The 113,482-nt window shown below is 63.4% G+C and carries 106 protein-coding genes, 1 tRNA gene, 1 other RNA gene and 5 pseudogenes (2 of these 113 only partly in view); 63 read left to right on the top strand and 50 right to left on the bottom strand.

What is annotated here, in order from left to right; genetic code table 11:
- Positions 1-130, top strand: partial view of a DUF983 domain-containing protein gene (locus ABIA45_RS17870; protein ID WP_404543100.1) — the end only. It extends 311 nt beyond the left edge of the window; only the last 130 of its 441 coding nucleotides appear in the window; its start codon lies beyond the left edge, outside the window; its stop codon occupies positions 128-130.
- Between the two features lie 56 nt (positions 131-186).
- Positions 187-909: pseudogene (locus ABIA45_RS17865) on the top strand (alpha/beta fold hydrolase).
- A gap of 177 nt (positions 910-1,086) precedes the next feature.
- Here ABIA45_RS17865 and rnpB read toward each other — a convergent pair.
- Positions 1,087-1,517: RNase P RNA component class A (rnpB, locus tag ABIA45_RS17860), an RNA gene on the bottom strand.
- A gap of 149 nt (positions 1,518-1,666) precedes the next feature.
- Between rnpB and ABIA45_RS17855 the strand changes: the two genes are divergently transcribed.
- Both ABIA45_RS17855 and ABIA45_RS17850 read left to right on the top strand, forming a co-directional pair.
- A complete protein-coding gene (locus ABIA45_RS17855; protein ID WP_157286942.1) occupies positions 1,667-2,020 on the top strand; it encodes a YciI family protein in 354 nt (117 codons plus the stop codon).
- Positions 2,021-2,148: 128 nt separating this feature from the next.
- A complete protein-coding gene (locus tag ABIA45_RS17850) occupies positions 2,149-3,378 on the top strand; it encodes an RNA polymerase sigma factor (protein ID WP_404653011.1) in 1,230 nt (409 codons plus the stop codon).
- A 122-nt stretch (positions 3,379-3,500) separates the two neighbouring features.
- On the opposite strand, the gene ABIA45_RS17845 is transcribed toward ABIA45_RS17850, so the two are convergent.
- The gene (locus ABIA45_RS17845; RefSeq protein WP_225136852.1) at positions 3,501-4,361 is read right to left on the bottom strand and encodes an N-acetylmuramoyl-L-alanine amidase; all 861 of its coding nucleotides are present in this window, start codon (positions 4,359-4,361) and stop codon (positions 3,501-3,503) included.
- 441 nt (positions 4,362-4,802) lie between these two features.
- Here ABIA45_RS17845 and rsmH point away from each other — a divergent pair, with 441 nt between their 5' ends.
- The 20 genes and pseudogenes from rsmH to ABIA45_RS17745 all read left to right on the top strand — a co-directional run bounded on the left by rsmH (position 4,803) and on the right by ABIA45_RS17745 (position 32,611).
- Positions 4,803-5,792, top strand: a complete 990-nt coding sequence (gene rsmH / locus ABIA45_RS17840) for a 16S rRNA (cytosine(1402)-N(4))-methyltransferase RsmH (RefSeq protein WP_404653009.1) — start codon at positions 4,803-4,805, stop codon at positions 5,790-5,792.
- A gap of 3 nt (positions 5,793-5,795) precedes the next feature.
- Positions 5,796-6,188, top strand: coding sequence for a hypothetical protein (locus ABIA45_RS17835; RefSeq protein ID WP_128263717.1), 393 nt, complete (start codon positions 5,796-5,798; stop codon positions 6,186-6,188).
- Positions 6,185-7,951, top strand: coding sequence for a penicillin-binding protein 2 (locus ABIA45_RS17830; protein WP_271542685.1), 1,767 nt, complete (start codon positions 6,185-6,187; stop codon positions 7,949-7,951). The genes ABIA45_RS17835 and ABIA45_RS17830 overlap by 4 nt, the downstream gene beginning before the upstream one ends.
- Before the next feature lie 86 nt (positions 7,952-8,037).
- Positions 8,038-9,511, top strand: a pseudogene (locus ABIA45_RS17825) (UDP-N-acetylmuramoyl-L-alanyl-D-glutamate--2,6-diaminopimelate ligase).
- Complete coding sequence (murF, locus tag ABIA45_RS17820; RefSeq protein WP_271542681.1) at positions 9,508-10,890, top strand: UDP-N-acetylmuramoyl-tripeptide--D-alanyl-D-alanine ligase; 1,383 nt, start codon at positions 9,508-9,510, stop codon at positions 10,888-10,890. Before ABIA45_RS17825 ends, murF begins: the two are co-directional and overlap by 4 nt.
- Before the next feature lie 138 nt (positions 10,891-11,028).
- Complete coding sequence (gene mraY / locus ABIA45_RS17815) at positions 11,029-12,132, top strand: phospho-N-acetylmuramoyl-pentapeptide-transferase (RefSeq protein ID WP_157286936.1); 1,104 nt, start codon at positions 11,029-11,031, stop codon at positions 12,130-12,132.
- 7 nt (positions 12,133-12,139) lie between these two features.
- Positions 12,140-13,538: pseudogene (gene murD, locus ABIA45_RS17810) on the top strand (UDP-N-acetylmuramoyl-L-alanine--D-glutamate ligase).
- A 217-nt stretch (positions 13,539-13,755) separates the two neighbouring features.
- Positions 13,756-14,907: a putative lipid II flippase FtsW gene (ftsW, locus tag ABIA45_RS17805; RefSeq protein ID WP_271542677.1), complete on the top strand. Its 1,152-nt coding sequence runs from the start codon at positions 13,756-13,758 to the stop codon at positions 14,905-14,907.
- A gap of 231 nt (positions 14,908-15,138) precedes the next feature.
- Positions 15,139-16,239, top strand: coding sequence for an undecaprenyldiphospho-muramoylpentapeptide beta-N-acetylglucosaminyltransferase (gene murG, locus ABIA45_RS17800; RefSeq protein ID WP_404543088.1), 1,101 nt, complete (start codon positions 15,139-15,141; stop codon positions 16,237-16,239).
- Between the two features lie 149 nt (positions 16,240-16,388).
- Positions 16,389-17,792, top strand: coding sequence for a UDP-N-acetylmuramate--L-alanine ligase (gene murC, locus ABIA45_RS17795; protein WP_271542675.1), 1,404 nt, complete (start codon positions 16,389-16,391; stop codon positions 17,790-17,792).
- A 5-nt stretch (positions 17,793-17,797) separates the two neighbouring features.
- Positions 17,798-18,715, top strand: a complete 918-nt coding sequence (murB, locus tag ABIA45_RS17790) for a UDP-N-acetylmuramate dehydrogenase (protein ID WP_404543086.1) — start codon at positions 17,798-17,800, stop codon at positions 18,713-18,715.
- Between the two features lie 133 nt (positions 18,716-18,848).
- The gene (locus ABIA45_RS17785; RefSeq protein ID WP_271542672.1) at positions 18,849-19,835 is read left to right on the top strand and encodes a D-alanine--D-alanine ligase; all 987 of its coding nucleotides are present in this window, start codon (positions 18,849-18,851) and stop codon (positions 19,833-19,835) included.
- Between the two features lie 350 nt (positions 19,836-20,185).
- A complete protein-coding gene (locus ABIA45_RS17780; protein WP_404653007.1) occupies positions 20,186-21,202 on the top strand; it encodes a cell division protein FtsQ/DivIB in 1,017 nt (338 codons plus the stop codon).
- Positions 21,199-22,521 carry a cell division protein FtsA gene (gene ftsA, locus ABIA45_RS17775; protein ID WP_036003557.1) on the top strand — a complete coding sequence of 441 codons (1,323 nt, stop codon included), beginning with the start codon at positions 21,199-21,201 and terminating at the stop codon, positions 22,519-22,521. Before ABIA45_RS17780 ends, ftsA begins: the two co-directional genes overlap by 4 nt.
- 87 nt (positions 22,522-22,608) lie before the next feature.
- Positions 22,609-24,393: a cell division protein FtsZ gene (gene ftsZ, locus ABIA45_RS17770; RefSeq protein ID WP_271542667.1), complete on the top strand. Its 1,785-nt coding sequence runs from the start codon at positions 22,609-22,611 to the stop codon at positions 24,391-24,393.
- A 364-nt stretch (positions 24,394-24,757) separates the two neighbouring features.
- On the top strand, positions 24,758-25,720 hold the full coding sequence (lpxC, locus tag ABIA45_RS17765) for a UDP-3-O-acyl-N-acetylglucosamine deacetylase (protein WP_271542665.1): 963 nt from the start codon (positions 24,758-24,760) through the stop codon (positions 25,718-25,720).
- A gap of 242 nt (positions 25,721-25,962) precedes the next feature.
- On the top strand, positions 25,963-26,853 hold the full coding sequence (locus ABIA45_RS17760; protein ID WP_157286926.1) for an outer membrane protein assembly factor BamD: 891 nt from the start codon (positions 25,963-25,965) through the stop codon (positions 26,851-26,853).
- 13 nt (positions 26,854-26,866) lie between these two features.
- A complete protein-coding gene (recN, locus tag ABIA45_RS17755; protein ID WP_271542663.1) occupies positions 26,867-28,540 on the top strand; it encodes a DNA repair protein RecN in 1,674 nt (557 codons plus the stop codon).
- Between the two features lie 160 nt (positions 28,541-28,700).
- Positions 28,701-30,854 carry an NAD-dependent DNA ligase LigA gene (ligA, locus tag ABIA45_RS17750; RefSeq protein ID WP_271542661.1) on the top strand — a complete coding sequence of 718 codons (2,154 nt, stop codon included), beginning with the start codon at positions 28,701-28,703 and terminating at the stop codon, positions 30,852-30,854.
- 308 nt (positions 30,855-31,162) lie between these two features.
- The gene (locus tag ABIA45_RS17745) at positions 31,163-32,611 is read left to right on the top strand and encodes a cell wall hydrolase (RefSeq protein ID WP_404653005.1); all 1,449 of its coding nucleotides are present in this window, start codon (positions 31,163-31,165) and stop codon (positions 32,609-32,611) included.
- A 158-nt stretch (positions 32,612-32,769) separates the two neighbouring features.
- On the opposite strand, the gene nadC is transcribed toward ABIA45_RS17745, so the two are convergent.
- From nadC to nadA, 3 genes and pseudogenes are all read right to left on the bottom strand, one after another.
- A complete protein-coding gene (gene nadC, locus ABIA45_RS17740; RefSeq protein WP_271542657.1) occupies positions 32,770-33,648 on the bottom strand; it encodes a carboxylating nicotinate-nucleotide diphosphorylase in 879 nt (292 codons plus the stop codon).
- 10 nt (positions 33,649-33,658) lie between these two features.
- Positions 33,659-35,263, bottom strand: coding sequence for an L-aspartate oxidase (locus ABIA45_RS17735; RefSeq protein ID WP_404653003.1), 1,605 nt, complete (start codon positions 35,261-35,263; stop codon positions 33,659-33,661).
- An 11-nt stretch (positions 35,264-35,274) separates the two neighbouring features.
- A pseudogene (nadA, locus tag ABIA45_RS17730) lies at positions 35,275-36,377 on the bottom strand (quinolinate synthase NadA).
- Between the two features lie 339 nt (positions 36,378-36,716).
- On the opposite strand from nadA, the gene ABIA45_RS17725 reads away from it, so the two are divergent.
- The 6 genes from ABIA45_RS17725 to ABIA45_RS17700 all read left to right on the top strand — a co-directional run bounded on the left by ABIA45_RS17725 (position 36,717) and on the right by ABIA45_RS17700 (position 43,999).
- On the top strand, positions 36,717-37,970 hold the full coding sequence (locus tag ABIA45_RS17725; RefSeq protein ID WP_404653001.1) for an MFS transporter: 1,254 nt from the start codon (positions 36,717-36,719) through the stop codon (positions 37,968-37,970).
- A 42-nt stretch (positions 37,971-38,012) separates the two neighbouring features.
- On the top strand, positions 38,013-38,999 hold the full coding sequence (locus ABIA45_RS17720; protein WP_404653000.1) for an MDR family oxidoreductase: 987 nt from the start codon (positions 38,013-38,015) through the stop codon (positions 38,997-38,999).
- A 114-nt stretch (positions 39,000-39,113) separates the two neighbouring features.
- Positions 39,114-39,701: a hypothetical protein gene (locus ABIA45_RS17715; protein ID WP_036003601.1), complete on the top strand. Its 588-nt coding sequence runs from the start codon at positions 39,114-39,116 to the stop codon at positions 39,699-39,701.
- Positions 39,702-39,864: 163 nt separating this feature from the next.
- Positions 39,865-40,110 (top strand): DUF6894 family protein, encoded by a 246-nt coding sequence (locus ABIA45_RS17710; RefSeq protein WP_157286918.1) that lies wholly within the window; start codon positions 39,865-39,867, stop codon positions 40,108-40,110.
- A 200-nt stretch (positions 40,111-40,310) separates the two neighbouring features.
- Positions 40,311-42,047 (top strand): methyl-accepting chemotaxis protein, encoded by a 1,737-nt coding sequence (locus tag ABIA45_RS17705; RefSeq protein ID WP_404652998.1) that lies wholly within the window; start codon positions 40,311-40,313, stop codon positions 42,045-42,047.
- A gap of 263 nt (positions 42,048-42,310) precedes the next feature.
- The gene (locus ABIA45_RS17700) at positions 42,311-43,999 is read left to right on the top strand and encodes a methyl-accepting chemotaxis protein (protein WP_275508704.1); all 1,689 of its coding nucleotides are present in this window, start codon (positions 42,311-42,313) and stop codon (positions 43,997-43,999) included.
- Between the two features lie 70 nt (positions 44,000-44,069).
- On the opposite strand, the gene ABIA45_RS17695 is transcribed toward ABIA45_RS17700, so the two are convergent.
- From ABIA45_RS17695 to ABIA45_RS17670, 6 genes are all read right to left on the bottom strand, one after another.
- The gene (locus ABIA45_RS17695) at positions 44,070-46,775 is read right to left on the bottom strand and encodes a DUF2339 domain-containing protein (protein ID WP_404652997.1); all 2,706 of its coding nucleotides are present in this window, start codon (positions 46,773-46,775) and stop codon (positions 44,070-44,072) included.
- A 131-nt stretch (positions 46,776-46,906) separates the two neighbouring features.
- Positions 46,907-47,875: an NrtR DNA-binding winged helix domain-containing protein gene (locus tag ABIA45_RS17690; RefSeq protein WP_404652996.1), complete on the bottom strand. Its 969-nt coding sequence runs from the start codon at positions 47,873-47,875 to the stop codon at positions 46,907-46,909.
- A gap of 208 nt (positions 47,876-48,083) precedes the next feature.
- Positions 48,084-48,590: a tyrosine phosphatase family protein gene (locus tag ABIA45_RS17685; protein ID WP_036038271.1), complete on the bottom strand. Its 507-nt coding sequence runs from the start codon at positions 48,588-48,590 to the stop codon at positions 48,084-48,086.
- A gap of 129 nt (positions 48,591-48,719) precedes the next feature.
- Positions 48,720-49,334, bottom strand: coding sequence for an HD family hydrolase (locus ABIA45_RS17680; protein WP_271542640.1), 615 nt, complete (start codon positions 49,332-49,334; stop codon positions 48,720-48,722).
- Positions 49,331-49,957, bottom strand: a complete 627-nt coding sequence (locus ABIA45_RS17675; RefSeq protein ID WP_036003631.1) for a DNA-3-methyladenine glycosylase I — start codon at positions 49,955-49,957, stop codon at positions 49,331-49,333. The genes ABIA45_RS17680 and ABIA45_RS17675 overlap by 4 nt, the downstream gene beginning before the upstream one ends.
- Entirely contained in the window at positions 49,954-50,829 is an 876-nt protein-coding gene (locus ABIA45_RS17670; protein WP_271542637.1) for a folate-binding protein YgfZ, read from the bottom strand. The genes ABIA45_RS17675 and ABIA45_RS17670 overlap by 4 nt, the downstream gene beginning before the upstream one ends.
- A 96-nt stretch (positions 50,830-50,925) precedes the next feature.
- Here ABIA45_RS17670 and ABIA45_RS17665 point away from each other — a divergent pair, with 96 nt between their 5' ends.
- The 5 genes from ABIA45_RS17665 to ABIA45_RS17645 all read left to right on the top strand — a co-directional run bounded on the left by ABIA45_RS17665 (position 50,926) and on the right by ABIA45_RS17645 (position 55,194).
- Positions 50,926-52,260, top strand: a complete 1,335-nt coding sequence (locus ABIA45_RS17665) for a dihydroorotase (protein WP_271542635.1) — start codon at positions 50,926-50,928, stop codon at positions 52,258-52,260.
- A gap of 141 nt (positions 52,261-52,401) precedes the next feature.
- A complete protein-coding gene (locus tag ABIA45_RS17660) occupies positions 52,402-53,271 on the top strand; it encodes a sulfurtransferase (RefSeq protein WP_404652993.1) in 870 nt (289 codons plus the stop codon).
- A gap of 279 nt (positions 53,272-53,550) precedes the next feature.
- Positions 53,551-54,243, top strand: coding sequence for an RNA polymerase sigma factor (locus ABIA45_RS17655; RefSeq protein ID WP_198399970.1), 693 nt, complete (start codon positions 53,551-53,553; stop codon positions 54,241-54,243).
- 87 nt (positions 54,244-54,330) lie between these two features.
- On the top strand, positions 54,331-54,864 hold the full coding sequence (locus ABIA45_RS17650) for a DUF4142 domain-containing protein (protein WP_404652991.1): 534 nt from the start codon (positions 54,331-54,333) through the stop codon (positions 54,862-54,864).
- Positions 54,865-54,873: 9 nt separating this feature from the next.
- Positions 54,874-55,194 (top strand): cupredoxin family copper-binding protein, encoded by a 321-nt coding sequence (locus tag ABIA45_RS17645; RefSeq protein ID WP_157286906.1) that lies wholly within the window; start codon positions 54,874-54,876, stop codon positions 55,192-55,194.
- 198 nt (positions 55,195-55,392) lie between these two features.
- Here ABIA45_RS17645 and ABIA45_RS17640 read toward each other — a convergent pair whose 3' ends face one another.
- The 4 genes from ABIA45_RS17640 to ABIA45_RS17625 all read right to left on the bottom strand — a co-directional run bounded on the left by ABIA45_RS17640 (position 55,393) and on the right by ABIA45_RS17625 (position 57,302).
- The gene (locus ABIA45_RS17640; protein ID WP_036003643.1) at positions 55,393-55,659 is read right to left on the bottom strand and encodes a hypothetical protein; all 267 of its coding nucleotides are present in this window, start codon (positions 55,657-55,659) and stop codon (positions 55,393-55,395) included.
- A 266-nt stretch (positions 55,660-55,925) separates the two neighbouring features.
- Positions 55,926-56,303: a TIGR02301 family protein gene (locus ABIA45_RS17635; protein ID WP_036003646.1), complete on the bottom strand. Its 378-nt coding sequence runs from the start codon at positions 56,301-56,303 to the stop codon at positions 55,926-55,928.
- 45 nt (positions 56,304-56,348) lie between these two features.
- Entirely contained in the window at positions 56,349-56,783 is a 435-nt protein-coding gene (locus ABIA45_RS17630) for an NUDIX hydrolase (RefSeq protein WP_271542626.1), read from the bottom strand.
- A 9-nt stretch (positions 56,784-56,792) separates the two neighbouring features.
- On the bottom strand, positions 56,793-57,302 hold the full coding sequence (locus ABIA45_RS17625) for a hypothetical protein (protein WP_036003651.1): 510 nt from the start codon (positions 57,300-57,302) through the stop codon (positions 56,793-56,795).
- A 63-nt stretch (positions 57,303-57,365) separates the two neighbouring features.
- Here ABIA45_RS17625 and ABIA45_RS17620 point away from each other — a divergent pair, with 63 nt between their 5' ends.
- Positions 57,366-58,130, top strand: a complete 765-nt coding sequence (locus tag ABIA45_RS17620) for an SOS response-associated peptidase (protein ID WP_404652989.1) — start codon at positions 57,366-57,368, stop codon at positions 58,128-58,130.
- A gap of 114 nt (positions 58,131-58,244) precedes the next feature.
- Here ABIA45_RS17620 and ABIA45_RS17615 read toward each other — a convergent pair whose 3' ends face one another.
- From ABIA45_RS17615 to ABIA45_RS17590, 6 genes are all read right to left on the bottom strand, one after another.
- Entirely contained in the window at positions 58,245-59,438 is a 1,194-nt protein-coding gene (locus tag ABIA45_RS17615) for a CaiB/BaiF CoA transferase family protein (RefSeq protein WP_404652988.1), read from the bottom strand.
- 135 nt (positions 59,439-59,573) lie between these two features.
- The gene (locus ABIA45_RS17610; RefSeq protein ID WP_404652986.1) at positions 59,574-60,503 is read right to left on the bottom strand and encodes a glycine reductase; all 930 of its coding nucleotides are present in this window, start codon (positions 60,501-60,503) and stop codon (positions 59,574-59,576) included.
- Positions 60,504-60,791: 288 nt separating this feature from the next.
- The gene (locus ABIA45_RS17605) at positions 60,792-61,373 is read right to left on the bottom strand and encodes an NUDIX domain-containing protein (protein WP_225188385.1); all 582 of its coding nucleotides are present in this window, start codon (positions 61,371-61,373) and stop codon (positions 60,792-60,794) included.
- 183 nt (positions 61,374-61,556) lie between these two features.
- Positions 61,557-62,003, bottom strand: a complete 447-nt coding sequence (locus ABIA45_RS17600) for a GNAT family acetyltransferase (RefSeq protein ID WP_404652985.1) — start codon at positions 62,001-62,003, stop codon at positions 61,557-61,559.
- A complete protein-coding gene (locus ABIA45_RS17595) occupies positions 62,000-63,427 on the bottom strand; it encodes an FAD-binding oxidoreductase (protein WP_404652983.1) in 1,428 nt (475 codons plus the stop codon). Before ABIA45_RS17595 ends, ABIA45_RS17600 begins: the two co-directional genes overlap by 4 nt.
- A gap of 16 nt (positions 63,428-63,443) precedes the next feature.
- Entirely contained in the window at positions 63,444-64,433 is a 990-nt protein-coding gene (locus ABIA45_RS17590; protein ID WP_404543069.1) for an L-threonylcarbamoyladenylate synthase, read from the bottom strand.
- A gap of 68 nt (positions 64,434-64,501) precedes the next feature.
- Between ABIA45_RS17590 and ABIA45_RS17585 the strand changes: the two genes are divergently transcribed.
- Positions 64,502-64,578 (top strand) — tRNA-Pro (locus ABIA45_RS17585).
- Positions 64,579-64,749: 171 nt separating this feature from the next.
- Here ABIA45_RS17585 and ABIA45_RS17580 read toward each other — a convergent pair.
- Positions 64,750-65,070 (bottom strand): annotated as a pseudogene (locus ABIA45_RS17580) (tyrosine-type recombinase/integrase); the annotation flags it as partial.
- Positions 65,071-65,199: 129 nt separating this feature from the next.
- Between ABIA45_RS17580 and ABIA45_RS17575 the strand changes: the two are divergent.
- Positions 65,200-65,541, top strand: coding sequence for a hypothetical protein (locus ABIA45_RS17575; protein ID WP_404652981.1), 342 nt, complete (start codon positions 65,200-65,202; stop codon positions 65,539-65,541).
- A 511-nt stretch (positions 65,542-66,052) separates the two neighbouring features.
- Here ABIA45_RS17575 and ABIA45_RS17570 read toward each other — a convergent pair.
- Positions 66,053-66,433 carry a hypothetical protein gene (locus tag ABIA45_RS17570; protein ID WP_404652979.1) on the bottom strand — a complete coding sequence of 127 codons (381 nt, stop codon included), beginning with the start codon at positions 66,431-66,433 and terminating at the stop codon, positions 66,053-66,055.
- Between the two features lie 144 nt (positions 66,434-66,577).
- On the opposite strand from ABIA45_RS17570, the gene ABIA45_RS17565 reads away from it, so the two are divergent.
- A complete protein-coding gene (locus tag ABIA45_RS17565; protein WP_404652978.1) occupies positions 66,578-66,976 on the top strand; it encodes a hypothetical protein in 399 nt (132 codons plus the stop codon).
- A 51-nt stretch (positions 66,977-67,027) separates the two neighbouring features.
- Here the strand turns inward: ABIA45_RS17565 and tnpC are convergent, their stop codons facing one another.
- The 3 genes from tnpC to tnpA are packed head-to-tail and all read right to left on the bottom strand — an operon-like array spanning position 67,028 to position 69,470.
- Positions 67,028-68,680 carry an IS66 family transposase gene (gene tnpC, locus ABIA45_RS17560; RefSeq protein WP_036046900.1) on the bottom strand — a complete coding sequence of 551 codons (1,653 nt, stop codon included), beginning with the start codon at positions 68,678-68,680 and terminating at the stop codon, positions 67,028-67,030.
- A 44-nt stretch (positions 68,681-68,724) separates the two neighbouring features.
- Entirely contained in the window at positions 68,725-69,072 is a 348-nt protein-coding gene (gene tnpB, locus ABIA45_RS17555; RefSeq protein ID WP_370058181.1) for an IS66 family insertion sequence element accessory protein TnpB, read from the bottom strand.
- Positions 69,069-69,470 carry an IS66-like element accessory protein TnpA gene (gene tnpA / locus ABIA45_RS17550; protein ID WP_036046964.1) on the bottom strand — a complete coding sequence of 134 codons (402 nt, stop codon included), beginning with the start codon at positions 69,468-69,470 and terminating at the stop codon, positions 69,069-69,071. Before tnpA ends, tnpB begins: the two co-directional genes overlap by 4 nt.
- A 473-nt stretch (positions 69,471-69,943) precedes the next feature.
- Between tnpA and ABIA45_RS17545 the strand changes: the two genes are divergently transcribed.
- Together ABIA45_RS17545 and ABIA45_RS17540 are read left to right on the top strand one after the other, a co-directional pair.
- Entirely contained in the window at positions 69,944-70,855 is a 912-nt protein-coding gene (locus ABIA45_RS17545; protein ID WP_404652976.1) for a hypothetical protein, read from the top strand.
- 108 nt (positions 70,856-70,963) lie between these two features.
- Positions 70,964-72,937 (top strand): ATP-dependent helicase, encoded by a 1,974-nt coding sequence (locus tag ABIA45_RS17540; protein ID WP_404652975.1) that lies wholly within the window; start codon positions 70,964-70,966, stop codon positions 72,935-72,937.
- Positions 72,938-72,977: 40 nt separating this feature from the next.
- Here ABIA45_RS17540 and ABIA45_RS17535 read toward each other — a convergent pair whose 3' ends face one another.
- A complete protein-coding gene (locus ABIA45_RS17535; RefSeq protein ID WP_404652974.1) occupies positions 72,978-73,469 on the bottom strand; it encodes a hypothetical protein in 492 nt (163 codons plus the stop codon).
- A 1,326-nt stretch (positions 73,470-74,795) separates the two neighbouring features.
- A complete protein-coding gene (locus tag ABIA45_RS17530) occupies positions 74,796-75,800 on the bottom strand; it encodes a dienelactone hydrolase family protein (RefSeq protein ID WP_404652973.1) in 1,005 nt (334 codons plus the stop codon).
- Between the two features lie 149 nt (positions 75,801-75,949).
- On the opposite strand from ABIA45_RS17530, the gene ABIA45_RS17525 reads away from it, so the two are divergent.
- Complete coding sequence (locus ABIA45_RS17525; protein ID WP_404652971.1) at positions 75,950-76,153, top strand: helix-turn-helix domain-containing protein; 204 nt, start codon at positions 75,950-75,952, stop codon at positions 76,151-76,153.
- Between the two features lie 8 nt (positions 76,154-76,161).
- Here the strand turns inward: ABIA45_RS17525 and ABIA45_RS17520 are convergent, their stop codons facing one another.
- The 4 genes from ABIA45_RS17520 to ABIA45_RS17505 all read right to left on the bottom strand — a co-directional run bounded on the left by ABIA45_RS17520 (position 76,162) and on the right by ABIA45_RS17505 (position 78,924).
- Positions 76,162-76,491 (bottom strand): DUF3768 domain-containing protein, encoded by a 330-nt coding sequence (locus ABIA45_RS17520; RefSeq protein ID WP_370129631.1) that lies wholly within the window; start codon positions 76,489-76,491, stop codon positions 76,162-76,164.
- Positions 76,492-76,565: 74 nt separating this feature from the next.
- Positions 76,566-77,108, bottom strand: coding sequence for a hypothetical protein (locus tag ABIA45_RS17515; RefSeq protein WP_404652969.1), 543 nt, complete (start codon positions 77,106-77,108; stop codon positions 76,566-76,568).
- A 167-nt stretch (positions 77,109-77,275) separates the two neighbouring features.
- Positions 77,276-78,334, bottom strand: coding sequence for a hypothetical protein (locus ABIA45_RS17510; RefSeq protein ID WP_404652968.1), 1,059 nt, complete (start codon positions 78,332-78,334; stop codon positions 77,276-77,278).
- A 14-nt stretch (positions 78,335-78,348) separates the two neighbouring features.
- The gene (locus ABIA45_RS17505) at positions 78,349-78,924 is read right to left on the bottom strand and encodes a tyrosine-type recombinase/integrase (RefSeq protein WP_370130649.1); all 576 of its coding nucleotides are present in this window, start codon (positions 78,922-78,924) and stop codon (positions 78,349-78,351) included.
- Positions 78,925-79,180: 256 nt separating this feature from the next.
- On the opposite strand from ABIA45_RS17505, the gene ABIA45_RS17500 reads away from it, so the two are divergent.
- The 5 genes from ABIA45_RS17500 (at position 79,181) to ABIA45_RS17480 (ending at position 83,519) form a co-directional block, all read left to right on the top strand.
- Entirely contained in the window at positions 79,181-79,771 is a 591-nt protein-coding gene (locus ABIA45_RS17500) for a hypothetical protein (RefSeq protein ID WP_404652966.1), read from the top strand.
- Between the two features lie 871 nt (positions 79,772-80,642).
- The gene (locus ABIA45_RS17495; RefSeq protein WP_404652964.1) at positions 80,643-80,879 is read left to right on the top strand and encodes a DUF6894 family protein; all 237 of its coding nucleotides are present in this window, start codon (positions 80,643-80,645) and stop codon (positions 80,877-80,879) included.
- Positions 80,880-81,225: 346 nt separating this feature from the next.
- A complete protein-coding gene (locus tag ABIA45_RS17490) occupies positions 81,226-82,386 on the top strand; it encodes a sensor histidine kinase (protein ID WP_271581680.1) in 1,161 nt (386 codons plus the stop codon).
- A 318-nt stretch (positions 82,387-82,704) separates the two neighbouring features.
- Positions 82,705-83,043 carry a response regulator gene (locus ABIA45_RS17485; protein WP_404652962.1) on the top strand — a complete coding sequence of 113 codons (339 nt, stop codon included), beginning with the start codon at positions 82,705-82,707 and terminating at the stop codon, positions 83,041-83,043.
- 278 nt (positions 83,044-83,321) lie between these two features.
- Entirely contained in the window at positions 83,322-83,519 is a 198-nt protein-coding gene (locus tag ABIA45_RS17480) for a hypothetical protein (RefSeq protein WP_074448679.1), read from the top strand.
- A gap of 102 nt (positions 83,520-83,621) precedes the next feature.
- Here ABIA45_RS17480 and ABIA45_RS17475 read toward each other — a convergent pair whose 3' ends face one another.
- The 3 genes from ABIA45_RS17475 to ABIA45_RS17465 form a co-directional block, all read right to left on the bottom strand.
- Positions 83,622-83,765, bottom strand: a complete 144-nt coding sequence (locus tag ABIA45_RS17475) for a hypothetical protein (RefSeq protein WP_157785226.1) — start codon at positions 83,763-83,765, stop codon at positions 83,622-83,624.
- A gap of 76 nt (positions 83,766-83,841) precedes the next feature.
- Positions 83,842-84,180 (bottom strand): hypothetical protein, encoded by a 339-nt coding sequence (locus ABIA45_RS17470; protein WP_211434233.1) that lies wholly within the window; start codon positions 84,178-84,180, stop codon positions 83,842-83,844.
- Positions 84,181-84,627: 447 nt separating this feature from the next.
- Positions 84,628-85,368: a Crp/Fnr family transcriptional regulator gene (locus ABIA45_RS17465; RefSeq protein WP_018642496.1), complete on the bottom strand. Its 741-nt coding sequence runs from the start codon at positions 85,366-85,368 to the stop codon at positions 84,628-84,630.
- Positions 85,369-85,580: 212 nt separating this feature from the next.
- Between ABIA45_RS17465 and ABIA45_RS17460 the strand changes: the two genes are divergently transcribed.
- A complete protein-coding gene (locus ABIA45_RS17460) occupies positions 85,581-85,832 on the top strand; it encodes a DUF6894 family protein (protein WP_036003776.1) in 252 nt (83 codons plus the stop codon).
- A 33-nt stretch (positions 85,833-85,865) separates the two neighbouring features.
- Positions 85,866-87,071 carry an acyl-CoA desaturase gene (locus ABIA45_RS17455; RefSeq protein ID WP_404652960.1) on the top strand — a complete coding sequence of 402 codons (1,206 nt, stop codon included), beginning with the start codon at positions 85,866-85,868 and terminating at the stop codon, positions 87,069-87,071.
- An 81-nt stretch (positions 87,072-87,152) separates the two neighbouring features.
- Here the strand turns inward: ABIA45_RS17455 and ABIA45_RS17450 are convergent, their stop codons facing one another.
- Both ABIA45_RS17450 and ABIA45_RS17445 read right to left on the bottom strand, forming a co-directional pair.
- Positions 87,153-87,377 (bottom strand): hypothetical protein, encoded by a 225-nt coding sequence (locus ABIA45_RS17450; protein ID WP_018642499.1) that lies wholly within the window; start codon positions 87,375-87,377, stop codon positions 87,153-87,155.
- A 363-nt stretch (positions 87,378-87,740) separates the two neighbouring features.
- A complete protein-coding gene (locus ABIA45_RS17445) occupies positions 87,741-87,908 on the bottom strand; it encodes a hypothetical protein (protein ID WP_167520780.1) in 168 nt (55 codons plus the stop codon).
- Between the two features lie 247 nt (positions 87,909-88,155).
- Between ABIA45_RS17445 and ABIA45_RS17440 the strand changes: the two genes are divergently transcribed.
- Both ABIA45_RS17440 and ABIA45_RS17435 read left to right on the top strand, forming a co-directional pair.
- Entirely contained in the window at positions 88,156-89,193 is a 1,038-nt protein-coding gene (locus tag ABIA45_RS17440) for an alpha/beta fold hydrolase (protein WP_145642264.1), read from the top strand.
- 178 nt (positions 89,194-89,371) lie between these two features.
- Complete coding sequence (locus ABIA45_RS17435; protein WP_145642261.1) at positions 89,372-90,544, top strand: AI-2E family transporter; 1,173 nt, start codon at positions 89,372-89,374, stop codon at positions 90,542-90,544.
- Between the two features lie 163 nt (positions 90,545-90,707).
- Here the strand turns inward: ABIA45_RS17435 and ABIA45_RS17430 are convergent, their stop codons facing one another.
- The 4 genes from ABIA45_RS17430 to ABIA45_RS17415 all read right to left on the bottom strand — a co-directional run bounded on the left by ABIA45_RS17430 (position 90,708) and on the right by ABIA45_RS17415 (position 94,387).
- Complete coding sequence (locus ABIA45_RS17430) at positions 90,708-91,829, bottom strand: ATP-binding protein (RefSeq protein ID WP_404652958.1); 1,122 nt, start codon at positions 91,827-91,829, stop codon at positions 90,708-90,710.
- Positions 91,826-92,620 carry an alpha/beta fold hydrolase gene (locus ABIA45_RS17425; RefSeq protein ID WP_404652957.1) on the bottom strand — a complete coding sequence of 265 codons (795 nt, stop codon included), beginning with the start codon at positions 92,618-92,620 and terminating at the stop codon, positions 91,826-91,828. Before ABIA45_RS17425 ends, ABIA45_RS17430 begins: the two co-directional genes overlap by 4 nt.
- Before the next feature lie 473 nt (positions 92,621-93,093).
- The gene (locus ABIA45_RS17420) at positions 93,094-93,447 is read right to left on the bottom strand and encodes a hypothetical protein (protein ID WP_404652956.1); all 354 of its coding nucleotides are present in this window, start codon (positions 93,445-93,447) and stop codon (positions 93,094-93,096) included.
- A 568-nt stretch (positions 93,448-94,015) separates the two neighbouring features.
- Positions 94,016-94,387 carry a hypothetical protein gene (locus tag ABIA45_RS17415; RefSeq protein WP_014493191.1) on the bottom strand — a complete coding sequence of 124 codons (372 nt, stop codon included), beginning with the start codon at positions 94,385-94,387 and terminating at the stop codon, positions 94,016-94,018.
- 485 nt (positions 94,388-94,872) lie between these two features.
- Here ABIA45_RS17415 and ABIA45_RS17410 point away from each other — a divergent pair, with 485 nt between their 5' ends.
- Positions 94,873-95,550 carry a Crp/Fnr family transcriptional regulator gene (locus tag ABIA45_RS17410; protein ID WP_018642507.1) on the top strand — a complete coding sequence of 226 codons (678 nt, stop codon included), beginning with the start codon at positions 94,873-94,875 and terminating at the stop codon, positions 95,548-95,550.
- A 221-nt stretch (positions 95,551-95,771) separates the two neighbouring features.
- Here the strand turns inward: ABIA45_RS17410 and ABIA45_RS17405 are convergent, their stop codons facing one another.
- From ABIA45_RS17405 to ABIA45_RS17395, 3 genes are all read right to left on the bottom strand, one after another.
- The gene (locus ABIA45_RS17405) at positions 95,772-96,581 is read right to left on the bottom strand and encodes a transglutaminase family protein (protein WP_404652954.1); all 810 of its coding nucleotides are present in this window, start codon (positions 96,579-96,581) and stop codon (positions 95,772-95,774) included.
- Positions 96,582-96,707: 126 nt separating this feature from the next.
- Entirely contained in the window at positions 96,708-97,592 is an 885-nt protein-coding gene (locus ABIA45_RS17400; RefSeq protein WP_028170266.1) for a transglutaminase family protein, read from the bottom strand.
- A gap of 75 nt (positions 97,593-97,667) precedes the next feature.
- Complete coding sequence (locus tag ABIA45_RS17395) at positions 97,668-98,063, bottom strand: response regulator (protein ID WP_404652953.1); 396 nt, start codon at positions 98,061-98,063, stop codon at positions 97,668-97,670.
- A 579-nt stretch (positions 98,064-98,642) separates the two neighbouring features.
- Between ABIA45_RS17395 and ABIA45_RS17390 the strand changes: the two genes are divergently transcribed.
- Entirely contained in the window at positions 98,643-98,903 is a 261-nt protein-coding gene (locus ABIA45_RS17390) for a DUF1488 domain-containing protein (protein ID WP_018642512.1), read from the top strand.
- A 1,002-nt stretch (positions 98,904-99,905) separates the two neighbouring features.
- On the opposite strand, the gene ABIA45_RS17385 is transcribed toward ABIA45_RS17390, so the two are convergent.
- Genes ABIA45_RS17385 through ABIA45_RS17375 form a run of 3 tightly spaced genes read right to left on the bottom strand, consistent with a single transcriptional unit; the run spans position 99,906 to position 102,639 of the window.
- Positions 99,906-101,036, bottom strand: coding sequence for a DSD1 family PLP-dependent enzyme (locus tag ABIA45_RS17385; protein ID WP_275508714.1), 1,131 nt, complete (start codon positions 101,034-101,036; stop codon positions 99,906-99,908).
- Between the two features lie 2 nt (positions 101,037-101,038).
- Positions 101,039-101,998, bottom strand: coding sequence for a tripartite tricarboxylate transporter substrate-binding protein (locus tag ABIA45_RS17380; RefSeq protein ID WP_271542607.1), 960 nt, complete (start codon positions 101,996-101,998; stop codon positions 101,039-101,041).
- 11 nt (positions 101,999-102,009) lie between these two features.
- Positions 102,010-102,639, bottom strand: coding sequence for an HAD-IA family hydrolase (locus ABIA45_RS17375; RefSeq protein WP_271542605.1), 630 nt, complete (start codon positions 102,637-102,639; stop codon positions 102,010-102,012).
- A 71-nt stretch (positions 102,640-102,710) separates the two neighbouring features.
- Between ABIA45_RS17375 and ABIA45_RS17370 the strand changes: the two genes are divergently transcribed.
- Entirely contained in the window at positions 102,711-103,622 is a 912-nt protein-coding gene (locus ABIA45_RS17370) for a LysR family transcriptional regulator (protein ID WP_404652950.1), read from the top strand.
- 141 nt (positions 103,623-103,763) lie between these two features.
- Here ABIA45_RS17370 and ABIA45_RS17365 read toward each other — a convergent pair whose 3' ends face one another.
- Together ABIA45_RS17365 and ABIA45_RS17360 are read right to left on the bottom strand one after the other, a co-directional pair.
- On the bottom strand, positions 103,764-104,063 hold the full coding sequence (locus tag ABIA45_RS17365; RefSeq protein WP_271542602.1) for a hypothetical protein: 300 nt from the start codon (positions 104,061-104,063) through the stop codon (positions 103,764-103,766).
- 157 nt (positions 104,064-104,220) lie between these two features.
- Entirely contained in the window at positions 104,221-104,547 is a 327-nt protein-coding gene (locus ABIA45_RS17360; RefSeq protein WP_157286989.1) for a hypothetical protein, read from the bottom strand.
- 47 nt (positions 104,548-104,594) lie between these two features.
- On the opposite strand from ABIA45_RS17360, the gene ABIA45_RS17355 reads away from it, so the two are divergent.
- The 6 genes from ABIA45_RS17355 (at position 104,595) to ABIA45_RS17330 (ending at position 108,934) form a co-directional block, all read left to right on the top strand.
- Positions 104,595-104,786 (top strand): hypothetical protein, encoded by a 192-nt coding sequence (locus tag ABIA45_RS17355; RefSeq protein ID WP_404652948.1) that lies wholly within the window; start codon positions 104,595-104,597, stop codon positions 104,784-104,786.
- Positions 104,787-105,132: 346 nt separating this feature from the next.
- Entirely contained in the window at positions 105,133-106,092 is a 960-nt protein-coding gene (locus ABIA45_RS17350; RefSeq protein ID WP_404652947.1) for an N-carbamoyl-D-amino-acid hydrolase, read from the top strand.
- Between the two features lie 77 nt (positions 106,093-106,169).
- A complete protein-coding gene (locus tag ABIA45_RS17345; protein ID WP_404655693.1) occupies positions 106,170-106,790 on the top strand; it encodes a TetR/AcrR family transcriptional regulator in 621 nt (206 codons plus the stop codon).
- Between the two features lie 81 nt (positions 106,791-106,871).
- Positions 106,872-108,065: an MFS transporter gene (locus tag ABIA45_RS17340; protein WP_404652946.1), complete on the top strand. Its 1,194-nt coding sequence runs from the start codon at positions 106,872-106,874 to the stop codon at positions 108,063-108,065.
- Positions 108,066-108,187: 122 nt separating this feature from the next.
- Positions 108,188-108,607, top strand: coding sequence for a DUF4118 domain-containing protein (locus tag ABIA45_RS17335; RefSeq protein WP_157286987.1), 420 nt, complete (start codon positions 108,188-108,190; stop codon positions 108,605-108,607).
- 129 nt (positions 108,608-108,736) lie between these two features.
- Positions 108,737-108,934 (top strand): hypothetical protein, encoded by a 198-nt coding sequence (locus ABIA45_RS17330; RefSeq protein WP_157286986.1) that lies wholly within the window; start codon positions 108,737-108,739, stop codon positions 108,932-108,934.
- Between the two features lie 235 nt (positions 108,935-109,169).
- On the opposite strand, the gene ABIA45_RS17325 is transcribed toward ABIA45_RS17330, so the two are convergent.
- Positions 109,170-110,147 (bottom strand): LysR family transcriptional regulator, encoded by a 978-nt coding sequence (locus ABIA45_RS17325; RefSeq protein ID WP_404652944.1) that lies wholly within the window; start codon positions 110,145-110,147, stop codon positions 109,170-109,172.
- Between the two features lie 118 nt (positions 110,148-110,265).
- On the opposite strand from ABIA45_RS17325, the gene ABIA45_RS17320 reads away from it, so the two are divergent.
- The 3 genes in view from ABIA45_RS17320 to tkt are tightly spaced (at most 16 nt apart) and all read left to right on the top strand, a layout consistent with a single transcriptional unit that may run on beyond the window.
- Positions 110,266-111,303: a class 1 fructose-bisphosphatase gene (locus ABIA45_RS17320; RefSeq protein ID WP_271542590.1), complete on the top strand. Its 1,038-nt coding sequence runs from the start codon at positions 110,266-110,268 to the stop codon at positions 111,301-111,303.
- 11 nt (positions 111,304-111,314) lie between these two features.
- The gene (locus ABIA45_RS17315; RefSeq protein ID WP_036003856.1) at positions 111,315-112,190 is read left to right on the top strand and encodes a phosphoribulokinase; all 876 of its coding nucleotides are present in this window, start codon (positions 111,315-111,317) and stop codon (positions 112,188-112,190) included.
- Between the two features lie 16 nt (positions 112,191-112,206).
- Positions 112,207-113,482 carry the 5' portion of a transketolase gene (gene tkt, locus ABIA45_RS17310; protein ID WP_404652941.1) on the top strand. Its footprint extends 743 nt past the window's final position, so only the first 1,276 of its 2,019 coding nucleotides appear in the window; it begins with the start codon at positions 112,207-112,209; its stop codon lies off the right edge, out of view.

Raw genomic sequence — 113,482 nt, 5'->3', positions numbered from 1 at the left:
ACCGACCAAGGGCGCCATCGTCGGCCTGCAATGGCAGCTCGGCATGCATGGGTTCGAGGCGGGCAAGTTGCGGCGTAACGCCGGCGAGCTTGCGCCGGTGCTGGTGAAGGCAGACACGCGCGCCGCCTGAGGCGGCGTTTACATCGCGCGGCATGCCGCTACACTCCATCATATCAAGCAAGAATGATGGAAACCCCGATGGCCCCGCGCGAAGACCTTCCTGCTCTGTCACGGCGCGTGGTCCGGCGGATGGGCGTGGAAGAAGATGCACCCGCTGATGGCGCAGGCCGGCCACCGCCTGGTGGCGCCGACCTACACCGGGCTCGGCGAGCGCGCGCATCTGGCCAATCCGTCGGTCGATCTCGACACGCACATCCAGGACATCCTCAACGTCATCGCCTTCGAGGACCTCAGCGACATCGTGCTGCTCGGGCACAGCTATGGCGGCATGGTTGCGACCGGCGTCGCCGACCGCGCGCGCGAGCGCGTAACGCAGCTGATCTATCTCGACGCCTTCGTGCCGCGTGACGGCCAGTCGCTGTTCGACCTCAACGAGGGCGGGCGCGAGCCGATGCGCAAGGCAGTCAGCTCGGGCGACGGCTATCGCATCCCGCCGAACCCGCCGCCGCCGGACACCTCGCCGGCCGATCTCGACTGGCTCAACGCGCGCCGCGTCCCGATGCCGATCCAGTGCTTCGAGACGCGCCTGAGGCTCGAACATGGCGAGCCGGAGATGCCGCGCAGCTACATCTACTGCACACGCCTTCCGCCCGGCGATGTGTTCGGGCAGTTTGCCCAGCGCACGAAGACGAGGAGGGCTGGCGCTATGTCGAGCTCGACGCCAGCCACGCGCCGAATGTGACGGCGCCGGAGGCGTTGATGAAAGCGTTGAGCGAGATCGTGGCGTAGTTCGTCATTCCGGGGCTCGCGAAGCGCGAACCCGGAATCCATTCATCCACCGACACTGCCGCGCGATGGATTCCGGGTTCGTGCTGCGCACGCCCCGGAATGACACTGGTTGAATGTTTGCGCGCTCGTACAATTGGTGAGGGGTCCGATGCGTTAGCATCGAACCCCTCGTTGCAAGATATCAGCCGGCCTGTAAGCCGGGTTCTGTAGGGCACCGTCCGCTTGCGCGAACGATACGTGACGGCCATTCCTCTGGGACCATGTTTGCACACGGCCTCGAGCAACCTACCCGGACGGCGGGCCTGACATCGCCCCGCGGCGTTATCGCTTTCGCGAACAGCCCGCTTAAGCCGTCCCTATTCGGTTTTGCTCCCGGTGGGGTTTGCCATGCCGGCTCCGTTGCCGGACCCGCGGTGCGCTCTTACCGCACCTTTTCACCCTTGCCGCGCCGAAGCCCCGGAGGGCGAAGGCGGGCGGTTCGTTCTCTGTGGCACTTTCCCTGGGGTCACCCCCGCCGGACGTTATCCGGCACCGCATGTCAAGGGAGCCCGGACTTTCCTCCCCGGCGGCCTTTCGGCACCTGCCGGAGCGGCCGTCCGGCCGACTGACGGCTTTAGGCATGGGCATTTGTGACGGTTTCGTCAAGCCGATATCGCGAGGCACGCTCGCCCAGAAATAATTTATCCTGAAGATGTCGTTTGGCGCGTGCCCCGTTCGACTGGATGTCGCCGATGGAGCCGAACACAGGAGTGAAGCAATGCAATATCTGCTGATGATCTACCAGAACGAGGTCGAGTACGCGAAGATCGACGCGGCGACCAGCCAGAAGATCCTGGCCGAGTATCAATCCTTCACGCAAGACATCATCCAGAACGGCAATTTCAAGGCCGGTGACCGCTTGCAGCCGACCACGACCGCGACAACGGTGCGCGTGCGCGACGGAAAGACGCTGACGACCGATGGTCCGTTCGCGGAAACGCGCGAGCAGCTCGGCGGCTATTACCTGATCGAAGCCAAGGATCTCAACGCCGCCATCGAGATCGCGGCGCGGATTCCGAGCGCACGCATCGGCTCGATCGAGGTGCGGCCGATCTGGGTCTACGACAAGTGACGGCTCTCACCTTCGTCATTTCCGGGATGCGCCGCAAGGCGCAGGCCCGGAATCCATATCCCCGAATCGTGGTTATGGATTCCGGGCTGCCGCGCCCGGGAATGACGAGAGGGGAGTGATAGCGTGACATGACCCCGAGCGAGATCGGAAAAATCTTCCGCGACGAGGCGGGGCGGGCGCTGGCCACGCTGATCCGTCTCGTCGGCGATTTCGATCTCGCCGAGGACGCGCTTCAGGATGCTTTTGCGGTCGCGCTGGAACGCTGGGCGTGTGAGGTCCCCGACAATCCGCGCGCCTGGCTCGTCAACGTCGCCAAGCATAAGACGATCGATCGCATCCGCCGTCAGGCTGTGTTCCGCGGCAAGCAGCAGGCGCTGGTGCACGAGCTCGAGCTTAACGCGCTGGGCCCGGACGAGCCGACCGCAACGCTTGACGACGACATGCTGCGGCTGATCTTCACCTGCTGCCATCCCGCGTTCGCGCCCGAGGTGCAGGTCGCGCTGACGCTGCGCACCGTGTGCGGACTGTCGACGGCGCAGGTGGCACGCGCCTTCCTCGTCGGCGAGGAAGCGATGGCGCAGCGGCTCGTCCGTGCCAAGCAGAAGATCAGGCTTGCCGGCATCCCCTATGAGGTGCCGGAGCGCGAGATGCTGGCGCCGCGGCTCGATGGCGTGCTCGCCGTGATCTATCTCGTCTTCACCGAAGGCTATGTCGCGACCGAGGGCGCGGACCTGATGCGGCCCGATCTGGCGAGCGAGGCGATCCGGCTTGGCCGCCTGCTGAACCGGTTGATGCCCGACCGCGCCGGCATCAAGGGCCTGCTGGCCCTGATGCTGCTGCACGACGCGCGCCGCGCCGGGCGACAGACGCCGGCCGGCGACATCGTCCTGCTCGAAGAGCAGGACCGCTCGTTGTGGGATCGCGCGCAGATCGACGAGGGGCTACGGCTGGTGGAGCACGCGCTGCGCGTGCCGGGCCGGCCACAACCCTATGCGGTGCAGGCCGCGATCGCAGCGCTGCATGCGCGTGCGCCGAGCTTCGAGGAGACCGATTGGCCGCAGATTGCGGGGCTGTACGAGGTGCTGCTGCGCATCAATCCGTCGCCGGTGATCGAGCTCAATCACGCCGCGGCGCTGTCGATGGTCGATGGGCCGGCACGAGCGCTCGATCTCGTCGATGCGATCGCCGCGCGCGGCGGGCTTCGCGGCTATGAGCTGTTGCCCGCCGTGCGCGCGGATCTGTTGCGGCGGCTCGGCAGGACGGAGGAGGCGCGCGAGGCCTATCGTGCAGCGACGGCGGCGACACAGCTCGCGCCGTTGCGAAGGCTCTATGCGCGAAGAATGAGGGAGATGGATTGAGTTTCCGTCATGGCCGGGCTTGTCCCGGCCATCCACGTTCGCATGCGCGGAGGCAAGACGTGGATGCCCGGGACAAGCCCGGGCATGACGGAGCAAGAGGTCACATTCTCGGAAGACCTTTGCTATGTCGACGCCACCGGCGTTCCTTCCGCCGGCAGGCTCGCCAGCAGCGCTTGCAAGGTCGACAGCGTCGAATGATCGGCGACGCCGTCCAGCCGCGCCGGGCGGAAATGGCGCTGGAAGGCGGTGACGACTTCCATCGTCGCAGCGTCGTACTTGCCGTTCAGGGGCACGCCATAGCCGTACCTTGCCAGCGCCTGCTGCATGCTCAGCACCGCGTCACTGATGGTGCCGAGCATGAGAGTCTCGCCGCGGACGATCGGCGCAGGCGTCACCCAGTGGCCGACGCCGGAATTGGCCAGCGAATGCCACGGAAATTTCTCGCCGGGATCCTTCTTGCGGGCGGGCGCGACGTCGGAATGGCCGAGCACCCGGTGCGCCGGCACCTTGCGGCGGAGCATGATGCCGCGACACAGCGCGATCACGGCAGCGATCTGGCGCAGCGGATACTCCGGATAGCCCCAATCATGGCCGCGATTGATGATCTCGATGCCGATCGAGCAGGAGTTGATGTCGTCCTCGCCGGCCCAGGAGGAGACGCCGGCGTGCCAGGCACGCTTGGCCTCAGGCACGCATTGCACGATGCGGCCGTCCTCCAGCACGACATAATGCGCCGACACTTCGGTGCCGGCGGTGCAGAGGCGCGCCAGCGCGCCTTCGACATCGGGCATGCCGGTGTAGTGCAGCACGATCATGTCCGGCTGCCGTCCCTTGTTGCGCTCGCCATGGTTCGGGGAGGGGATGATGTCCGAGACGATCGAGGAATCGGGCTCGAAGGTCCGCAGGCCCGCCACGGTCTTGGGAACCGGGAGAACGCGGTGACGCTTCGAATCAGATCCAGGCGTGGACGAACCCGAGGGCATGAGCAGCTCAAATCGACGGAGAGTGGGGCAAGCCCTTCTCTTTACTATTCCTTTACCCTCCATCGCGCGCAATCGCGCGGCGCGGTTAACGGATTCATTTTGGCGATGTGTGTGGATGACGCATCACTCCCCTCGTCACCTTTTCCACTTGTCACGAACCGAGCAACGCTTTCTTAACGCTAAGGGCCGTTACTGAGGGATGAAGAGCCGACCCGCGTCCGGAGGCGGCCAAAGCGTATTTTGGCTCGAAATCCCATGGCTGCCCGACAAATTCCGCTGGGAACACTGGGTTTGTGGCCCGGGACGATCGGGCTCGGTAACCATGCTGGACAGGGGCTTTGTCGTGGAACCGCCGCGACGCGCAATGATTCGAGGCGTTATGGGCTTGTTCGGCCCCGATCCCGCTTGGGTATCTCGCCCGGCCGTCGGCAGGCGTCGCGCATGAGCTCGGCCCCGCACATCCCCGTTCTTGGCCGTGAGGCCATCGCGCATCTCGCCCCGTGCGAGGGCGGCGTCTACGTCGACGCCACCTTTGGCGCCGGCGGTTATAGCCGCGCGATCCTGGACGTGCCGGGAACCCGACTGATTGCCATCGATCGCGACCGCACCGCGATTGCCGGCGGTGCCGAGCTGGTCCAACGCGCCGCGGGCCGGCTGACGCTGGTCGAGGACCGCTTCTCCAATCTCGCCGAAGTCTGCGCGGCGCAAGGCGTCGATGGCGTCGAGGGCGTCGTGATGGATGTCGGCGTGTCCTCGATGCAGCTCGACCAGGCCGGCCGCGGCTTCTCCTTCCGCCTCGACGGTCCGCTCGACATGCGGATGGGGCAGACAGGTCCGACCGCGGCCGACATCGTCGCGCGCGCCTCGGAAGGCGATCTCGCCGACATCATCTATCTCTTCGGCGAGGAGCGGCATTCGCGCCGCATCGCCCGCGCCATCGTGGCGGATCGGCAGGAAACTCCGTTCACGACCACGCGCGCGCTCGCCGATCTCGTCGGCAGGGTGGTGCGATCGAAGCCCGGCGACATTCATCCGGCGACACGGACGTTCCAGGCGCTGCGCATCTTCGTCAACGAAGAGCTCGAGGAGCTCCAGACGGCGCTCGCTGCGGCCGAGCGCATGCTCAAGCCCGGCGGCCGCCTCGTCGTGGTCTCGTTCCATTCGCTGGAAGACCGCATCGTCAAGAATTTCCTCTCCGAGCGTTCCAAGACCGGCGGCGGCTCGCGGCATCTGCCGGAAGTCGCGCAAGTCCCGCCGAGCTTCCAGCTGCTGACGCGGCGACCGGTCGTCGCCGGCGAGGACGAAGTTGCGCACAATCCGCGCGCGCGCTCGGCAAAGCTGCGCGCGGCCGAGCGCAGCTCGGCGCCGGCGCATGAGACTGATGAGGCATCGTCTTGGCCGAAGCTCGCCGACGTGATGAGGGGCGGCTAGCGCATGCGCATCATCCACCTCCTCGTCATCGGTGCGCTGATCTTCGCAGCCGCCCACGTCTACCGGATCAAGATGGACTCCACGGCGCGCACCGAGAAGGTGCTGCGGCTACGTGCGGAGATCCGCGAGCAGCGCGATGCGATCGCGGCGCTCCGGGCCGAATGGGCTAAGCTCGATGCGCCCCACCGCCTGCAAGGCCTGTCCGACCGGCATCTGCACCTCAAGCCCGTCAATGGCACGCAATATGATTTGCTGAAGAACCTGCCGGAGCGTCCGCCCCGGATGTTCAGGCCGGGCGAGCCCGATCCGATCGGGGCCATGCTCAAGACCATTGAAGCTGCGAGCGATCCCGACACGGTGACGGGCTCCGTGCCTCAGCCCGAGGACAAGCAATGAGCCCGGCAACGCCTGCAAAACCCATCGAAAAGCTGGCCGAAAAGTCGACTGAGCCTTGGCGGCGGCGGCTGATCCGAAGCCTGCTCTACGGGCGCAACGTCGATCGCGCCGCGAAGGCGCGCGCGCGTGTCGGCCTCGCCATGCTCGCCTTCGCTTCGGTCTATGCCCTGATCGGCGGGCGGCTCGTGATGTTCGCCATCGGCGCCGACGCCCACAGCGCGCGCCGCGCCGCAGCACAAGAGGTGGTTGCGACCGCGCGGCCCGACATCGTCGATCGCAACGGCGCCATCCTTGCGACCGACGTCAAGGCGGCGAGCCTGTTCGGCGAGCCGCGCCGCATCATCGACAAGGACGAGGCGATCGAGCTCCTCACCGCGACCATTCCCGACCTCGACGAGGCCGAGGTGCGCGAGCGCCTGAGGACACGCAAGGGCTTCGTCTGGCTCAAGCGCGAGGTCACGCCGGCGCAGCAGCAGGCCGTCCACAAGCTCGGCATTCCCGGCATCGGCTTCCTGCGCGAGAACAAGCGCGTCTATCCGACCGGCAACGAGGTCGCTCACCTCATCGGTCTCGTCAATATCGACAACCAGGGCATCGCCGGCCTCGAGAAGTGGCTCGACAATCAAGGGCTCGCCGACCTCCACCGCGCCGGCTTTGCCACCGACCGGTTGCAGAAGCCGATCGAGCTCGCGGTCGATCTGCGCGTCGAGCACGCGCTGCGCGACGAGCTGTTGAAGGCCAAGGACAAGTTCCGCGCCAAGGCCGCCTCCGGCATCGTCTCAAACGTCAAGACCGGCGAGATCGTGGCGATGGTCTCGCTGCCGGACTTCGATCCCAACAATCCGAAGGAAGCGCACGACCCCGACCGCATCAACCGCCTCACCACCGGCGTCTATGAGATGGGCTCGACCTTCAAGGCGTTCACGCTGGCGATGGGGCTCGATTCCGGCAAGATCAGTCTGAACTCGATGTGGGACGCGCGCGGAAACCTGCATTACGGCAAGTTCACGATCCACGACAGCCATCCGGTCGGGCGCTTCATCAACACCAAGGAAGTGTTCACCTATTCCTCCAACATCGGCGCGGCGCGGATTGCGCTCAACCAGGGGGTCGAGGCGCACAAGGCATTCCTCGCCAAGCTAGGCCAGACGACGCGGCTGCGCACCGAATTGCCGGAGAGCGCGGCGCCGCTGCTGCCGCGGCGCTGGAGCGAACTGAACACGGTCACCGCCGCGTTCGGCCAGGGCCTGTCGGTGGCGCCGCTGCAGGCGGTGATGGGCATCAACGCGCTGGTGAACGGCGGCTATCTGATTCCGCCGACATTCCTGAAGCGCAGCGAATCCGAAGCCCAGGCGATGGCCAAGCGCGTCATCAAGCCGGAGACCAGCGACAAGATGCGGTTCCTGATGCGGCTCAATGCCGAAGTCGGCTCGGCGAGAAAGGCGGACGTCAAGGGCTATTACGTCGGCGGCAAGACCGGCACGTCCGAGAAGGTCGTCAACGGCCGCTACGCCAAGAAGCGCGTGCTCAACTCCTTCACCGCCATCCTGCCCTGCGATGATCCCAAATATCACGTCCTGATCATGCTGGACGAGCCGCAGGCATTGCCCGAAACGCATGGTTTCATCACCTCGGGCTGGAACGCGGTGCCGACCGGCGGCAAGGTGATCGAGCGGATCGCGCCGCTTCTGGGAGTCGAGCCGCGGTTCGAGCTGCCGCCTGCAGAGCGCCTTATTCTTGCAGCATCCAGGACAACCCAGTAATCAACCGGGTGGGCCATCGCCGCTGCTGAGTCGGGATTTTCCCCGGAGGATTTGGCTTTCCGGCAGGGCATGTCGACTGGAACACCATGAAGCTGCGCGACCTCTTGGGTCAGGATGTCAAGGGCAATGACGCCGCAATCGAGCCCGCTGTTGCGGCGCTCGAGGTGAGCGGCGTTGCGCTCGACAGCCGCCTGGTCAAGCCGGGCGATCTCTTCTTCGCGCTGGCAGGTAGCAAGACCGACGGCGCCCGCTTCGTCGATGCGGCGATTGCCGCTGGCGCTGTTGCCGTTGTCGGTGACCATGCACCGGCCGCGTGCAAGGTGCCGTTCATCACGAGCGCCAATCCGCGCCGCGCGTTGGCGTTGGCCGCTGCGAGGTTTTTCCCGGCACAGCCTGCGACGATCGCCGCGGTGACCGGAACCAGCGGCAAAACCTCGGTCGCCGCGTTCACGCGCCAGATCTGGGAGCGGCTCGGGCATGCCTCCGCCAGCATCGGCACCATCGGTCTGGTGTCGCAGAAGCGCACCGTCTACGGCTCGCTGACCACGCCGGATCCGATCGCGCTGCACCGGCAGTTGGACGAGATCGCGCGCGAGGGCGTCACGCATCTCGCCTTCGAGGCATCTTCGCACGGGCTCGACCAATTTCGCCTCGACGGCGTGCGCATCTCGGCCGGCGGCTTCACGAATCTCTCCCGCGACCACATGGATTACCATCCGACCGTCGCGCATTATCTCGCGGCTAAGCTCCGCCTGTTCCGCGAGCTGGTGCCGCCTGATGGCGCCGCGGTGATCTCGGCCGATCATGATTGCTCGGCGGAAGCGATTGATGCGGCGAAATCGCGTGGCCTGCGCGTCATGGCGGTCGGCCGCAACGGCGATGGGGCGGGCGAGGGCATCCGCCTCACCGAGGCCGTGGTCGAAGGTTTCTCGCAAAAGCTCACCGTCGAACATCGCGGCAGGGCCTACGCGATCCGGCTGCCGCTGGTCGGCGAATTCCAGATCGAGAATGCGCTGGTGTCGGCCGGCCTTGCCATCGGCACGGGCAGCGATGCTGAAAACGTGTTTGCGAGCCTCGAACATCTCGAAGGCGCCAAGGGCCGGCTCGAGCGCGTCGGCGAGCGCAACGGCGCGCCGATCTTCGTCGACTATGCGCACAAGCCCGATGCGCTCGCGAAGGCACTGCAGGCGCTGCGGCCTTATGCGAAGCGCAGGCTGGTCGTCGTGTTCGGCGCCGGCGGCGACCGCGATGCCGGCAAGCGCCCGATCATGGGCGAGATCGCGGCGGAGAACGCCGACGCCCGTCATCGTCACCGACGACAATCCGCGCAGCGAGAAGCCGGAAGCGATCCGCGCCGCGATCCTCGCCGCCGCCAAGGGCGCCCGCGAGATCGGCGACCGCGCCGAGGCGATCCGCGCCGCGATCGAGGACTTGCAGGACGGCGATGCGCTGCTCATCGCCGGCAAAGGCCACGAGACCGGGCAGATCGTCGGCGGCGAGGTGCTGCCTTTCAGTGATCACGAGGCGGTCGCTGCCGCACTAGCATCGAGGGTCGCATGAGCGGGCCAATATGGACGGTTGCCGAGGTCGCGCGCGCGCTGGGCGTCGCCGGATCGTTCCCGGAGACGCCGATCGATTTCGTCACCCAGGACAGCCGGCTGGTGAAGCCGGGCAGCCTGTTCGTTGCGCTGAGCGGCACGCCGAGCGGCGGCTTCGTCTCGGCTTTCGCCAGTGCGCGCGACGGCTGGGAGTTCGCCGACAAGGCGGAAGCCGCAGGCGCAGTGGCGATGATCGTGCCGCACGAGATCGCGGGCATCCGCATCCCCCAGATCGTCGTCAAGGACACGCTGATCGACGGCCTCTGGGGCCTCGCGCGCGCCGCACGCGCACGCTTCAATGGCCCGGTGATCGGGCTCACCGGCAGCGCCGGCAAGACCAGCACCAAGGAATTTCTCGCCGCCTATCCGAACGCCTATGCCAGCCCCTCGAGCTTCAACAATTTCTGGGGCGTGCCGCTGACGCTGTGCAATGCCAGACGGGACGCCAGCCTCTGGGTCGTCGAGATGGGCATGAACCAGAAGGGCGAGATCGCGCGATTGAGCGAGCTCACGCAGCCGACCGTCGCGCTCGTCGTCAACGTCCAGCCGGTGCATTTGGAAAAGCTCGGCTCGCTCGAAGCCATCCGGCGCGAGAAGGTATCGATCGCGCTCGGACTGCCCGAGAACGGCGTGCTGGTGCTGCCCGCCGGAATCAAGGCTTCCGAGTGGAAGGGCAAGGTCGTGCGCTTCGGCGGCGAGCATGCCGAGGTGCACGAGGTCGCGCACGCGCCGCACGGCGAGAGCTGGCAGGTCGTGGCCGCGATCGGCAGGAAGGAGATCGCCTTCAGCCTCACCCCTGGCGCGCCGCACCGGGTGCACAATGCGCTGGCCGCGCTCGCCTCGGTTCATGCCGCGCATCTCGACGTCGCGACCCTCGCGGTCAAGCTCGACCGCGTCGGCATCATGACCGGCCGCGGCGTCGAGCAGGCGGTCGGCGACGTCACCGTGATCGACGACAGCTTCAATGGCAATCCGGCCAGCGTGGCCGCGGCGCTGCAAAGCCTGCAGGCGCGCAACATGAGCGGCGGCCGCCGCATCGCGATTCTCGGCGACATGCTCGAGCTCGGCGCGGACGCAACGAGCTATCACACCGGCCTTGCCAGCCACCTCGACGGCATCGACGGCGTCTATTGCGTCGGGCCGCTGATGCGCCACCTGTTCGACGCATTGCCCTCGGGCAAGGGTCTTGGCTGGCACGACGATCCCGCCACGCTGAAACCGGCGGAGGTCGCAAACCTGCTGAAGGCAGGCGACGTCGTGGTTGTCAAGGGCAGCAAGAAGATGTTCTGGGTCAACAAGTTTGTGCCGGGGCTGGTGGCCGCCTTGCAGGCAAAGGCGTAAACTGCTTGGAAGGCGCCGTTCCCGAATCCCACCCCTTGCGGCGAAAGCCGTCCGTTTCCCGAACGCGCGGCCCATGACGAAGACCAGCGAATGCGCGTGAAGCACCTGGACGTGCAAAGGCGCCATAGGACCGTCTGAATGTTTTACTGGCTGATCGAGCTTTCCAACACATTTCCGGGCTTCGGTGCCTTTCGCACCTTCCTGAACGTCTTCCGCTACATCACCTTCCGCACCGGTGGCGCCATCGTGACCGGCGCGCTGTTCGTGTTCCTGTTCGGCCCCTGGATCATCGATCACTTGCGCATCCGTCAGGGCAAGGGCCAGCCGATCCGCACCGACGGTCCGCAATCGCATCTTTCCAAGAAGGGCACGCCCACCATGGGCGGGCTGATGATCCTGTCCGGGCTCACGGTCGGCACCGTGCTGTGGGCGAATCCGCTCAACCCCTATGTCTGGATCGTGCTCGCGGTGACGCTCGGCTTCGGCTTCGTCGGCTTCTATGACGATTACCTCAAGGTGACCAAGCAAACCACGACCGGGTTCGGCGGCAAGCTGCGCCTCTTGATCGAAGCCGTGATCGCGCTGGTCGCCTGCTATGCGCTGGTGCGGCTCAACCGCGATCCCGCCTCGACCGCGCTGACGATTCCCTTCTTGAAGGATACCGTGCTGCATTTCGGCTGGTTCTTCGTCGTCTTCGGCGCGTTCGTGATCGTCGGTGCCGGCAATGCGGTGAACCTCACCGACGGGCTCGACGGCCTCGCCATCGTGCCGGTGATGATCGCCACCGCGAGCTTCGCGATGATCGCCTATCTCACCGGCAACTTGGTGTTCGCCGACTACCTCCAGATCAAATATGTCGCAGGCACCGGCGAGCTCGCGGTGCTCTGCGGTGCGCTGCTCGGCGCCGGTCTCGGCTTCCTCTGGTTCAACGCGCCGCCGGCCTCGATCTTCATGGGCGACACCGGCTCGCTCGCGCTCGGCGGCATGCTCGGCGCGATCGCCGTCGCGGTGAAGCACGAGATCGTGCTCGCCGTGATCGGCGGATTGTTCGTGCTCGAGGCGGTTTCGGTCATCGTTCAGGTCGTGTCCTTTAAGCTCACCGGCAAGCGCGTGTTCCGGATGGCGCCGATCCACCATCACTTCGAGCAGAAGGGCTGGACCGAGCCGCAGATCGTGATCCGATTCTGGATCATCTCGGTGATGCTGGCGCTCGCCGGCCTCTCGACGCTGAAGCTGCGGTGACCGATCGATGATTCCCGTCACGTCCTTCGCCGGCAAGACCGTCGCGGTGTTCGGCCTCGGCGGTTCGGGGCTCGCCTCCTGCCATGCGTTGAAGGCCGGCGGCGCCGACGTGATCGCCGCCCGACGACAATGCCGAGAACGTCGCCAAGGCCGCGCAGGCGGGCTTCATCACCGCGGACTTGCGCAACGTCTCCTGGGCGAAGTTCGCCGCGTTGGTGCTCGCGCCCGGCGTGCCGCTGACGCATCCGGTGCCGCACTGGAGCGTGTTGAAGGCGCGCGAAGCTGGCGTCGAGGCAATCGGCGACATCGAGCTGTTCTGTCGGGAGCGGCGCCGCCACGCGCCGGACGCCCCGTTCGTCGCCATCACCGGCACCAACGGCAAGTCGACCACGACGGCGCTGATCGCGCATCTCACGAAAGTCGCCGGCTACGACACCCAGATGGGCGGCAACATCGGCACCGCGATCCTGTCGCTGGAGCCGCCGCGCACGGGCCGCGTCCACGTCATCGAGATGTCGTCCTACCAGATCGACCTGACGCCCTCGCTCGATCCCTCCGTCGGCATCCTGCTCAATGTCAGCGAGGACCACATCGACCGCCACGGTACGATCGAGCACTACGCCGCGGTGAAGGAGCGCCTCGTTGCCGGCGTGCAGGTCGGCGGCACCTCGATTGTCGGTGTCGATGACGGCTTTTGCCGCGACATCGCCGACCGGCTCGACCGCGCCGGCAAGAACGTGGTGCGCATCTCGGTCAAGAACCCGCTCGCGTCGGGCATTTACGTCGAGCACGGCACCATCGTGCGCGCCGCGGGCGGCGCCCGCAGCGAGGTCGCCGCGCTCGGTGGCATCGGCTCGCTGCGCGGCCAGCACAACGCGCAAAACGCGGCCTGCGCGGCTGCTGCCGCGCTCGCGATGGGCATCAGCCAGGACGTGCTGCAGAACGGCCTGCGCAGCTTTCCGGGCCTGGCGCATCGCATGGAGCAGGTCGGGCGCCGCGGCAACGTGTTGTTCGTCAACGATTCCAAGGGCACCAACGCCGACGCCACGGCGCATGCGCTGTCGTCGTTTTCGGAGATCTTCTGGATCGCCGGCGGCAAGCCGAAGGCCGGCGGCATCACTGGCCTCACCGGTTTCTTCCCGCGCATCCGCAAAGCGTATCTGATCGGCGAAGCCGCGCAGGAGTTTTCGGGCACGCTCGGAACGGTCCCGCACGAGATCAGCCAGACCCTCGACGTCGCCGTCGAGCACGCCTCGCGCGATGCGGAAGCCTCTAGCCTCACAGACGCCGTCGTCCTCCTGTCCCCGGCCTGCGCATCGTTCGACCAGTACCGCAATTTCGAGATCCGCGGCGCCAAGTTCCGCGAACTGGTGCAAGCCCTGCCGGGCGTGAAGCCGGTGGTGTGAGGGCGCTCTCGTGTCCCGGACGCGCGGAGCGCGAGCCGGGACCCAGAAGGCGACACGGTATACTGTTGAGAGTTGGGCCCCGGCTCTGCAGCGCACCGCAAGAGCGCTGCGCTGCGTCCGGGGCACGAGAGTCTCCAAAACTTGAACGTTTTCCTTAACCCCCCGGTAACCAACCTCGGCGACCAATGGACGGACCTCTGTCCGAAAGCGGCCGCCCATGCTCTCCCGTGAAGAACGCACCCCCTTTTCCGAGTGGTGGTGGACCGTCGACAAGCCGCTGATGGGCGCCATCCTGGGGCTGATGCTGACCGGGGTGATCCTGTCGCTGGCGGCGAGCCCGCCGGTTGCAACCCGCATCGGGCTCGATGCCTTCCATTTCTTCAGCCGCCACGTGCTGTTCCTGGTGCCCTCCTGCATCGTGCTGCTCGGGGTGTCCTTCCTGTCACCGCGCGCGATCCGCCGCTCGGCGCTGATCATCTTCGCGGCGAGCATCGTCCTGATCGTGCTCACGCTCGCCTTCGGCCCGGAGGTGAAGGGCTCGCGCCGCTGGATCACGCTGCTGGGCGTCAACATCCAGGCCTCCGAGATCGCAAAGCCGTCCTTTGTCGTGATCGCTGCCTGGCTGTTCGCGGAATCGACCAGGCGCCCGGAGATGCCGGCGACCTCGATGGCAGTGGTGCTGCTCCTGATGCTGGTCGCGCTATTGGTGATGGAGCCGGATTTCGGCCAGACCATGCTGGTGCTGATGGTGTGGGGCTCGCTGTTCTTCATCGCGGGCATGCGGATGATCTGGGTGTTCGGCCTCGCAGGGCTCGGCGCGGCCGGCCTGTTCAGCGCCTATCTGTTCGTCCCGCACGTCGCAGGACGTATCAGGCGCTTCATGAACCCGGCCTCCGGCGACACCTTTCAGGTCGATACCGCCATGGAGGCGTTCTACAACGGCGGCTGGTTCGGGCTCGGACCGGGCGAGGGCATCGCCAAGCGCAGCCTGCCGGACAGCCACACCGACTTCGTGTTTGCGGTCGCTGGCGAAGAGTTCGGCATCATCCTGTGCCTTGCGATGCTTGCGCTGTTCGCCTTCGTCGTGATCCGCACGCTGTCGCGCGCCTATGCCAACGAGGACATGTTCGCGCGCTTTGCGGCCTCCGGGCTCGCGATCCTGTTCGGCGTGCAGGCGGCGATCAACATGTCGGTGAACCTGCAGCTCATCCCCGCCAAGGGCATGACGCTGCCCTTCATCTCCTATGGCGGCTCCTCGATGGTCTCGCTCGCCTATGGCGTCGGCATGATGCTGGCGCTGACGCGGCTGCGCCCGCGCACCGAGGTCGAGGCGAGCGGCCACGCCGAGGCGATGCGCAGTTACGCGTGAAGCTCTCGTGTCCCGGACAAGCCAACGGGTCCGCGCGTAGCGCGGCCCGATGACAGGCTCCGCGCAGAGCCGGGACCCAGGATGCCGCAGCCATATCGCAGAAGGAATGGGCCCCGGTTCAGCAGCGCACCACGCTGCGAAGGGCAGCGCGCTGCGCTGCGCCCGGGGCACGAACACTCATTGTTGCCTTCGCTCGCAATGACGAGAAAGACCCTGTAAAACTCTCTCATTATGGACACGTCCCCCCTGATTCTTCTCGCCGCGGGCGGCACCGGCGGCCATCTGTTTCCGGCCGAGGCGCTCGGCGTCGAATTGATCCGGCGCGGCTATCGCGTCCGCCTCGTCACCGACGAGCGCGCGCTGCGCTATAGCGGGCTGTTCAGCAAGGACATGATCGACGTCGTCAGAAGCGAGACCGCGCGCGGCCGCAATCCGTTCCAGCTCGCCTATGCCGGCCTCACGCTTGCCGCCGGAACGCTGTCGGCCTATGCGCTGATCAAGCGATTGAAGCCCGTCGCTGTCGTCGGCTTCGGCGGCTATCCGACGCTGCCGCCGCTGGTCGCGGCGAAATTCGCCGGCGTGCCCGGCATCATCCACGACGCCAACGCCGTGCTCGGCCGCGCCAACCGGTTCCTGTCGCGCCACGTGCGCGCCATCGCGACGTCCTTGCCCGGTGTGCTCGATCGCGACCCGGCGCTGGCAGGCAAGACCACGACCGTCGGCACGCCGATGCGTCCGGCGATCCTCGCGGCCGCTGCGGTGAAATATGCAGCGCCCGAGCCAAACGGTCCGCTGCGTCTGCTCGTCGTCGGCGGCAGCCAGGGCGCGCGCATCATGGCCGACATCGTGCCGGGCGCGATCGAAAGGCTCGAGCCTGCGCTGTGGAGCCGTCTCGTCCTCACCCAGCAGGTGCGCGAAGAGGACATGAGCCGCGTGCGCGCCGTCTACGACAAGCTCAAGATCAAGGCCGAGCTCGCGCCGTTCTTCACGGATCTGCCGGCGCGGCTCGCCTCCAATCATCTCGTGGTATCGCGCTCCGGCGCGGGTACCGTGGCCGAGCTCGCCGCGATCGGCCGCCCCTCCATCCTGGTGCCGCTGCCCGGCTCGATCGACCAGGACCAGTTCGCCAATGCCGGCGTGCTGGTCAAGGTCGACGGCGCAATCCGCATCCCGCAGACCGAGTTCACCTCCGACCGGCTGGCGTCGGAAATTTCTGGCTTCGCCGCCGAGCCGGCGCGGCTTGCCGCGATGGCTGAAGCCGCCCGCGGCGCTGGCCGGCTCGATGCGGCCGAGCGGCTGGCGGATCTCGTGGTCAAGGTCGCGGGAATCTGACGCCTGTTCCGGCCCGAATGGCCAAAAAAGTCACTTGTCATGCCCCGCGAAAGCGGGGCATCCAGTATCCGACGCAGTTGATTTGAATCTCAGGCGTCGCGGAGTACTGGATCGTCCGCCTTCGCGGACGATGACCCCAAGGAAACCACATGAGACTGCCGCGCGAGATCGGACCCATCCACTTCGTCGGGATCGGCGGGATCGGCATGAGCGGCATCGCCGAGGTGCTGGTCAATCTCGGCTATGCCGTGCAGGGCTCGGATGCCTCCGACAATTACAATCTCGACCGTCTGCGCAAGAAGGGCGCGAAAGTCTCGGTCGGCCACAAGGCCGAGAACATCGACGGCGCCGAGGTCGTGGTCGTGTCCTCCGCGATCAAGCGCGACAACCCGGAACTGATGGCCGCGCGCGAGAAACGCATTCCCGTGGTGCGCCGCGCCGAGATGCTGGCCGAGTTGATGCGGCTGAAGAGCTGCGTCGCCATCGCCGGCACGCACGGCAAGACCACCACGACGACGATGGTCGCAACGCTGCTCGACGCCGGCGGCCTCGATCCGACCGTCATCAATGGCGGCATCATTAACGCCTATGGTTCGAACGCACGTCTCGGCGCGGGGGACTGGATGGTGGTGGAAGCCGACGAGAGCGACGGCACCTTCCTGAAGCTGCCGACCGATGTCGCGATCGTCACCAATGTCGACCCCGAGCATCTCGATCACTTCAAGACCTTCGAGGCCGTGCAGGACGCGTTTCGTCACTTCGTCGAGAACCTGCCGTTCTACGGCTTTGCCGTGATGTGCATCGATCATCCCGTGGTGCAGAGCCTCGTCGGCAAGATCGAGGACCGCCGCATCATCACCTATGGCGAGAATCCGCAGGCCGATGCGCGGCTGGTCGATCTCACCGCGGGCGGCGGCGGCTCGAAGTTCAAGGTCGTGATCCGCGACCGCAAGAACGGCACCACGCACGAGATCGCCGATCTCGCGCTGCCGATGCCGGGCCGGCACAATGCCTCGAACGCGACGGCAGCGATCGCGGTCGCGCACGAGCTCGGCGTGTCGGACGAGGTGATCCGCAAGGCGCTGGCCGGCTTCGGCGGCGTCAAGCGCCGCTTCACCAAGACCGGCGAGTGGAACGGCGTCACCGTGATCGATGATTACGGCCATCACCCCGTGGAGATCGCAGCCGTGCTGAAGGCCGCGCGCGATTCCTACACCGGCAAGGTGATCGCGGTGGTGCAGCCGCATCGCTATACCCGCCTGCAATCCCTGTTCGAGGAGTTCTGCACCTGCTTCAACGATGCCGACGCGGTCGTCGTCGCCGATGTCTATGCCGCCGGCGAAGCGCCGATCGAAGGCATCGACCGCGATCATTTCGTCGCCGGCCTGCGCGCCCACGGCCATCGCGAGGTGATCCCGCTGCCCAATGCCGGCGAACTAGCCAAAATCGTCCATGGCATCGCCAAGAGCGGCGATCTCGTTGTGTGTCTCGGCGCCGGCAACATCACGCAATGGGCGTATGCGCTGCCGGACCAGTTGAAGGCGTTGGGGTAAGGACGGTGGGTTTCCCCGACATCACGCCCGCTCTCAAAGCCGCGATGCCGGATCTGCGCGGCCGGCTGCTCGCCAACCAGTCGCTCGCCGAACTCACCTGGTTTCGCGTCGGCGGTCCAGCGCAGGTGCTGTTCACGCCAGCGGACGAGGCCGATCTCGCTTACTTCCTGGCGCATCTCGCCTCCGACATTCCCGTCTACGTCATCGGGGTCGGCTCCAACCTGATCGTGCGCGACGGCGGCATTGCCGGCGTCGTGATCCGCCTTGCGCCGCGCGCTTTCGGCGAGGCGAGCGCGAGCGGCGACATCGTCACAGCGGGCGCCGCCGCGCTGGACAAGCGGGTGGCCGAAGTCGCCGCCGCCGCCAATATCGGCGGGCTCGAATTCTACTTCGGCATTCCCGGCACGATCGGCGGCGCGCTGCGCATGAATGCCGGCGCCAATGGCGGCGAGACCAAGGACGTGCTGATCGAGGCGAGGGGTGTCGGGCGCGACGGCACCAAGCACGTCTTCTCCAAGGCCGAGATGAAGTTCGTCTACCGCAGCAGCGGCGTCGATCCCTCCATCATCTTCACCTCCGCGCGCTTTCGCGGCGAGATCAGGGACGCGGAGGCGATCCGCGCGCGCATGGCGGAGGTGCAGAGCCATCGCGAGACCGCGCAGCCGATCCGCGAGAAAACCGGCGGCTCGACCTTCAAGAATCCGCCCGGCCATTCCGCCTGGAAGCTGATTGACGCCGCCGGCTGCCGCGGCCTGCGCGTCGGCGGCGCACAGGTTTCGGAGATGCACTGCAACTTCCTGATCAACACGGGCGATGCCACCGCGCACGACATCGAGACGCTCGGCGAGACCGTGCGCGAACGGGTGAAGGCGAATTCCGGAATTGAGCTACACTGGGAAATCAAGCGGATCGGGGTTTCATGATCACCGTCATTCCGGGATGCGCCGCAGGCGCAGGCCCGGAAATCCATAACCCCGACTGGTGGTTATGGATTCCGGGCTCGCGCTTTCAGCGCGCCCCGGAATGACGATGCAGATAGGTAACGGACCAAAAAACATGCGCATCACCATCCTCTTCGGCGGCTCCAACCGCGAGCGTCTCGTCTCGGTTGCCACAGCCCAGGCGCTGCATCAGGCGCTGCCCGAGGCTGACCTCTGGTGGTGGGACGTCGAGGACAAGGTGCACGTCGTGCAGTCGAAGCAGCTGCTCGAGCATGCCCGCCCGTTCGAGGACGAATTCAAGCCGGGCACGCGCGGCGTCCCGCTCGCGCAGGCGCTCGACCGGGCCAAGGCTGAGGATCGCGTGCTGGTGCTCGGCCTGCACGGCGGGCGTGCCGAGAACGGCGAATTGCAGGTGATGTGCGAGGCGCGCGGCGTGCCCTTCACCGGCTCGGGCTCGGCGTCGTCGCATCTGGCCTTCGACAAGATCGCAGCCAAGCACTTCGCCGCGCTCGGCGGCGTGACGCCGCCGGAAAATCTTGCGCTCGATGATATCGACGAGGCTTTCGCCGAGTATGGAAGGCTGATCGCAAAGCCCGCGCGCGACGGATCGAGCTACGGCCTGATCTTCGTCAACGCCAAGCAGGATCTCGTCGCTGTCCGCAACGCAGCGAAGCATGAAGAGTACGTCATCGAGCCCTACATCGCCGGCGTGGAGGCGACCTGCGGCGTGCTGGAGCGCACCGACGGCTCGATCATCTCGCTGCCGCCGATCGAGATCATTCCGGGCGAGGGCAATTTCGACTACGCGGCGAAGTATCTTTTGAAGTCGACCCAGGAGATCTGCCCCGGCCGCTTCGCACCCGAGATCACCGCCGCGCTTAAGGAGCAGGCGATGCTGGCCCACCGCGCAATGTCCTGCACCGGCTATTCCCGCTCTGACTTCATCGTTTCGGACAAGGGCCTCGTCTATCTCGAAACCAACACGCTGCCCGGGCTGACCAAGTCCTCGCTCTACCCCAAGGCGCTGAAAGCCGAAGGCATCGAGTTCGTCGACTTCCTGCGCGGCCTGGTCGAGCTCGCCTGCCAGCGCGTGCGGAAATAGTCAGGACTGGTTAACGGCCAGACCGGCGAAACGGGGCGGTTTGGTGGCCAAAACCGGTAAAATGCCGGACATCGCGGCGCAAATGCCAGACATCGCGAGGCAAAATGCGCGAGTCGTTAACGAACTTTACCTTTTGTTTACCAGGACGTCCGAAGGTTAACGCTGGCGGCGCATATGGCGCTTTGGCTGCCGGCGCGTGAGCTGTCGCGGGTGATGTCACCCCCAGCGAACGCTTTGAAGGGGAGAGGTTTTCTTCTGCTGAAGACCAGCACCCGGCCCGGCAGGTCCGAGACGTCATGTTCGCCAGGATCCGCGCGATGTCGCGGGCAAACTGTTGACGAGCTCGTGCAATGGATGGTGCAGGACGCCTCACCCGATCGCTTTCAAGATCGCTGAGGCCCCAAGCTGACCTGAAGGCGGCCGCTATCGGAGCGGTCGTGCTTCTGCGCGAGTGGATGCAGGACAAGCACGAAGCGGCGCGCGCTGCCGCCAGGGACAAAGCCAAGGCCAAGGCCGTCATCGAGCGCGAGCCACCGCCGCGCCTGGTCGCGCTGGTCGAGCGCTATCTGCCGCGCCGGGTCGGCCTGACCATGACCGTGCTGCTGTTGATCGGCAGCTGCGGCTTCGGCATCGTCAAGGGCGGCCACCTCCAGGATTTCGTCACCGCGGTCAGCGATGCCCGCAATGCGCTGGCCAATTCCGCCGGCTTCCGGATCACCTCCGTCGTCATCAACGGCCGCAAGCAGCTGACCCAGGACGAGATCCTCGCGATCGGCGGCGTCAGCGGCCGCTCCTCGCTGCTGTTCCTCGATGCCGAGGCGGTGCGCGACAAGCTCAAGGCCAATCCCTGGATCGCTGATGCGACCGTGCTGAAGCTTTATCCGGGCCAGCTCATGATCGAGCTCACCGAGCGCAAGGCGTTCGCGCTGTGGCAGGAGGCCGGCCGGCTCTCCGTCATCGCCGACGACGGCGCCGTGCTCGAGCCCTATGTCTCGCGCCGCTTCCTGTCGCTGCCGCTCGTAGTCGGCAAGGGCGCCGAAACCCAGGCGCGCGATTTCCTGGCGCTGCTGGCGCGCTATCCGCAGGTCCATTCGGTCACCAAGGCCGCGATCTACGTCGGCGAGCGGCGCTGGAACCTGCGGCTCAAGGACGGTCTCGACATCCGCCTGCCCGAGCAGGACGTCGGCAACGCGCTTGCGATGCTGTCGAAGCTCGACAAGGAGGACAGGCTCTTTTCGCGCGACATCGTCGCCGTCGACATGCGCCTGCCGGACCGGCTGGTGGTGCAGCTCTCCGAGGACGCCGCCAAGGCGCGCGAGGAGCTGTTCAAGGACAAGAAGAAAAAGAAGGCCGGGGATTCCGCATGACCGGTCTCGATCGCACCCAGACGCCGAAGACGCGCCCGATGCCGCACAAGCGCGGCGGCATCGTCGCCTGCCTCGACATCGGCACCAGCAAGATCGCCTGCATGATCGCGCGGCTGAAGCCGTCGCCGCCGAGCGATGCGCTGCGCGGCCGCACCCATGCGGTGGAATTGATCGGCTACAGCCAGATCCAGGCGCGCGGCATGAAGGCCGGCGCGGTGATCGATCTCGGCGAATGCGAGCAGGCGGTGCGCCAGGCCGTCGGGCTTGCGGAGAAGATGGCCAAGGTGCGGGTCGAGTCCGTGCTGTTGTCGGTCTCCGGCGGCCGGCTCGCCGGCCAGCTGGTCGAGGCTGCCGCCGACATTCGTGGCGGCGCCGTGACGCCGGCCGATGTCAGCCGCGTCACCTCCACCGGCATGCGCCACGCCACCGGCGAAGGCCGCACCGTGCTGCACGCCCTGCCGGTCGGCTACACGCTCGACGGTGTCAAAGGCATCCGCGATCCCCGCGGCATGGTCGCGCACCAGTTCGGCGTCGACATGAACGTCGTCACCTGCGACGCCACCGTGGCGCGGAACCTGATGCTGGCGGTGGAGCGCTGCCACATCAATGTCGAAGCCATGGCAGCCAGCCCCTATGTGGCCGGATTGTCGGTGCTGACCGACGACGAGGCCGATCTCGGCGCCGCTGTCGTCGAGATGGGCGCCGGCACCACCACGATTGCCGTTTATTCGGGCGGCCGCTTCGTGCACGCGGCGGGTTTTGCGGTCGGCGGGCAACACATCACGATGGATCTTGCGCGCGGACTCTCGGCGACCATTGCCGATGCCGAGCGAATCAAGACCTTATACGGCACCGTCATCACCGGCGGATCGGACTCGCGTGAGCTGATGTCTGTGCCGACAGCCGGTGACGAGCAGGATCTGCCGCAGATCGTCTCCCGCGCCACCATCGCGAACATCGTCAAGCACCGTGCCGAGGAAGTCTTCGAAATGGTTCGGGACAAGCTGAAGGATTCGCCCTTCGCCGCAGAGCCGAACGGCCGTGTCGTGCTCTCGGGCGGGGCCTCGCAGCTGACCGGCCTCGTCGATCTCGGCACCCGGATTCTCGGCCGGCCCGTGCGGGTCGGTCGTCCGCTCGGTTTCGGCCGGCTGCCCAACGAGGCGAAGAACGCCGCGTTCGCGGTGCCGGCCGGACTTCTGGTCTACCCGCAATATGTTCACCTCGAACATGTCGAACCGCGGCATACGCGGCAGCAGATCAAGACAGGGACCGGCGGATATTTCGGAAAGGTCGGACGATGGCTACGCGAGGGCTTCTGATGACCGCTTTCCGCAATCTTCGATTTTCACCAACTCCCGCGGCCACCGGCCGGGGCGAACCCACGCGCGCGTGATCGAGAGGCAACCATGACCATCAGCATCAATGTTCCTGATATTCACGAACTGAAGCCCCGGATCACCGTGTTCGGCGTCGGCGGCGCCGGCGGCAACGCCGTCAACAACATGATCACGGCGGGCCTGCAGGGCGTCGACTTCGTGGTCGCCAACACCGACGCGCAGGCGCTGACGATGTCGAAGGCGCAGCGCATCGTGCAGATGGGCACGGCCGTCACGCAAGGCCTCGGCGCCGGCTCGCAGCCGAACGTCGGCGCCGCGGCCGCGGAAGAGGTGATCGACGAGCTGCGCGACCATCTCTCGGGCGCCAACATGGTGTTCGTCACCGCCGGCATGGGCGGCGGCACCGGCACGGGTGCAGCTCCCGTCATCGCCAAGACCGCGCGCGACATGGGCATCCTCACCGTCGGTGTGGTGACCAAGCCGTTCCACTTCGAGGGCCAGCGCCGCATGCGCACGGCCGAAGCCGGCATCTCCGAGCTGCACAAGGTCGTGGATACGCTCCTGATCATCCCGAACCAGAACCTGTTCCGGGTCGCCAACGAGAAGACCACCTTCGCCGACGCCTTCGCGATGGCCGACCAGGTGCTCTATTCGGGCGTTGCCTGCATCACCGACCTGATGGTCAAGGAAGGCCTGATCAACCTCGACTTCGCCGACGTCCGCGCCGTCATGCGCGAGATGGGCAAGGCGATGATGGGCACCGGCGAAGCCTCCGGCGACAAGCGCGCGCTGACCGCCGCGGAAGCCGCGATCGCCAACCCGCTGATCGACGACTCGTCGATGAAGGGCGCCAAGGGCCTCCTCATCTCCATCACCGGCGGCAAGGACCTCACTTTGTTCGAGGTCGACGAGGCCGCGACCCGCATCCGCGAGGAAGTCGACCAGGACGCCAATATCATCGTCGGCGCCACTTTCGACGAAGCGCTCGACGGTCTGATCCGCGTCTCGGTGGTCGCCACCGGCATCGAGCAGGCCGCGATCGCCCGCAACAGCCAGGCCACCTCTGCGCCCGTCGCCAACCCGGCACCACAGATGCAGCAGGCTGCCGCCCCGGCCGCCGCCGAGAGCCGTCTGGCCGACCTGACCGCCCGGCTGCGTGCCGACAACCAGCGCCTGGCCGAGCGCGCCCAGAAACTGGAAGCCCAGACCCCGGCCGCCGCGCCGGCTCCGATTGCCGCCGCGCCCCGTCCGAACGTCGAGCGTGCTGCGCTCGCCGCGATCGCCGCTGCCGTTTCCGAGGTGCCGCAGCCGCAGGCGCCGCAGACCTATGGCGACGTCACCGTGCGCCCGATCGCGCAGAAGCCGACCCTATTCCCGGAGGCCGACATGGCCCCGGTCGCGGTGCAGGAGCCGATGACGCCGGATACCTTCATCCCGCCGCAGGCCGAGCGTCCGGCCCGCGCGCCGCGCATGCCGCGAATCGAGGAGCTGCCGATGCCGGCGCAGGCCGAGATTCGGCAGGCCCGCGGCGAGGCGGAGGAGGAGACCCCGCAGAAGACCCGCCTGTCGCTGCTGCAGCGCCTCGCCAATGTCGGCCTCGGCCGTCGCGACGAGGAAAGCGAGCCGCCGGTCGCGGCCCGCACTGCCGGTCCCGCCATGCCGCCGCTGCCCGAGCGGCGGCCGCAGAAGACCGTGGCACAGCAGATCGCGTCCAACGAGCCGGTATCGGAGTATGCCCGCCGTCCCGCGCCGCAGGGTCTGGACGTCCATGGCCGCCCCGCGCCTGTTGCGCCGGCGCCACAGGGCGACGACCATCTTGATATCCCGGCCTTCCTGCGGCGGCAGGCGACCTGAGGATTGTTACAATAAGGCAGACGAAAAAAGGTCCTGGCGAGGAGCTCGCCGGGACCTTTCCTTTTGTCCCGGGCATGTCCGGATTGCGCGGCCAAACAACTGATTTTAAATCATTAATTACGGCGTCGGTGGTTCAGTAAAACTGCCGATAGCGGTCCCGAAACCCGGCGCAATTTGGTTAAGCCTTGGCGCGAATACGGCAGGTTTGGGGTAACAATCGGTAAAAAAGCGTGAGTTGGCGCTGTTTGAGGCTGCAACTATGGTTTGCCGTGACTTGGGGATACGGAGATTCGGTAGCGTCGGCTCTGGCCGGCCAAGCGGGTCTCGTATAAGTCGCAGTGGGTCTTAGTGGGGCGGGTTCCTGATGAAATTTAGCCGGCAAACAACGCTTCGTGCGCAAGCCTCTGTGGCAGGCGTGGGCGTTCATTCCGGTCTTCCCGTCACTCTCACGCTTGGGCCTGCGCCTGTCGACGCGGGTTTTATTTTTGTCCGGACCGGACTCGAGGGAAGTGACCGCGAAGTTCAGGCCACCGCCGAGCAGGTGATTGCGACTGACTTTGCCACCGTCCTCGGCGACCGCAACGGTCCGCTGGTGTCCACTGCCGAGCATGTGCTTGCTGCACTGCGGGGAATGGGTGTCGACAACGCCACCATCGAGATCGACGGTCCCGAAGTCCCGATCATGGACGGCAGTGCCGCCGCCTTCATCGCGGCAATCGACCAGGCCGGCATCGTCACCCAGCCGGCGCCGCGCCGTTTCATCCAGGTTCTGAAGCCGATCTCGGTCAAGATCGGCGACTCCTTCGGCGAGATCAGGCCCCACACCAACGGGTTCCGCGTCGAGGTCGAGATCGATTTCACCAATCCCGTCATCGGCCAGCAGGCTTACGCCTTCGACCTCAATCCTGAAGGTTTCCGCCGTGAAGTCGGCCGGGCCCGGACCTTCGGCCTGATGTGCGATGTCGCGCGGCTCTGGAGCGCCGGCTATGCCCTCGGCGCCTCCTTCGACAACACCGTCGTGTTCGACGACGAGCGGCTGCTGAACACCGAGGGCTTGCGCTACGCCGATGAATGCGCCCGTCACAAGGTGCTGGACGTGATCGGCGACCTCTCGCTGGCCGGCCTGCCGCTGCTTGGCGCCTACCGCTCGGTGCGTGGCGGCCACAAGCTCAACCACGCCGTTCTGACGGCGCTGCTCGCCGACCGGACCGCCTGGCGGGTGGTCGAGGGCGAGGCTGCCCGCCGCACCACGCGTGCCGTGGGCGAGGTCGGCCGTGGCATCGTCGGCGGCCGGGTCGCTGCGGCCTTCGGACCGGATGTGTCCTGACGCGGCCTGCCGCCTTCGGAACGTGGTTGGCGGCCCCCGGGAAACTCCTGGTAACCATGATCGGCTAGCATTGCGGCAGGTTCGCCTTAATCCGGGCGAAATGCCTCCCTATCCGGTTCGTTAACAATCGTTTTCGGATACATCGGCGTGGTCGCGTGGCAGGCACCACGGTTACATTTCGCGCCCATGAGGGGTTCGTGGGCTGGCGGACACCGCATCACAGGGCGTCAGGGCTTAAACTCATGTCGGCACAGCGTATGACGCGCGGATATTTCTCGGTCTCGTCGCGAGCCCGCGGGCTGATTCAGGCCGTCACCTTCATCGTTCTTGCGTTGCCGCTCGCCGGATGCGGCACGGGCGCACTCTGGGACAAGTTCACCGCCAAGGACGACACCTTCGTCGAGGAGCCCGCCGACAAGATCTACAATGAGGGCCTGTACCTCATGAACGAGAAGAAGGACATGAAGGCGGCGAACAAGAAGTTCGAAGAGGTCGACCGCCAGCATCCTTATTCCGACTGGGCCCGCAAATCGCTGCTGATGTCGGCCTATGCGTCCTATCAGGGCGGCGATTATGACGGCTGCATCGGTGCTGCCACCCGCTACGTCACGCTTCATCCCGGCAGCCCGGATGCGGCCTATGCGCAATATCTGATCGCCGCCTCCCATTACGACCAGATCCCGGACATCAGCCGCGACCAGACCCGCACCGAAAAGGCGATCGCCGCGCTGGAAGAGGTGGTGCGCAAATATCCGAACTCGGAATATGCGACCTCGGCCAAGGCCAAGATCGAGGGCGCGCGCGACCAGCTCGCCGGCAAGGAAATGAGTGTCGGCCGCTACTACGCCCAGAAGCGCGACTACACGGCTGCGATCAATCGGTACAAGACCGTCGTCACGCAGTACCAGACCACCCGCCATGTCGAGGAGGCGCTGTTCCGGCTGACCGAGGCCTACATGACGATCGGCATCGTCGGCGAAGCGCAGACCGCGGCGGCCGTGCTTGGGCACAATTTTCCTGACAGCCGCTGGTACAAGGACGCCTATAATCTTGTAAAATCCGGCGGTCTCGAGCCGAGCGAGAATCAGGGGTCCTGGATCAGCCGGACCTTCAAGAAGATGGGTCTCGGCTAGGAAATTTGGTTCCATGCTGGCGCGTCTGTCGATCCGTGACATCGTCCTGATCGAACGGCTCGATATCGAATTCGCCTCCGGCCTCGCGGTTTTGACCGGCGAGACCGGTGCGGGCAAATCCATCCTGCTCGATGCCTTTGCGCTGGCGCTCGGCGGCCGCGGCGACGCCGGCCTCGTGCGTCACGGCGCGGAGCAGGGGCAGGTCACGGCCGTGTTCGATGTCCCGAAGAATCACCCTGCCGCGAAGATCCTGGCCGAGAACGGTCTGGACGATACCGGTGAGATGATTCTCCGGCGCGTGCAGCTCGCCGACGGCCGCACCCGAGCCTTCATCAACGACCAATCGATCAGCGTGCAGACGCTGAAGGCGGTCGGCACCGCCCTGGTCGAGATCCACGGCCAGCACGACGAGCGCGCGCTGGTCGATGCCGCAACCCACCGCCGCCTGCTCGACGCTTTTGCCGGCCTCGAGAAGGACGTCGCGGCCGTCGAAGCGCTCTGGGACGCGCGCCGCACCGCCAACACCGCGCTGGAGGAGCATCGCGCCGCCATGGAGCGCGCTGCGCGCGAGGCCGATTATCTGCGCCACGCCTCGGACGAGCTGAAGCAGCTCGCGCCCAAGGACGGCGAGGAAACCGCGCTGGCCTCCCGCCGCACCACCATGATGCAAGGCGAGAAGATCGCCTCCGACCTGCGCGAGGCGCAGGAAGCGGTCGGCGGCAATCATTCGCCGGTTGCCGCGCTCTCGGCGGCGGTGCGCCGGCTGGAGCGGCGCGGCGTCAACTCGCCGGCGCTGGTCGAGCCGGCGGTGAAGGCGATCGACGCCGCGATCAACGCGCTGGAGGAGGCCGATCAGCACCTCCAGGCGGCGCTGGCCGCAACCGATTTCGATCCGGCCGAGCTCGAACGCATCGAGGAACGGCTTTTTGCTTTGCGTGCGGCGTCTCGCAAATATTCGACCCCGGTTGACGGCCTCGCCGCGTTGGCCGCCAAATATGCCGCTGACGTCGTGCTGATCGATGCCGGCGCCTCGCGCCTGAAGAAGCTGGAGCAGGCCGCGATCGAGGCGGACAGCCGCTATGCGGCGGCCGCCAAGAAGCTGTCGCTGGCGCGGCAGAAATCGGCCGAGAAGCTCAACAAGGCGGTCAATGCCGAACTCGCCCCTCTCAAGCTCGAGCGCGCCAGGTTCATGACCCAGGTCGAGACCGACGAGGCCGCGCCCGGGCCGCAAGGTTTCGATCGCGTCGAGTTCTGGGTGCAGACCAATCCGGGCACCAGACCGGGGCCGTTGATGAAGGTCGCCTCCGGCGGCGAGCTGTCGCGCTTCCTGCTCGCGCTCAAGGTCGTGCTGTCCGACCGCGGCTCGGCGCCGACGCTCGTCTTCGACGAGATCGACACCGGCGTCGGCGGTGCGGTTGCGGACGCCATCGGCGGGCGCCTGGCGCGGCTTGCCGGCAAGGTCCAGGTCATGGCCGTGACCCACGCCCCGCAGGTCGCCGCCCGTGCCGACCAGCACCTGCTGATCTCCAAGGACGCCCTCGACAAGGGCAAGCGCGTCGCCACCCGCGTCAATGCGCTCGCCGCCGACCACCGCCGTGAGGAAATCGCCCGCATGCTCGCCGGTGCCGAGATCACGGCCGAGGCGAGGGCGGCGGCGGAGAGGCTGCTGAAGGCAGCGACGGCTTGAGGTTCGTGTCCCGGACGCGCGGAGCGCGAGCCGGGACCCAGAATGCCGGCCGCGACATGGGCCCCGGCTCTGCAGCGCACCGCTGAAGGAGCGCTGCGTCCGGGGCACGAGATTTCCACAAGCCTTTACCCTCCCGCCCGCTCCGTCGTATCCAAGCGCCATGGCCAGAGCAGCAAAATCCAAAGCAACACCGCTACGCGACGTCGCCGAGCTCACCAAGGCGCAGGCCAAGGTCGAGCATAAGCGGCTCGCGCTCGATATCGAGGGGCACAACGAGCGCTACTATCAGGAGGACGCGCCCACCGTCTCCGACGCCGAATACGACGCGCTGCGCCAGCGCCTCAACGCGATCGAGGCGCGTTTTCCCGAGTTCGTCACCGCGGACTCGCCCTCGCAGAAGGTCGGCGCCGCGCCGTCAGGGCGCTTCAGGAAAGTCCCGCATGCCGTGCCCATGCTGTCGCTCGACAACGCCTTTGCGGAGGAGGACGTGCGCGACTTCGTCGGCCGCATCGTGCGTTTCCTGAAGCTCGACGACGACAAGATCGACTTCTCCGCCGAGCCGAAGATCGACGGTCTCTCGATGTCGCTGCGCTATGAGGGCGGCGAGCTCGTCACCGCCGCGACGCGCGGCGACGGCGCTGTCGGCGAGGACGTCACCGCCAACATCCGCACGCTCGAAGACGTGCCGCAGAAGCTGAAGGGCCGCAACATCCCCGACATCTGCGAGGTGCGCGGCGAAGTCTACATGACCAAGAAGGCGTTCCTGGCGCTCAACGAACGGCAGAAGGCGGCAGGCGATACCATCTTCGCCAATCCGCGCAATTCGGCCGCCGGCTCGCTCCGCCAGAAGGACCCGACCATCACCGCCTCCCGTCCCCTCGGCTTCTTCGCCTATGCCTGGGGGCAGATGAGCGCGATGCCGGAAGACACGCAGAGCGGCATGATCGGCTGGTTCGAGCGCTGCGGCTTCAAGACCAATCCGCTCACCAAGCTCTGTCACTCGGTCGAGGAACTGCTCGCCTTTCATCATGCGATCGAGGAGCAGCGCGCGCGGCTCGACTACGACATCGACGGCGTCGTCTACAAGATCGACCGCATCGACTGGCAGGAGCGGCTCGGCTTCGTCTCGCGCACGCCGCGCTGGGGTATCGCGCACAAATTCCCGGCCGAGCGCGCCATGACGGTGCTGCGCGACATCGAGATCCAGGTCGGCCGCACCGGCTCGTTCACGCCGGTCGGCAAGCTCGAGCCGGTCGGCGTCGGCGGCGTGATCGTGCAGAACGTCACGCTGCACAATGAGGACTACATCAGGGGCATCGGCAACAAGGGCGAGGTGCTTCGCGAGGGGCGCGACATCAGGATCGGCGACACAGTGGTGATCCAGCGTGCCGGCGACGTCATCCCCCAGGTGGTCGACGTCGTCCTCGACAAGCGGCCGAAGACCGCCAGGGAATTCCACTTCCCGAAGAAGTGTCCGTGTCCGCTGCACACCGACGTCGTGCGCGAGGAGACGGCGACGGGCGAGGAGGGCTCGCGTGCCCGCTGCACCGGCGAGTTCGCCTGTCCCTATCAGAAGATCGAGCATCTGAAGCTGTTCGTGTCGCGGCGGGCCTTCGACATCGACGGTCTCGGCGAAAAGCAGCTCCAGTATTTCTTCGACGAGGGCTGGGTGAAGGAGCCCGCCGACATCTTCACGCTGGAGAAGCGCAACGCGAAACTCAAGCTCGAGGAGATCGAAGGCTACGGCGCGACCTCGGTGCGCAACCTGTTCGGCGCCATCGAGAGCCGCCGCAAGATCGCGCTGGAGCGCTTCATCTTCGCGCTCGGCATGCGCCATGTCGGTGAGACCACGGCGCTGGCGCTGGCGCGCGGCTACGGCTCGTGGGACGCCTTCCATGATGCCTGCCTCAAGGTTGCCAAGGGCGACGAGGAGGCGATCGCGGACATGGACGCGCTCGACCAGATCGGCGACACCGTGATCAAGAGCATCGCCGATTATTTCGGCGAGAGCCACAACCGCGGCATCGTCGAACGCCTGACCAGGGAAGTCGAGATCGTCGACGCCGAGAAGCCGAAGAGCAATTCGGCCGTCGCCGGCAAGACCGTGGTGTTCACGGGCTCGCTGGAGAAGATGACACGGGATGAAGCCAAGGCGACGGCCGAGCGGCTCGGGGCCAAGGTGTCGGGCTCGGTTTCGAAAAAGACCGATCTCGTCGTCGCGGGCCCCGGCGCCGGCTCGAAGCTCGCGGACGCCAACAAGCACGGCGTCAAGGTGCTGACTGAAGACGAGTGGTTGAAGCTGATCGCCGAGTGAGGGGCGCGTTGGCCCCTCGCAACCCTCGTCATCGCACAGGCGCTCCCCCAACAGCTTCCCGTGATCGTACGCGGACGCAAGAGTTCCTTCACCATTCGCGTTGACCCGATGTTTACCGCTTCACGTGAGGCCGCATTTACCAATGCGCGACGTCGCCCCGTGAAAACACCTGCATTCGCTTGAGTGTGCCGCCTGCGCAACGCCGATTAACGCCCCGGCAACCTAAATTGGATACTCACAATAAAGGTCGAATTGCACGGATGTACTGAGTTCGATCAAACGAGCGTAAGCGTAGCGTGAGCGTATCGATGTCTGTGTTGCGTAACCATCCGAAGGGCGCGCGGTTCGCGTCCTTCGGCATCGGTCTCTGCATCTTCGCATTGATGCCGAGAGAGACCGGCTATCAGGACATTGCCTCGCTGCTGGCGCGCCAACCCGGCGTCGCCGAGCGGTGGCAGAAGCAGGTGTTCTCCGCTGCGTCCTCGATCCAGCTCGCCACCTACAGTTTTTCCCGGCCCATCGGCACCTCGGTTCCGCAGAGCGCGATGGTTCGGCTCGCGAGCCTCGACGGCGGCGACGTCACCGGCGCAATCCGCCGCAATCCGGCGCTTCAGGCACCGCCGCGCTACCACGCATCCGACTTTCCCAAGGTCGATCGCGCCCTGAAGGGCGATCGCCTCGCAATCGTCGCGCCGACGCAGTCGCCTGAGACGGCCGCGCCGGCTGCAGCACCGGCCAAGGAAGATCCCGCGACCTCGAACAGCTCGGTGTTCGGCGCCAAGACCGCCGCATTGCCGCCGGCGATGTCGCCGGAATCCGCGGCCCCGCTCGATCCCGAGCTGCAGGAGGCGATGCGCGCGCCGCCGCTGCCGCAATATTCCAATCCGCCGCAGGCGAGCGAGGCTGCGCGCGCGTTCGCGGTGCAGCCGCTGGAAGCGCTGAAGCGCGCCACGGCGCCGGCTGCTCCCGCGCGCGATCCTTTCAGCGTCAAGACATCGAGCCTGTTCTTCGGCAGCTCCTCGCTGGGCGGCAATCTCGAGACCATCGAGAGCTGGCAGCCCGGCGCCGAGCCGCTGATCGTGATGCCCGACCCCGACATGAAGGTGACGGCCTCGCTGACCCCGCCGACGGCGGAGATCGCCAAGGACATCGAGAGCGGCGAGAGCGTCGCGCCGAAGGGCGAGGTCAACGCCGACAACCAGCGCGGCAAGTCGCCGGCGGAGCGGCTCGCGCTCGACGACAAGTCGCGCGCCAAGTCCGAGAAGTGTCTTGCCGAAGCCGTCTATTTCGAAGCACGCGGCGAAGCCGTGCGCGGCCAGATTGCGGTGGCGCAAGTTGTGATGAACCGCGTCTTCTCCGGCAAATATCCCGACACCGTGTGCGGCGCGGTCTACCAGAACAAGCACCGGCATCTGGCCTGCCAGTTCACCTTCGCCTGCGACAACAATCCGGACGTGATCCGCGAGCCCGAAATGTGGGAGCGCGCCAAGAAGATCTCCAAGGCGATGCTCGACGGCCAGATCTGGCTGCCCGAGGTCGGCAAGTCCACGCACTACCATGCCTACTGGGTCCGCCCGTCCTGGGTCGCCGAGATGAAGAAGCTGTACAAGACCGGCGTGCACACCTTCTATCGGCCGCGCAACTGGGGCGACGGCAGCGAGCTGCCGAGCTGGGGCACGCCGGCGCAGACCGCTGCGCTGTCGGCCGAGCTCGCGCAGGAAGCCAAGAGCTCCGCGGAGTTGGGCGAGCGGCGGTAGCTTTCTCAACCTCGCCCCGCTTGCGGGGAGAGGTCGAATTCGAGCGAAGCTCGAATTCGGGTGAGGGGGTACAGGACTCTCGACTGGTCGCATGTGCGGAGAGAGGCCCCTCACCCCAACCCTCTCCCCGTAAGAACGGGGAGAGGGAGAAGAGCTCCCTACGCCTCGATATCCAGTGCACAGTCGAAATTCGGCGCAGAATGCGTCAGGGCGCCGGCCGACGCATAGTCGACGCCGGTGGCCGCAATGGCGGCGATCGAGTCCAGTGTGACGCCGCCGGACGCCTCCAGCGCGAGGCGGCCCGCGTTGAGCCTCACCGCCTCGCGCAGCGTCGCAAGATCCATATTATCGAGCAGCACCGCATCGGCCATTCCGCTCTCGAGCACCTCGCGTAGCTGCGCCAGCGTGTCGACCTCGATCTCGATCTTGACGAGATGGCCGGCATGGGCGCGGGCGCGCTCCAGCACCGGGCGGATGCCGCCGGCGACCGCGATGTGGTTGTCCTTGATCAGGATCGCATCGTCGAGCCCGAAGCGATGGTTGAAGCCGCCGCCGCAGCGCACGGCGTATTTCTCCAGCGCGCGCAGTCCCGGCGTGGTTTTTCGCGTGCAGCAGATGCGCATCCTGGTGCCTTCGGCGCGGGCGACATAGTCCGCCGTGAGCGTGGCGATGCCCGACAGCCGGCCGACGAAGTTCAGCGCGGTGCGCTCCGCCGTGAGGATGGCGCGCCCAGGACCCGAGATCGTGAGCACGTGCTGGCCTCGCGCAACCCGCGCGGCATCGCGAACATGTGCGCGCACCTCGATCTCGGGCGACAGCTTCTGCAAGGTCGCGAGCGCCAGCGGCAATCCGGCGATCACCCCGGACTGGCGCGCGACAAGGATGGCTTGCGCGCGCGTCGCCTCCGGGATCGTCGCCAGCGAGGTGACGTCGCCGGCGCGCCCCAGGTCCTCGTCGAGCGCGCGACTGGCGGCCGCCTCGATCGCGAGCGGCGAGAGGAAGGCATCGGGATAGAGCAGTGAGGTCGGGGTGATCATGGGGCCTCCTTCAGGCGATCATGGATTGCGCAAGGCGTGGCCGCGGGTGCTCGTCGAGGCTCTCCGCGACCTCGCGCGCCGCGGCGAGCGTGGTCATCGTTCTCTGCGCCAGCGCTGGGTTTTCGGCCGGGTGATCGGAACGGTAATGCGCACCGCGGCTCTCGCGCCGGGTCCAGGCCGCAGCGGCGACGAGCAGGGCCGAAATCGCCATGTTGCCGAGGACGCCGCGTCCGGCCTCGCGCTCGAGCCTTGCGAAATGGCGCACGGCTTGTGCAAGCCCGCCATCGTCGCGGATCACGCCGACATGTGCGCTCATCGTCGCGCGCAGCCGCTTCACTTCTGCGGCGTCCGGCGTGCCGGCGCGCGACCTCACCAAAGAGTCGGGAAGGCGTGCCGGCGGGGGCACGGTGCGGCCGGCGATGTCGTCGGCAATGCGGGCGGCATAGACGACGGCTTCGAGCAGGGAATTCGAGGCAAGCCGGTTGGCGCCGTGCGCGCCCGTGGAGGAGACTTCTCCGGCGGCCCAGAGACCGTCGATCGAGCTGCGACCGCGCGCGTCCACCGCGATGCCGCCCATGTGGTAATGCGCGGCCGGCGCGATCGGAATCGGCTGCGCCGCGGGATCGATGCCGGCGGCGATGCAGCTCGCATGCACGGTCGGAAACCTCGTCGCAAAGCGCGCGCCCAGCGCCTGGCGCGCATCGAGGAAGGCGCCGCGCCCGGCCGCGATCTCGGCGAACACGCCGCGGGCCACGATGTCGCGGGGCGCGAGCTCGGCGAGCGGGTGGCGGGCGCTCATGAAGCGCTCGCCGTTGCCATTGATCAGCGTTGCCCCTTCGCCGCGCAGCGCTTCGGTGGCGAGCGGCGCCGGGTCGCGGCCGACCATGATGGCGGTCGGGTGGAACTGCACGAATTCAGGATCGGCAATCACGGCACCGGCGCGGGCGGCGATCGCAAGGCCCGAGCCGCTCGCTTCCGACGGATTGGTGGTGACGGCGTAGAGATGGCCGAGCCCACCGGTCGCAAGCACGACCGCACGCGAGGCGAGCACGAGCGGCCGTGCCGCGGGATTGCCGGCCTCGCGCAATTGAAGCCCGGTGACTGCGCCGTCCTCGGTCAGCAGTGCTTCGGCGACGAAGCCTTCCATCAGCCGGATCGAGGGCGTGCGGCGCACGGCCTCGCTCAAGGCCGCGATGATCGCGGCACCGGCGCCGTCGCCGCGCACATGCACGATGCGTCGCGCCGAATGCGCAGCTTCGCGTCCGACGGCAAGCCTGCCGTCGAGATCGCGGTCGAACGGAACGCCAAGGGCGAGAAGATCGTGAATGCGCGGCGCCGCTTCGCGCGCGATCCCGAGCGCGACGGCTGCATCGACGAGGCCGCCGCCGACCGCGACGGTATCGGCAGCGTGTGTCTCCGGCGTATCGCCTTCGGCAACTGCCGCGGCGATGCCGCCTTGCGCCCACGCGGAGGATGCGCCGTGCCCAAGCGGTGCCGCCGAGATCAAGGTCACCGGCCGCGGTGCAAGCTTCAGCGCGCAGAACAGTCCGGCAAGACCGCCGCCAACGATGACGACGTCGTCGGTGCTGGCGGGGTCGTGGATATCGTATTGCATGTTGTTCGCCCTCAATTGCTCAGATTGATCATGCGTTGGACCGAGCGCCGCGCGCGTTCCGCGAGCGCGGGGTCGATCGTCACCTCCTCGCGAAGCGTCAGCAGGCTTTCCAGGATGTTGGCGAGCGTGATGCGCTTCATGTGCGGGCAGAGATTGCAGGGGCGAAGCATCTCCACGTCGGGCAGCTCGGCCCGGACATTGTCGGCCATCGAGCATTCCGTGATCATGACGAGCCGCCGCGGCCGCTTCGCGCGTACCCAGTTGATCATGTGCGCGGTCGAACCGGTGAAGTCGGCTTCCGCCAGCACGTCCGGCGGGCATTCCGGATGCGCGATGATCTGCACGGACGGATCGGCCTCGCGAATGCTCCGCAGCTCTTCGCCCGTGAAGCGCTCATGCACCTCGCAGGCGCCTTTCCAGGCGATGATCTTCACGTCGGTCTTCGTCGCCACGTAAGTGGCGAGATATCGGTCGGGCAGGAAGATCACGGTTCGGGGCGTTCAGGCTCTCGACCACCTGCACCGCGTTCGAGGACGTGCAGCAGATGTCGACCTCGGCCTTCACCTCCGCCGAGGTGTTGACGTAGGCGACGACAGGCACGCCGGGGAATCTCTCCCGCAGCAGCCGCACGTCCGCACCGGTGATGCTGGCGGCGAGCGAGCAGCCCGCACGCGAATCGGGAATCAAGACGGTCTTGTCCGGATTGAGCAGCTTCGAAGTTTCCGCCATGAAGTGCACGCCGCATTGGACGATGATGCCGGACTTCACCTTGGTGGCTTCGACCGCGAGCTGGAGCGAGTCGCCGCCGATATCGGCGACGCAGTGGAAGATCTCCGGGGTCTGGTAGTTGTGGGCGAGGATGACCGCGCCCCGCGCGCGCTTGAGCTCGTTGATCGCATGAATCGTCGGCGCCATCAGCGGCCATTCGATCGACGGGATCACGTGCTTGACGCGGTCATAGAGCGGCGCAGTGGCGCGTTCGACCGCCGGCGGTCCATTCCAGGGAGGGCATCGGCCATGTCGGTCCCGGAGGCGCGGCGCGGGGGAAGGTGATCGGCTGGCCTTGCGGCCGATTGGCAAAGTCGTCGGGACCGTACATTCCAGTGATCGGCATTGAAGCCTCCCAAGTGTGGCCATTAGGTGTGCCATTATGCTCAGTTTGAGAATATATAGGGCCCGAGAAAGCCGGCCGAGCAGGCCGGGCAGAAAGCCATATATGCTCAATATGAGTAGATCAAACGTAGCACGCACGGGCGAGTATCGCTAGGGCCTGCCGTACACATTCCCGTCACCGCGCACCTGTCAGGCGAGGTCGGATTGAAACGCAATGCTCCCGCTTCAGCTCTTCGTGGAATGCAATCGTTTTTGCCTTGGGATTTTCATGCATATGCATTAAATGGGCTGTCCCGCGGCTGCTGATTTGCGGCTCCGCCAAGGACAGACGAGGACACCCATGTCGACACAGATCGGCGAGCTCGCACCGGCCTCGCGTTCCTCCAACTGGCGTACCCCGGCCGTCATCATCCTCTGCGGTTGTGCCATCGGCATGCTCGGCTTCGGTCCGCGCTCGGCGCTCGGCTTCTTCGTGCAGCCGATGAGTCACGAATTCAGCTGGGGCCGTGACGTGTTCGGCCTCGCCATCGCCGTGCAGAATCTGTTGTGGGGACTGGGCCAGCCGTTCGCCGGTGCGGTCGCGGATCGCTTCGGCCTGTTCCGGGTGATGTGCGTCGGCGCGCTGCTCTATGCCGGCGGGCTGCTGTTGATGCGCTATTCCTCGACGCCGCTGTCGCTCAACATCGGCGCCGGGGTGATGATCGGCTTTGGCCTCGCCGGCTGTTCGTTCAATCTGGTTCTGTCGGCCTTCACCAAGCTCTTGCCCGCGGAGAAGCGCGGCATCGCGCTCGGCGCCGGCACGGCGGCGGGTTCGTTCGGACAGTTCCTGTTCGCACCGATCGGTGTCGCCTTGATCGACAATTTCGGCTGGCAGCAGGCGCTCTCCGTATTCGGCTTCCTGATGCTGCTGATCATCCCGCTGTCGCTGGCGCTCTCGACGCCGCCGGTGACAAGCGTGAACAGCGCAACGCCCGCGGATGACCAGACCATCACCACGGCGCTTGCCGAAGCCTTCGGTCATCGCTCCTACGTGCTCCTGGTGCTCGGCTTCTTCACCTGTGGCTTTCAGCTCGCCTTCATCACCGTGCATCTGCCGGCGTTCCTGGTCGATCGCGGTATCACCGCACAAACCGGCGGCTGGGTGATCGCGGCGATCGGCCTGTTCAACATCATCGGATCGCTGAGCGTGGGGTATCTCCAGAACTATCTTCCCAAACGCTACATCCTCTCGGCCATCTACTTCACGCGCGCGCTGGCAATCCTCGCCTTCATCTCGTTCCCGATCACGCCGTTCTCGGCGATCGCGTTCGGCGCGATCTCCGGCTTGACCTGGCTGTCGACGGTGCCGCCGACCTCGGCGCTGGTGGCGCTGATGTTCGGAACGCGCTGGCTCGCGACGCTCTACGGCTTTGCCTTCGTCAGCCATCAGGTCGGCGGCTTCCTCGGCGTCTGGCTCGGGGGCATCGTGTTCGAAAAGTTCGGGTCCTACACGCCGATCTGGTGGCTCTCGATCCTGTTCGGCGTGCTCTCGGCGCTGATCAATCTTCCGATCGTGGAGAAACCCGTTCAGCGGGCGGTTGCGCAGCCTGCCTGATCGGCTAAACATCCCCGACAAACAAAGTCAGGGAGTTCAGTCGTGGCCACATTCAAGGCGATCGGGATCGACAAGGCGGACAAGGGCACCACCGCGCAGCTCGCGCAGTTCGACGAAGCCGAGCTGATGGAGGGCGATGTCACCGTCCGCGTCGAATGGTCGACGCTGAACTACAAGGACGGCCTTGCGCTCACCGGCAAGGCGCCGGTGGTGCGTCGCTTCCCGATGATCGCCGGCATCGATTTTGCCGGCACGGTCGAAGCCTCCTCGCATCCGCAGTGGAAGGCGGGCGACAAGGTCGTTTGCACCGGCTGGGGCATGGGCGAGACCCATCTCGGCGCCTATGCCGAGAAGGCGCGGGTGAAGGGCGACTGGCTGGTCGCTCTTCCGCAAGGGCTATCGGCGCGCGACGCCATGGCGATCGGCACCGCCGGCTTCACCGCGATGCTCTCGGTGCTGGCGCTGGAGAAGCATGGCATCTCGCCGAAGAGCGGCCCGGTCGTGGTGACGGGCGCTGCCGGCGGCGTCGGCTCGGTCGCGATCGCCGTGCTCTCGAAGCTCGGCTACCACGTCATCGCTTCGACCGGGCGGGCCTCCGAGGCCGACTACCTGAAGCAACTGGGGGCTGCCGAGATCATCGACCGCAACGAATTGTCGGCGCCGGCAAAACCCCTCGCCAAGGAGCGCTGGGCCGGCGGTGTCGACAGCGTCGGCTCGACCACCCTCGCGAACCTGCTCTCGATGACGAAATATGGCGGCGCGATCGCGGCCTGCGGCCTCGCCGCAGGCATGGACCTGCCGTCCTCGGTGGCGCCGTTTATTTTGCGCGGAGTGTGCCTTCTCGGCATCGATTCCGTGATGTGCCCGATTGAGCCCAGGAAAGCGGCCTGGCAGCGTTTGGCCTCCGACCTGGACCGGACAAAACTGGCTGAAATCACTGAGGAAATTTCGCTCGACGAGGTTCAGGGCTGGGGCGCGAAGATCCTCGCCGGCCAGGTTCGCGGCCGCGTCGTGGTAAAAATTGTCTGACGGCGTTCAGACTTTACCAACCAAGCTGCTTCAATCTCGCCATGGTTCGTATGGTAAGCAGCGGGTAAAGAGATAAAGGCATCGCCCGCTGCGGGGGTTGGTTCGGAGTTGAGCATGCTTGCGCGTATTGTGTTGGGGGCTGTCACGGCGGCAGCGACGTTTGCGCCGGCCATCGCTGGAAGCATGAACGCCGACGAGGCGCGCCGCTTCGTGGCCGGCAAGGTGTTCGCCTTCACCTGTTTCGACGGCACCCGCGGTGCAGGCCGCATCCTCGACGATCTCGGCGCCGCCGGTGCGGTGCAATTCTCGGGCTCGGGCCCGGTCAAGCACCTCCGACTTCCCGGCAATACGCTCCAGATTCGCGGCCAGAACGTTTGCGCCTCGATCAAGGGCATTCCGTTCGAGCCCTGTTTCAACCTCGAAAAGACCGACGATCGCAGCTTCCGCGGTTCGGTGTCGGGCATGGGCTTCGCCTATTGCGACTTCCGTCACCAGGGCGGCAACCAAATGCTGATGGCGCGCGCTGCGGCGCGGCCGCGCTCGCTGCACAAGCCGGAGCACACCGGCACGGTTGCCGCATCGAACACCGAGGTAGCCGCGCGCGTCGAGACGCCGCGTGTCGAGGGCAGCCGGCTCGAGCCGGTGAAGTCCGAGCCGGCGAAGAACGAGGGACCGCTGGAGCTGCGCCGCTCCACGCAGTGAGCTCGCCTGCACGGGACAACCCGCGCCATTGATCGTCGAAGGCATCATCGAACACCAAGCCGCCCGCGCCGTAGTCATACGGACGGCGGCTTTCATGCCTTGGTAGCTGTTCGGGCCGCAGTTTGCGCGCGGCCGGGGGGCGGTCCCACGCAAAGGTTCAACGATGTCGCTCTATTTCTTCCGCATCAGCACCGGCCGTTATTCCGGCGCCGCCGACCTGCCGTACGAGTTCGAGGATCGCGCAGCCGCCTGGACCGAGATGACCGAGGTGTGCGCCAATCTGCTCAGCGGTATCGCGCGCAGCCTGAAGCCGAACGCCGAATGGTGCATGGAGCTGCTCGACGAGGACAAGCAGCCGGTCTTTCGAATCAGCCTCGTCGGCGAGGCCATCGGATGTAAAGCGTCCTAGCTCCGACTTGAAGCTGCAATTTACAACTATGACGGGATCATTTCCTTTCGCGCTCAATCATTTAGCGTGCAAAGTCAGTATTTCTGCGAGGGATTTCGTTAACCAAATCGGAATGTGAGAAGCTCACTTTTTGGGCAATGGCGCAGTCAGGGAAGCCGACAATGACTCGGCTGCGCGTTCCTTCGGGGGGAAGCATGCCCATGTTGAGCCTAGTTCAGAATCTGAGGATCGGGACCAAGCTGGCGATTGCGTCGGCACTCGGTGTGCTCCTGGTTGGGGCCATGATTGCAAGCCAGATGCTCGGCAATGCGGGCATTCGCGAGAGCAGCCAGAGCGCGCTTGCGCAGCAGCAGATCGCGCGCGACGCAGTCAAGGCCGAGGCTGCGGTTCGCGGCATGCAGCTCGCGGTACGAGACCTTCGCCTTGCCAATAGCCAGGCTGACATTCAGAAGGCCGTCCAGAACCTGGGCGACCAGCAAAAATCGACGAATGCGCTGGTCGATGGAATGCTGAAGCTTTCTCACGAGGTGGAGAACCGCGCTCGGATGGAGAAACTGAGATCGCTAGCTGCGAATTACGAAAAGGCCGCGCAGCAGATCGCCGGCGTGCGCGGCGAAGCCCTGGCCGCCAGCGGTGCAGACGGAGCGGCCCGCGCTGCGAAGCTCAATGAAGACGTCGTTCGCATCGCGCGCGAGGTGACCCTGCCGATTGCCGGCGAGCTCGACGTGCTGATCGGCCAGATCGCCGACTACGCAAGGCACAAATCCGAGGAAAAGAATGCCGCGGCCGCGGCACAAATGAGATCGAGCGAGCAGCTTGCGATCCTGGTCGGCGCACTCGCCATGCTCGTCCTCGTCGGCTCCTGGCTGATGTCGTTCCTGACCATCGGGCGGCCGATCCGTGCACTCACGGTCGCTATGGACAAGCTCGCCGGCGGCGATTTCTCCGTGGTTCTGCCCGGTCTCGGCCGCAAGGACGAGGTCGGCGGCGTCGCGGCGGCCGTTGAAAAGTTCAAGGTCGTGTCGGAGCAGAAGGCGCGCGAGGACGCCGAAGCCAAGATCAGGCAGGACCAGATTGCGGCCGCGCAGCGCAAGGCCGAGATGCACAAGCTGGCTGACAGCTTCGAAGCCGCGATCGGTGAGATCGTCGATACCGTGTCCTCGGCCGCGACCGAGCTGGAAGCTTCCGCCTCGACGCTGACCGCGACCGCGGCGCGCGGCCAGGAGCTCACGACCATGGTTGCTGCCGCTTCCGAGGAAGCGTCCACCAACGTGCAGTCGGTCGCGTCGGCGACCGAAGAGCTGTCGTCGTCGATCACCGAGATCAGCCGGCAGGTGCAGGAATCCGCCCGCGTCGCCGGCGATGCGGTGAACCAGGCTCGCACCACGACCGATCGCGTCGGGGAGCTCTCCGCTGCTGCGGCGCGGATCGGCGACGTGGTCGAGCTGATCAACACCATCGCCGGCCAGACCAACCTCCTGGCGCTCAATGCAACCATCGAGGCCGCGCGCGCCGGCGAGGCAGGCCGCGGCTTTGCCGTCGTCGCTTCGGAGGTCAAGGCGCTTGCCGAGCAGACGGCGAAGGCGACCGGCGAGATCGGCCAGCAGATCGCCAGCATCCAGACCGCCACCGAGCATTCGGTCGGCGCGATCAAGGACATCAGCCACACCATCGAGAAGCTGTCGGAGATCTCCTCGACCATCGCAGCCGCGGTGGAAGAGCAGGGCGCCGCAACGCAGGAGATCTCCCGCAACGTGCAGCAGGCGGCGACGGGCACCCATCAGGTATCGTCCAACATCACCGACGTGCAGCGCGGCGCGAGCGAGACCGGTTCGGCATCCTCGCAGGTGTTGGGGGCCGCGCAATCGCTGTCCGGCGACAGCAACCGGCTGAAGCTCGAAGTCGGAAAGTTCCTCGATACCGTGCGCGCGGCCTGACACGTGCCTTTTCGCGAGCGTCCGCATCGTAACGGGAGATGCCGGTGCGGCTGCAACAAAGAGTTGCAGCGAAACCACGATCGCTGCGCACGAGCCGTATTTTTACGTAGCCTCCTGTTAACGCCTGTTTGCGATTATGCGCGCAATCCTTCGGGAAAAGAACCAGCCAGCATTGTTGAACTGACCTTCGCCCGGGTCGTCCGTTGTGACGTCTGCGGCGCAGGTGATGTGCGCGTTGCCGGGTAATCATCGGGATTGTCGTGATGTCGAAGTTGTCGATCGTCTTCAAGCTGCTGACTGTGCTGTCGGTTCTCGTGCTCTCGCTCGCCGGTGTCGGCGTGATGGCGATCGGCACGATGCAGAACATCAACGCCCACACCGTCGAGATCGCGGAGAGCTGGTTGCCGAGCGTGCGAGCCCTCGGCTCGATGCGCGCCGACATCAACGAGCTCCGCGTCGCGCTGCGCCTGCACCTGATGCAGGACACCGCCGAAGGCAAGGAGGCCGCGGAGAAGCGGCTCGCAGGCTTGCGTGAGCGCATCGAGAAGACGCGCAAGGTTTACGAGCCGCTGATCACGATCGCCGAGGAGCGCTCGCTCTACGAGCAATGGAGCAAGGCCTGGGCTGAATATCTGAACGGCGTGCAGGAGACGATGGCACTGTCGCGCAAGAGCATCGGCCGGTTCCCGACGGATGCCAACGAGCTGCTGCAGACCAAGGTCGCGAAGATGGCTCAGGCCGCCGATCCCTTGCTGCTGAAGGGCATCGAGCTCAACAACCGAGGCGCCGAGCTGGAGACCAAGCAGGCGGCCGACAGCTACGCCACCGTGTTCCGCGTGCTGGTCGGCATCATCGTCGCCGCCGTCGTGATCGCGATCGGCGCGGCTTACTATCTCGTGCGCGACGTCTCGCGCGGCATCGCCTCGATCATTCGCCCGATGCAGTCGCTAGGCCAGGGTGACCTTTCAGCCGAGGTGCCCCATCGCGGCGAGAAGACCGAGATCGGCTCGATGGCGGATGCACTCCAGATTTTCAAGGAGGCGCTGATCGCCAAGAAGGCCGCCGACGAAGCGGCGGCGCGCGAAGCCGAGGCCAAGATCGAACGCGGCCGCCGCGTCGATGCCATCACCCGCAATTTCGAGGTCATGATCGGCGAGGTCGTCGAGACCGTATCGTCGGCTTCGACCGAGCTCGAGGCGTCTGCGGCAACGCTGAGCGGCACAGCGCAGCGCGGCCAGGAGCTCGCAACCGTCGTTGCGGCTGCATCGGAGGAAGCTTCCACCAACGTCCAGGCGGTGGCCTCTGCTTCCGAGGAGCTGTCGTCCTCCATCACCGAAATCAGCCGCCGCGTGCAGGATTCGGCGCGGATGGCGGCGGAAGCGGTCGAGCAGGCGGCGCGGACCAACGAGCGCGTCAACGCGCTGTCTCAGGCGGCCGCCCGCATCGGCGACGTCGTCGAGCTCATCAACACCATCGCGGGCCAAACCAACCTGCTCGCGCTGAACGCGACCATCGAGGCGGCGCGCGCAGGCGAAGCCGGCCGCGGCTTTGCCGTCGTCGCCTCCGAAGTCAAGGCACTGGCCGAGCAGACCGCGAAAGCGACCGGCGAAATCGGGGCGCAGGTCTCGGGCATCCAGGCGGCGACGCAAGAATCCGTCAACGCCATCCAGGAGATCGGCGGCACCATCGAGCGGCTGTCGGAGGTGTCCGCGGCGATCGCCGCCGCCGTCGAGGAGCAGGGCGCGGCCACGCAGGAGATCTCGCGCAACGTTCAGCAGGCCTCGCTCGGCACGCAGGAAGTGTCGTCCAACATCACCAACGTGCAGCGCGGTGCGATCGAGACCGGCTCGGCCTCGAGTGAAGTGCTGTCGGCGGCGAAGTCGCTGGCGACCGACAGCACCCGCCTGAAGGTCGAGGTCGCGCAGTTCCTGGAATCGGTCCGCGCGGCTTAGAGGCACCCGCTCGATCGTTGTTGACCTCTCCCCGCTGGGGAGAGGTGGAGTGCCCGCCCGACGATCCAGTCTAGCTGCCCGTCTGCGGCGCGGCCGGCGGCGGTGCGATCTGCCGCCGGAACAGGATACGCTGGTAGAGCCAGCCGATCGCGACCAGCACGACGCCGAGGCACATGAACGAGAGCGCCCGATAGACGCCCGTCAGCGTCCACACGTCGACGGCGAACGCCTTGAAGATCGTCAGCGCGATGACGGCGGCAGAAGCCAGCCGCGCACGCTCCGAATTGACCAGGATACCGACGCCGAGCAGCGCCACGCCGAAGGCGAGCCAGCCGATCGAATAGGTGTATTGCTCGGCACTCGTGGTGCCGCCGTAGAGCAGGACCGGGCCGTGATAGAAACGGCGGATCTCCAGCGTCACATAGGTGAGCGCGAACACCAGGGCACCACCCGCAATCGTGTTTGCATATGCGACACTGCGGTGTCCTGCGACCGCGTAGGAGAGCAGCAGCATCAGCACGGCCGGCAACGCATAGCCAAGCAGCAGCAGATTGAACACGAGGCCGCCGACATTGACGCTGGAGAGCAGCAGCGGGTTCTCCAGGATCAGGAGACCGATCACGCTGATGAGGCCGGCGATCGCCGTCAGCACGACCGCGCCGACATTGTGCACGATGCTGTGGGTGCGCAGCCGAAGGCGCTCCAGGCCGATTGCCATGGCGAGCGTGACACAGACTTGCAGCGCGAACTCGAGCAGTGAGGGGGCCGCGGTCATGCGACCGCCAGTCGCGAAGTGCCGGATCTCCATGAAAGCGAGCAGGGCCGTGAACAGGATGGCGGCGGTCTCGACCACGCGCAGCGGCGCATCGTCGGCGCGGCGGCGCAGGAAGATGCTCGCGCCCCAGAACGAGGCGGCCGGCAGGCCATAGCCCCACAACAGCCAGTTGAAGATCGGCGTGGTGCCGACGGCATCGCCGACGATGCGCGGATCATAGACGATGCGCGCGGTGACGATCGCAGCGAAGATGGCAGCCAACCGCCGCAGCACCGGAATCGGCCGCTGCAACGAGATCCAGGCGGTGCCGAGCGACATCAGCGCGAGCGCGATGGTGAGCCAGCCCTTCTCCAGGGCGAAGGTCAGCGCCAGCGCCAGCGCGCCGAGTGTACCGGTCGCGAACAGCGCGACCGAGGTTGCAACGCCGGGCCGCTCTTCGCGGCGCATCAGCGCTTCGGTCGCAGCGCCAAAGGCCGCAGCGAGCAGCACGGCAAGGATCGCAAACGGGATCGAGCGGTCGAGATGGGCAATGCGCGCATAGAGCGCAACCAGGATGGCGATGGGCGTTGCGACGCCCGCCGCAGACCACACCACGGGAATGATCGCCGAGTTCGAGCGGCCTTGCGCGAAAAAGCCCGTGACGCCGAAGCCGGCGGCGAAGATCGCGGCCGTCACCAGATGCAGCGTCACCGCGCTGTCGGTCGCGACCGGGCCGACGCCCGGCATCGGGCCGCCCGGCAGCACCAGCATATCAGGATTGGCGCGCACCGCCCATTCGGCGAACACGATGAACACGGTTGCCGCGGCCGCGCCCAGCGCGCCGGTCGCCGCCGGTGCACGCCAGGCGACGAACAGCGTGCCGCCGACGAGGAGCGTGAAGGCGATCAGCGCGAGATCCGCATGCGCGCTCGACAGCACGACCAGCATCGCGCCAAACAAATAGGCGCCGAGCGCGCCCGATGAGACCGGCTCGATCTCGCCGTCCTCCATGCTGGGTCCGAACATGAAACCGCAGACGACGAGCAGTGCGGCGAGCACGAAGCCGGCGATGGCATGGAAGGCGTGCGGCGCGACCTGCACCTGTTCGGTATCGAGACCCGGGAATATCCAGAGCACCGCGAAGGCAATGGTCGTGACCGCAAGCCAGCGCCATAGCCTGATGCGGGCGAGCCCGAAACTCGCGGCCGTCACGACCGCAAGATAGATGTAGAGCGCCCAATAATCCGGCTTGCCCGAGGAGACGAGGATCGGCGTCACGAAGGCGCCGACGACGCCGAGCCCGGCGAGCGCGGGGCCGTGCAGGAGCGCTGCGGCCAGCGTGCCCATCGCAACGATGCCGAGCAGCACGAAGGCTGTCGCAGGCACGAGGAAGTCGTAGAGTGCGTACGCCGCGTAGATGGTGGCGAACGCCACCGCCGTGCCGGCCGCGGTGAGGATCGCGGGAATGTTGGCGATCGGCAGCGCGGCGATGCTCGAAATGCTCTCTTTGCGCCGCGTCCATTCGCCGGCGCCCAGCAGCGCAGCGGCGAACAGGCCGCCGAGGAACACGCGCACGCCGGGGCCGAGCAGACCGGCCTCGATCGAATAGCGCACCATGAAGAAGCCGCCGAGCGCGAGCGCAAGCCCGCCGATCCACACCACCCAGCGGGTGCCGAGCCGCTCCTCGAATCCAGGTGCGGCCTCCGGCACCGGAGGGGGCGCAGCGGCGCCCGTGCTCGGCTCGAGCGGGGGCGGCGAAATCTCTTCCGTGACGAGCGGAGGCGGCGTCGTTTCGGTTTCCGGCGCCAGCGGCGTCGGCTCGGCGGCTGCAGTCGTCGCGGGGGCTTCGGCCTGCGCCGGCGCCAGCGGCGGCGGCTGCACCGGCCGCTGCGCGTAAAGCATCTCTTCGAGCGAACTGATCCGGCGGCGCAACTCGGTCGCCTGGCTGGACGCCTTGATCGCGATCAGGAAGGCGATGATCGCAATGATCAGCGCAAAGACGTCAAACGGGCCGTCGAACATGAAGCCTCCAGGCAATCGGCGGGCAGGGGCCGATACCACTGATATCAGGAACTTAATTTCTTGAGCATGATCTTACCGGAAAACCGCAACGCACTTTGCGCTAACGCGGCCCTTCGGGTCCGGATCATGCTCTAGCGCCGGGAGCGTACGCGCAAGCCCGGCGCGGGCCGCTCCTGGAGCACCTCGCGGCGGAAGCGGTAGAGCGCTGCCGGCCGTCCGCCCGTCTGTGTCGACATCACCCCGGTCGGTTCGACCAGGGCCTCCATCTCGACCAGGCGGCGGAAATTCTGCTTGTGCAGGTGCCGGCCGGAGATCGCCTCGACCGTGTGCTGCAGTTCTGTGAGTGTGAACTCAGCCGGCAAAAGTTCAAAGACCACAGGACGATACTTCAGCTTTGCGCGCAGCCGCGCGATTGCCGTGGCGAGAATCCGGCGGTGGTCGAACCGCATCGAGGTCCCGAGCGGGGGAGGCGTCTTGCGCGCCAATGCCGCAGGACGCCCATCGCGGCGGGCCTCCTCGATCAGCCCGGCCTCGTAGAGCAACTCGTAGCGGTCGAGCACGCGCTCCTCGTCCCAGGGCGCTCCGTCGAGACCGAAATAGAACCGCACGCGATCCTTCCGCGGCAGCGCGCGAATCGTCTCTGGCGTCTCCTCCTCGGCCCATTCGGTCAGCGCAGGGATGATGTCGCGGGCGATGATCGCGGGCGGCTGGTCGCGCCAGTCTTCCCAGGGGAAGAAGCGATACCAGGGCGCGAAGCTCGCCGCGTTTGTCGCGAGCTCGCCGCCCGCCGGGCGCGTCAGCGCGAGATAGCCGATCGAAACGATATGGGCGCCGGTGTCGCCGGCCTCGGCATGACGGCCGCGGTCGCCGAACGTGTAGAGCTGCTCGACATAGCCGAGCCGCAGCCCCGCCTGTTGCTCGACCCAGGCGCGCAGGCCGATCTCGAACGTGCGATGGCTCACCGCGTCGAACGGACCGAACGGCAGGCCGGCAAGCCCGTCGGCACCGTGTGCGGTCAGGATCAGCGGCTCGTGGTTCTCGATCGCGACGATAGCGGCGGTGAGGCCGATTTCGATTGGCGTCAGCAGCGTGTCGCTCATGCGGTGACGATCGCAGGTGTTGCGGAACAGATCTCGCCGCGGGCTCGCTGTAACCTCTCCCGCTTGCGGGAGAGGTCGGCGCGTAGCGCCGGCTGAGGGCTTTCTCCTCTAGGGGGTTGTCCCAATGCGGAGACACCCTCTCCCCAACCCTCTCCCGCAGGCGGGAGAGGGAGCGCAGTCCCGTCGCGGCTGCTATTCGACTCGCGCCTCATTCGAGCTCGATCGCGAAGGGGCGGCCTTCCACCATCATCGCGCCGGGGCCCATCTCGTCGAGCGCGCGCAGCATGCGGCCGTTACGTCCGAGCGCATGATCGGCGAGGCTGACGATGCGCCGGTTCGGCGAGGCGATCGGCGAGGCCGCGCGAATCTTCCTGGCGATCTCGATCTCGTCGCGATTCGGATTAAGCGCGCAAACGGCCGCGAACGCACTGGCAGTGGAGCGGCTGATCCCGGCATAGCAATGCACCACCAGCGGGGCGCTGCGGTCCCAGCCGCGCACGAAGTTGAGCACCTGCTCGATATGCGTCTCCGACGGCGCGACGAAGCCGTCCATCTCCTCGGTGATGTCGTCCATCGACACCTTGAGATGGTTGGCCGGGAGCACCGACACGGGACGCGCCACCTGCTCGACATTGGCCATCACGGTCAGCACGTGGCTGGCCTTGGTGAGGCGGACGGTTTCGGGAAGCGCGGCGAGGGAACAGACGTGGATCATGGCGAACCTTTTTCTTGATTATAGCCGCGGCCGTTGGGTGGGCAAAGCGAGGCGTGCCCACCACTTTTGTCGCAAACGCGAAGTGATGGTGGGCACGGCGCAAGAGCGCCTTTGCCCACCTTACAAGACTCACGCAAACACGGCGCCAAACCGCTCCAGAAACTGCTTCTCGGCCCGCGCCGCGGTCCAGGGCGTCAGATAGTCGCGTCGGACGCTGTCGGAGAGACCCGGATCCTTGCCGAACAGGCGCCGCGCTTCGCTCGCGCTGAAGCCGGCGAGCTCGGTTGCCTCGAGATAGGCCGCGCCGCGATCGGCGGCCTTGATGGCCTGCGTGATGTCATCAGGCAAGACCGGCGGCAAACCGAAGCGGATATGGATGGCGCCGAGCAGCCGCTTCTCGACGACCTTGTAATGACCGTCGAGCACGGCCTTGAACGGCGAGATCATGTCGCCGATCACATATTCCGGCGCATCATGCAGCAGGGCCGCGAGCCGGACGCGCTGGTCGACGCGGGGTATCTCATGGCGCAGCACGGTCTCTACCAGCAGCGTATGCTGTGCGACCGAAAAAATGTGCGCTCCGAGGGTCTGTCCGTTCCAGCGCGCCACCCGCGCCAGGCCGTGCGCGATGTCGCCGATCTCGATGTCGAGCGGGGAAGGATCGAGCAGATCGAGCCGCCGGCCCGACAGCATGCGCTGCCAGGCGCGGACCTCTTCGTTGCGCGCTGCCTTCTTCGCCGTCATTTGGCCTTGAGGCGCAGCTTGCGCTGGGTCTTGCTGCAGGTCGCATGACAGTGGCAGTCGACCAGGTGGTCGTTGACCATGCCGGTCGCCTGCATGAAGGCGTAGACGATGGTCGGGCCGACGAATTTGAAGCCGCGCGAGGACAGCTCCTTGGAGATCTGCACCGACAGCGGCGTCGAGGCCGGCACGCTTGCCGTGGTCTTGAACTGGTTGACCTTCGGCCGTCCGTCCATGAAGTCCCACAGCAGCTTCGAGAAGCCCGGGCCCTTCTCCATGATGTCGAGATAGGACTTTGCGCTTAGGATCGCGCCTTCGATCTTGGCCTTGTTGCGCACGATGCCGGCATCGTTCATCAGCGCGTGAACCTTCTTGGGCGTGTAGCGCGCGATCTTCTCCGGCTGGAAATCGTCGAAGGCTTTGCGGAAATTGTCGCGCTTGCGCAGGATCGTGATCCAGGACAGGCCGGCCTGGAAACCGTCCAGCATCAGCTTCTCGTATAGCGCGCGGTCGTCGTATTCCGGCACGCCCCATTCGGTGTCGTGATAGGCGACATAAAGCGGATCTTCGCCCGGCCAGGGGCAGCGGGTCAGGCCATCGGGATGCAGGCGGGCCGCGCGGCTCATGCGATGGGCTGCTTGGCTGGAATGCGAACGACGTCTGGTTCAGCCAGCGTCAAAGCCAGCCCCCCAGCGGTGAGCGGCTGGCCTGCATCGAGTGCATCGGCGACACGATCGATGCGCACCAGCGCGATGCCCTTGCCGCCGGCCGTCGAGCCGATGGTGCCGACCGGCTTGTCGCCGGCGAGAATGGTTGTGCCAGGCTCGGGCGAGGCGTCTTCGAGCAGCACCTTCACGCTGCGCGTGCGCGCGGTGCCGCGATGCTGCATGCGCGAGACGACCTCCTGGCCGACATAGCAGCCCTTGTCGAAATCGACGCCGGCGAGGCGATCCATGTTGGTCTCATGCGGGAACGCATCGCTGTACATGAAATCGAGCCCGCCGCGCGGCACGCCGAGCGCAATGCGGTGCGCCTCGTACTCGGCTGCATCGACCAGCTCGGCGCCAATGAGATCGGACAGTTTCTGCTTGAGATCTTCCGGGACCAGGATGCGGTAGCCGAGCCCCTCAGCCCGCGGATCGGCAAAGGCAAGGTCAGGCTGCGCCGCCGGCTCGCCGTCCCACGCCGCGAGCACGCCGAGGTCGAGCTTGTCCACGGTGACCTTGGCGCGCAGCTTGTAGAATTTCAGCTTGGTGGCGAGGGTGTCCGCCAGCGCTTTCGGGCAGTCGATCAGGAACCCGCCGCCGTGGCCCGCGGGCGCTTCCGTGATCAGGAAATCCACGATGATCTTGCCCTGCGGCGTCAGCAATGCGCCGAATCGCCCCAGACCAGGCTTCAGCCTGTCCAGGTCGGTGGTGACGAGGCCATTGAGGAAGCTGCGTGCATCCTCACCCGCGACTTTGATCACGCCCCGGTCGGGAAGAAACGCCGATTTCATGCGAAAATCTCTTGCGACATGTTGCTCCGGAACGTAAGCCCGCAACGCATAAACGACAAGACCTCGAGCCCTGCGCTTGGGGATGAGAGAGGCCCAATGACCCAGCATTTCGATGTGATCCTCAAGGGCGGCACCGTAGTCAACCAGGACGGCGAGGGCGTCCGCGATATCGGCATCACGGGCGGTCGCATCGCCGAGCTCGGTCCGCTATCGCAAGACTCAGCCGCCGAGGTGATCGACTGCAAGGGCCTGCACGTCCTGCCCGGCGTGATGGACACGCAGGTGCATTTCCGCGAGCCCGGGCTGACGCACAAGGAAGACCTCGAGACCGGCTCGCGCAGCGCCGTGATGGGCGGCGTCACCGCCGTGTTCGAGATGCCCAACACCTCGCCGCTGACCGTGACGGAGGCCGAATTCACCGACAAGGTGAAGCGCGCCCATCACCGCATGCATTGCGATTTCGCCTTCTTCATCGGCGGCACCCGCGAGAACGTCCAGGTCCTGCCGGTGCTGGAGCGCGCACCCGGCTGCGCTGGCGTCAAGGTGTTCATCGGCTCGTCCACCGGTGCGCTGCTGGTCGAGGACGACGAGAGCCTGCGCCGCATCTTCCAGGTGATCCGCCGCCGCGCCGCCTTCCACGCCGAGGACGAATACCGCCTCAACGAGCGCAAATCGCTGCGCATCGAGGGCGATGCGCGCTCGCATCCGGTCTGGCGCGACGAGACCGCGGCGCTGTTGGCGACGCAGCGCCTGGTCAAGCTTGCACACGAGACCGGCAAGCGCATCCACGTGCTGCACATCTCGACCAAGGAGGAGATCGAGTTCCTGCGCGACCATAAGGGCGTCGCCTCCTGCGAGGCGACGCCGCACCATCTGACGCTGGTCGCGCCGGAATGCTACGAGCGGCTCGGCACGCTGGCGCAGATGAACCCGCCGGTGCGCGGCGCCGATCATCGCGCCGGCATCTGGCGCGGCATCGAGCAGGGCATCATCGACGTGCTCGGCTCCGATCACGCTCCGCATACGCTGGAGGAGAAGCAGAAGATATACCCGGCTTCGCCCTCAGGCATGACCGGCGTGCAGACGCTGGTGCCTGTTATGCTCGATCACGTTAATGCGGGTCGGCTCTCGCTGGCGCGCTTCGTCGACCTCACCAGCGCCGGCCCTGCGCGCCTCTACAACATGGCCTGCAAGGGCCGCATCGCCGCCGGCTACGACGCCGACTTCACCATCGTCGATCTCAAGCGCAGCGAGACCATTACCAACAAATGGGTGGCGTCCAAGGCCGGCTGGACGCCGTATGATGGCGTTCGCGTCACCGGCTGGCCGGTCGGCACCTTCATTCGCGGCCGCCGCGTGATGTGGCAGGGCGAGCTGGTGACGGCCGCGCAGGGCGAGCCGGTGCGGTTTCTGGAGACGCTGAAGGCGTAGGGGCGGCAAGCTCGTCATTGCGAGGAGCGAAGCTACGAAGCAATCCAGAATCGTTCCTCGGTGGCAGCCTGGATTGCTTCGCTTCGCTCGCAATGACGAGAGGAGAGGTCTACATTTCATTTCGAACGGGAGTGTAGTCCGATGTCCCAGCCATCATCTCTCATCACCACCGAACAGCTTGCCGCTCGCCTCGGCGATCCCGACCTGCGCCTCTACGACTGCACGACCTATCTTGAGCCCGCGCCGGAAGGCGGCGTCGTGCCTTATCGCGCAGTTCCCGGTGACAAGACGTTCGCCGCCGGCCACATCCCGGGCGCCGATTTCCTCGACCTGCAAGGTGAGTTCTCGGACACCTCGTCGCAACACTTCTTCATGATGCCCGATGTCTCCCAGCTGGAGGCCGCCTTCGGCCGCCACGGCCTCGATGCGGGCAAAACAATCGTGCTCTACAGCATCGGGACGATGATGTGGGCGACACGGTTCTGGTGGATGCTGCGCGCCCTCGGCATCGATGCCCACGTGCTCGACGGCGGCTTCGACAAATGGCAGCAGGAGGGGCGGCCGGTCGAGACGGGCGCGCCGAAGGGCTATCCAGCGACGACCTTCAAGGGGGCACCGCGCGCAGGCTGCTTCGTCGACAAGGAAGCCGTGCTGGCGAAGATCGGCGATCCCGCAACCGTCATCGTCAACGCGCTCGGGCCGCAGTTTCACCGCGGCCTCGAGCCGAGCCGCTATGGCCGTCCGGGCCGCGTTCCCGGCAGCGTCAACGTTCCCGCAGCCACACTCGTGAATGCCGACAAGACGGTGACGAATCTTGCGGATGCGCAAGCGAAGTTCGCCGCCCAGGGCGTCACGCGCGAAAAGAACGTGATTCTTTATTGCGGCGGCGGCATCTCGGCGACGATCGACCTCTTGCTGCTGACGCAGCTCGGCTACGACAAACTGACGCTCTACGACGCTTCGATGGGCGAATGGGCGAGGGATCCGGCGCTGCCGACCGAGACGGATTAGGTTTGCTGACGCTTCCCTCAGTGAAAGATCCCATTTGTCCTGCACAAGAGGTCGTCATGCCCGGGCTTGTCCCGGGCATCCACGTTCTTTCATGCTGGCGGCAAGACGTGGATGGCCGGGACAAGCCCGGCCATGACGATGTGGAGACTAGTGTGGCCAACGCGCACTGCTCATATGCGATAGCCCTTCCTCCAGGAGAGGGTAAGATCGGGGCAAGAAATCTCGGAACCTTTGCCCTGGGCCTGCATCCAATGTCCGAAGCCAAGGGAGCTAACCGCCATGCCAGGGACCGCAGCCGGCCTGACCGCCGGCGCCAGGACGTCGGAAGCCGCGCTGGTGGACCGCGCGCGGCGCCGCGACGAGGCCGCTTTGCGCGAGATCATGCAGGCCAATAACCGCCGGCTCTTCAGGCTCGCCCGCGGCATCCTGCGCAGCGACAGCGACGCGGAGGACGTGGTGCAGGAGACCTATGTCCGCGCCTTCACGCACCTCGATGGATTTCTTGGCGAGTCGGCGCTGTCGACGTGGCTATCGCGCATTGCCATCAACGAAGCGCTCGGACGCACACGCGGTCGCAAGCCGCAGGTCGAGCTGGGATCGGTGCCGGAGGCAACGCTCGAAGCGCAAATCATCCAGTTTCCGCTTTCGTCCGCCGCGACTGATCCGGAAAAGTCCATGGCCCAACGCGAGATCCAGCGTGTCGTCGAACGCGCGGTCGATGAACTGCCCGAGACCTTCCGCATGGTCTTCATTGCGCGGGTGATGGAAGGGATGAGCGTGGAGGAGACCGCCGAGCTGCTCGGCATCAAGCCCGAGACCGTGAAGACGCGGTTGCACCGTGCGCGTACGATGCTGCGCGAGAACGTCGAGAAGAAGATCGGTCCGGTCGTGATGGATGCGTTTCCGTTCGCTGGTGAGCGTTGCGAGCGCCTGACGGAGGCCGTGCTCAGGCGCCTTGGCATCGGGGCGTAAATTTCTCGGGAACGTTCGCTCGAAATTGGCATCCAACCTGTGCAAGCAACAGTCCGGAACGTTTCCGGCCCACAGGAGTGTCAAGTCATGTTGATCCGATGGAGCGCGGCGACCGTCGCGGCGATGATCTTGTCGTGTCCCGTATTGCTGCAAGGCGCCAGCGCAGCCGACAAGCCCACCGATCCCCAGATCGCGCATATTGCCTACATCGCGGGCGTGATCGACATCAACGCCGCCAAGCAGGCGCAGAAGAAGGCCAAGAACAAGAACGTCAAGGCGTTCGCCGAAGACATGCTGCGCGACCACGAAGCAGTCAACAAGCAGGCCCTCGCGCTCGTCAAGAAACTGAACGTCACGCCGGAGGACAACGACACCAGCAAGGCGCTCTCGAAGCAGGCGGCAGACAAGCTGGCCGAGCTCGAGAAGCTCGATGGCGTGGCGTTCGACAAGGCCTACGTCGCCAACGAGGTCGCCTACCACAAGGCAGTCAACGGCGCCTTGGAGACGCAACTCATTCCGTCTGCGAGCAATGCCGAGCTGAGGAGCCTGCTGCAGACCGGGCTGAAGATCTTCCAAGGTCATCAGCAGCACGCCGAGCATGTTGCGGCCGAGCTGAAATAGGAGCCTCGCATGATGCCGGGACGTCTCGCTTCGATCGCGCTTGCGCTCGTCCTCCTGTCGACGATCGTCCCGGCACGCGCCGCGACGATCGAGATTACGATGGACAATCTCGTGATTGCTCCGGCTGAAGTATCGGCGAAGATCGGCGATACCATCACCTGGGTCAACAAGGACGTCTTCGCCCACACCGCCACCGCCAGGAACGGCGATTTCGACGTGATGCTGCCGCCGATGCAATCGGCGACGTCAGTTCTGAAGAAGGCTGGAATGGTCGAGTATTACTGCCGCTATCATCCCAACATGAAAGCGACTCTCAAGATCGAGCCGTGACCGAGGGAGAGAGCGCGTTCCCGACTCTGTCGGGAACATGTCCCGGTCATCGCGAGACTAATGCTTGTCTGCCGGCAACGGCTTCCGTGCGATAAGAGCGGCAGACTTCGCGACGACTTTCGCAGAGTCATTCATCCGTCAACTGGCCCCGCCCGCGTGGCGGGGTCATTTTCAGGCGGCTTACTGCTTCAGGACGGCTTACTGCCTGCAGATGCCGACCGAGAATTCGCCGTTGCGGATGCGGCCGGGAAAGCCCTCGACGAACTTCGCAACCGCGTCCTCGCCATAAGTGCCGACGAGCTCGGCGAGGGCCGCGAACAGGCTCGCCTGCGCCAGGCAGTCGCCGTCGACGCCGTCATGACGCGCCTCGGCCCAGGCCTCGTTGAGATAGCTCAGTGCGGCCTGTTTCTGCTCGTGATCGGGCAGCGGCGCGCGGGCGGGGGCGTAGGAAATCGGCTGGCTCATGAAACTCGGTCAGGCTGGGGCGCGATCCACGGCGATGCGCTGTGCGAGAGGTGTAGCACGGGCGTTAACGACCGCTAGGCCACATCTTTAAGAACGGTTAACGGCTGTGAACAAAGTCGATGACAGGGTTCCAGTCACGCACATGCGTCGACCGCGCCGTCGTTCCGGGGCGCGCCTCGCGCAAGCCCGGAATCCATCGGGCATCAGAGACGGTGGATGAATGGATTCCGGGCTCTCGCTTCGCGAGCCCCGGAATGACGGGGTAGCTAGTTCGCGTAGCGCGCCGTGAGATCGCGCGAGATCTTCGAGCCTTCCTCGATGTAGCGGCGGATCGCCACCATCGCGGCCGGCGTGCAGCTGCGATAGGTCTGCTGAAAACCGTTATAGCCGCGATTGAAGCCGGCGATCATGCGGGTGCGGCGCTCGCCGGAGGGGGTCTCGGCATCGATCAGCGCCTGCATCTCGTTGCGCCATTTGTTACCCTCATTGGCCCCGCAGATGCCGCGGAGATAGTGCAGGCCGCCGAGGATCTCGGCCAGCCGCTGCAGTTCGCCGTCAAACGGCGCCGCCACGTCCTGGGCCCTCGCAGGCACGGAGGCGCAGGCGAGAATCAGGACAAAAATGGCCAGAAATCGCGACGACATCGGCGGCTGTATGCCCCCTCGGGACGGCTGGCGCAAGGCGGGCCGTCAGGCCCCAAGCAGCCGGTGAGCGGACTGGATGACCTCCTCCAGCCCCCCGGTCAGCTTGAGGTCGCCGAGGCTTGCCAGGGCGCCAGGGGCGATCCAGCGGTAATCGTCGAGTTCGTCGTTCAGCGCCGGCTCCCGGGCCGTCCAGCGCGCGGCAAAGGACATGATCAGGTAATGGCCGGCGCCGGTCGCGGCCGGCAGCACCTCGCGCCAGCCGGCGAGGCCAATGATCTCGATGCGAAGGCCGGTTTCCTCGTCGACCTCGCGGCTCAGGGCCTGATGCAGCGATTCGCCGAACTCGACCCGGCCACCCGGCAGCGAATAGAAGCCCTTGGCCGGCGAGCGGGCGCGGCGGACCAGCAGCACCTTGCCGTCGCGGAAGATCGCCGCGCTGACCGCAAGCTGGGGATGGGCAGGATGGACGATTGCGGCCAATCGCGTCACCTATCCGGATGAATTCGCCATGATGGTGTCGACGTCGGCCTCCGCGCCACCATTGATGATGCCGCCGCAGGCTGCGATCAGCGGCTTGACCCAAAGCGTGGCCTGCTCGGCGAGGCGGACGCGCGTCGTGTCCTTCTCGACCTCGCGCATGGCCGAGCCGACCGCGGTCAGGATCGAGGTCATGGTATCCGTCAAGTGGTCGAACTGGGCACGCACGTTGGGATCGGCTTTCTCATAGGCTTCGATCGCCAAATCCCGCGCCTTGAAATTCGACGCCGTGAAATGCTCGGCATAAGACAGCGGCGTCCAGGTCAGGAAGTCTTCGGCGCATTCCGGCATATCCGGCACCATTTCGAGCAGCATCACGGCTTCATTGAAATGGTTGAGATAGTCGGTGGCAAGCCCGGTCCGCGGATTGATGTTGGCCACGCGCAGCCGCTCGGCCCAGGCGGTCGCCTCAGGGCCCGTCTGTACATGCGTCCGCGCGGGTTGGGAGGCCGTTGAGCTCATCTGCCGCAGTGTTAACGTTCGGGGTTAAAAGGACCTGAACGGACCCTATATAGGCCTCCAAGGATGTGTGGACGCTTCGTCATAACTTCGGCCCCCGCGGCTTTGCGGCAACTGTTCGGCTATGTCGAGCAGCCGAATTTCCCGCCCCGGTACAATGTCGCTCCGACGCAACCGATTCCGGTGGTGCTGCTCGAGAACGGCGCCCGCCATTTCCGCCTGATGCGTTGGGGCTTGTTGCCCGGCTGGGTCAAGGATCCCCGTGGGTTCACGCTCCTGATCAACGCCCGCTCCGAGACGGTGCTGGACAAGCCTGCGTTCAAGACTGCGATTCGCCGCCGGCGCGGCCTGATCCCGGCCGACGGCTATTACGAATGGAAGACCGAAGGCGGCCGCAAGCAGCCGTTCTTCATCCACCGTGCCGACGGCGAGCCGCTCGGCTTTGCCGCTGTGTTCGAGACCTGGGTCGGGCCGAACGGCGAGGAACTCGACACGGTCGCGATCGTTACCGCCGCGGCGGGCGAGGATCTCGCCGCGCTGCATGACCGCGTGCCCGTCACCATCAGCCCGCGCGACTTCGAGCGCTGGCTCGACAGCAAGGGCGACGAGATCGACGCGATCCTGCCCTTGATGAAGCCTCCGCGCGCCGGCGAATTCGCCTGGCACCCAGTCTCCACCCGCGTCAACCGCGTCGCCAATGACGACGAGCAGCTCGTGCTGCCGATCAGCGCGGAGGAGATCGAGGCGGAGGCCGAGGCGGCGAAGCCGAAGAAGCCGACGCGGAAGGTTGCGGCAGCGTCATCAGATGACGGGCAGGGGTCGTTGTTCTAGGTGCGGTGCCGTAGGGTGGGGAAAAGGCGCAACGCGCCGTGCCCACCATCTCTCGGTCGTCCGCTGCGCGATGGTGGGCACGCTTCGCTTTGCCCACGCTACAGCAGCGGTGTTCTAAACAATCTCCCGCGCCCGCAGCCCCGCGATCTCCGCCGCATCGAATCCCAGCTCGCCCAGCACCGCGTCCGTATCCGCGCCCAGCTCCGGTGCCATGCGATCCAGCCTGCCGCCGCCATGGGCGAGCTTGAAGCCGCTGCCGGCAAAGCGCAGGCGGCCGAATTGCGTGTCCAGCTCCTGGATCGCGCCACGCGCCTTGATTTGCGGATGGTCGATGACCTCCTCGACCTTCCAGATGCTGGCGCAGGGCGCGCCGGCGTCCTCCAAGATCGTCTCCCATTCGCGTGCCGGCCGTTTTGCCAGCGCTTGCTCGATGATGGCGCGCAGCGCGCCCTCGTTCTCGTTGCGCGAGAACCAGTCCGCAAAGCGCGGATCTGACAGCGTGTCCTCGCGGCCGAGCGCAGCCATCAATGCGCGGTACTGCTTCTCGTTGTTGACGGCGAGCAGGATATGGCCGTCGCCGCACTTGAACAAATTTGCCGTGGTCCGGCGGCTCACTGCCTGGTTGCCCGACAGCTGCTGCCGATGGCCGGCGACAGACCAGTCCGCAATCTGGCCGGAAAGAAACGCCAGCGTCGCCTCCAGCATGGAGACGTCGATCAGCTGCCCCTTGCCGGTGCGGTCGCGCTGATACAGCGCGCTCGAGACACCAAAAGCAGCGGTGGCGCCCGAGAGCACGTCGCACACGGCAAAGCCCGCGCGCGTCGGCCCCGTCTCGGGGTGGCCGGTGATCGCCATGATGCCCGACAGCGCCTGCATCTTGCCGTCATAGCCGGGCCGCAGGCGGTCCGGCCCGGTCTGGCCGAATCCCGACACCGCGCAATAGATCAGCTTCGGGTTGACGGCCGACAGCGCCTCGTAGCCGATGCCGAGCTTGTCCATCACGCCGGGGCGGAAATTCTCCATGACCACGTCGACGCGGCCTGCGAGCTTCTTCACGATCGCGATCGCCTCCGGCTTCTGCAGATCGAGCGTGAGGCTGCGCTTGTTGCCGTTGACCGCCTGAAATGCCGGCGCCAGCCCGCGCTCGGCCCATTCGCGGCTCAGCGGCGTGCGGCGCATGTCCTCGCCCTCGCGCCGCTCGATCTTGATGACGTCGGCGCCCAGCAGTGCGAGCTGGTAGCTCGCATAGGGGCCGGCCAGCACTTGCGTGAAATCCAGGATCTTCACGCCCTCGAACGGTCGCGTCACGTCGCTCTCCCTCGGCTTGTTGTTGTTGGAGGACGTCAAGCATGATCCGGAAAAGTGCGAAGCGGTTTTCCGGAAAGATCATGCGCAAACAACAATCTGAAGCGCGATGATGATTCTTCCGAATCTCAACGCGCTTCAGGCGGCGCGGTTGCCGCGCGCAATCTCCTTCTGCTTGTCGAAATCGGCGCGGCGCCGCGCCAGCTCTTCAGGCGAGAGCTGCGCGACATTGTTGTAGTCGAGCTTCCACGACGCGTCCTCGCTCCAGCGCAGCGGCGATTGTATCGTGGTCTGCGGACCGCTCGCGGTCTCCAGCAGTCGGAGCGCCAGCTCGAGCGTCTGCGCCTGCGAGGCGATGTCGTGCGGCTTGCCGGCGGAATTGCCGAGCGGGAAGTCGGAGAACAGGAAGCGCGGCACGGCCGCGTGCTCGACGATGTCCTTGGCGCAGCCCATGATCACGGTCGGGATGCCATTGCGCTCCAGGTGCCGCGCCACCAGCGCCGTGGTCTGGTGGCAGACCGGGCAGTTCGGCACCAGCACCGCGACGTCCACCTTGTCCGCGAGGCAGCGCGCCAGGATCTCCGGCGCGTCGGTGTCGAGCGTGACGCGATGGCTGCGGTTGGTCGGCGCGCCGAAGAAGCGCGGCGCGACTTCGCCGATGCGGCCGGCGGCGGATGCCTTCAACAGCTGCGGTAGCGGAAACCAGGTGCCGCTGTCGGTGGCCGACGTGTGCTTGCGGTCATAGCCGATGTGCGAGATGCGCAGATCGTGCTCTTTCGACGTGTCGCCGTCATAGACCTGATAAAACTTCGCGCTGCCATTATACGCCGCACCCGGCCCCTGGTCGCCCTTGGCCGCATCGTATGGCGCAGCGGTGGTGATGATGGTGACGCGCGACTGAGCCAGCGGTTTCTTCAGCGGCTGGAACGGCGCCTCGGTGTAATGCGCCCAGCGGTACGGCGTGGTGTAGCCGATCGCCGCGTAATAATCCCGGGTGCGCTGCATGTAGGGGACGGGGGAATCGTAGTCGGGCGCAAAGCCGAATTCGTCGTCGCGCGGAGCAGACATGGCGCGTCTCCTGGTTCTTGGTTGGGCCAGACTAGAGATAGTTGCGGGGTTGCTCAACGGGGGAGGGAGGATGCAGGACAGAGTTGCAGTTGAGGATAGCGCGGCGCGGACGGTGCCTCTTACCCTCCCCTGGAGGGGGAGGGTCGATCGCGCGTAGCGCGAGCGGGGTGGGGTGATCTCTCCACTCGGGCACTGTTGGAGGTGGAGAGACCGTCACCCCACCCCGGCTCACATTTCGCTGCGCTCAATGTGAGCCGACCTTCCCCCTCCAGGGGAGGGTAAGCACACCTACCTGAACACATGCAGCGCCACATACTGCAGCAGCATGATCGCCTTGGCGTCGATGATGCGGCCGTCGGCGATCATCGCGAGGGCCTCGTCGATGGACAACTCCAGCACCTCGATGTCCTCGCCCTCGTGTTCGAGGCCGCCCCCATCGCTCACCCGCATCTCGGGCTCGTATTCGGCGACGAAGAAATGCAGCTTCTCGGTGATGGCGCCGGGGCTCATGAAGGCCTCGAACACCTTGTGGACGTGGTGCAGGCGATAGCCGGTCTCTTCCTCTGCCTCGGCCCGGATGCGCTCCTCGGGCTCGGCGTTGTCGAGCACACCGGCGGCCGCCTCGATCAAGAGGTCGTCGTAACCGCGGATGAAGGCCGGCAGGCGGAACTGGCGCACCAGGATCACGGTCCGTCGCGCAAGATTATACGGCAGCACGGCGGCGGCATTGTCGCGCTCATAGGTCTCGCGGTGCTGGGTCTGCCACTCGCCGTTGGCGCGCCGGTACTCGAACGTCGTGGTCTTCAGCGTGGTCCAGCCGTCCGAGAGCACGCGGACGTCCTTGATGCGGACGCGGTCGGAAATGGTCATGAGGTCTCTCTCTTCTTCACCTCTCCCCGCTTGCGGGGAGAGGTCGGATCGCCCTTGCGGTCCGGGTGAGGGGGTACAGATCCGTCGACGGTCCCACGTGCGGAGAGAGGCTCCTCACCCCAACCCTCTCCCCGTAAGAACGGGGCGAGGGGGCGCAGTTGCGTTCGCGGCCGCATCCCGAACTCAATTGCTTGCCGTAGTCGCGCGGCCGTCGAGCCACTTCTGGAACATCACGGATGTCGACAGCTCGAAGCCGAGCGAGCCATAGAACGCGTTGGCCTGCGCGTTCTCGCGGCGGACCAGGAGCTGCAGCTTTGCAATACCCGCACGCCGCAGCCAGTTCTCGGCGGCTGCCATGATAATGCGGCCGTAGCCACGCTTCTGACAGCTGGGATCGACGGCGACGTAATAGACCCAGCCGCGATGGCCGTCATGGCCGACCATCACGGTGGCGAGGATCGCGCCATTGTCGCGGCCGACCAGCACGGTGGAATTGTCGCGCCGCCGCGCCAGTGCGATGTCGGCATGGGGATCGTTCCAGGGCCGCGTCAGGCCGCAGCGCTGCCACAGCGCGACCACGGCCTCGACATCGGGGTCGGTGATCGCATCGATCGCAAGGGAAGAGCTCACAGCACCTTCCCCGGATTCATGATGCCGAGCGGATCGAGCATCGCCTTGATGGAGCGCATCAGCTCGATCGCGGTCTTGTCCTTTACTTGCGGAAGCTCGTCGCGCTTGAGCACGCCGATGCCGTGCTCGGCCGAGATCGAGCCGCCCATGCGCAGCACGATCTCGAACACCACCGCGTTCACATCATGCCAGCGCGCGAGGAAATCGGCGGTGTCGGCGCCGATCGGCTGGCTGACGTTGTAATGCAGATTGCCGTCGCCGAGATGGCCGAACGGCACCGGCCGGGCGCCGGGGATCAGTTTCACCACGGCCGCATCGGCTTCCGCGATGAATTCGGGCACGGCCGCAACCGGGACGGAGATGTCGTGCTTGATCGAGCCGCCTTCCGGCTTCTGCGCCGCCGACATCTCGTCGCGCAGCTTCCAGAACGCGCCGCGCTGAGCGAGGCTCGCCGCGATCACGGCGTCGTCGACGATCTCCTCCTCCATGGCACGGCCGAGGATCGTCTCCAGCAGCGTGCGGGCATCCTCGCTCGGCGATGACAATTCCATCAACACGTACCAGGGATGCTTCTCTGCGAGCGGATCGCGCACGTCGATGCCGTGGCGGACCGAGAAATCCACCGCCAGCTCCGACAGCAGCTCGAAGCTCGTCAGCGCGTTGGCGGCTTCGCCTTGCGCGATGGTGAGCAGCCTCAAGGCCGCCGCCGGCGATTTCAGCCCGACGAAGGCGGTTTCGATCGCCCGTGGCTTCGGAAACAGTTTCAGCGTCGCCGCGGTGATGATGCCGAGCGTGCCTTCGGCGCCGATGAAGAGGTTGTGCAGATTGTAACCGGTGTTGTCCTTCTTCAGCTTCGACAGTGAATTGAGCACGCGCCCGTCGGCGAGCACCACTTCCAGGCCCAGCGCCATCTCGCGCGCGACGCCATAGGCGAGCGCCGCGGTGCCGCCGGCATTGGTCGAGAGATTGCCGCCGATGGTGCAACTGCCTTCGGCCCCTAACGACAGCGGAAACAGCCGGTCGACCTCGGAGGCCTTGGCTTGCGCGATCTGCAGCACCACGCCGGCCTCACACGTCATGGTGTTGGAGGCGGTATCAACTTCGCGGATCTTGTCGAGCCGGCGCAGCGACACCACCACCTCGCCATTGTGCGGCGTCTGGCCGCCGACGAGCCCGGTGTTGCCGCCCTGCGGCACCAGCGCGATGTTGTGCGCGGAGGCGAGCTTGCAGATCGCGGAAACCTCCGCCGTCGAGCCCGGGCGCAGCACCAGCGGCGAGCGGCCGTGGAACAGATTGCGCTCCTCGGTGACGTAAGGCTCGATGTCAGTCGGGTCGGTGATGGCGTGGCGGTCGCCGACGATCTTGCGGAATTGCTCGATCAATTCGGGCGCAAGCGGCGGGGTGGCAGGCTTGTTGATGTTCATGTCCTCGTCTCTTGCTTCAACGCGCCACCGCGGCGCGGCGCAGCCTGTCGTTGATCGCCTCGCCCAGACCATCTTCGGGAATCGGCATCACCGCAATCGCCCGCGGCGCTTTTGCATCGAGGCTGCGAAGATAGCCGAACAGATTGGCGGCGGCTTCATCGAGATCGGCGGTGGGCGACAAATTCATGACGGCCGAGGCGGCGTCAAGACCGGGCAGGCGCTCCGGGCCGAACGCCAGCAGCGCATCGCCCGGCGCGACCTCGCGTGCGTTGAGCCGCACAAGGGCGCGCGGCGCGTAATGCGAGGCCAGCATGCCCGGGGCCAGCGGCTGGCTGTCGTCGCTGTCAGCCTCCACCGGCGGCCGCGCCAGCTTCGCGCCCAGCACAGCCTCGATCCGCTCGCGCGATAGCCCGCCGGGACGAAGCAGCATCGGCGCGTCGAAGCAGCCGATGATCGTCGATTCCACGCCGACCATAACAGGCCCGGCGTCGATGATCAGGTCGATCCGCCCGGCAAGGTCGCTCTCGACATGGGCGGCGAGCGTCGGCGAGACGTGGCCGGAGATGTTGGCCGAGGGCGCCACCACGGCGCCGCCGAAGGCGCGCAGGATCGCCTGCGCGACGGGATGGGCGGGGATGCGGATCGCCACCGTGTCGAGGCCGGCCGTGGCGAGATCCGCCACCGGGCAGTCCTCGGTCTTGGGCACCACCAGCGTCAGCGGCCCCGGCCAGAACGCCTCCGCGAGCGCCAGCGCGCGCGCATCGAACCGCCCGATCCGCCGCGCGGCTTTGAGATCCGCGACATGCGCGATCAGCGGATTGAACGCCGGCCGGCCCTTGGCGGCGTAGAGATGGGCGATCGCGACCGCATTGGCAGCATCCGCCCCGAGCCCATAAACCGTCTCAGTCGGGAATGCGACCAGCCCGCCGGCCGCAAGTCGCCGGGCGGCGGCTTCCGCGCCGGCCTCGCCGGCCGGCAATATCAGCGTTTCGACACCCGTTTTCACAGGGATAAAATTCCTCATCTCGGCCGCTTGCAGTGCGTCAAGCCCGACGCTATAAGCCGCCTTCTTGTCGGAGTGTGGCTCAGCCCGGTAGAGCACTGCGTTCGGGACGCAGGGGTCGCAGGTTCGAATCCTGCCACTCCGACCAGAAATCATTAGGTTTTTCCTTCTGATCGTTGGTCCTTCCCGAGTCAACCACCGTTTCAACCACCGAAACATATCGGGCCTTTTGGCCAATGGCCGTGGCCGCCCCCTGCAGAAAGTCTGGGTGGTGGTGGCCGTACGTGTCCTGCAGGACCTCGGGGGACATGCCCAGAAACCCAGCGGCCTCCCAGATGGGCACGCCGCGCTGCATCAGCCACGTCGCAGCAGTATGGCGCAGGGTGTGCGGTGTCACCTTCCCTGGTAGGCCGGCAAGCCCCACAGCGGTCTTGAAGCCCTTCTTCACCGAGGCGACGGGCTTGCCGTTAAATTCAACGAAGCACTCCGCGATCAGCTTGCGGTTCCACCAGCGTCGAAGGTGGGCAAGGAGCCGAGGCGGTATTGGCGCCGGCGTCTGGCGCTTCTTCGTCGTGCGTTTGCCGATCACCTTGCGATAAAAAATGCCGCGCTCCAGATCCACGTAGGACCGTCCAGGCATGGCATAGGGCGACGCCGTCGCTATCGCACCTGCCCGAGTGCCGGTGTACAGGCCAATCAACACAAACCGCGCGATATGGCGCAGCGGCCTGCGGCTCGTGGCGACCGGGTCGCCCTTGGAGGTCCCTGAGTGTACCGTCTGTTTCTCGCGATGCCGCCAGCAGTGCCAAAGCAATGCGGCGGCCTCTTTGCGGGTCAGCCAACGGTCGCGCGACTCTCCCTTGGGAGGCAGCGACACGCGTACCACGCCGCGGTGGAAGCCTTCCTTCGCGTGGTGATTGATCGCCGCGCGCAGCGTCTCCAGATCGCGGCGTGCGCCGCCTGGGCTACCACGATGCTTGGCATATCCGGCACAGGACTGCGCGTTGACTTGGGCGAGCATCTTGCCGCCCCAGTATTCGTTCAGGCGCTCGATCCGAGGTTCAATTTCATGTTGCTCGCCAGGCTCGCCGATGTCCGTCAGATAGATTGACAGCACATCGGCGCAGTCTATCACCTCTATGTCCCGTCTGGTTCGCTCGGGTTGGTACTTGCGTGCGATGTAGTCCGCGAGTGCTTGCTCTGCTTCTTGAGGCGGCTTTGTTCCAGACGCGCTCGCAAGGCATCCCGTGGCGATATGTCGATGGCCGTCCTTGATGATCCAGACGGCTTTGGCGACGAGCTTACCGTCCCGGTAGCGCGGCTTGCGCTTGTAGAGCCGAGCTCCCTTGCTTGGACGCGGCATAACTCTCTCATCTGATCAATGTTGTTGAGTGTCGTGAAATCCTTGTTCGCGATTCTTTCTACAATTAGCCTTCCGCGCGCAGCCTCTCTTCTCAAGCCAGACGCGGTCATAGTCCCGTCAGGAAACGCAAGGCGAGCCGCAACTTGAAGCCTTAGGGGCGCGTTGCGGTCGATGTCCCTGCGGTCGAGCCGTTTAGGCACTCAACTCCGCGGCTAATGCCGCGCAAAGTAATCATAGGTGGCTCCATGCTAGTTTCATCTTAGTCATCGTCATCAGCTTGGTTTTTCGCAATCAGGTAGGCGTGCCTCTCAAAGTCGAAGGTACCGTTACTAACCTGCTCCAGCTCGCCTGCGAGCTTCTTAGAGCTCAGTCGAACCCAATTCTCGACGACATCAACGCGCACTAGCGCGTAAAGACCTCCCGCGAAGAAAATTGCCCATCCCGCTCTGGCCAGCCATTCGTGAACGTCTCTCAATAGATCGTCCGTTATGCGGTTGCGATGCCACAATCGCTTAAGCGTAATTTCCGAGAGGCGAAATCGAGTGATCTCCTTTGCTCGGTTTTCGCCAGAGCGCGCCAGTAGAAGCAGCAAAATGGCGCACTCTTGAGCGTCTGGAAAATGAAACCGACCCTTTGTCATCACTACCTTCTATCACTTATTTATGTTATTTCAAGTAGAATATATGGCCAAAATTTCGAACCTAGGTCGCAATTTTTTGACAAACTAGAGCTTAGGTGTTCCTGAGTATTCGCCCCGAGAGAAAGCTTTTAAGGAGAAACCGAAATGGCATTTGGAAAGAAGCGTCTTCGCCGGAAGAAGATGAACGGGTTAGCTGGAGCGCCAGCACGGCGAAAGAAGAAAGAGAATTTGATGGCGAAGCAACAAAAAGAGCTGGGCCAGTTCAAAGAAACACATCCTGAGTTCGGAGAGGCTCTTGATGAGATCCGTTCCAAAGCAGCTGATGGCTATCAGCGAGAATGCGATTATGACGTGGCTGATCATTTGATGGATGTGTTCGAGCTGATTTTGAATGCGGGCGCGCAGCGAAAGGTGCTGCTGCGTGAGCTCGATGCAATCTTCTCTCGCCGGTCTGGGTCCAACAGATATTTGAGCCTGTTGAAGGCCGCATCGGTGAATGGCTATAGCGAGAAGCTCTGTACCCATACGACGAAGGCCGCCTGATCGATACATGCGCGCGGGCGTGGCGAGCTCTATGATGGGGTTGCGTGAAGGTCAGGCGGCCTGCTGACCGGCGGGCTTGCCGGCTTGACCCAGGAGCTTCCATTCCCAGGGCAGCAGTTCGTGCAGACGCGATGCGGGAAGGTCGGCGATACGGGCGAGGACGTCGGCGAGCCAGGCCTTAGGATCGACCTCGTTGAGGCGACAGGTCGTGATCATCGTCAGGATGATAGCGGCGCGGTCGGCGCCGCGCAGGCTGCCGGCGAAGGTCCAGTTGCGCCTCCCCAACGCGATGCCGCGCAACGCTCTTTCAGCGGCGTTATTGCTGAGGCAAATCCTGCCATCGTCGAGGAAGCGGGCGAAGTCGTCCCAGCGCCTGAGCATGTAGTTCATGGGTTTCAGGACCTCGGAGGAGCGCGAGAGGGTTTCTCGCTCGCAGAGCAGCCAGTCGTGCATATCGTCGAGCAGCGGCTTGCTCTGCTCCTGGCGCACGGCACGCCGCTCGTCGGCGCTGCGGCCGTTGATGGCGCGCTCGATCTCGAACAGCGCATCGAGGCGTCTGACAGCTTCCAGTGCGATCGGGGAGACCGGTTTGCCCTTGCGGCCTTCCCTGGCATTCTTCTCGACGTCGGCCAATTCGAAGAAGCGCCGCCGCGCATGGGCGAAGCAGAATGCCGGCGTGATCGGCATGGCTTTCTTTTGCGGGTCGAACAACGGCTCGAAGCCGCTATAGCAATCCGCCTGCAGAATGCCGGCGAAGGCGGCCAGATGCTTCTGGGGATGTTCGCCTCGTCGGTCGCTCGAGGCGTAATAGATCGCCGCCGGCGGCGCAGGCCCACCGTAGGGCCGATCGTCGCGCACATAGGTCCAGATCCGGCCGGTCGTACACTTGCCCTTCGCCAGGATGCGGATGGTGGTGTCGTCGCCATGCAGGCGCTCGGCCGACAGCACATGGCGCTCGATCAGCTGGAAGAGCGGCACGACGGCGAAGGTTCCGTGGCCGACCTGGTCGGCCAGGGTCGACAGCGGCAGGTCGATCCTCTCGGCCTTAAAGCGCACACTCTGGCGGTTAAGCGGGATATGCATGCCGAACTTGTCGAACAGGATCGTCGCCAGCAATTGCGGACCGATGAAGCCGCGCGGCGTGGCATGGAACGGTGCCGGCGGCTGGCTGATCTTCTCGCAATCGCGGCAGGTGAACTTTTCCCGCACCGTCTCGATCAGCTTGAACCGGCGCGGGATCTCCTCCAGCGTCTCGGTTACATCCTCGCCCAGCTTCGCCAGGCGCGATCCGCCGCAGCAGGCACAGCTCGTCGGGGCCTCGATGACGACGCGCTCACGCTCGATGTCGTCAGGCCACGGCTTGCGCACCGGCCGCCTGCGCGTGAAGGAACGCACGGCGTGGGTTTTCGTCGCTGCGGCCTGAGCGGCAAGCTCGTCCTCACTCGCCGTGGTAATGAGTTCTTCGAGCTCCAATTCCAATTGCTCGATCAGCCGCGCCGTGCGCTCCGAGCGCTGCCCGTACAGTTCGCGTTTGAGCTTCTCGATCCGCAGCTCAAGATGCGCGATCAGCGCCGCGTTATCCGACAGCTCCGCCCGCGCCCTGGCAGCCATCGCCTCGGCTCGCAGCCGGGCCTCACGCTCGGCTTGCAGCGCTGCCAGGGCACTGACAAGGTCCGACGGAAGATCGTCCGGCTTCGATATCATGAAGCCATTGAATCAGATCAAGCAGCAGATTCAACCAAAAACGGCTATCCGATCCGCGTCGGACGCTGGGCTTCTTGCGGGTTGCGCCAATCGATTCCGGACAACAGGTAGCTCATCTGCGCCGGTGAGATCGTCACTGCTTCGCCCGCAACCGATGGCCAGATGAACCTTCCTCTCTCGAGTCTTTTGGTGAACAGGCATGCTCCTTGGCCATCGTGCCAGATCACCTTCACAAGATCGCTTCGGCGACCGCGGAAGACGAACAGATGACCGCTGAGCGGATCCTTGCGCAGCACCTCCTGCACTTGGAGCGCCAACGACGGAAAGCCTCGGCGCATGTCCGTGTAGCCTGTCGCGAGCCACACTCGCGCGCCCGTCGGAACCGGGATCATCGGCGTACCAAAGCATCGAGAACACGACGTAGCGCGTCTCCATCAACCTCGCCATCGACCCGGATGCGGTGTCCGCTACCAAGGTCGATCTCGATGATGCCCTGGCTCCTCCGTCGACGCGCCGGCGCCGCCGTCAATGGCGCTTCGGTCAGATTGTGCGGCGGCACAGACGATCCAATCTCGACCGGCACGAACGGCGCTATACTCGCTTCAGCGTGCTTGCAAAGCTCCTTGCGCCACCTGAACAGCTGGCTCACATGAAGCCCGGCCCTGCGAGCCACCTCGGAAACACTGGCGCCGGGCTCGAGCGATGCTGCAACAAGCCGTTCTTTCTCATCCTGCGACCACCGGCGCCGCCGCTCGACCGATGTGATCACCTCCGCCCGCGAAATCGTCATAGCGCTTCTCCTAGGATTATCCCTAGGACCTGCAGCCATCGCGTTCGTCAAACAAGGCGGCCTTTGGCGCAGGGATACGAAGCTCTTGAGCAAGAATGCTAAGAGAGTGCAGGGGGCAATCAAAGAGGGTATCAAGCCGGACAACTTCGAAGAATATCGAAAGAATTTCGGCAAGCCCGGCACCAGATCGCCTAGAGCCTAGCGAAGATCGATTCAGCTCCTCGAGGTGTCACCTCGGGGAGCTTGGCGCCACGAGTAGTACCGATTAGCGAGATGTACCACAAAAGATATGTTTCTCCGCGGGCGGGCTATTTGGCTTCTTGTTATTGTTGTTGACACACTTCATCTTCGATATTGCACGCTTTGAGCCCGTTCTGCAGCGTTTTGAATGAGAATTGCAAGATTTGCGCAAACTAAAACGTCGATTTTCGACCTTGTAAATGATCGTCATCCCCCAACAAAGGATGACGTCAATGTCTCTTTTCAAGCACGCTCTTATTCAACAGCACGAAGACGACGCTGTCGGCGAGCTTCTTATCGCCTTCGAGACTTCTCGTAAGCGCCATCTTGTCGATGAGGATGATGAGGATCTTGTCGTCTCAGGAGACGGTGCCAGTCTCAGTGCCGTTAATAGCGATGCACGGCTATGCTGGGCTCATTTCCTCTGCAGAGAAATGGCTGGTCTTCTCAGCTACGACGACGTTTTTCGAAGTATTAATCAGCCGGTGTTCCTGGTCACTCTAGTCGATATAGGTTGCGCCAGAGCCTCGAACGAGTTCAACGTTGACCTAAAGCCGATGGTCCGACGATTGGGCAAAGGTCTCCACGATTGCAATTATATCGGATTGATCGAGCCGGGGCTCTATCCCTATATCGCCACCGTTGGTGCGAGCCTTGATCGCTCGCAATGTGTATCTTGGCATCTCCACGCTCTCGTGTGGGGAATAGATGCCAAGAGACTAAAGCGCCTCGTTGCCAAACTGAACCGTACCAAGAAATACATTCCTATCTCTCCTGACCAAACCGGGGTTGATGCACGGCGCGTGCGAGACGGAGAGTTTGCTGAGACGTTGGCCTACCTTCTTAAACGACCAACCATGGCGTACCGGCTCGCGAAAGGCGAAAAGCCCAATTCCTCCGGAGAGATCAAGTTCCATCAGTATGAGGGCAACATGCGTCCGGGGGAACGTCTCACGAGTTATCTGCAGATGAGGCATCTTTCTCTGCCGGATCTTTGGATCGCATCAGGCGACGGCAAAAAGGTTCTCAAGGCGACAATACGGCAGTGTCGCATGGCCATTCGTCGTTTCGAGCGAGCATCCACGGGGAAACAGTCGCGCTTCGGGCGCAGAGGTGGGCTTTTCGATCTTGTAAATGATCAATAGCAGCATCGATTTCATCGCTCGCCGCTGGTCTTCAACCCAATTGCAATCGCAGGCACCGACCTCGCCTCAGGCGACGCCTACTGCGTGCCGGTATCAAGGTATAAAATCATGTCATTTCATCGCATGAACACGGCGGGCTTGTTCAAGCTGAACAAAGAGCAGCGAGAGGCCGTCAACTACGGCATCAAGGGCGGGAAGGCGACGCAGCATCGCCCGTTATTGATTGTTGCTGGCGCTGGGACCGGAAAGACCCGCGTGTTATCAGCTCGCGCCGGTCGCTTGATCTCTTGCGGTGCCAAACCGGAACGAATGTTTGTGGCTACGTTTACTCGAAGGGCGTCTCAGGAGCTGGTCGAACGCGTTCAGTCGACCATCAGGGCCGAATTGGATGGAGTATCGGTCCGCTTGCCCTACGCCGGTACGTTTCATTCGATAGCCAACAATTTACTGCGGGAGTTCGCCTCCCAAATCGGTCTGACGAAAATGTTCACCGTCTTAGATCAAGAGGATGCGAAGGACCTCATGGACATTGTCCGTATGGGTTCAGGAAAAGCCGATGACGAAAAGGCGCTCCCTTCGACGGAAGTATGCTGTGACGTATTCGCGTACAGTAGAAACGCCAATCTGTCGCTCAGGGCAACGCTTAGCAGGCGATTTCCGAGTTTGATACGACATCGTCGACCATTGGCGACCATCTTCAAGAGGTACGTTAGAGCCAAGCTCAAGCGGAATTGTGTAGACTATGACGACCTGCTTGTTCATCTCGCAACGCTGCTTCGCAAGCCACGAGTGGGGGATACGCTTCGAAGGCGCTTCGACTATGTCTTAGTCGACGAATTCCAGGACACGAACAGGCTACAATTCAAGATCGTAAAGCTCTTGAAGCCAGACGGGCGAGGTGTGACGGTCGTCGGCGACGATGCGCAAGCAATCTATTCGTTCCGAGCGGCCACGGTGAAAAACATTCGCACTTTCCCGACAAGCTTTGCGTTGTGCACAAAAGTCGTCTCTCTCGCGAGGAACTACCGGTCGACGTCCAAGATATTGAAGGCATCTAACGCTGTGATCTCCTTGGCTGACGACGCTTTCGAAAAGAAGCTGTGGTCGAAGCGGAAATCGCACCAGCTACCCATCCTAACTACGGTTAAGGACGAGAGAGGTCAGGCCAGGCATGTTGTGAAGACAATCCTTTCCTTGCAGGAGCGACGAGTGAAGCTTAAGCAGCAGGCCGTCCTGGTCAGGACGTCGCATGAAAGCGCACTCCTCGAAGTTGAACTCCAGAGATCAGGGGTGCCATTTAGAAAATGGGGCGGCCTCAGGTTCTTGGAAGCCGCCCACATTAAGGATGTTCTGGCAGTACTTCGATGGCACGAAAATCCCAGAGACCAACTAGCTGGTTTCCGCGCTCTCTTGCTCTTGGATGGGATCGGCAAGGTAACTGCGCATCGAGTTTTGAAGCGATTCGACGGAATGGCCCCGCACAGTCTGTTAAGACAGGCGGATATGCCCGCGGCAGCACAGGGGCGGGTGAACAAATTTAGGAGGCTTTCGGCAAAGCTATCGGCGTCAGAATGGCCCGCATCTTTGCACCATATTCTGAAGTGGTACCGCCGCCGTCTCAAGCGGAAATGCGAGAATAAACTAGAGAGCAAACTGGCAGACCTCGAGCAACTCGCGGTCTTCGGAGGGGAGTTTGAATCTGGTCAAGAGTTCTTGGCAAATGTCGCGTTGGATCCTCCCGCGATGGCCAAACGACGGTATTCAGAGGATGATCCCGAAGACGTTCTGACCCTCTCGACGATCCATAGCGCAAAGGGGTTGGAGTGGAGGTCGGTCATGATTCTCAATGTAATGGAAGGCTGTATACCTTCTGCGCGCGCCAAGAGTAGCGCAGCCCTAGAGGAGGAGCGTCGTCTTTTGTATGTCGCCATGACGAGAGCACGAGATCGGCTCGAACTGGTTTATCCGCGACGAAATTTTCAGCCTGATCCTCGAGCGGTGCCCGTGGCTACTGTGTTCTCCCGAAGGTCGCAATTCTTACCTCGATCCGTATCGTCTCGGTTCGTGCTCGAAAGCGGCTAGGATCCGCTCAAGCTCTGTGCGCGCTCCTTGCACGGCGGGCCTATAGACCAGAACGGCGAAGTGGCGCTCCGTCGCGAACTGGGGCCTGTTGCGGGCTGACGTGATCACTGCGACGGTTTAGCTTCAGCTTGCTGGCCAAATCGGCGCACCCTGCTATGCCGCCGTTCGCGCGGATAAAGCGGAGCAAGTCACTTGAAGCGACCTTCCTTGTGAGGGCAAACTCCATGGCGCGTGTCCAGCGACTTTTCATGCGCACATCCTGCTTGTCACACGTAGCTTCGATAATCGTGCGGATTGGATGCCAACTTGAGCGTACTGGCGACATCAATTCGCATGGGGCGATCTCGGCAAGAGAATCTAAGAGATCGTTCGAGGCGAATACCTCATAGGCACGGAATACCGCCCGCAGATATTTGTATTCGCTGAATTTGCCGCCCCTTGAGACCGAGCGGTCCCATGCTTTCCGAACCGTTTCGATTCGACTGACGATTTTCGCTTGAGTGGGAATGATCACCGCATTCTTCGAATTCATTCGAAGCTCCTGGTTTTGCTTCTGGCGTGCTAAATTAGCGTCGTGTCGATGAGCGCCGGGACAAAAGACTTTTGGGCGGTTATGTTGGGGATCTGGTCTGTCCTTGTAGAGCACTGCTCTTGATCGGAAGCGACGTCTGAAGCGACGTTTCAGGCGAAATGCGAGCGGCGAGTGGCAAAGTATCCAGGTTTTTGCGGCGCCAATTTTCGTAAATTTGTCGGAAGACGACCGGATGGGGAACTAATCATGGTTCTTCTCGGCAGGGGCAGCACTTTCACGCGCCAAACGCCGTCTTATTGCATATTCGCAAGATGATGAGGTTCGCTCACCCCCGAGGCCCTCGTATTTGGCGAAACGATGGCGACCTTGTTGTGCCGTCGCTCCTCCGGCCGTCAATTCAAGTTGCAGCGTTGTTTGAGGCGAAGCTTTCGGCGAAAACCGCATCCAGATGGTCAGAAATGAAAGGTTTCGAGCCGAGTCAGTTTTCAAAATTGTTTGAAAAATTCCGGCCGTTTGGCTCGTGTACGCTGGTGACGACCGTCCGCCCAAAGCGTCCGACCTGAACAGCATGGCTCCGCCCCGGGGACGTGCTCGGGGTCATCTCGGATCTTGTAAATGCGTTCTACAGTGTTCTGCAGACATCGGAGGACGACCTATGGCAACTGATTCAGGCCGAGCGAGCAATGTTTATCTGGTTGGTCCTGATAGAATAACAGAAATCGTCAATGGACGAAGTAGCGATTATCGCCCTTGCAGGGAAACGCCCGTCATAGTCAGAGTGAGTACCGGGCTGCGGCGACGTCAAGTCGCGGATCTTCTCACGGTTCTGATCGAGCATATTGGCGCGAGTCGGAATACGAGGGCTTCACAGACAAAGGGGGCTCGTCCTCGTCGGGAGAAGATCTATGTGGATCTGTCCTGAGGCTCGGGCACGCTGGTGCCGGACGCCTGCTCATTGCACCGACCGAAATATGAGCGGCGCTGCTGCTTGCAGCAGCGCCGCTCGTCCGCCAAGCGTCTCCCAATTTCGGCTGACTGCGTGCTACTCAGTCCCTCAACAAGAGGGTAGCGAAGCCTTGGTGGCCAATCATTGTCGTGGCCTACTTCGCGTCGTATCGTCCAATGACCGAAGTGGATGTCGCCACGCGGTATTGCCGTTTGGACGCGCTTGCGGCTGCGAGGCGGAGCGAATTGCCGCCATCAGGCTCCGTTTTGCCGACGACGTTCATCGCCCGTGTGGGGTTAGCTCACCAAGTGAATGACTCCACGCTCCAGTCAGCAGTAAGTGAAAAACCAAAACAACTCGCCGATTTTAGAACGGACATGCTACCGCTTGCTAGAGTTCAGTATACCGACAATAGCGTTGATTGTGCCTTCATTGGCAGCAGCGTTGTATGCGAAGTTCACCTGCTTTCCTGCAATCTCCTCGATCCGATCCGGCGCACGGTCTTGATATCCATGAGTCGCCCCTTCCCAAAGCTTAGTTTGTACCGCGACAGGACGCTTGGTCTTAGCCATGTCTGAACACAGCACCGGACTCGTCGCTTGGTCCTTCTCAGCCAAGAACAAGTACACCGGAGCGTAGAACTCGACGTTTTTCATGTAGAGACACGAAGGCTGCATCACAAAGGCACCGGCAAACATGTTCTTTTGAACATCACCGATCTTCCTGTTCATAATGATGAGCGATGTCGTCGCGCCGTTGCTGCGGCCCAGCACATAAACCTGCTTTGGATCGGCCTTGCCGGTCTCGATCAGCCAATCCAGTGCTGAATATGCATCATCCGTCCGACGTCGCGCCCATTCCAGTTGACTCGGGTCAGCGCAGATTCCGTTCCCCGTGACCCCCCGAGTTGCAAAACTATCAAGGACCAACACTCCATATCCCGCCTGGACAAGTCTGCCGCCGTACTCATTGGCCCACTTCTTCAAGCTGGGTGTCATGCCGCTGCATCCGTGCAGCAGTACGACGAAGGGGATACGGCGGCCTGTCATTCCTTTGGGCATCAGTAACTCAGCTGCAAGTGCGCCTTCCTTCTGAGTCTTGCCCCCTTCTTCGACCGTCGCGTTCTTGAAGTTTGGCGTGTAGCCGTCGATGTAATCATTGCCGGGAACCCAAGCCACGGGCGCGGATGATCTCCACTTAATCGAGACCATTTCAGCCTGAGCACGAACGGGCTCAGAAACTAGCAAGAGAAGGCCAAGCAGCAGCGCGGTCGAGGTTTTCGTAGAAGCGGCCAGCGATGTGCCGAAGTGCAGCAGCCGCTGTCCAAGCCTGGTGTTGCCGTTCACGGACGTTCTGTAACTGCACAGTTCTGCAAGTGTGGTCATTGGGCTCCCCTCCTAGCCGCTTCGTTGAGCACTCAAGTAATATCTGTTTTTTAGATAATCTGGAACTCAGATTATTTGTTCGCCCCCGTTGTCTGGTGGGCGAATCGATGTCTCGGACGCTTCAATCGACGCGACACGAGGCGCTTCGATTGTTCTTGATTGAGAAGAGGAAGAAGGCCGGTCTCACGCAGACCGAGGTCGCCGCAAAGTTGAAGCGATACCAGTCGTTTGTTGCTTCCGTCGAAACCGGCCAGAGGAAGCTGGACGTCGTGCAATTGATTGCGTTCGCGGAAGCGATTGGTTTCGATCCACGAGACGCAATCAAGCGTATGATGGCCACCAAGGATGATTGACTAAGCCGTCAGTACTCGTCTGCCAGCATGAGCGTGATCACCCGCTCAGTGACGTTTGGATCGGCTGGATTGGGGGAGTGATAGGTCAGTGTCTTATCGTAGTACTCGATCTTGAACATGAGGGCGTGACCATCCAGGTCGAAAATACCCATATCATGCTCTTGGTGGGGATCGTTGGCGTGGTGAAAATCATCAAATGCAGCCAACGTCTTGATCGCACGCTCTACGAAGCTCTGGCCGAGGGCGGCGACGCCGGCGGTCATGACCGCTCCGCCTCCAATCAAGTGCTTCCTGAGGTCGTCGTTGAGCGAGCGAATGAGGTCCGTGTCGTGAGACATGGTTGTTCCTTGTTTTGCGATGTTTGGGGAATGAGGGAGTGGATGGCTCGGAATCCGAGCCATCCGAAGTTGACTTACTCAGAAATCGGGTAGGGGAGGGCGACTGCCCGGAAGTGGCATTGAAAGGCTGGGTATCTTGAGAAATCGCGATACTTCAGCGTAAGCGTCTCGCCGTCCCGGGCCAGGACGACGCTTTCCCACCAGCCGTCGCGGGGGCCCTCGTGATAGAGAACGAGATGCCCTTCGGCGATGTCGTCCCAACTGCGGGGTGGCTTGGCAATCGGTGCCTCAGTTAAGGCCGGACCAGGGTTCGACTTTGCAGCTAGGGAAGCCGGGGCTGCGGCCGTCTGGATCTGATCGAAGAGGTCGCGCTTGATGTACGGAATGAACGCCTTGCCTTGGGCGTGCAGCCGTCCGACAGGGATCTTTTTCAGTAAGTCAGCGATGCTAGGTTTGTCGTCAGCGCAGACTGAGAGCTTTAGCGACTTGGCTGCTTTCATCGCTGCTGCTGCGTGCTTCTCAGGGAAGCGCCCTGCCTTGGGTTTGCCGGCTGTGTCGAGGCCGAAGACAATCAGCTCTCTTGCGCTGGCCTGAGCATGTCCTGCAGACTTTGTCATCAAAGCCTCCCAGAAAAGCAGAAGGGCCCCGATCGGGGCCCTTGCTGGGGAGGTGTATTGAATCTCGGGCTGCCTGACGGCCTTAGTAAGACGATCATTTCGATTTCTCCATAGTCATTTGAGAGCAAATACTCTCAAGTAGAATTGTAGTAAAGACGTCATAAATGTCAACAAAACCAATACTTTAAGCGATATTTTGATTCTTGAGTTTTTGCTTTCGGTTTGACGCTAAAGTCGTTGTTTCGGCGACAAATACTGTAAATTTCGCAAGTATTTTGAATGCAATACTTAGACTCATCAATATTGTTCGCGTTGCAGACGTCTAATTCGTCGGCCGCACAGTATCGCCATAGTGCATGTTGAATAAGTCTCGGAAAAATCCGCGGAAAGCTGCCGTTGAACGCGCGAGCGTCAATGCATTCGGCTACACGGCGCAAAATGTCGGAGCAGCCGCCGTGCTGATAGCATTTCGGGCCGTAGACGTGAGCGGCGTCGAATTCAGCCAAGATGCCGGTCCGTCTCAGGAAATTGTGTACGAGGGTATCGACCACGATCATCTGACTGCCAACGTCAAACCATCGCGGTCGGTTGCCGCGGTCGGCCATCAGCACGGCTGATAGAGTCATTGATAGGACTTTGTCCGACACCCCGAAGATATGTCGCATCGGCCCAATCAGCGCCTCCTGGCCCGCACGGAAATCTCGATCACCGGTCTCTTCGAGGCGTGCGTCTATCCAGCCAATCAGGTCGGACCTCGTCTGGTCGCGTATGAACAGGTAGAGGCTGAATGCTGTTTGGTTCAGCCGCCCATTGCGCAAGGGGTGACTCGGTACCGGGCAGCGCGCCATGTGACCGGGTTGAGAGCACGACTTGCCCGTCTTGTCGTATCGACACCCCTCGAATGTCCAATAGCTCGGAAGGAGAGGGCAGGTTGGCTGTCCAGCAAGCTGAGACTTAATCGTTTGCCAAGTCGCGTTACCGTTCGATTCCAGATAGGAATGCGCGACGCTGTCCGATATCCCCTGGAAGCTAAAGCTGTCCATCATCCAATCGAATAGACCTGCCGTGCTATTTGCTCTTAGTGCTGCTATCAGGCGCGGATCGTTCGAGCTTGTGCCGTCAACTGAGGCAGCAAAATCTGGATCGACGCTCACCGCGCACACGGATTCGATCAGAGCTACCGCGAACGCCGTCGGGTCAATTTGCGCTCGTTTGACGTACTGCATCTTTGGAGGCTTGGCTAAATCAGTGATACCAGCCTCCGTTGCGCATCGCTGTCGCCGTCGATGTATCTTTGCGTTGTTTGAATTGAGCTATGGCCGGCCAGGAGCTGCACGTCTCTTAACGAGCCGCCTGCCTTGTGAACGAGTCGGGCAGCGCGCGTAATAAACGTTCGTCGCCCTGAGTGGGACGAGCAGCCGCTGAGCCCGGTCGCGTGAAAAGCCCGATTGAACCAAACGACGATGCTGAGCGGCGTCATCGGTCCGCCGCGCTCGGATCGTACAATCGCGCCATTCCCCGGAGACAAAGGCCGCAAAGCAACTAGCGCTTGTCGTAAATGGCCCTGCAGGGGAATGCGGCGGCCGTGCCGTTTCTTTGCAATCGTATCTCGCAACTCTATTGTCGAGCCGATCTGGCCCTCAGCGCCTTCGACCATTTCCCAGGTCAACTTCGCAATTTCTGCTGCGCGCAGGCCTGCCTTCAAGGACAGTAGGACAATAACGCGATTTCTATCCGGGTGGCGGGTCGTCTCGGCGAAGAAGAGTAAATCTTGCGCCGCTTGATCAGAAAGTATCTTGGCTTGCTTGCCTGCCATCTCGATCAAACCGAATGCTAGATTCTAGCAACTCGGCTGACCGCCGCAACAGAATAAAAGCTTATCAGTTCGATGGCCGGACTCATTCAAAACACTAGCCGCCCCGCTCGGACGATCGGGCAAATACGACTTAGCCTCTAGAAGTCGCTACTTGCAGCGCAATCGCAGCGGATTGAAATCTTGTAAATGAGCACTGAGAAACGCACGTCGCCAACTATTGCGCGCGAAACGTGCATCATTGCAATTGGAGAGACTAATGAAAGATACGCGCCGCTACTGTGACGGAATTCGTATTCATCCTTACCTCGGTGGAATGCTTGCGGCTGAAGGTCGGATTCTCCGTGAAAGGTATTTTCCGCTCAGAATCCTTACCGATGAGTACAATCGCGCCGCAATTCCATTGCTGAATGAGGCCGAGCTGATCCAAAAATTTGATCCGACCAAAGAGCTGCCGGATTGGCTTCCCAATGAGTTGAAGAGGTTGATTAGGCGGCACCGGCATATCCCGATCTGGATTCCAGATATCAGACGCTATGTACTCGATGATTGCTTTGCGCTAGCCAGACAAACTACTTTGCCAGAGCGTCACGGCTACGACCAGTTGAGTGTAATTGGCGTGTCTGAACTCCTCATCCCAACGAATAAGATCGTACGCGATCTTGTCCGGCGTATAGGCACGAAAGTTGAAGCCAGCAGAGAGATGCCGCGCGGCGGCACCATCCAGGGCTTCCTTGGTGACATCCGTCATACGGCGCCCTTCTGCAAAACCGGTTTCGCTGCTGAACGTGCTTCCGTTCAAGGCCAGCCTCTTCGTTCGGATGACGCTGCGCTTCGTAGCAGGGAATAGCCAGTGAAATCGGGGCTCGCGAGCATCAAATCGAAGGTCTGTCCGATCCCTGCCAGGTCGAGATAGTTGTGGCTATTGCAGCTCCGGAGGTGCACGCTGTCCTTCAGGCAGAGATGATATCAATCGGTCGATCTGTCAGACGCGCTGCCGTCGCAATGGTCCGGAAGGCAATTGCACTCCGTCGCTCCCTCGTCGTGTTTGAGAACAGCGCAAGGAGCTGTGCGATGAGCGGGCGGTCGTGGCAGGGGTTCACTGGAACCCTAAGCGGCCGGATTCATTAGCTCGAGACGGGAGCAAAAAATGCCGGATTCCCCATCTCGCAGGGATGACTGTCCGCATCTCATGCCGCGGCATTGCCGTTATCGCCCTCCAATCGAATGATGTCAGAGATGTCCAGGTCAAAAGCAGTTCCGCGGAAGACGTCAGCGGGGACAGCTGAGCAAGGACGGGCGGTTCGGCTGACGCCCGAGCTTCTCGACCAGGTTGACGCATGGGCGCTCAGCCAGAAGCAGAGGCCTAACCGATCAGAAGCGGTACAACTGCTGGTGAAGACGGCGCTCGAAGGGCTGCGTGATCGGCCTATGCGCGAATCTCCAGAGTCGAATCGTGAGAGCCCTCGGATCCGCGCAAAGGAGCTTGCCTCTGACGCGCTCGACCGGCTGGCCGATACGGGTGCGACATCCGAAGACAGGGCAAGCCGGAAGAGCAGGCTGATGAAAGGTCCCGAAGAATTTCGCAAGGTCCGGCGGGACAGATCGAACAGTTGAGGCTGATCGTATGACAGGACGACAGCCGCATCGATGTCCGAGTCTTCAGGCAAGCAACGCACCGATTGGCGGGACTAATATGTGTTCAATTTCTGGAGCGCTCCATGAATCGGTATTTCTTTGACATCCAAAGTGGTCGCGATTTCTTTGCAGACGAGGAAGGTCTACCCCTTCCCAATCTGAAAGCCGCCGAAGTCAAAGCAATGCAAACCTTGACTGGAATCGCCCGGGAATCCGTCTTCCCAAGCAAGCGGGCGGATTTGGCAGTGGAAGTGCGCTCGAGCACCGAACAGCTGTTCTGCGTTTCGATAGTCCATCGGAACTCGAGCACCAAGCATTGAAGCCGGTTCCCCTAGGCCAATATGGTGGTGCTAGCTTGCATCCGCTACAGATCGACGCAGAGGTGCGCCGGGTCCTGCCCGCGACGTGAGTGGAACGATCGCTTTCCGATATCCCCGCGTCCTGCAGGGCAAGTGCAAAACGACCGTTGTACCGCAGGTTCCGGCCGCAAAGTCGCGCGGTTCTCCCCGCAGGCGGAGCCAGTTGTGACAGCTCGGGAGCCAGTGGCTATACTCTAGGCTCGGCGCTTCGGAAGGGCACGGCATTCGCGAGCAGCGGGCTTGTGCCTGCTCGATCTAGGGCTCGCGTCATCTACTTGGGGGCGGCTTTGAGTACTTGGGGGCGGCTTTGAGCAATTCCACTGAGCGGCCAAAGTACGAACGCCTGGCTGACTTCATTCGACAGAACCAGGCTCCGATCGTGAAGGAATGGACGGAGTTCGCTCGAACTCTGTCACCGGCCAGCGATCGGATGACGAAGTTGGCTCTGGAAGATCATATCTTCGATCTTCTTAGGTTTGTGGCGGACGACCTCGAAACCGCACAAACCCCGCGGGAGCGATTTGATAAATCGCGAGGCGACGGCCCGAAAGACAGCCCCTTTTCTCAAAGCGCGGCTGAGCTCCATGCCGCTCTGCGTCTGGCCGACGGCTTTAACATCGACCAGATGATCTCGGAATATCGGGCGCTTCGCGCAAGCGTCGTCAAGCAGTGGGTTGCTCATCATCGAAGCCTTGCGGACACCGATATTGAGGACTTGACGCGGTTCAATGAAGCGATCGATCAGGCCGTGACGGAGTCGGTAGCCCACTATACCAAGACGATAAATGACTCGCGCAACCTGTTTCTGGGCGTCCTCGGCCACGACCTGCGCAATCCTCTCGGCGCCGTTTCGATGGGCGCTCAGTGGATGGAGCGATCGGGGACAACCGACGCGAAGCAGGCCAAGGTTGTTTCGGAGATCAAGCTGGCCGCAGGGCGGGCGACGCGAATTCTGAACGATCTGCTCGATCTCACACGCTCGTCCTTCGGCACTCAAATCCCCGTTACAAAGACCGAGAACGACGTTGCGGCTCTGTGCCAGGAAATCGCAGATGAGTTTCGCGCCGTCAACGCAGATCGAAAACTTCAGGTCGCGACGAAGGGCGATCCGTTGGTTTCCTGCGACCGCGCCCGCCTGGGACAGGTGCTGTCCAATCTGATGGGCAACGCGGTCCATTATGGCGACGTAGCGACGCCCATCACAGTGACCGTCGCAGGTAACGATCCCGATGCTGTGACCATCAACGTGCACAATCTCGGCTCCTCAATCCCGCTTGAAGCGCAAAAATCAATCTTCCAATCCTGGACGCGAGGCCACGATGACGGAAGTCCGCCGGAGCACAGTACCCACCTCGGCCTCGGCCTCTACATCGCAAAATTGATCGTCGAAGCCCATGGCGGCGAGATCTCTGTGGCATCCAACGAAGAAACAGGCACGTGCTTTTCGATCCGACTGCCTCGCAGGTGACGGTCATGCTCTGAGTGGAAGGGGCGGCGTTCGACGCGCTCACCCTGCGGCGATGGGCAGGCAGGGTCGCCAGACGCACATTGCCGACTGGGCGACTTCCACGCTCATTCGGCGGAAGTGGCGGCGCCTCATGGTGAACCCTCGGAAACCGTCAGCCGCATTGTCGATGCAAAGATTGCTCAGAATCAATCGGCCATTCGGAACGTCGGCTGCTGCCATCGCTTAAAGCCGTGACTGCGGATGTCCCGACCGGGTGGCGTCACTGCATTAGAAAGGGCTGATATGCCAGAGCAAAGCTCTCCTCGCGGCAGTTGCGTCTTGATCGTCGAGGACGAACCGATGCTCCTCTTGATGGCGAACGACATCGTCCAGGATGCGGAGCTGCATCCGCTCCTTGCCGGCAATGCCGATGAGGCCATCAGGATTCTTGAAACCCGACAGGATGTTTGCGTGGTCTTCACGGATGTCAGGATGCCTGGCTCGATGGACGGGCTTGGGCTCGTGGAGGCCGTTCGCGAAAGATGGCCACCGATCCAGCTCCTTGTGGTCTCCGCCCATCTGGTCAAAGGCTCTGAGCTACCCGATGGGGCAAGATTCTTCCGCAAACCATACCCGTCAGAGGCGATCATCTCGACGCTCCGAGAGCTTGCTGCCTGATCGTGAAGAGCGTTTGTCCGCACAACGGGTTGCTGAACGCCTTTGGCGCCGGCGTCGCTCCGATGCCCATCTGTGCTCGCGCGCTTCGCATTTCCTGTGGGGTGTTGATCCTGCGGGCGCCGAGCGCCGGCCTCACCAGCTTCTACCACCTGATCAATATTGACCAGCGCGTCGTACCTTAAATTGCTACGCCTGATCCATCACCGCGCGGCCCTCGGCATCTGTCGGTGATGAGAACGCTGTCGCGCTCCCGCCTTCCCTGGGAAAAGGAGCACGCTATGCAGCGACGCCGAATCAAGCAAACCACCTCCTTTGAAGAACGCCTTGCCGAGCATGGGCGAGCCCTTCGTCAAAAGGCGAAATCGCTTCCGCCAGGTATTGAGCGGGAACAAACCATCCGCAAAGCTCGGCAGGCGGAGACCGGGGCTCAAATCAGCGAATGGCTGTCCACACCCGGATTACCGGCTCCCGAATGAAGGAACGGGAGGTCGCTGCGTTCGAGCAGCATCAGAAAGCAGCATGATGTTGCGCGCGGATCCTGCTGGCAGGCCCCGCGCGTCGGCTCACGATCATTGCGTTCAGTCCCGGTCGTTCGCCTCTTCCTTGATCACGGGCGGTGTATGGCCGAGCTCAATCTTTTGAGCCAGTTGCGCCCGCTCCTTGTCTGCCGGCTGATCTTCTCCGCGGACGCGCATGATGCCGTGGTCTGATGTCTTGGTCATGATGACCTCCTGCCGGACCAATCCCGGCTTAACCACAACGTTCCAAATACGGAGAGCCGCGGGCGGAGCGGTCGCGTCATTCCGGTTGCTTCGCCACAATTGGCCGCGGCCTCGTTCTGAAACGTCGCCTGAGCCGCTTCCATTTCATCTCGATCCAACGCAACACGGCGAGGAGAGGTTTTTGCAGGATCGGCATGTCCTGCGCGATGAGAAGAAGTCCAAGGGGGAGCATCCAGAGGCCGAAGAGGGGCAAGAAGCTGAAGATGCCCCCGAGAATGAGTCCCCCCGCAACGATGATCCGGATCCAGAGTTTGGATGGCTCCCGCAGCCAGCGAATGAAAGTCCCGACTTTCGTGGGCACTGAACGCTCGATCAATGTGAAGTATCTGTTCAGCCCTACTGTGACGGAGGCCATGCCAAATCCGATTCGCGTGAGTGTTAAAGAACCGCATCGCAAAATGCTGCTCGGAACTAAACCGGCTGGGGGCGAAGTGTTCCCAGGTCGTGGTTGGGATCGGCTTTCTCGATTGCGGCAGCCAAGCGACTTCACAAGAGATGCGCCATCAAACAAAAGCCGCTCGGGCGTTACACCGAACGGCTTTTCTTCGCGGCTCCCAGTCTCCTGGTTCTGCCGCCCAACTCAAGCCGCCTCCTCACCCCTTTGTTCCCTCGGGCGTCCGGCTGTCAGCTAATCGGTGGCGCAGATGAGACGAACGATGACTCTCCGGCTGCCGCATTCTTCAATGAGTGCAGAATTCCAACCTGCCCTAGAGCTGTCTCTGGGATGGCAGATGGTCGAAGAGGTTCATGGGCGGCCCTCTGTTCATCCGTCCGCGCCGCCGTTTGACGAAGGGGCGTAACGCTACGTGGCCGTCTTCGGCAGGTGGAGGTATCCCGCGTCGAAGTCTCCGACTTCCTGGAGCCGGGTCCAATCAAGCACCGTCAAGTGCCGGCTTTCGAGGTTGATCAAACCCAGCTTGCGCAGCTCCTGGAGCACGCGGTTGACGTGAACAATCGAAAGGCCCATGGCATCGGAAAGCTCTTCCTGCGTGATCGGCAGTTCGCATGAGTAATCTTCCACAAGGCCCATGGCTCGCGCACGGACGATATATTCGCACATAAAATGCGCTGCCCGGCCTAGCGCCTGCCGTCGTCCGATATTGGTGATCCATTCGCGGAACATCGCCGCATAGATAAGTGTTTCACGCCAGAGGGCCGCCGCGACGCGGGCTTGGCGTTCGCACAGGCGCTGCAGATCCTCGTGCTGAATGAAGCCGACCTTGCAAGCCGTGATCGTTCCGATGCTGATGTCCAGCGTCTGCAGGTGCAGGCTCTGAAGGTCCGGCATGTCGCCCGTGATGTGGAATGCGAGGATCTGGCGCTTGCCCTCGCCTGTCATTTTGAAGGCGCAAGCCACGCCATCGGCAATGACGAAAGATCGGCTCGGGCGATCCCCCTCGCGTACGATGTCCTGATGGGCCTCGATCACCCTCTGATCGATCGGGAGCGCCAGTATCGCCTTCCGCTCTTCGTCAGAAAGCGGGAAGACAGTTTCCAGCTTGCGGATCAGCGGGTGAGTATTCCTTACATTGGCCGCAGACACTTGAAAGAGCCTTCGAATTCAGTTCCACAAATTAGCATCGTTGCTGTCCCTGAGTCTGTTCCTTTTTGACGATTTAAGCCGGGTTCCGTGAGCAGCGGTTCTTCTAGGAACGGAGTGGGATGGCGAGTATTGTCGCCTATCTCCCGTGACCATCAGGCGATCCGGAGACTGAGAGATGCCACGCGCTCCCCGCCAAAATGAAGGAGCGTCCCATGCCGCGCTATCATTTTCACATTATGGACGGCAAGGCTGGTCTCGATCACCACGGCACCGAGCTTGCCGACCTAAATGCTGCAAAGGAAGAGGCCGTAAAGCTGGCGGGTGAAGTCCTTCGAGAGTCGAAGCCGGGCGACATATGGGAAATCAAATCCTGGAAGCTTCTCGTCAATGGCTATCCCTCGCCCGAGACGGGCCGCACTTATTTTACGTTGGCCCTGTCCGCGGCGGATGATGTGTCTGCTTGACGGGCCCCATGCCAAACCGCTGAGGTCGTCAGAGTGTCTACCCATATTCATGCGGATCAGGAACACGACATCATATACCCGCAGGTCCTTCCGTTTCTGCTGATCCACGCCGGTTGCCTCCTGGCGACATGGTCGGGCGTCTCGTGGCCAGCGGTTGCGATGTGCATCGTCTTATATTGGTTACGCATGTTCGCGATCACTGCTGGGTATCACCGGTACTTCTCGCATCGAGCCTACTCAACGAGCCGAACGTTCCAGTTCGCTCTTGCGTTCCTCGCCCAAAGCAGTTCCCAAAAAAGCGTACTTTGGTGGGCTGCGAAACATCGACATCACCATCTTTACTCCGATACGGAGAAAGACGTGCATTCGCCAAGCCAAAAGGGCTTCGTTTACAGCCACGTCAGCTGGATTTTCGATCGGCAGCACGATGCGACCGATTTGACGAAGATTTCGGACTTTGCGTCGTATCCTGAGTTGATGTGGCTGCACAAATTCGAGCTTTTGCCTGCGATCGTGACGGCAGGTCTTTGCTTCCTCATTGCGGGATGGTCAGGACTCGTGGTCGGATTCTTCTGGAGCACAGTGCTCCTGTATCATGCAACGTTCTGCATCAACTCCCTTGCACATGTTCACGGCCAAAAGAGATATGTTACGGGTGATAACTCCCGCAACAACTGGCTTCTGGCTCTGTTTACGATGGGCGAGGGGTGGCACAACAATCATCACGCCTACCAAAGCAGCGCCAAGCAAGGCTTTCGCTGGTGGGAGATCGACGTAACTTATTATATTCTGGTGGCCTTATCCTGGCTCGGCATCGTCTGGAACTTGAAGACGCCGCCGGAGCAGGTTCTCCGCAACGAGCAACGCTTGGGATCTCGTGTCATCAGGCGGACGGCCGAGCAACTTGTTCGTCGTTTCAATCCCGAGGGCATCGCACTGGCGATCAGATCATCGGTCCATCAGACTGACTTGTTCCCGAGGGACGTTGTCTTGAAGGGGCACCCTCGCGTGGACATGCATCTGCCCCACATGCCGACTCGCGGCCAATTGCTGGCGGAGGCCCGCGTGATGTTCGCGAAGACGACTTTCTTGGATGATATCGTCGATCGCGCTCACGAACTCCTGTTCGCATCGGTCGCTTCCTACTTGGCCGTTCCGCCTCTCGTGGCCGCCAAAAATCCGGATCTTGAACGAAAACGTAGGATTGTGCGCGGGCCACCGCATGTAAGACCAATGTGAACTGGCAAAAATCCGGCACGCGAGCTCTTTCCTCACAGAGGCCGTTTCGCTCCTGATGAGGACCGCCGGAGCGTTGACTTCTCAGCCCAAGAAGGTTCGCACCTTTGTCACGGCGTCGTAAATTTCGATCTTGAGCTTCGGGTAAGTCGATTTAAGTGTGCGGCCCGAGGATTCCGCAGCTTCCGCTGTGTCAAACCTCGACTTGAAGTGCCCGTCGACAATGACCACAAATCCGTCCGCTGGCGGTCTGTCGGCACGTGGCGTTTTCGGCTCGGGCTCGTCAACTGAGTGAACTGGTTTTTTCATCGGAACTCCCATGAATCGCAGAAGCGTGGCAAGCGGCTCCCTGACACCGACGGCATGCCGCAAAAGAACACTTATGCCGGCATCAGGGGCTGGCAGCCGAGTTGCGTCTCAGAGTGCAGACAGCAGACAGAGGGCACAAGCTTTGCCGCCGCCAGGCTCTGACAGGAACGACTCTCCCGTCCTGAGGTTGTCGTATTGGTCTGTGGCGCGATAACTGACCCCTCAGCTCGCGCCATCCACCCGGGATGGCTCATCGTGGGACGCGCGTCTTGCGATGAGTCGATTCTCGGAAGGGTGTCTCAGTTGGTCCTCAGGTTCTTTCCGCGGCTCTTCGAAGAGGCAAAGTCGCGGGCGTTGTCGGACCTATTCGGCGGGCTTCTCTTTGCGCGGAGACGGGAGCGTTCGATTTTCGTCAGTCTGCTCCGCGTCACCGGGCTTTTTGCCCGCCATATTTCCCGGATTGTAGTGATACTTACCTTCCGGATTTTCGCCGGGCTGCTTCTCATCCGGGCTTCTGTTGTTGTTTGCCATTTATCCAGTCGCTTTCTTGGCAAGAGTAACAAGGTTGAACAAGACCAACGTCCACATGTTCCACGCGATCATTTCTTGCCCCCAGCGCGCAGGGCCGATTAATTGGGAGTGACCTGGACCGGCGACAGCGACAACGAAGCGCTCCAAGGTACGTTTGGAACGAAGACTCGGCACCGACGGTTGACGATAGCCTGCAACATTTCTCAATCTCCCTGAGGCATCGTGCAGACCACCAGAGGTACTGCACATGGAACTCCCGCGAACACGCTCGCCCTCGCTCCAATCTGACTACACCACTCCCTTGCGGCGACATCCTGCGCTTGCGGCCTTTGCAGGGGCAGCTTCCCTCCTCGGGGCCATGGCGATCGTAAATGGGCGAGTCGCCAAGAAAGCGGAACGCGATAACCCGCCTCGCGGGCAGTTCTTGGAGATCGATGGCGTCCGACTGCACTACGTGGAACGCGGCAACGGCCGTCCGCTTGTGCTCCTGCACGGCAACGGCAGCATGATCCAGGATTTTGAATCCAGCGGCTTGATCGACCTGGCGGCCAACCGGTTTCGGGTGATCGTATTCGACCGCCCCGGATTCGGACACAGCTCGCGGCCGCGGAACGTGATATGGACCCCGGAAGCCCAGGCCGATCTGTTCAGAAAGGCGCTTGATCGGCTGAGCGTTCAGCGGGCGATCGTGCTTGGACATTCGTGGGGTGCGGCGGTCGCTCTTGCGCTGGCAACAAGACATCCGTCATTTGTCGAAGCTTTGGTGCTCGCATCAGGCTACTATTTTCCAACCGTCCGTGCTGATGCGGCGGCATCTTCGATGTCTTCGATGCCCGGGATGGGCGATGCGATCAGTCACACGATCTCGCCGATCGTCAGCCGCCTCTTGTGGCCTTCCATGTTGCGAAAGATGTTCGGTCCGCGGCCAGTCCCTGACAAGTTCGTCGGTTTCCCCAAGGAGTTGGCGTTGCGACCGTCACAGATGCGTGCCAGCGCGGCGGAGGCAACGTTGATGATCCCCGCTGCATTTGAGTCGTCGAAGAGCTACGACCAACTCAAGATGCCCACCATCATCATCGCCGGCGATGAGGATCGCCTCATCGATATCAACAAGCAATCGGTCAGACTTCACGGCGAGATCACTCACAGCAAGCTGCACCGCGTCGCTGGGGCAGGGCACATGATCCAACAGTCTGCCACGACTCAGTTGATGGCGGCCATCGATGAAGCCGCTGCCGCGACCGATATTGGCGGGAATGCGCCGCACCGGTTCGCGAGCGCCTAGGAACGCTCCGGCGGGGACAGGTGTTGCACCTTATTCTTCAGTTGGCGAAGAGGCCCGCCGCGGGCCGAACCGCCAGCCGCACCGACTGCTTGTCTGGCTAGAGGCTCCTGCAGCCGCATCGCGCCCTTACGGCCGTGCGAAGCTGACTCAGCCGTCGGGGGCAAGCCCCCGTATCGGGATGGAGAAAAGCGTCGTGGTCTCGCTGTCAAAGTTGCCGCATGAGCCCCCCTCGTCCCCAGGGCAGAATGTCAGCGTGCCGCAACCGGCTGTCTCGCCACCGCAGGCGGCCGACGATATCGAAATGCCGCTGCCGTCCAGTCCGCAGACGTTCTTTCTCGGTAGTCTGCTAACCCTGGCGGTGCTGGCAGCTGTTCATGCGGCAAGCTCGATCATATTGCCCGTGGTGCTCGCCTTCGTGCTGCAGCTCATTCTCCAACCCGCTGTGCATCTGCTCGACCGTATAGGTCTCCCCCGTGCCATCGGAGCGCTCTTGGCGATCCTGGTGGTGGTGGGAGCGCTCGTGGGCTTTGTGGCAGCCTTGTCGCTACCTGCCGCGACCTGGGCGGAGAAATTGCCGGAGGGTCTACCTCGCCTCGAAACTCACCTGGTCGTCCTGAAGCGGCCGATCGAAGCGCTCCAGAAAGTCATCCAGCAGGCCGAGCACGTCGCCGACGCTCCCGACAGGAAAGGTGCAATCGTTTCGGTCCGCAGGGATCTTGGCCTTACCGGCGCGCTCTTCGCGGGAACGCGCGCCGTCATCGACGGCCTGTTTACGACCGTGCTGGTGCTCTATTTTCTCCTGGTGGCAGGAGACATCTTTCTACGACGCATCGTCGAGGTCCTCCCGAATTTTCGCGACAAGAGGCAGGCGGTGGACATCTCCCAGCAGGTCGAAGCGGACATATCCGCCTATCTTCTTACTATCACGGCCATGAATGCCGCAGTGGGAATCGCAACGGCCGTTGCGATGTATTTCTGCGGACTTGGAGACCCCTTGCTGTGGGGAGCCGCGGCCTTCCTGCTCAACTACGTTCCAATTCTGGGACCGCTGCTGGGGACCGTCATGTTCCTCCTGGCCGGAATGTTGAGCTTCGACAGCTTGTGGTGGGCCCTGCTGCCGCCAGCCCTCTACTTCGGCATCCATCTCGTCGAAGGCGAAACCCTGACGCCCCTGCTGCTTGCCCGACGCTTCACCCTGAACCCGGTGCTGGTCATCCTGTCGCTGGTGTTCTGGTTCTGGATGTGGGGCGTGCCTGGCGCGATCCTGGCCGTTCCGATGTTGGCCATCCTCAAGATCGTCAGCGATCGCGTACGCCCGCTCAAGGCTTTGGGGCACATCCTCGAAGGCTAGAGCATGATCCGGAAAAGTGCGTAGCGGTTTTCCGAGAAGATCATGCTCAAACAATAACCTGCAGCGCGATGACGATTCATCCTAATCGCATCGCGCTAGTCCGGTGTGCTCCCCGAGAAGATTGACGACCGGGCCGCTGGAAGGAGGCCATTGCAGTGTGCAGTCACGCCAGCGGCATCGAGAAACTGAAGCGGGTCTCGGCGGGCGTGGATGCGACGGTCAAAGCACCTCCATGGGCTTTCGCAATCTGAGAGGCGATGTAGAGTCCCAATCCAAGCCCTTGCTTGCTCGCACGAGCCTTGCCCCGGAAGAACGGCTCGAACAGCTTGTCCATCACGGCTTGCGGAATAGCCTCACCCGCATTGGCGACCCAGAGCTCGAACGATCCATTCTGCGTCTCGGCGCGAACGGTGATGGGCTTGTCGGCCGCACCATGTGTCACAGCGTTGCCGAGCAGGTTTGAAAGGAGCTGGCCGATGCGGGTGCGATCGCAGTTGACCGGCCCATCGATTGCAAACTCGGATTCGATGACCCGACCGGGCGAAGCAAGCCTCAGTTCGTCGATCACCTGGGCAAGGACGGGCTCCAGCGGTCCTCTCGCATCATAGTCCAGGGTGATGCCACCGCCCAGACGACCGCGTGCAAAGTCGAGGACGTTGTCGATCATTGCGGCCATGCGCATGACTGTGGTCTGCATCATGGCGACGATGTGGTGCTCCTTCTCACTCTGCACGGTTCGGCCGAGGAGCCTCGCGCCGGCGCTGATGGAGGCGAGAGGATTGCGGAGATCGTGACCGAGAACGGCGATGAACTGTTCACGCAGTTCGGACGTTTCGTGCTCGAGCAGCAGCACCTCTTGCGTCGCCTTTTCGGCCGCAATGGCCGATTCTCGGCCTGCCAGGAGCTCCTGTTCGTAGCGCCGCCGATCGGTCGCCTTGATCAACGCGAGACGGATGAGCAGCAGCTTTCCATCCGCATCGCGGCGCTCATTCGCGTTGGCGATCATGTGGAGCGGCTCACCGGCAGCGGTCACAAGGTCGATCGCGAATTCGTTGAAGAAGCCCTGCATCCGCAGCAGCGGCGCGATATGGGTTTCGTAGTAGATGCGGCCCGGCATGGTCAGGAGATCGCTGAACCGCTTGCCGGCTATCTGGTCTGCCGCGTGCCCGCTCCACGCCAGCAAGGTCAGGTTGACGTGCGCGATACGGCCGTTCGCGTGCAGGGTGACGTACCCGCACGGTGCGTTGTTGACCATGTCCTCGAAGTCTGGACCGGAGGTGCTCACGAGACGAAAGCTCGCATCGCCGCGATGACCTGGTCGGGCGCGCTGAGGTTCGGGCAATGGCCGGTCGCATTCAGGACGATCATCCGACCGTCGGGAATATTGCGGGCAACAAACGCGCCGACCTCCTGGGAGGCGATGATGTCCTCCTCGCATTGGAGGACGAGGACTGGAACGGAAACTTCCGCGAGATCCTTGCGATTGTCGGAGGTGAAAGTCACACGGGCGAACGCTTTGGCAATATCGGGGTCCGTGCGGCAGAAGCTGTTCGTGAGCTCCTGACCGAGTTCGGGCCGGTCGGGATTGCCCATGATCATCGGCGCCATCTGTGTTGACCAACCCATATGGTTGGATTCGAGAAGCGCGAGCAATTCATCGATCTGCTCGGCACTGAACCCGCCAACATATCCTTCGTCGTCGATGTAGCGGGCTGAAGGGCCGATGAGCACGAGCTTGCCGAACATGCCTGGTGCTTGTCGCGCCGCCAGCACGCCAATCATGCTGCTGACGGAATGTCCGACGAAGACGCAATCCTTCAAACCTAGGTCGGCGCCGATTTCGACCACGTCGTCGGCGTAACCGGACAAGGTTGAATACTTGGCCCAGTCATAGGCCGACAGATCGGATCCGCCGGCGCCGACGTGGTCGAATAGAACCGTCCTGAAGTCCCTTTCGAACGCCGGAGCCACGAACCGCCACATGTTCTGATCGCACCCGAAGCCGTGGGCGAAGACCATCGCCCGGTCGCCCGCGCCACGAACGTGAACGTTATTCCGTTCGGTTACATTTGCCATAAAGCCTCCCTTACGCATCATCGTGCAGCTTTCTATCTTTGCTAAGCGCAATGCGGCCCTGGCCGGGAGCACTCGCCGAGCTTTGGCTCCAGGGCAGCGTCTCGGTTCTGCGTCGCCCAGATCAGAACCATCAGGAGCATCATGATTTCCTACCCGTGTAGATGACCAGCTGCCGGATATCGCTCGAGCCATCTGATGCAATCTCGAACGTCCCCAACGCCGGGACAGTTCCAGCGGGAAGCTGGCCGCGCTTCAATGGAATGATCTGGCGAGATCAGAGCCCGCGACTGGCGACGCGCGAGGCGCGTCCTGCGAACTGTCGATCCACTCCGCGTCCGAAAGTCACATCTTCGATCTCGAGGCGGTGCATCTGGGATGCTGTAGTTGACTGCTGTTCACACTGATGACGTCTCAGCCATTGTCATGGCGCGCCCAATGTCGCTTGACCGACGAGACCCCACGCCATCTCGAAATCATCTCCTGGGCGGAAATGTGCCACGAGTGACGGCTCCACTTGCATCCGCTTCATCGTCGCGCCGAACCAGATAGACCAAAGGCGAGTCGTCCGCAGCTCTCTCCGTCTTCGCGTGGACGTAATACACTTCTTCTGCTGGATCGGCGCGACGCACCCTAATCGGAGACGTCCCATCCCAAAGCGGTCTGTGTCCGAGCGTCATTCGCTTCAAGTCCTCTAGGAGCCATTGCTCCTGGCCGAGTTCTCTGGCCTGGAAAAGCGTGGCAGCCATGAGCGCTAAGATCGGCTGGCCATCGATCTCCAGCACGAACACGCCCGCAGGTAACTCCTCGGTTTTCACTGGCACCATCATCTGAACCACTCCTTTTCCTCGGCCGGTCGAAGCGGTCGAGCCCCCCGGGGCGAGATTCGGGCCTCTTGTCCGTCGACGCTTGCGCTCCGTACGTTCCTCATCCGATGTAAGGCGCATCGCCCGCTTGTCGAACCGCGCCTGGCACGGCTGGCAACGAGCCGGCGGCCCCTAACTTTATCTTGTCCTGCAATGCTTGACTTCGTCATCAGGGACAGCCGGTTCACCGCTTGCGTCTGGCAAGGCTTCGCAAGGAAGACGCGATTTGCCGCCGCTGATTTCGGTCAGGTCCTGGGGGGAGCGACCGAGCAAACCGGAGCATCTGATGGCGCAGTTGAACGAGCTGCGAGACGCTGTAGCCGATTTGTTTGTCTGTTCGCTTGCGCAGAAGTGACGACATGACATCGACCATGGCCAGGCGGCGCGCTGACTTTCCTTCACCGAGAGCTACGGAAGTCATATTGAAACCTGGCTTGGCGCTTTGCTGGTCAATTTTGCTCACTCGCAAGTAAATGTGCTGAATCCGGCGAGCCGGAAGCATGCGCTTCGGTCGCTGCCTGCCTTCAGGATATTAGGTCAGCCTATGAAATGCCGGGGGCAATGCTTCTCGAACCAGTTCACTTAGATCCAAGGTCTCGCCACTTTCGGAAATGTCAGAGAACAGGACCTCCACGAAGGGATGTTGGCGGTTGAACGCGGCACCTCGCTCGTATTTCGCGCGCACAATCCGTTGGAGTGCGGGGAGGTTCAGTCTGCCAAGTGCATTGTATTGATCTCGGAAAAGACTTTGACGTCCTCCAAGATGCTCGACGGATTCTGCCCAGACGTCCATCACCTTCCGGCTCATGAATGCCTCGACCTGCTTGTTGCCATCCCGTGCAATGAGTCGGAGCCCGTCCATCGTGTGCGGTCCTTCATCGATTCGAAAGCGCGCAAGTGGCATGGAATCCTCCTGTTGTCGGCGACCTATTCAGGCCGGCAGCCTGTCGCGGGGCGTTGCACTCAATTGGCCCGATGGTCCGATCAGACACACAGGATATGGGTATGGAAGCGTCGAATAGCGAGGGGGTGCAAAGCAGGACCCGCAAGGAGTTCGGGCGCTGCCTAACTCCATGGTGAGCTATATTGACCAGCGCGTCGTGCCGCCGGGTCGGCATACTTCCATGCTCCATCGTAAAGTCGTGCCACGCGCAGGGCGACCGTCGCTTCGCCCGAGAATGCCTGCTGATGGGCGCGCAATGAGCCGCGCCCTTTGGAAAGTGGCTCTTCCCTAGAATTGCGAACAATCAGGGAGTAAATTCTGCCCAATAGGGCCGCTGCCGCAAGGTCTGGCCGGCAAGGAGCAACCGTTCGTCGCTTGGTCAAGAAAGCCGTTCCCTGGCAGCCGATCGAAGCGAACAAGTTTGGTCGATTCAAAGGAGTCCACGCGTGGCGAAGCCGTCCAAGGACACGTTCGATCCCCAACATTTTCTCGGCAAGGTGGGCGCCGGCAAAGCCATTCTGACGTTTCGCAAGAACCAGCATGTGTTTCAGCAGGGCGACGCTGCTGACTCGGTGTTCTACATTCAAAGCGGCAAGGTCAAGCTGACGGTCGTTTCGGAGCAGGGCAAGGAGGCAGTCGTCGCCATTCTCGAGCCCGGTCAGTTCTTCGGCGAGGGATGCATGAATGGTCATCCTCTGCGGATCGCGACGACAACGGCGATGGAAGATTGCGTCATCACGTCGATAACCAAAGAAGCGATGATGTCGGCTATCCGTGAAGAGCCGAAATTCTCCCAGCTGTTCATTTCGTATCTGTTGACCCGAAACAGCCGGATCGAGGAGGACCTGATCGACCAGCTATTCAATTCCAGCGAACGGAGGCTGGCTCGCCTGCTGTTGCTGCTCGCGAATTTCGGCAAGGAAGGCAGTCCGCAGCCGATCAGTGCGAGCATCAATCAGGAGACACTGGCTGAGATGATCGGGACCACGCGATCGCGGGTCAGCTATTTCATGAACAAATTTCGAAGGTTGGGGCTCATCAGCTATAATGGCCACATCGAGGTCCACAACTCGTTGTTGAGTGCGGTGTTGCACGAGAAGCCCGTGCTCAGAGAACGCGACTAGAGAGACTCCCAAGCGACGGCCCCAGAGCGTGGGGGCGCAATGAGGCCGTCATTTCCTCGGATGCTGTGGGGGGCGTTTGCATCCGGTCGTCCTTACCAAGTTGCGCCACCGACATTCGTTCCGGCAGAAGCTCAACTCGCTTTCGTACGGTCAAGTCGAGTCGCAAGTCCGGGATCATTTCTCTGGAGCGATTCAGGGCTCAGCCTCACTTCATCCTGTGCTCACGAATGGATCTCGTCGGTCCACACCTTGAAGCTGACCAAGGTGTTAGGGCCAAACGTCTGGGTAATCGGCACGTCGGCCGCGTCACGTCCTTGAGCGATCAGCACACGTCCAATCCGGGGGACGTTGTTGCGTGGATCGAATGTGTACCAACGTCCGCCGATGTAGGCTTCGAACCATCCCGCGAAGTCTCCTGGGGCGTAGGGGGGAGGCATGCCGATGTCGCCGAGATAGCCGGTGCAGTATCTGGCGGGAATGTTCATGCAGCGACAGAACGTGATGGCCAGATGCGCGAAGTCTCGGCAAACGCCCTTGCCTTCGTTGAAGACGTCCCGGGCCGTCTTGGTTGCGCGCGCGTGTTCGTAGCCGAATTGAATGTGATTGTGAACGAAATCACAGATCGCCTGAACACGGGCCCATCCGGGCGAGACCTTCCCGAAAAGTTTCCACGCGACATCGGACAGATGATCGGTTTCGCAATAGCGGCTGCCGAGCAGATATACGATCGTCTCTGCCGGCAAGTCCTCGACCGCGTGTTGGGTAGCCGAGGGCACAACGACGTCCGGCAAGCCGGTGTCGCGAACGATCCCGTCAGCCGCCAGGCGCATTCGACCGGCTGGAGCAACGATGCGGCTGCACCAATTACCGAAGCCGTCACGATAGGGGACGATCGCAACGGAGGGCGTGGTGGTCAGATAATCGGGCAGGACGACGTCCGATGCCCGAGAGAAATGAACGCCCAGGACCATGATCATGGGTGTGTGCTGCGGAAAGTCGTAGATCATCTCATAGCCGACCCGGATCTTCACTCGGCGTCCTCCAAAGTCGACAAATTGCCGCGGCTGCTTCGATCTCGATCGTGCCTATCGAGCGTGGCGTTCGGAAGTTCCAACGCGCTGGCGGGGGGCGTGTTCCTGCCTCTTCATTGAGCGACATTACGACAGAGCCGCCGCTGTTTTGACGTTCACGTCCACATCCATCCCAAGCTCGTCCTCACGAGCTCCCCAATAAGTGCCGAACAGGGGAATGGCCTGGCTTGGGACTCTGGCCACCGCCACGCGGATCAGATCGCGGTTTCCGACGATTCCATTGGTCGGATCGAACTCGACCCAGCCGGAGCCGGGGACGTAGATCTGGCACCAGGCATGGGTGGCTCCCCCGCCCAGCCAGACAGGACCATCGCGATCCGGTACGTAGATATAGCCGGTGATAAATCGTGCGGCGAAGCCGAGGCTTCGTGCAGCTTCAATCATCAAGACGGCAAAATCCCGGCAGGTGCCCTTCCTGCGTTCGAGTGTCGTAGAAGGACTTTGCGTTCCTGGCGCCGTGCGGCGGTCGTAGGCGAAGCCATCCGAGATTGCTTCATTGAGGGTCATCAGGACCTGTCCGGTAGGACGTCTGGTCCCGCGCACGAGAAACGTGTCCAGCCACCGGCCGAGATGGTCTTCGGGGTCTGAGAACCACCTCTGAACATAGGGTGCCAGGTCGGGCGCCTCCTCCGCCTGATATGCAAACGGATGGTCCTTCGCGTGGTCCTCAATTCTGAAGTCGGGCGCATTCTCCGGCGTGTGATCGACCTTGATGACGCACTCGAATCGCAAATTGTCGCTGTCACAGCCAAACTCGACCTGCGCAACACAATTCCCGAAGACATCGTGCAGCCACCTCACTTCCGAGGGCTCGGGCGTCACATCGAGCGAGAAATCAATCAGTCGCTGGTCGAAACTATCGCGCGGGCGCGCCATCAATTGATGTCGGCCGAGCCGGACCGCACGCCGGTACCGATATGTCGTGATATGCCGGACGAGGAAGATCGCCATGGTACCGCCGATCGACGAGAGGTGAGAGCTTGCTCGATGGCCGCTTGACGTGGAGAGTCGGACGATGTTGGGGCCCTATAACGCGCCTCGGGCGTGGCCAATCATCCTACGAATCCCAGCTTTGATCTGCCAAGCCTGGAGCGGCTTACCATAGAACTCGCTGCAAGGGGGAAGATCGATGCTCGGCGGGTTCAATTGCTCGGACATCAGGATGACGTCGATCGCCGGCCACCGACTACGCACGGTGTGCGCAAGGCCTATGCCGTCCATGCTGCCCGGCAGCTGGATGTCGGCGCAAACGAGCGCGATGTCGGATCTGGAGCTCAGGATTGCGAGGGCTTCGTCGGTATCCAGCGCTTCCAACGGCGTGTAGCCGGCGTCTTCCACCATGCCAACTGCGCGCCTGCGGAGCACCATCTCGTCTTCTACGACGAGAACGAAGACTGGAATGCGTGATGGACCGAGCGTCATTGAGACTCCCCGGCATACGGCTGCTGTGGGTGCGCACCGATGATGGGCACGCCCCTCTATGGTTCCCGTCTCGCTGCCGCATCCCTATCCGTTGAGATGTAATTTCATGATTTCAGAGAGTTGCGCCGCTGCGGCCCGCGGGCGGCTACCATTGAATGAGCACCGCACCAGCGATCACAAACGCGAAGAAGATCGGCAGCAGGACCGGCGGCACCAGCCACTCGCGCAGTCCGAATTTGGAGATGTTTGACATATTGACCGCCTCTTGGTCGCGGCGGGAGCACGATGCTCTCAGTCACCGATAACAGCCGGGAAGCACGCGGTGATATTCAAGATATGGTGCCCGTCCGCGGAATAGCGAGGTCAGGCAGAAACTATTTGCTGTGACAGGGCGAACGGGATTGTAGTTCGCTTTCCACGTAGCCATCTAAGAGTTTGCGGCGCCTCAACGCTCTTCCAGCGCCAGGTTTGGCACCGTCGCTCGCAAGGGCGGTCGCAGATCGGCCGTCCAAAAGGCAAATCGCGTCGAGCTGGCAAGGCAAGGAAGTCCCCTTTCCACAACGGATCGGCTCCGGCCACATGATCGAGTTTCCAAACCATAGCCGTTCATACGACCGCACGCGGCGTGCCGTACGGTTCTGGGGACACGATAGCGCCATTGAGGCATCGTTTTTCATCGAAGAAGAAGCGCTGAAGCGAATTCAACCCGATACCGGTTACGATGAGTCGAGCCTTCTCCACGCGTTCGATTCCAATCGGGACTTGATATGCGCCGCCGCAGCCAAGGTGTACGTTCGCGGTACCAGGGGCTCTTACGATCTGGTCGCCGGCAATTTTTGACCCGATCGGCGCCATTTAAGGGTTTCGCACCCGAGCCAAATGAATCCCTCTGCCTGTGCCTATAGGCAGATGGAGTCTCATTCTGTTTCAATGCAGGAGCGTAGCCTTTTCTAGCCCGGCAATGGTCTGCCCCAGAGAGTTGCAAACGCCCTCGATCGGTGATTTGCACTCGACGCCGGCCGCATCTGGACCGATGGACTTCGGTCCTAAAGGTCAAGGAGTGACTGCTAACGCATTTGCTGCTGGTACATGGGTGTCCGCCCCGCTTCAGCAGGTCGGATAAGCCCCTCGACCGATCGACGGCAGCACATTTCGGTGGTACAAGAGCAAATCGAATAGTGCGATAAGCCGTTGTTTTTGTTGATATTCAAGGGATGCATGTCCAGTCCGCCCCTGGGCGTCTGAAGCTCAAGCGCCGATCAAGAGTCTGTCCGCAAGGCGGCCTGTGACTACCTCGTTGAGGAAGCACCCTAGCGCTTCGCGAAGTGGGCGCGGATCTCGGTCTAGTCGGGTTGCCATCATTCGTCGCGCTGTAGCCTTGGTCGAAGACGACATCCGTGCGCCGAACGGCGCTGAGGCAACCGTTCTTCGACCACCGATTGACCACCGAAACCCCGTGAACAAACGGCGATAAAGGTGATCAATCGCGAGCAAACTTCATTGTTTTTGTTAATCTTTTCGTTTGCTACTTACGTTCGGGACGCAGGGGTCGCAGGTTCGAATCCTGCCACTCCGACCATTCTTCCAAGTACTTATAGTTTCTATGTTTTTCCTGCGCAATGAATTCAGGCACGGCAGCCATGCCTGTCGCTCCCAAGGCTTATGCCAAGGGCGTCGAGGAGCAGATAAGGCGAACGCCTGCCGCCTCTTCATCCGGATGGTGAAGGCCGTCGTTGGCTTCCAACTTCTCTACGCTCATTCCAAGCCTGCGCGCGGCCTCCCTATCGACACCCGCTTGGGGCCAGGTCGCTGCCACTGCGTGAGGATTCTAGGCAGGCAATGTCACCAGCCATTAAACCTCTGCCATCTTTCAATGCCGTTGTCCGTGGCGGCATAATATTCGGAGAATTGAGCTCCGGTCGCACAGGCGTGATTCGGGAGTATTCGAAGTCGTGTGCCAATCGGAAAGCAATTTTCAAGAGAGATGACAGAACCGTCTCTTACGGCAAGGATTCCGTGTTCCTGATTTGCTGCGATCATCACCAAGTCTTCCTTGAGGGGGCGCCCCCCTAAATCGCATGCGATCCCGTATCCGTAATCATGGCGCTGACGAGCAGTGCCGCGGTCTCGGCTCATCGCCATCCATCCGGCATCGACGATAATCCAGCCTTTCTCCGACTGATGGCCGACCACGGTCGTCAGCACGGAAAGGGCAATATCGTCGAACGCGCAGACGCCGACATTCGTCATGAATAGATCGAAGAACACGTACACGCCGCAGCGCACTTCCGTAACGCCGTCCAAGGCGCGGGCGGACAGCGCTGTCGGGGTCGATCCGACGCTCACGACCGGGCACGGAAGGCCGGCAGCGCGAAGCCGTTCGGCCGCGCGAACGCTCAAGGCACGCTCCTGCTCCGCCAAGCGCTCCAGGGCCCCGGGCTCGTCGAGCTCATAGGAGTTTCCGGCATGAGTCAGCACGCCGCGAAGTGTGGCGCCGCCGGTGTGAAGAATGCGACCGATCTCGATGAGACGCGCATCCTCGGGGCCTACACCCGATCGGTGCCCGTCAGTGTCGACCTCGAGCAGGACGTGGAAAGGATCGCGATGGGACTGCGCCTCGACGACGGCCTGCGCAGCCTCGACCGAGTCGACCAGAATCTTGAGGCGGCAGCCCCGATCACGCAGTCGCTGAGCCCGGCCGAGCCGGTGCGGCGCGATGCAGACGGCGTAGAGGATGTCGTCGTAGCCCGCAGCAAAAAACTCCTCGGCTTCGCGCAGGGTCGAGACGGTGATGCCGTTCGAGCCCGCGGCGCGCTGCCTGTCCGCAACAGCGAAGCATTTGGTCGTCTTGACGTGGGGACGGAAACTGACGCCCAAGGCGCTCATCCGGTCCTGCATGCGGGCGATATTACGCTGCATGCGCACGACGTCGACGATGGCAGCGGGCGTTTCGATGTCGGAGAAAGATGTCATGCTTAGTCCAGATATTCGCCCTTGGCGCGCAGCACTGGCACGTCGTGCTCCAGCCCTTCGGCGATCAGCGCGCTGACGGCGCCGGGCTCGAGATCCGCTCCCCGTGGCAGTTCGACACCAACCGCCGTCATTTGCCGCACGACATCCGGGTCGGCAAGTGCTGCGCGCAAGGCGTCGTTTAGTTTCTGACGCACCGGAACGGGCGTTCCCCTCCGCACGAAGATCGCGTTCCAGGAGCGGAGTTTCACGCCCGGAAAGCCGGCCGCTGCCGCAGTGGATATTTGAGGCGCCTGCGGCAGGGGTTGATCACTCAGCGCCGCGATTGCCTTGATCGTTCCGCCGAGCACTTGAGGTAGCGCCGTGGTGGTCTGGTCACACATGAAGTCGACGTGACCACCCATGAGGTCGTTCATCGCTGGGGCAACGCCGCGATAGGGAACATGGGTGATGTTCAGTTTCAGGTTTGACAGCAGCAGAACGCAGGCATAGTGCGAAATCGATCCGACGCCAGCGCTGCCATAGGTGAGTTTATCGCGGTTGGCACGGGCATAGGTGACGAACTCATGTAGATTGGATGCCGGCAGGTCCGACTTCGCGACAAGAAGTGTGGAAGCCATCCCTGCGAGCCCCACAGGCTCGAAGTCGGCGGTTGGGTCGTAAGGAAGGCGCTTGTAGAACGCGACATTGGCGACATGTGTGCCGATGGTGCCAAACCCGAGCGAATATCCATCCGCAGGCGCCTTTAGCAATTTGGTTAGGCCGATGGTGCCGCTGGCGCCGCCAACATTTTCCACGATGATCGATTGCTTCAAGTGGGCGGCCATGGCTTGAGCCACCGCCCGGCCAAGTGCATCGCTCGGGCCACCGGCGGGAAACGGAACGATCAGCGTCAATTGCCTCTCGGGAAACTCCTGAGCCGTTGCCGCAGAGATGTTCAATCCGACTGCGAAGATGGCGGCCAACGTGCGAGATATCATGAAAAGTCCTCCAGCCACGGAACGAGGTCGTCGAGGTTCGGAGATTCTTTCTCGGCTGCCGGCGCGCCCTCCGGACGAGCCAAGCCCACGCGATTGTGCCAGTAGGTGCGCAGCCCGACGGCTGAGGTGCCGATGAGGTCGTAGCCGGAGCCTGCGACAAACGCTGCGTCCGCGGCCGACACGCCCAGCATGTCCAACGCAAGACGATAGGGGCGGGTGTCGGGCTTATAGAAGCCGGCCTCTTCCGCGGTGATCACGACATCCCATTGTGTGCGGAGGCGGGCGGCGGCCATTCGTCCAAGGCGCGTCGAGCAATTGGTCACGACTGCCAGGCGCGCGCGTCCTGCCAACTGGTCTAGCGCAGCCTGCGCCCCGCTCCAGACCGGGAGGGACATCCAATTTGCTTCGAGGGCGTCTGCCGTCGACGGCGCGAGACCGGTTGCGCGCGCAGCCTGGCGGACCAGACTCTCATACGGAACATACCTCCCGCAACCATACGTCAGGCGGAGATACTCGGCCCTCCAGGCTCGGCCCGATGTTTCGGATCCGGCGGCGGCATTCCAGACGCTCCAGGAATCGAGGAGCGCCGTGAGAAGATCGAAAAGAACGGCGCGGGGCATGGTCATTGTCAAACTTCTATCACTTTCGTGATCAGTTGTGATTAAGTATGATTGTCTCTTCCCTTCAGGAAAATTGAATGATTGCGCTTGAGGATTTTCGGTTCGTGGTCGCCCTGAGCCGAACCGGCTCGCTAAGCGGGGCAGCGAGGGCGCTCGATGTCACGCCGCCGGCGCTTTCCATGCGATTGAAAAAACTGGAGGCCGTTCTCGGGATCAATCTTGTCGTCCGCAACTCCCGAGGGCTGCGCTTCACGCCGGAAGGCGAACAACTCGTTCATGAAGCCCAGTCTCTGTTGGCGCGCATCGATGATCTCGGGAACAGTCTCAGCGGCGGCGTATTTGCCGGCCCCCTAAGGGTTGTCGCGCCGTTCGGCTTTGGCAGGATTCATGTCGCGCCCGTCATGGCGGCATTCATTCGCGACTACCCACAGGTGCGTGCAACGCTGGATCTTTCCGAAACGCCGTGGAACAGCAATGTCGAAGCTGACGTCGTCATCCATATTGGGACAGTCCGGGATTCCTCGTGGATCGCTCATCTTCTTGCCCGCAACGCGCGCTGGGTGTGCGCCAGTCCCGACTATCTTCGACGACGCGGAACGCCGTCACATCCTCGCGACCTGGCGCAGCATGCATGTCTCTCCGTTCGCGAAAACGAAGAGGACGTGACGCTGTGGCGCTACAAGAGCAGCCACGCGTCATCCAGGCGATCAGAAGCGCTTCGAATAACTCCGGCACTCACGAGCAACAATGGTGAGGTCGTTCGCGAGTGGGCTGTTGCAGGGTTGGGCATCGCACTCAGGTCCGAATGGGACGTGGCGCCATCCGTTAAGAGGGGCGAGCTGCGTCGGCTGTTTCGTGAATATGAATTCGAAGGCGCCGATATTCTGGCTTTGGTGCCAACGCGTCGCGGGGTCTCAGCTCGTGTTTCGCATTTTGTTGAAAGCCTCAAAGCCCGCTTTCAACCGAGGCCGCCTTGGCGAAGTATTTGACGTGCATGCCACTCGGCAGCGGGACAACCGGCAATGTCCGCTATGGGCGTGGCAGGGCGGGGTCATGGCCCAGAGCCGAACCGGGCAGGACAGCGGCGCGGCCGTGCGACCGCGCCGCTGTGACGCTGTTATGTGGAGGCCCTAGTCCTCGTAGGGTGCGTAGGCTGACGTGCCCCAGCGAGGCCCTTCATAGCCGTAACCAGGACCCCAATATCCGTAGGTGTTGGTGGGGTGCCAACTGCTGCCGATGCGCTGGCATTGGCCGACGCCGGCCATCAACTGGCCGCCGCTCATGGCGGGCCCAGCGGCGCCGACTGCTTCTCCAGCTGGTGGGGTGCACGGGCCGGGACCGCGTCCCGCAGCGAGGCTGGGGCTTGCAGTTGCGAGCGGCAAAATCGCGGCCAGAGTTGCGGCGACGCTCACGAGTTTCGTACGTGTCATGGTTGTCTCCATGTTCGAGGCTTAACGGGGGACCAATCCCTCCTGCCTGGAGACGTTCCGCGCGGAACGGCCGCGATTTCGCGACCAAGAAGGTTTCCTCCGGTTTCACGGAACGCCGCGATTTCCATTCACGTGAGCGCGTCATCGCGAGCCCGCATCATCTGCGAGCCACCAGCACACCGACCAGAAAGGCCACCAGCAGCGACGGCAGCGGGGCGTCGCGCACCATGCCGCGGACGATGTCTTGCCAGTGCTGCTCCGGGACCAGTTTCGGCGATCGCACCCTAGGCGCGGGATCGATGCTCCATTGTGATGCGAGTTCGGCGATCTCGCTTTGCGCGAGGCGCACGCCGTCGCGGACGCGAAAGATCGCCGCATCGGACCGCTCGCGCGGCGCGAGCAGCATCAAGGTTTCGACGGCGGTGCGCAGCGTCATCTCGCCGTAGCCTTGCAGCCTTACCTGCTCCTCGGGGTCGGACGTCATGCGAAATCCCTCGCAGCGCCAATTCTTCATGACGCGAAGTGCTTTGCATGGAAATGGCCGCCGCCGAGCTTGGTTCCCTGCGCGGCGCGAATCGGCAGGCCGATTATTTCCGCAGCAGCTCGCTCAAGGCCGCCGTCGCTTCGGCGCAACGGATGTCGTCAATCTCCCGCGACAGGCTGAGCGCGCTCGATCTCAACTCCTCGAGCTTCCAGCTGTCCGGATGCTGGCTTTCGAGCTGACCGAGACGCTTGTTCAGATCGTCCAGTCTCGATTGAAGCTGCCCGATGCTGGCGGCCCCATTCACTTTCCAAACGCGTTGTGCACGCATCGTCGTTCCCCTGATAGTCTCACGGCCTTGTGAGAGCGGTTCATGGCCGGAATGGGAGTTTGTTTTGTCCGGCTTCAGACGGTGGGGAACCGTTGCAGATCGGCAACGCAGTTCTCGTTTGGTGCTCACCCAGCGCCGCACGATGATACCCGCAGGCACGGAATTCGATTGTGCCCTCAGTACGGGGCGCCGAGGCGGCCTGTGCGCGCGGTGGTAGGCTCGGGCCGGGCGCACTCGAAAAAGATGAGGAATGACGCGTGACGAGAATTGTGACCATTGCAGCCGGCCAGCTCGGACGGATCGCGAGGAGCGAGACCAGGACCGCGGTGGTGGCGCGGCTGATGGCGTTGATGCGCGAGGCGCGGGCCTGCGGCTGCGACCTGATCGTCTATCCCGAGCTGGCCCTGACCACGTTCTTTCCGCGCTGGTACTTCGAGGATCAGGCCGAGATCGACAGCTTCTTCGAGCGCGAGATGCCGGGTCCCGAGACGCAGGCGCTGTTCGATCTCGCCCGCGAGCTCGGCATCGGCTTCTGCCTCGGCTATGCCGAGCTGACGCTCGAGGCCGGGATTGTCAGGCGCTACAACACGTCCATCCTCGTCGACAAGAGTGGCGCGATCGTCCTGAAATATCGCAAGGTGCATCTGCCCGGCCATGCAGAGCACGAACCGTGGCGCGAATTCCAGCATCTGGAGAAGCGCTATTTCGAGCCCGGCAGCGGCTTCGGCGTGGTCGATGCCTTCGGCGGGTTGATGGGCATGGCGATCTGCAACGACCGCCGCTGGAGCGAGACCTATCGCGTGATGGGCCTGCAGGGCGTCGAGATGGTGCTGATCGGCTACAACACGCCCGTGCACAATCCGCCCGCGCCGGAGCATGACGATCTCTCGCTGTTCCACAATCATCTGGTGATGCAGGCCGGCGCCTATCAGAATGGCACATTCGTGGTCGGGGTCGCCAAGGCCGGTGTGGAGGAGGGCGTCGACCACATCGGCGGCAGCTGCATCATCGCGCCCTCGGGCGAGATCATTGCGGCCTGCACGACAAAGGGCGACGAGATCGCGCTGGCGCGCTGCGATCTCGATCTCTGCAGTTCCTACAAGCGCACCACCTTCAATTTCGACGTGCACCGCCAGCCGCGCGCCTACGGCATGATCGTCGAGCGGAAGGGCGTGACGATCATGGCGGATGGGACGCCGGTGCCGCGCAGGGGGTGACGCTCTCTCCTTCGTCATTGATTCCCTTCACGACCACGTGTGTTTATTTGGAAACGTTCATTCCCTATTATCCCGCAATGCAAAAGACCGCCCGCCGCTCTCGACCTGCCGCCCGTCTGCCCGGCCGTCCCCGGGAATTCGACATGGACACCGCGCTCGACCGCGCCGTGCGTGTGTTTCGCGAGCGCGGCTATCATGCCACCTCGATCGGGAACCTCACTGCGGCCATGCGGCTCGCGACGGGAAGCATCTACAAGGCGTTTCGCGACAAGCATGCGGTGTTTCTCGCCGCCTTCGAGCGCTACACGGCCCTGCGCCAACAGCAGACCCGCAGCGCGGCGGCGCGTGGTGCAAACGGTCGCGAGCAAATCCGCAACGTGCTGCTGTCCTATGTCGAGCACTCCCGGGGAATCGAGGGGCGGCGCGGCTGCCTCGTGGTCGGCAGCGCGGTCGAACTGTCCGCGCTCGATCCGGTCGTGGGTGCCCGCGTCAGCACACAGCTCGCGAGCAACGAGAGCTTCATCGCCGGCCTCATCCGCGCCGGACAGGCCGATGGCTCGATCCCCCGCCATGTCGTAGCCGACGACACCGCGCGGCTGATGCTCTGCATCACGCAGGGAATGCGCGTCGTCGGCAAGGCGCGTCTGCCGCTCGACGCAGAGCGTCTCGTCGGTGCCGCAATGAAGCTGCTCGCCTGAATTTTTTGTCAGATAGGGAATGACCATTCCCTATACCCTACCTAATGGCCATTCCCTGCGCCTTACCTGGAGTCCATGCGAATGACGATGAATGCCACGATCGAGACCGCACCCGGGCCGGATGCGGTATCGCAGCGCCTGACCTTCGTGCTTGCCGCGGCCTGCGGCATGGTCGCCGCCAACATCTATTATGCGCAGCCGCTGATCGCCCCGATCAGCGCCGCGCTCGGCCTGTCGCATGCAGCTAGCGGGCTGATCGTGACGATGACGCAGATCGGCTACGGCACCGGGCTGCTGCTGATCGTGCCGCTCGGCGATCTCGTCGAGAACCGCGCGCTGATCTGCTCGGTGATCATGCTCGGCGCCGCGGCGCTGCTCGCCGCGGCGTTCGCAACCCATGCGCTGCCGTTCCTGCTCGCCGCACTGTTCATCGGCCTCGGCTCGGTCGCGGTGCAGATCATCATCCCCTATGCGGCGCATCTGGCGCCTGAAGCCATCCGCGGCCGCGTCGTCGGCAACGTCTCGACCGGCCTGATGCTCGGCATCATGCTGGCGCGTCCGGTGTCGAGCTTCGTCACCGCCTTGCTGTCGTGGCACGCAGTGTTCTTCGCCTCCGCTGCGCTGATGATCGTGCTCGCAGCCGTGCTCCGGATGACGCTGCCGAAGCGCAAGCCGGTCACGCGGATGCATTACGGCCAATTGCTGCTGTCGATGCCGGATCTGGTGCGGGCCACGCCGCTGCTGCGGCGCCGCGCGCTCTACCAGGCGAGCCTGTTCGGCGCCTTCACCCTGTTCTGGACGGTGGCGCCGCTCCAGCTCGCCGGCGAGTTCGGCTTCTCCCAGCGCGGCATCGCGCTGTTCGCGCTGGCCGGCGTCGCCGGCGTGTTCGCAGCACCGATCGCCGGGCGCCTCGCGGACCGCGGCCATAGCCGGATCGCGACGCTGGTCGCGATGCTGCTCACGGCCGTCGGCTTCCTCGTGACCTCCATCGGCGCTCCCGGCTCGATGCTGAACCTCGCCTGTCTGGTGGTGGCCGCGATTGCAATCGATGTCGGCGTCCAGGGCAATGTGGTGCTGGGCTTCCGTGCCATCTTCGCGCTCGGGCACGAGCACCGCAGTCGCCTCAATGGTCTCTACATGGCGACGTTCTTCGCCGCCGGCGCGGTCGGCTCGGCGGTCGGAGCCTGGGCGTTCGCACAGGACGGCTGGACGCTCGCATCGGCCATTGGCCTTGCTTTGCCTGTCGCGGGGTTGCTCTACGCGCTGACCGAGTAGCGGCCGCCGCCGGAACGGTGCGGCCGACCTCGCGATGACGCAATTTCCATCTCGCGGACTGGTTGCGGTTGTAGTACTTTCGTCGCAACGCACCTGGTTAACGGGCGGCAGGGGGGATGCTGATGAAACGTGCGGGGCTGTTTGGCGCACGGCGGGTACGGCCATGGTCGTGGCGGGCGTTTCTGCTCGGACTAGCCGTCGTCGCGGTGTCGGCCGTGGTTCAGGGCATCTGCGTCCTGCTCGGCGCAAAGTTCTATTTCGCAGCGTTCCTGCCCGGCCTGTTTGTGCTTGCGCTGATGGCGGGTGCACCGGCGGCGGCATTCGCCGCGCTGCTCACCGTGCCGCTGGTGTGGTGGGCGTTCATCCCGCCCTTCTTCGAGCTCAATGCGCTGACCAGCGCGCATGCCGATTCCATCAACCTGTTCTGTCTTCTTGCCGTCCTCCTGATCGGCCTTGCCGATCTCTGCCGCGCGACGATGACGATCGTCAGAAGCGGCGGGCTGAAGCCTTCGGGCGAGAGCGCGGCAACGAATCCGCAATAAATCGAGCCGCGCGCGTTGCGCCCGAGCAACAGTCCGGCAACCATCCGCGAACTTGCCGCGCGCCGCTAACTTTTCGAAAAAGATTTGGCCGCAGTTTCTCCCGCGGGAATGACGAGGGAGTTTTCGGACATGAACGGTCACGCCATCCTGGAGAACGTGCGCCGCTACCGCGGCATTGCATCGCTCTATCGCCAGACCGCAGCGTTCCGCCCGGGCCAGAGCTGGTCTCTGCTGGAGCAGGCGAGCGAGTGGGAGGCGCGGGCGCTGTCGGAGCTGGAAGCCTATTTCGCCTCGCGCACGGACCACGCCGCCCCGCTCGCGGCCTGATCGCCGGCCATCGGCGCGCCCCTGAACCGGCTCGCCGAAGGCGCGACCGCCACGGGCAACTACGGAGTTGTCTCCGCATCCTTCTGTGCTAGCAACGGCCGAGACATTCTTCACGTCGGCCGGGGCACGCGATGACCACCTTCAACCGCATCTTCACGACGGAGCGCCTGCTCCAGATCATCGTGGTGCTGGCGGCGACGCTCGCCATGAAGCTGATGAGCTGAGCGAAGCCCGGCTATCGTCCGCCTAGCTCGGGCAAATCAGGCAGATAGTTCGAGCCTTCCGAGCCGAGAAAATCGAACATCGCCTGCGCGGGCGGCAACAGCACCTTGTCGCTGCGGCGGATCACGTACCATTGCCGCACGATCGGCAGGCCCGCGACGTCGAGCACGACGAGCCGGCCCTCGGCGAGCTCATGTGCCACGGTGTGAGCCGAGATGAAGGCGATGCCGAGCCCGGCGATGACCGCCTGCTTGATGGTCTCGTTGCTGCTCATCTCCATGCCGATGATCGGCTCGAGATCCGATTTCTGGAACATGCCCTCCATCAGCGTCCGCGTGCCCGAGCCGGGCTCGCGGGTGAGGAAGGTCTCGTGCACGAGATCGGTCAGGCTGAGGCCGGAATCCTTCTCCAGCCAATGGCCCTTGCGCGCGACGATGATGTGCGGGTTGCGCCCGAGCTGGCGGACGTCGACGGTGACGTCGGCCGGTGGCCGACCCATTACCGCGAAGTCGAGGTCGTAGCCGTGCATGGCCTCGCGGATCTCCTCGCGATTGCCGATGGTGAGCTTGATCTCGATCTTGGGGTAGCGCTTGGAGAATGCCGCGATCGCATGCGGCACGAAATATTTCGCGGTCGAGACCGCGCCCAGATGCACGGTGCCCCCGGTCCGCCCCGCGAGCAGGTCGAGCGAGCCCTGGCAATCGGTGATCGCGGCTTCGACCCGTTCGGCCAGCGCCAGCACCTCCCTGCCGGCTTCCGTCAGGAGCATGCCGTCGCCGGTTCGCTGCACCAGGGGCAGGCCGGCCAGGTCCTGCAGCTGCCGCAGCTGCTGGGTCACGGCCGGCTGGGTCAGCCCGAGATGGCTCGACGCCGCCGTCACGCTGCCTTTGGCCGAGAGCGCCGCGAGCGAGCGCAGTTGCCGGATCGTCAGATGCCGGAGCTGGGCCGCTGCATGGCCGGCGCCATTATAAGAAAATTCTTTGAGGCTCATTATGATTAGAAATTTTCCTTATTAAGCGGCCCCTGTCAATCTCCTGATGCCGGCACTGACCGCGACCTGCCTCCACCGGGAGGGAATGGATGCGGCACCGGCAAAGGGATGGACGCAGATGACCGGGCAACTCAGGCTGGACGACCACCTTCAACGGTATTCCGAGACCGCGCCGTATGCGCTGGCCGTGGCAGCCGCGGTCGATGCTATCGCGGCCGGGGCGATCGAGATTGCCGATCTCATCGCCAGCGGCGATCTCGCCGACGCCTCGGGCCTGACCACCGGGCGCAACAGCGACGGCGATCTCCAACGCGACCTCGACGTCCAGGCGGACGCGATCCTGCGCCGCTGCCTCGGCCGGCTGCCGATCGCGGCGCTGGCGTCGGAAGAGATGCGCGAGGCCCAGATCGTCGATCGTCAGGGGCGAATCTGCATCGCGATCGATCCGCTCGATGGCTCCTCCAACATCGACATCAACATGACCGTCGGCACGATCTTCTCGATCTTGCCGGCCCCCGATGATCTCTCACTCGCCTTTCAGCAGCGCGGCTCGGCGCAGCTCGCGGCGGGCTTCGTCACCTACGGTCCGCAGACCTCGCTGGTGCTGACGCTCGGCGACGGCGTCGACATCTTCACGCTCGATCGCAAGGCGGGCTGCTTCCGCTTCGCGCGCAGCGGCGTGCAGATCGCCGAAGCCTGCGAGGAGTTCGCGATCAACGCCTCGAACCGCCGGCATTGGGATCCGCCGGTGCGCGCCTTCATCGACGAATGCCTCGCCGGCGTCGACGGGCCCGCCAACCACGATTTCAACATGCGCTGGATCGGGTCGCTGGTCGCGGAGGCTTATCGCATCCTCACCCGTGGCGGCGTGTTTCTCTACCCTTCCGATGCGCGGCCCGGCTACGGCGACGGCCGTCTGCGCCTGACCTACGAGGCGCACCCGATGGCGATGATCATCGAGCAGGCCGGCGGCTCGGCCTCGACCGGGCGCGAGCGCATCCTCGATCTGTCGGCGCAAAACCTGCACCAGCGCGTGCCGCTGATCATGGGCTCGAGCAACGAGGTGCGGCGCGCCGAGGAGCTGCACTGCGACCCGCTGCTGGTCGCCAGCGTCTCGGCGCCGCTGTTCGCGCGGCGCGGATTCTTCCGGCTCTGAGCGAGGCGCCGATGTCCAGAAAGCATCCGATCATTTCCATCACCGGTTCCTCCGGCGCCGGCACCACCTCCGTCAAGAAGACCTTCGAGCAGATCTTTTTCCGCGAGAAGGTCAACGCCGTCTACATCGAGGGCGACGCCTTCCACCGCTACGACCGTGCCGAGATGCGTGCGCAGATGGCGAAGGAGGCCGAGCGCGGCAACAAGCATTTCAGCCATTTCAGCCCCGAGACCAATTTGTTCGAGGAGCTGGAGCGCGCCTTCCGCGACTACGGCGAGACCGGCACCGCGGTGACGCGGCACTACGTCCACGACGCCGAGGAATCGGCGCTGCATGGCGCGGCACCAGGCACCTTCACCGACTGGAAGCAGCTGCCGGAGGATTCGGACCTGCTGTTCTACGAGGGCCTGCACGGCGCCGTGGTCACCGATAAGGTGAACGTCGCGCGCTATGCCGACCTCAAGATCGGCGTCGTGCCCGTCATCAATCTCGAATGGATCCAGAAGCTGCACCGCGACCGCAGCGCACGCGGCTATTCGACCGAGGCCGTCACCGACACCATCCTGCGGCGGATGCCCGACTACATCCACTACATCTGTCCGCAATTCACCGAGACCGACATCAACTTCCAGCGCGTCCCGACCGTGGACACCTCCAATCCATTCATCGCGCGCTGGATCCCGACGCCGGACGAATCGATGGTGGTGATCCGCTTCAAGAATCCGCGCGGTATCGACTTCCCCTATCTGCTCTCGATGCTGCCGCAGAGCTGGATGTCGCGCGCCAATTCGATCGTGTGCCCGGGCGCGAAGCTGGACCTGGCCATGCAGCTGATCCTGACGCCGCTGATCATGCAGCTGATCGAGCGCAAGCGCAGCCTGAAGTGAACAGGGAGAGACTCCGATGAACATCTCCGTCCATGCCGAAGCCGACCTCAATGCGGTCACGCACAACGATCTCGCCAATGCCGTCCGCTTCCTCGCGGTCGATGCCATCGAGGCAGCGCAGTCAGGCCATCCCGGGCTGCCCATGGGCATGGCTGATGTCGCGACTGTGCTGTTCTCGCGTTTCCTGAAATTCGACTCCGCGCACCCCAATTGGCCTGACCGCGACCGCTTCGTGCTGTCGGCGGGGCATGGCTCGATGCTGCTCTATGCGCTGTTGCATCTCACCGGCGGCGATATCAGCCTCGACGACATCAAGGCCTTTCGCCAGTGGGGCTCGAAGACGCCGGGTCATCCTGAATATGGCCACACGGCTGGTGTCGAGACCACGACGGGACCGCTGGGCCAGGGCATTGCGACCGCGGTCGGCATGGCGCTCGCCGAGCGGATGGCGAATGCGCGGCATGGCGATGGGCTCGTCGATCACTTCACCTATGTCATCGCGGGCGATGGCTGCCTGATGGAAGGCCTCAGCCAGGAGGCGATCTCGCTGGCCGGTCATCTCGGGCTCGGCCGGCTGATCGTGCTGTTCGACGACAACGGCATCTCCATCGACGGTCCGACCTCGCTGGCGACATCGGACGACCAGCTCGCGCGCTTCGCCGCCTCCGGTTGGTCGGTGCGCCGCGTCGACGGGCATGATCCCGCAGCGGTGGCGCAGGCGATAGCGGAGGAGCGGGAGACCGCAAAGCCGTCGCTGATCGCCTGTCGCACAATCATCGGCTATGGCGCGCCTGATAGACAGGGCACCGAGAAAGTGCATGGCGCGCCGCTCGGCACCGAGCAGACGGCAGCGGCGCGGCAGACGCTGGGTTGGGACTATCAGCCTTTCGTGGTGCCGATCCCGGTGCTCAAGGCGTGGCGGATGATCGGGCAGCGCGGGCAGGTCGACCGCCTCGCCTGGCTCGATCGCTACGAAGGAGCGACGCCGGAGCAGCGCGACCTGTTCGTCGAGGGCAAAGCCGTGACTCTGCCCGCCGCCTATGCGCTGGCCGCGGCGAAATTGCGTGAGCACTTTGCATCCGAGCGGCCGAAGCTGGCGACGCGGCAGGCCTCGCAACAGGTGCTCGAGGGAATCGCGGGAACAATTCCCGGCCTGGTCGGCGGCTCCGCGGACCTCACCCATTCGAACCTGACGCATGCCAAGGCGCAGGCGCCGGTCAAGAGCGGTGCGTTCGCCGGCGACTACATCCATTATGGCATTCGCGAGCACGGTATGGCCGCGGCGATGAACG

The sequence above is a fragment of the Bradyrhizobium sp. USDA 336 genome (assembly GCF_044908355.1).
Lineage (GTDB): Bacteria > Pseudomonadota > Alphaproteobacteria > Rhizobiales > Xanthobacteraceae > Bradyrhizobium > Bradyrhizobium yuanmingense.
This window is presented reverse-complemented; position numbering and strand designations above follow the sequence as displayed.

Coding starts and splice junctions, on each gene's coding strand:
- ABIA45_RS17855 (WP_157286942.1), top strand. CDS start 1,667: ATGCAATATCTGCTGATGATCTACCAGAACGAGGTCGAGTACGCGAAG.
- ABIA45_RS17850 (WP_404653011.1), top strand. CDS start 2,149: ATGACCCCGAGCGAGATCGGAAAAATCTTCCGCGACGAGGCGGGGCGG.
- ABIA45_RS17845 (WP_225136852.1), bottom strand. CDS start 4,361: ATGCCCTCGGGTTCGTCCACGCCTGGATCTGATTCGAAGCGTCACCGC.
- rsmH (WP_404653009.1), top strand. CDS start 4,803: ATGAGCTCGGCCCCGCACATCCCCGTTCTTGGCCGTGAGGCCATCGCG.
- ABIA45_RS17835 (WP_128263717.1), top strand. CDS start 5,796: ATGCGCATCATCCACCTCCTCGTCATCGGTGCGCTGATCTTCGCAGCC.
- ABIA45_RS17830 (WP_271542685.1), top strand. CDS start 6,185: ATGAGCCCGGCAACGCCTGCAAAACCCATCGAAAAGCTGGCCGAAAAG.
- murF (WP_271542681.1), top strand. CDS start 9,508: ATGAGCGGGCCAATATGGACGGTTGCCGAGGTCGCGCGCGCGCTGGGC.
- mraY (WP_157286936.1), top strand. CDS start 11,029: ATGTTTTACTGGCTGATCGAGCTTTCCAACACATTTCCGGGCTTCGGT.
- ftsW (WP_271542677.1), top strand. CDS start 13,756: ATGCTCTCCCGTGAAGAACGCACCCCCTTTTCCGAGTGGTGGTGGACC.
- murG (WP_404543088.1), top strand. CDS start 15,139: ATGGACACGTCCCCCCTGATTCTTCTCGCCGCGGGCGGCACCGGCGGC.
- murC (WP_271542675.1), top strand. CDS start 16,389: ATGAGACTGCCGCGCGAGATCGGACCCATCCACTTCGTCGGGATCGGC.
- ABIA45_RS17785 (WP_271542672.1), top strand. CDS start 18,849: ATGCGCATCACCATCCTCTTCGGCGGCTCCAACCGCGAGCGTCTCGTC.
- ABIA45_RS17780 (WP_404653007.1), top strand. CDS start 20,186: ATGGATGGTGCAGGACGCCTCACCCGATCGCTTTCAAGATCGCTGAGG.
- ftsA (WP_036003557.1), top strand. CDS start 21,199: ATGACCGGTCTCGATCGCACCCAGACGCCGAAGACGCGCCCGATGCCG.
- ftsZ (WP_271542667.1), top strand. CDS start 22,609: ATGACCATCAGCATCAATGTTCCTGATATTCACGAACTGAAGCCCCGG.
- lpxC (WP_271542665.1), top strand. CDS start 24,758: ATGAAATTTAGCCGGCAAACAACGCTTCGTGCGCAAGCCTCTGTGGCA.
- ABIA45_RS17760 (WP_157286926.1), top strand. CDS start 25,963: ATGTCGGCACAGCGTATGACGCGCGGATATTTCTCGGTCTCGTCGCGA.
- recN (WP_271542663.1), top strand. CDS start 26,867: ATGCTGGCGCGTCTGTCGATCCGTGACATCGTCCTGATCGAACGGCTC.
- ligA (WP_271542661.1), top strand. CDS start 28,701: ATGGCCAGAGCAGCAAAATCCAAAGCAACACCGCTACGCGACGTCGCC.
- ABIA45_RS17745 (WP_404653005.1), top strand. CDS start 31,163: ATGTCTGTGTTGCGTAACCATCCGAAGGGCGCGCGGTTCGCGTCCTTC.
- nadC (WP_271542657.1), bottom strand. CDS start 33,648: ATGATCACCCCGACCTCACTGCTCTATCCCGATGCCTTCCTCTCGCCG.
- ABIA45_RS17735 (WP_404653003.1), bottom strand. CDS start 35,263: ATGCAATACGATATCCACGACCCCGCCAGCACCGACGACGTCGTCATC.
- ABIA45_RS17725 (WP_404653001.1), top strand. CDS start 36,717: ATGTCGACACAGATCGGCGAGCTCGCACCGGCCTCGCGTTCCTCCAAC.
- ABIA45_RS17715 (WP_036003601.1), top strand. CDS start 39,114: ATGCTTGCGCGTATTGTGTTGGGGGCTGTCACGGCGGCAGCGACGTTT.
- ABIA45_RS17710 (WP_157286918.1), top strand. CDS start 39,865: ATGTCGCTCTATTTCTTCCGCATCAGCACCGGCCGTTATTCCGGCGCC.
- ABIA45_RS17705 (WP_404652998.1), top strand. CDS start 40,311: ATGTTGAGCCTAGTTCAGAATCTGAGGATCGGGACCAAGCTGGCGATT.
- ABIA45_RS17700 (WP_275508704.1), top strand. CDS start 42,311: ATGTCGAAGTTGTCGATCGTCTTCAAGCTGCTGACTGTGCTGTCGGTT.
- ABIA45_RS17695 (WP_404652997.1), bottom strand. CDS start 46,775: ATGTTCGACGGCCCGTTTGACGTCTTTGCGCTGATCATTGCGATCATC.
- ABIA45_RS17690 (WP_404652996.1), bottom strand. CDS start 47,875: ATGAGCGACACGCTGCTGACGCCAATCGAAATCGGCCTCACCGCCGCT.
- ABIA45_RS17685 (WP_036038271.1), bottom strand. CDS start 48,590: ATGATCCACGTCTGTTCCCTCGCCGCGCTTCCCGAAACCGTCCGCCTC.
- ABIA45_RS17680 (WP_271542640.1), bottom strand. CDS start 49,334: ATGACGGCGAAGAAGGCAGCGCGCAACGAAGAGGTCCGCGCCTGGCAG.
- ABIA45_RS17675 (WP_036003631.1), bottom strand. CDS start 49,957: ATGAGCCGCGCGGCCCGCCTGCATCCCGATGGCCTGACCCGCTGCCCC.
- ABIA45_RS17670 (WP_271542637.1), bottom strand. CDS start 50,829: ATGAAATCGGCGTTTCTTCCCGACCGGGGCGTGATCAAAGTCGCGGGT.
- ABIA45_RS17665 (WP_271542635.1), top strand. CDS start 50,926: ATGACCCAGCATTTCGATGTGATCCTCAAGGGCGGCACCGTAGTCAAC.
- ABIA45_RS17660 (WP_404652993.1), top strand. CDS start 52,402: ATGTCCCAGCCATCATCTCTCATCACCACCGAACAGCTTGCCGCTCGC.
- ABIA45_RS17655 (WP_198399970.1), top strand. CDS start 53,551: ATGCCAGGGACCGCAGCCGGCCTGACCGCCGGCGCCAGGACGTCGGAA.
- ABIA45_RS17650 (WP_404652991.1), top strand. CDS start 54,331: ATGTTGATCCGATGGAGCGCGGCGACCGTCGCGGCGATGATCTTGTCG.
- ABIA45_RS17645 (WP_157286906.1), top strand. CDS start 54,874: ATGATGCCGGGACGTCTCGCTTCGATCGCGCTTGCGCTCGTCCTCCTG.
- ABIA45_RS17640 (WP_036003643.1), bottom strand. CDS start 55,659: ATGAGCCAGCCGATTTCCTACGCCCCCGCCCGCGCGCCGCTGCCCGAT.
- ABIA45_RS17635 (WP_036003646.1), bottom strand. CDS start 56,303: ATGTCGTCGCGATTTCTGGCCATTTTTGTCCTGATTCTCGCCTGCGCC.
- ABIA45_RS17625 (WP_036003651.1), bottom strand. CDS start 57,302: ATGAGCTCAACGGCCTCCCAACCCGCGCGGACGCATGTACAGACGGGC.
- ABIA45_RS17620 (WP_404652989.1), top strand. CDS start 57,366: ATGTGTGGACGCTTCGTCATAACTTCGGCCCCCGCGGCTTTGCGGCAA.
- ABIA45_RS17610 (WP_404652986.1), bottom strand. CDS start 60,503: ATGTCTGCTCCGCGCGACGACGAATTCGGCTTTGCGCCCGACTACGAT.
- ABIA45_RS17605 (WP_225188385.1), bottom strand. CDS start 61,373: ATGACCATTTCCGACCGCGTCCGCATCAAGGACGTCCGCGTGCTCTCG.
- ABIA45_RS17595 (WP_404652983.1), bottom strand. CDS start 63,427: ATGAACATCAACAAGCCTGCCACCCCGCCGCTTGCGCCCGAATTGATC.
- ABIA45_RS17570 (WP_404652979.1), bottom strand. CDS start 66,433: ATGACAAAGGGTCGGTTTCATTTTCCAGACGCTCAAGAGTGCGCCATT.
- ABIA45_RS17565 (WP_404652978.1), top strand. CDS start 66,578: ATGGCATTTGGAAAGAAGCGTCTTCGCCGGAAGAAGATGAACGGGTTA.
- tnpC (WP_036046900.1), bottom strand. CDS start 68,680: ATGATATCGAAGCCGGACGATCTTCCGTCGGACCTTGTCAGTGCCCTG.
- tnpB (WP_370058181.1), bottom strand. CDS start 69,072: ATGATCCCGGTTCCGACGGGCGCGCGAGTGTGGCTCGCGACAGGCTAC.
- tnpA (WP_036046964.1), bottom strand. CDS start 69,470: ATGACGATTTCGCGGGCGGAGGTGATCACATCGGTCGAGCGGCGGCGC.
- ABIA45_RS17545 (WP_404652976.1), top strand. CDS start 69,944: ATGTCTCTTTTCAAGCACGCTCTTATTCAACAGCACGAAGACGACGCT.
- ABIA45_RS17540 (WP_404652975.1), top strand. CDS start 70,964: ATGTCATTTCATCGCATGAACACGGCGGGCTTGTTCAAGCTGAACAAA.
- ABIA45_RS17535 (WP_404652974.1), bottom strand. CDS start 73,469: ATGAATTCGAAGAATGCGGTGATCATTCCCACTCAAGCGAAAATCGTC.
- ABIA45_RS17530 (WP_404652973.1), bottom strand. CDS start 75,800: ATGACCACACTTGCAGAACTGTGCAGTTACAGAACGTCCGTGAACGGC.
- ABIA45_RS17520 (WP_370129631.1), bottom strand. CDS start 76,491: ATGTCTCACGACACGGACCTCATTCGCTCGCTCAACGACGACCTCAGG.
- ABIA45_RS17515 (WP_404652969.1), bottom strand. CDS start 77,108: ATGACAAAGTCTGCAGGACATGCTCAGGCCAGCGCAAGAGAGCTGATT.
- ABIA45_RS17510 (WP_404652968.1), bottom strand. CDS start 78,334: ATGCAGTACGTCAAACGAGCGCAAATTGACCCGACGGCGTTCGCGGTA.
- ABIA45_RS17505 (WP_370130649.1), bottom strand. CDS start 78,924: ATGGCAGGCAAGCAAGCCAAGATACTTTCTGATCAAGCGGCGCAAGAT.
- ABIA45_RS17500 (WP_404652966.1), top strand. CDS start 79,181: ATGAAAGATACGCGCCGCTACTGTGACGGAATTCGTATTCATCCTTAC.
- ABIA45_RS17495 (WP_404652964.1), top strand. CDS start 80,643: ATGAATCGGTATTTCTTTGACATCCAAAGTGGTCGCGATTTCTTTGCA.
- ABIA45_RS17480 (WP_074448679.1), top strand. CDS start 83,322: ATGCAGCGACGCCGAATCAAGCAAACCACCTCCTTTGAAGAACGCCTT.
- ABIA45_RS17475 (WP_157785226.1), bottom strand. CDS start 83,765: ATGACCAAGACATCAGACCACGGCATCATGCGCGTCCGCGGAGAAGAT.
- ABIA45_RS17470 (WP_211434233.1), bottom strand. CDS start 84,180: ATGGCCTCCGTCACAGTAGGGCTGAACAGATACTTCACATTGATCGAG.
- ABIA45_RS17460 (WP_036003776.1), top strand. CDS start 85,581: ATGCCGCGCTATCATTTTCACATTATGGACGGCAAGGCTGGTCTCGAT.
- ABIA45_RS17450 (WP_018642499.1), bottom strand. CDS start 87,377: ATGAAAAAACCAGTTCACTCAGTTGACGAGCCCGAGCCGAAAACGCCA.
- ABIA45_RS17445 (WP_167520780.1), bottom strand. CDS start 87,908: ATGGCAAACAACAACAGAAGCCCGGATGAGAAGCAGCCCGGCGAAAAT.
- ABIA45_RS17440 (WP_145642264.1), top strand. CDS start 88,156: ATGGAACTCCCGCGAACACGCTCGCCCTCGCTCCAATCTGACTACACC.
- ABIA45_RS17435 (WP_145642261.1), top strand. CDS start 89,372: ATGGAGAAAAGCGTCGTGGTCTCGCTGTCAAAGTTGCCGCATGAGCCC.
- ABIA45_RS17425 (WP_404652957.1), bottom strand. CDS start 92,620: ATGGCAAATGTAACCGAACGGAATAACGTTCACGTTCGTGGCGCGGGC.
- ABIA45_RS17420 (WP_404652956.1), bottom strand. CDS start 93,447: ATGATGGTGCCAGTGAAAACCGAGGAGTTACCTGCGGGCGTGTTCGTG.
- ABIA45_RS17415 (WP_014493191.1), bottom strand. CDS start 94,387: ATGCCACTTGCGCGCTTTCGAATCGATGAAGGACCGCACACGATGGAC.
- ABIA45_RS17400 (WP_028170266.1), bottom strand. CDS start 97,592: ATGGCGATCTTCCTCGTCCGGCATATCACGACATATCGGTACCGGCGT.
- ABIA45_RS17395 (WP_404652953.1), bottom strand. CDS start 98,063: ATGACGCTCGGTCCATCACGCATTCCAGTCTTCGTTCTCGTCGTAGAA.
- ABIA45_RS17390 (WP_018642512.1), top strand. CDS start 98,643: ATGATCGAGTTTCCAAACCATAGCCGTTCATACGACCGCACGCGGCGT.
- ABIA45_RS17385 (WP_275508714.1), bottom strand. CDS start 101,036: ATGACATCTTTCTCCGACATCGAAACGCCCGCTGCCATCGTCGACGTC.
- ABIA45_RS17375 (WP_271542605.1), bottom strand. CDS start 102,639: ATGACCATGCCCCGCGCCGTTCTTTTCGATCTTCTCACGGCGCTCCTC.
- ABIA45_RS17370 (WP_404652950.1), top strand. CDS start 102,711: ATGATTGCGCTTGAGGATTTTCGGTTCGTGGTCGCCCTGAGCCGAACC.
- ABIA45_RS17365 (WP_271542602.1), bottom strand. CDS start 104,063: ATGACACGTACGAAACTCGTGAGCGTCGCCGCAACTCTGGCCGCGATT.
- ABIA45_RS17360 (WP_157286989.1), bottom strand. CDS start 104,547: ATGACGTCCGACCCCGAGGAGCAGGTAAGGCTGCAAGGCTACGGCGAG.
- ABIA45_RS17355 (WP_404652948.1), top strand. CDS start 104,595: ATGGAAATGGCCGCCGCCGAGCTTGGTTCCCTGCGCGGCGCGAATCGG.
- ABIA45_RS17345 (WP_404655693.1), top strand. CDS start 106,170: ATGCAAAAGACCGCCCGCCGCTCTCGACCTGCCGCCCGTCTGCCCGGC.
- ABIA45_RS17340 (WP_404652946.1), top strand. CDS start 106,872: ATGACGATGAATGCCACGATCGAGACCGCACCCGGGCCGGATGCGGTA.
- ABIA45_RS17335 (WP_157286987.1), top strand. CDS start 108,188: ATGAAACGTGCGGGGCTGTTTGGCGCACGGCGGGTACGGCCATGGTCG.
- ABIA45_RS17330 (WP_157286986.1), top strand. CDS start 108,737: ATGAACGGTCACGCCATCCTGGAGAACGTGCGCCGCTACCGCGGCATT.
- ABIA45_RS17325 (WP_404652944.1), bottom strand. CDS start 110,147: ATGAGCCTCAAAGAATTTTCTTATAATGGCGCCGGCCATGCAGCGGCC.
- ABIA45_RS17320 (WP_271542590.1), top strand. CDS start 110,266: ATGACCGGGCAACTCAGGCTGGACGACCACCTTCAACGGTATTCCGAG.
- ABIA45_RS17315 (WP_036003856.1), top strand. CDS start 111,315: ATGTCCAGAAAGCATCCGATCATTTCCATCACCGGTTCCTCCGGCGCC.